The sequence below is a fragment of the Halomonas sp. R57-5 genome (assembly GCF_900070345.1).
GTDB classification, from domain to species: Bacteria; Pseudomonadota; Gammaproteobacteria; order Pseudomonadales; family Halomonadaceae; genus Vreelandella; species Vreelandella ventosae_B.
Map to the genome: position 1 here is coordinate 3,747,567 of NZ_LN813019.1, position 114,560 is coordinate 3,862,126.

118 protein-coding genes, 2 pseudogenes and 2 riboswitches (2 of these 122 cut by a window edge) are annotated in these 114,560 nt (G+C 54.7%); of the genes and pseudogenes, 40 read left to right on the forward strand and 80 right to left on the reverse strand.

The window, feature by feature from the left end:
- Positions 1-4, forward strand: partial view of a 2OG-Fe(II) oxygenase gene (locus tag HALO_RS17170; protein ID WP_035577488.1) — the 3' portion only. It extends 665 nt beyond the left edge of the window; only the last 4 of its 669 coding nucleotides appear in the window; its start codon lies off the left edge, out of view; its stop codon occupies positions 2-4.
- 35 nt (positions 5-39) lie between these two features.
- Here the strand turns inward: HALO_RS17170 and HALO_RS17175 are convergent, their stop codons facing one another.
- Positions 40-996, reverse strand: a complete 957-nt coding sequence (locus HALO_RS17175) for a L,D-transpeptidase family protein (RefSeq protein WP_035577486.1) — start codon at positions 994-996, stop codon at positions 40-42.
- A gap of 463 nt (positions 997-1,459) precedes the next feature.
- On the opposite strand from HALO_RS17175, the gene HALO_RS17180 reads away from it, so the two are divergent.
- Positions 1,460-1,891, forward strand: coding sequence for a PRC-barrel domain-containing protein (locus tag HALO_RS17180; protein ID WP_035577485.1), 432 nt, complete (start codon positions 1,460-1,462; stop codon positions 1,889-1,891).
- 172 nt (positions 1,892-2,063) lie between these two features.
- Here HALO_RS17180 and HALO_RS17185 read toward each other — a convergent pair whose 3' ends face one another.
- Positions 2,064-2,486 (reverse strand): OsmC family protein, encoded by a 423-nt coding sequence (locus HALO_RS17185; protein ID WP_035577483.1) that lies wholly within the window; start codon positions 2,484-2,486, stop codon positions 2,064-2,066.
- A gap of 197 nt (positions 2,487-2,683) precedes the next feature.
- Here HALO_RS17185 and HALO_RS17190 point away from each other — a divergent pair, with 197 nt between their 5' ends.
- Positions 2,684-3,589: a DMT family transporter gene (locus HALO_RS17190; RefSeq protein ID WP_035577481.1), complete on the forward strand. Its 906-nt coding sequence runs from the start codon at positions 2,684-2,686 to the stop codon at positions 3,587-3,589.
- Here the strand turns inward: HALO_RS17190 and HALO_RS17195 are convergent.
- From HALO_RS17195 to HALO_RS17220, 6 genes are all read right to left on the reverse strand, one after another.
- Positions 3,543-4,391 (reverse strand): MOSC domain-containing protein, encoded by an 849-nt coding sequence (locus tag HALO_RS17195; protein WP_035583156.1) that lies wholly within the window; start codon positions 4,389-4,391, stop codon positions 3,543-3,545. The genes HALO_RS17190 and HALO_RS17195 overlap by 47 nt on opposite strands.
- A 91-nt stretch (positions 4,392-4,482) precedes the next feature.
- Entirely contained in the window at positions 4,483-5,478 is a 996-nt protein-coding gene (gene gntR, locus HALO_RS17200; protein ID WP_035577479.1) for a gluconate operon transcriptional repressor GntR, read from the reverse strand.
- A 120-nt stretch (positions 5,479-5,598) separates the two neighbouring features.
- On the reverse strand, positions 5,599-6,126 hold the full coding sequence (locus HALO_RS17205) for a gluconokinase (protein ID WP_231896738.1): 528 nt from the start codon (positions 6,124-6,126) through the stop codon (positions 5,599-5,601).
- 17 nt (positions 6,127-6,143) lie between these two features.
- Positions 6,144-7,424: a TRAP transporter large permease gene (locus HALO_RS17210; protein ID WP_035577475.1), complete on the reverse strand. Its 1,281-nt coding sequence runs from the start codon at positions 7,422-7,424 to the stop codon at positions 6,144-6,146.
- Positions 7,425-7,426: 2 nt separating this feature from the next.
- Positions 7,427-8,020 (reverse strand): TRAP transporter small permease, encoded by a 594-nt coding sequence (locus HALO_RS17215; RefSeq protein ID WP_035577472.1) that lies wholly within the window; start codon positions 8,018-8,020, stop codon positions 7,427-7,429.
- Between the two features lie 70 nt (positions 8,021-8,090).
- Entirely contained in the window at positions 8,091-9,164 is a 1,074-nt protein-coding gene (locus HALO_RS17220) for a TRAP transporter substrate-binding protein (protein ID WP_035577470.1), read from the reverse strand.
- A gap of 180 nt (positions 9,165-9,344) precedes the next feature.
- On the opposite strand from HALO_RS17220, the gene HALO_RS17225 reads away from it, so the two are divergent.
- Both HALO_RS17225 and HALO_RS17230 read left to right on the forward strand, forming a co-directional pair.
- A complete protein-coding gene (locus HALO_RS17225) occupies positions 9,345-9,815 on the forward strand; it encodes a MarR family winged helix-turn-helix transcriptional regulator (protein ID WP_035577468.1) in 471 nt (156 codons plus the stop codon).
- A 120-nt stretch (positions 9,816-9,935) separates the two neighbouring features.
- Positions 9,936-10,370, forward strand: a complete 435-nt coding sequence (locus HALO_RS17230; RefSeq protein WP_035577466.1) for an organic hydroperoxide resistance protein — start codon at positions 9,936-9,938, stop codon at positions 10,368-10,370.
- Between the two features lie 15 nt (positions 10,371-10,385).
- On the opposite strand, the gene HALO_RS17235 is transcribed toward HALO_RS17230, so the two are convergent.
- Positions 10,386-11,081: an aspartate/glutamate racemase family protein gene (locus HALO_RS17235; protein WP_050713743.1), complete on the reverse strand. Its 696-nt coding sequence runs from the start codon at positions 11,079-11,081 to the stop codon at positions 10,386-10,388.
- A 105-nt stretch (positions 11,082-11,186) separates the two neighbouring features.
- On the opposite strand from HALO_RS17235, the gene yghU reads away from it, so the two are divergent.
- Positions 11,187-12,059, forward strand: coding sequence for a glutathione-dependent disulfide-bond oxidoreductase (gene yghU, locus HALO_RS17240; RefSeq protein ID WP_050713744.1), 873 nt, complete (start codon positions 11,187-11,189; stop codon positions 12,057-12,059).
- Positions 12,060-12,175: 116 nt separating this feature from the next.
- Here the strand turns inward: yghU and HALO_RS17245 are convergent, their stop codons facing one another.
- From HALO_RS17245 to HALO_RS17300, 12 genes are all read right to left on the reverse strand, one after another.
- The gene (locus HALO_RS17245; RefSeq protein WP_035577460.1) at positions 12,176-12,493 is read right to left on the reverse strand and encodes a DUF6693 family protein; all 318 of its coding nucleotides are present in this window, start codon (positions 12,491-12,493) and stop codon (positions 12,176-12,178) included.
- Positions 12,494-12,571: 78 nt separating this feature from the next.
- Positions 12,572-12,892: a hypothetical protein gene (locus HALO_RS17250; RefSeq protein ID WP_035577459.1), complete on the reverse strand. Its 321-nt coding sequence runs from the start codon at positions 12,890-12,892 to the stop codon at positions 12,572-12,574.
- A gap of 50 nt (positions 12,893-12,942) precedes the next feature.
- Positions 12,943-13,932 carry a lipid A deacylase LpxR family protein gene (locus tag HALO_RS17255; RefSeq protein WP_050713745.1) on the reverse strand — a complete coding sequence of 330 codons (990 nt, stop codon included), beginning with the start codon at positions 13,930-13,932 and terminating at the stop codon, positions 12,943-12,945.
- A gap of 250 nt (positions 13,933-14,182) precedes the next feature.
- Positions 14,183-14,722 (reverse strand): YaeQ family protein, encoded by a 540-nt coding sequence (locus HALO_RS17260; RefSeq protein WP_035559495.1) that lies wholly within the window; start codon positions 14,720-14,722, stop codon positions 14,183-14,185.
- 69 nt (positions 14,723-14,791) lie between these two features.
- A complete protein-coding gene (locus HALO_RS17265) occupies positions 14,792-15,481 on the reverse strand; it encodes a glutathione S-transferase family protein (protein WP_050713746.1) in 690 nt (229 codons plus the stop codon).
- 51 nt (positions 15,482-15,532) lie between these two features.
- Entirely contained in the window at positions 15,533-16,150 is a 618-nt protein-coding gene (locus HALO_RS17270; protein WP_050713747.1) for a LysE family translocator, read from the reverse strand.
- A gap of 118 nt (positions 16,151-16,268) precedes the next feature.
- Positions 16,269-17,042, reverse strand: coding sequence for an enoyl-CoA hydratase/isomerase family protein (locus tag HALO_RS17275; protein WP_035577456.1), 774 nt, complete (start codon positions 17,040-17,042; stop codon positions 16,269-16,271).
- A gap of 116 nt (positions 17,043-17,158) precedes the next feature.
- Complete coding sequence (locus tag HALO_RS17280; RefSeq protein WP_035577454.1) at positions 17,159-18,007, reverse strand: 3-hydroxybutyryl-CoA dehydrogenase; 849 nt, start codon at positions 18,005-18,007, stop codon at positions 17,159-17,161.
- 36 nt (positions 18,008-18,043) lie between these two features.
- Positions 18,044-19,675 carry an acyl-CoA synthetase gene (locus HALO_RS17285; RefSeq protein ID WP_050713748.1) on the reverse strand — a complete coding sequence of 544 codons (1,632 nt, stop codon included), beginning with the start codon at positions 19,673-19,675 and terminating at the stop codon, positions 18,044-18,046.
- 123 nt (positions 19,676-19,798) lie between these two features.
- Positions 19,799-21,586: an acyl-CoA dehydrogenase gene (locus HALO_RS17290; protein WP_050713749.1), complete on the reverse strand. Its 1,788-nt coding sequence runs from the start codon at positions 21,584-21,586 to the stop codon at positions 19,799-19,801.
- Positions 21,587-21,709: 123 nt separating this feature from the next.
- Positions 21,710-23,083 carry an MFS transporter gene (locus tag HALO_RS17295; RefSeq protein ID WP_035577448.1) on the reverse strand — a complete coding sequence of 458 codons (1,374 nt, stop codon included), beginning with the start codon at positions 23,081-23,083 and terminating at the stop codon, positions 21,710-21,712.
- Between the two features lie 180 nt (positions 23,084-23,263).
- Positions 23,264-23,908 (reverse strand): class I SAM-dependent methyltransferase, encoded by a 645-nt coding sequence (locus HALO_RS17300; protein ID WP_035577446.1) that lies wholly within the window; start codon positions 23,906-23,908, stop codon positions 23,264-23,266.
- Positions 23,909-23,948: 40 nt separating this feature from the next.
- Between HALO_RS17300 and HALO_RS17305 the strand changes: the two genes are divergently transcribed.
- From HALO_RS17305 to HALO_RS17320, 4 genes are all read left to right on the forward strand, one after another.
- The gene (locus HALO_RS17305) at positions 23,949-24,332 is read left to right on the forward strand and encodes a VOC family protein (protein ID WP_035577443.1); all 384 of its coding nucleotides are present in this window, start codon (positions 23,949-23,951) and stop codon (positions 24,330-24,332) included.
- A gap of 115 nt (positions 24,333-24,447) precedes the next feature.
- Positions 24,448-24,837, forward strand: coding sequence for a DUF4870 family protein (locus HALO_RS17310; protein WP_050713750.1), 390 nt, complete (start codon positions 24,448-24,450; stop codon positions 24,835-24,837).
- 2 nt (positions 24,838-24,839) lie between these two features.
- Positions 24,840-25,775: a lysophospholipid acyltransferase family protein gene (locus tag HALO_RS17315; RefSeq protein ID WP_050713751.1), complete on the forward strand. Its 936-nt coding sequence runs from the start codon at positions 24,840-24,842 to the stop codon at positions 25,773-25,775.
- Between the two features lie 13 nt (positions 25,776-25,788).
- Positions 25,789-26,139 (forward strand): DUF4870 family protein, encoded by a 351-nt coding sequence (locus tag HALO_RS17320; protein WP_035577435.1) that lies wholly within the window; start codon positions 25,789-25,791, stop codon positions 26,137-26,139.
- Between the two features lie 8 nt (positions 26,140-26,147).
- On the opposite strand, the gene HALO_RS17325 is transcribed toward HALO_RS17320, so the two are convergent.
- Positions 26,148-27,557, reverse strand: coding sequence for a mannose-1-phosphate guanylyltransferase/mannose-6-phosphate isomerase (locus tag HALO_RS17325; RefSeq protein ID WP_035577433.1), 1,410 nt, complete (start codon positions 27,555-27,557; stop codon positions 26,148-26,150).
- Positions 27,557-29,218: an alkaline phosphatase gene (locus HALO_RS17330; protein WP_050713752.1), complete on the reverse strand. Its 1,662-nt coding sequence runs from the start codon at positions 29,216-29,218 to the stop codon at positions 27,557-27,559. The genes HALO_RS17325 and HALO_RS17330 overlap by 1 nt, the downstream gene beginning before the upstream one ends.
- Positions 29,219-29,575: 357 nt before the next feature.
- Here HALO_RS17330 and HALO_RS17335 point away from each other — a divergent pair, with 357 nt between their 5' ends.
- The 3 genes from HALO_RS17335 (at position 29,576) to HALO_RS17345 (ending at position 32,683) form a co-directional block, all read left to right on the forward strand.
- Positions 29,576-31,021, forward strand: coding sequence for a glucan biosynthesis protein (locus tag HALO_RS17335; protein WP_442906018.1), 1,446 nt, complete (start codon positions 29,576-29,578; stop codon positions 31,019-31,021).
- Positions 31,022-31,093: 72 nt separating this feature from the next.
- A complete protein-coding gene (locus HALO_RS17340) occupies positions 31,094-31,876 on the forward strand; it encodes an FkbM family methyltransferase (RefSeq protein WP_035577430.1) in 783 nt (260 codons plus the stop codon).
- Positions 31,877-31,909: 33 nt separating this feature from the next.
- Positions 31,910-32,683: a creatininase family protein gene (locus HALO_RS17345; protein ID WP_035577428.1), complete on the forward strand. Its 774-nt coding sequence runs from the start codon at positions 31,910-31,912 to the stop codon at positions 32,681-32,683.
- Positions 32,684-32,731: 48 nt separating this feature from the next.
- On the opposite strand, the gene ribA is transcribed toward HALO_RS17345, so the two are convergent.
- Entirely contained in the window at positions 32,732-33,835 is a 1,104-nt protein-coding gene (gene ribA / locus HALO_RS17350) for a GTP cyclohydrolase II RibA (RefSeq protein WP_035577426.1), read from the reverse strand.
- Between the two features lie 367 nt (positions 33,836-34,202).
- On the opposite strand from ribA, the gene HALO_RS23220 reads away from it, so the two are divergent.
- On the forward strand, positions 34,203-34,826 hold the full coding sequence (locus tag HALO_RS23220) for a RibD family protein (protein ID WP_231896859.1): 624 nt from the start codon (positions 34,203-34,205) through the stop codon (positions 34,824-34,826).
- Positions 34,827-34,883: 57 nt separating this feature from the next.
- On the opposite strand, the pseudogene HALO_RS23565 reads toward HALO_RS23220, so the two are convergent.
- From HALO_RS23565 to HALO_RS17370, 4 genes and pseudogenes are all read right to left on the reverse strand, one after another.
- Positions 34,884-35,798, reverse strand: a pseudogene (locus HALO_RS23565) (lysylphosphatidylglycerol synthase transmembrane domain-containing protein); the annotation flags it as partial.
- A gap of 4 nt (positions 35,799-35,802) precedes the next feature.
- Positions 35,803-37,755 carry a glycosyltransferase gene (locus HALO_RS17360; protein ID WP_050713755.1) on the reverse strand — a complete coding sequence of 651 codons (1,953 nt, stop codon included), beginning with the start codon at positions 37,753-37,755 and terminating at the stop codon, positions 35,803-35,805.
- The gene (locus HALO_RS17365) at positions 37,752-38,150 is read right to left on the reverse strand and encodes a 6-pyruvoyl trahydropterin synthase family protein (protein WP_035577422.1); all 399 of its coding nucleotides are present in this window, start codon (positions 38,148-38,150) and stop codon (positions 37,752-37,754) included. Before HALO_RS17365 ends, HALO_RS17360 begins: the two co-directional genes overlap by 4 nt.
- A gap of 27 nt (positions 38,151-38,177) precedes the next feature.
- Complete coding sequence (locus tag HALO_RS17370; protein WP_035577420.1) at positions 38,178-39,197, reverse strand: zinc-dependent alcohol dehydrogenase; 1,020 nt, start codon at positions 39,195-39,197, stop codon at positions 38,178-38,180.
- Positions 39,198-39,560: 363 nt separating this feature from the next.
- Here HALO_RS17370 and HALO_RS17375 point away from each other — a divergent pair, with 363 nt between their 5' ends.
- Positions 39,561-40,286 carry a CDP-alcohol phosphatidyltransferase family protein gene (locus HALO_RS17375; protein ID WP_050713756.1) on the forward strand — a complete coding sequence of 242 codons (726 nt, stop codon included), beginning with the start codon at positions 39,561-39,563 and terminating at the stop codon, positions 40,284-40,286.
- Positions 40,287-40,480: 194 nt separating this feature from the next.
- On the opposite strand, the gene HALO_RS17380 is transcribed toward HALO_RS17375, so the two are convergent.
- The 4 genes from HALO_RS17380 to HALO_RS17395 form a co-directional block, all read right to left on the reverse strand.
- Positions 40,481-40,867 carry a hypothetical protein gene (locus tag HALO_RS17380; RefSeq protein ID WP_035577416.1) on the reverse strand — a complete coding sequence of 129 codons (387 nt, stop codon included), beginning with the start codon at positions 40,865-40,867 and terminating at the stop codon, positions 40,481-40,483.
- A 252-nt stretch (positions 40,868-41,119) separates the two neighbouring features.
- Positions 41,120-41,449, reverse strand: coding sequence for a four-helix bundle copper-binding protein (locus HALO_RS17385; RefSeq protein ID WP_035577415.1), 330 nt, complete (start codon positions 41,447-41,449; stop codon positions 41,120-41,122).
- Positions 41,450-41,593: 144 nt separating this feature from the next.
- Entirely contained in the window at positions 41,594-42,064 is a 471-nt protein-coding gene (locus HALO_RS17390; protein ID WP_035577413.1) for a GFA family protein, read from the reverse strand.
- A gap of 175 nt (positions 42,065-42,239) precedes the next feature.
- Positions 42,240-43,199 (reverse strand): LysR family transcriptional regulator, encoded by a 960-nt coding sequence (locus tag HALO_RS17395; RefSeq protein ID WP_050713757.1) that lies wholly within the window; start codon positions 43,197-43,199, stop codon positions 42,240-42,242.
- A gap of 109 nt (positions 43,200-43,308) precedes the next feature.
- Between HALO_RS17395 and HALO_RS17400 the strand changes: the two genes are divergently transcribed.
- Positions 43,309-44,250, forward strand: coding sequence for a sodium-dependent bicarbonate transport family permease (locus HALO_RS17400; RefSeq protein ID WP_035577409.1), 942 nt, complete (start codon positions 43,309-43,311; stop codon positions 44,248-44,250).
- A gap of 48 nt (positions 44,251-44,298) precedes the next feature.
- Here HALO_RS17400 and HALO_RS17405 read toward each other — a convergent pair whose 3' ends face one another.
- From HALO_RS17405 to HALO_RS17420, 4 genes are all read right to left on the reverse strand, one after another.
- The gene (locus HALO_RS17405) at positions 44,299-45,939 is read right to left on the reverse strand and encodes an aminotransferase class V-fold PLP-dependent enzyme (RefSeq protein WP_035577407.1); all 1,641 of its coding nucleotides are present in this window, start codon (positions 45,937-45,939) and stop codon (positions 44,299-44,301) included.
- A gap of 4 nt (positions 45,940-45,943) precedes the next feature.
- Complete coding sequence (locus tag HALO_RS17410) at positions 45,944-46,411, reverse strand: Lrp/AsnC family transcriptional regulator (RefSeq protein WP_197671946.1); 468 nt, start codon at positions 46,409-46,411, stop codon at positions 45,944-45,946.
- A gap of 323 nt (positions 46,412-46,734) precedes the next feature.
- On the reverse strand, positions 46,735-49,920 hold the full coding sequence (locus HALO_RS17415) for an efflux RND transporter permease subunit (RefSeq protein ID WP_050713758.1): 3,186 nt from the start codon (positions 49,918-49,920) through the stop codon (positions 46,735-46,737).
- Positions 49,921-49,926: 6 nt separating this feature from the next.
- On the reverse strand, positions 49,927-51,123 hold the full coding sequence (locus HALO_RS17420) for an efflux RND transporter periplasmic adaptor subunit (protein WP_035577402.1): 1,197 nt from the start codon (positions 51,121-51,123) through the stop codon (positions 49,927-49,929).
- Positions 51,124-51,520: 397 nt separating this feature from the next.
- On the opposite strand from HALO_RS17420, the gene HALO_RS17425 reads away from it, so the two are divergent.
- Positions 51,521-52,480 carry an AraC family transcriptional regulator gene (locus tag HALO_RS17425; protein ID WP_035577401.1) on the forward strand — a complete coding sequence of 320 codons (960 nt, stop codon included), beginning with the start codon at positions 51,521-51,523 and terminating at the stop codon, positions 52,478-52,480.
- Positions 52,481-52,923: 443 nt separating this feature from the next.
- Positions 52,924-53,490 carry a manganese efflux pump MntP gene (locus HALO_RS17430; RefSeq protein ID WP_050713759.1) on the forward strand — a complete coding sequence of 189 codons (567 nt, stop codon included), beginning with the start codon at positions 52,924-52,926 and terminating at the stop codon, positions 53,488-53,490.
- A 192-nt stretch (positions 53,491-53,682) separates the two neighbouring features.
- Here the strand turns inward: HALO_RS17430 and HALO_RS17435 are convergent, their stop codons facing one another.
- On the reverse strand, positions 53,683-54,618 hold the full coding sequence (locus HALO_RS17435) for an AraC family transcriptional regulator (protein ID WP_050713760.1): 936 nt from the start codon (positions 54,616-54,618) through the stop codon (positions 53,683-53,685).
- A 112-nt stretch (positions 54,619-54,730) separates the two neighbouring features.
- On the opposite strand from HALO_RS17435, the gene HALO_RS17440 reads away from it, so the two are divergent.
- Positions 54,731-55,951: an MFS transporter gene (locus HALO_RS17440; protein ID WP_035577395.1), complete on the forward strand. Its 1,221-nt coding sequence runs from the start codon at positions 54,731-54,733 to the stop codon at positions 55,949-55,951.
- Positions 55,952-56,063: 112 nt separating this feature from the next.
- Here the strand turns inward: HALO_RS17440 and HALO_RS17445 are convergent, their stop codons facing one another.
- A complete protein-coding gene (locus HALO_RS17445; RefSeq protein WP_035577392.1) occupies positions 56,064-56,417 on the reverse strand; it encodes a MerR family transcriptional regulator in 354 nt (117 codons plus the stop codon).
- A gap of 80 nt (positions 56,418-56,497) precedes the next feature.
- Between HALO_RS17445 and HALO_RS17450 the strand changes: the two genes are divergently transcribed.
- Entirely contained in the window at positions 56,498-57,313 is an 816-nt protein-coding gene (locus HALO_RS17450) for an aminotransferase class IV family protein (RefSeq protein ID WP_035577389.1), read from the forward strand.
- A gap of 160 nt (positions 57,314-57,473) precedes the next feature.
- Here the strand turns inward: HALO_RS17450 and HALO_RS17455 are convergent, their stop codons facing one another.
- Both HALO_RS17455 and HALO_RS17460 read right to left on the reverse strand, forming a co-directional pair.
- Positions 57,474-58,016, reverse strand: coding sequence for a YdeI/OmpD-associated family protein (locus tag HALO_RS17455; protein WP_050713761.1), 543 nt, complete (start codon positions 58,014-58,016; stop codon positions 57,474-57,476).
- A 147-nt stretch (positions 58,017-58,163) separates the two neighbouring features.
- Complete coding sequence (locus HALO_RS17460; RefSeq protein WP_035577384.1) at positions 58,164-58,928, reverse strand: SDR family oxidoreductase; 765 nt, start codon at positions 58,926-58,928, stop codon at positions 58,164-58,166.
- A 460-nt stretch (positions 58,929-59,388) separates the two neighbouring features.
- Between HALO_RS17460 and HALO_RS17465 the strand changes: the two genes are divergently transcribed.
- Both HALO_RS17465 and HALO_RS23570 read left to right on the forward strand, forming a co-directional pair.
- Entirely contained in the window at positions 59,389-61,041 is a 1,653-nt protein-coding gene (locus tag HALO_RS17465; protein ID WP_035577382.1) for a sodium:solute symporter family protein, read from the forward strand.
- A gap of 85 nt (positions 61,042-61,126) precedes the next feature.
- The gene (locus tag HALO_RS23570; protein ID WP_222425819.1) at positions 61,127-61,258 is read left to right on the forward strand and encodes a putative transporter small subunit; all 132 of its coding nucleotides are present in this window, start codon (positions 61,127-61,129) and stop codon (positions 61,256-61,258) included.
- A 139-nt stretch (positions 61,259-61,397) separates the two neighbouring features.
- On the opposite strand, the gene HALO_RS17470 is transcribed toward HALO_RS23570, so the two are convergent.
- The 6 genes from HALO_RS17470 to HALO_RS17495 form a co-directional block, all read right to left on the reverse strand.
- A complete protein-coding gene (locus HALO_RS17470; RefSeq protein ID WP_035577380.1) occupies positions 61,398-62,081 on the reverse strand; it encodes a DUF899 domain-containing protein in 684 nt (227 codons plus the stop codon).
- An 81-nt stretch (positions 62,082-62,162) separates the two neighbouring features.
- A complete protein-coding gene (locus HALO_RS17475) occupies positions 62,163-62,978 on the reverse strand; it encodes a glutathione S-transferase family protein (protein WP_081899032.1) in 816 nt (271 codons plus the stop codon).
- The gene (locus HALO_RS17480; protein WP_231896739.1) at positions 62,965-63,768 is read right to left on the reverse strand and encodes an aminoglycoside adenylyltransferase family protein; all 804 of its coding nucleotides are present in this window, start codon (positions 63,766-63,768) and stop codon (positions 62,965-62,967) included. Before HALO_RS17480 ends, HALO_RS17475 begins: the two co-directional genes overlap by 14 nt.
- 167 nt (positions 63,769-63,935) lie before the next feature.
- Complete coding sequence (locus HALO_RS17485) at positions 63,936-64,232, reverse strand: VOC family protein (RefSeq protein WP_231896740.1); 297 nt, start codon at positions 64,230-64,232, stop codon at positions 63,936-63,938.
- A 62-nt stretch (positions 64,233-64,294) separates the two neighbouring features.
- On the reverse strand, positions 64,295-64,777 hold the full coding sequence (locus tag HALO_RS17490; RefSeq protein WP_050713763.1) for a GNAT family N-acetyltransferase: 483 nt from the start codon (positions 64,775-64,777) through the stop codon (positions 64,295-64,297).
- 112 nt (positions 64,778-64,889) lie between these two features.
- Positions 64,890-65,786 (reverse strand): DMT family transporter, encoded by an 897-nt coding sequence (locus HALO_RS17495; RefSeq protein WP_035577374.1) that lies wholly within the window; start codon positions 65,784-65,786, stop codon positions 64,890-64,892.
- 168 nt (positions 65,787-65,954) lie between these two features.
- Here HALO_RS17495 and HALO_RS17500 point away from each other — a divergent pair, with 168 nt between their 5' ends.
- Positions 65,955-66,836, forward strand: coding sequence for a helix-turn-helix domain-containing protein (locus tag HALO_RS17500; protein ID WP_035577371.1), 882 nt, complete (start codon positions 65,955-65,957; stop codon positions 66,834-66,836).
- A 99-nt stretch (positions 66,837-66,935) separates the two neighbouring features.
- Here HALO_RS17500 and HALO_RS17505 read toward each other — a convergent pair whose 3' ends face one another.
- A complete protein-coding gene (locus HALO_RS17505) occupies positions 66,936-67,895 on the reverse strand; it encodes a LysR family transcriptional regulator (protein WP_440870492.1) in 960 nt (319 codons plus the stop codon).
- A 118-nt stretch (positions 67,896-68,013) separates the two neighbouring features.
- On the opposite strand from HALO_RS17505, the gene HALO_RS17510 reads away from it, so the two are divergent.
- Positions 68,014-68,250, forward strand: coding sequence for a hypothetical protein (locus HALO_RS17510; RefSeq protein ID WP_144810280.1), 237 nt, complete (start codon positions 68,014-68,016; stop codon positions 68,248-68,250).
- 210 nt (positions 68,251-68,460) lie between these two features.
- On the opposite strand, the gene HALO_RS17515 is transcribed toward HALO_RS17510, so the two are convergent.
- Both HALO_RS17515 and HALO_RS17520 read right to left on the reverse strand, forming a co-directional pair.
- A complete protein-coding gene (locus tag HALO_RS17515; protein WP_035577367.1) occupies positions 68,461-69,492 on the reverse strand; it encodes an aldo/keto reductase in 1,032 nt (343 codons plus the stop codon).
- Complete coding sequence (locus HALO_RS17520) at positions 69,492-70,712, reverse strand: MFS transporter (protein WP_231896741.1); 1,221 nt, start codon at positions 70,710-70,712, stop codon at positions 69,492-69,494. Before HALO_RS17520 ends, HALO_RS17515 begins: the two co-directional genes overlap by 1 nt.
- Before the next feature lie 109 nt (positions 70,713-70,821).
- On the opposite strand from HALO_RS17520, the gene HALO_RS17525 reads away from it, so the two are divergent.
- Positions 70,822-71,745, forward strand: coding sequence for a LysR family transcriptional regulator (locus HALO_RS17525; protein WP_050713764.1), 924 nt, complete (start codon positions 70,822-70,824; stop codon positions 71,743-71,745).
- On the opposite strand, the gene HALO_RS23785 is transcribed toward HALO_RS17525, so the two are convergent.
- From HALO_RS23785 to HALO_RS17535, 3 genes are all read right to left on the reverse strand, one after another.
- The gene (locus tag HALO_RS23785) at positions 71,628-71,879 is read right to left on the reverse strand and encodes a DUF6559 family protein (RefSeq protein ID WP_369333475.1); all 252 of its coding nucleotides are present in this window, start codon (positions 71,877-71,879) and stop codon (positions 71,628-71,630) included. The genes HALO_RS17525 and HALO_RS23785 overlap by 118 nt on opposite strands.
- A 273-nt stretch (positions 71,880-72,152) precedes the next feature.
- A complete protein-coding gene (locus HALO_RS17530) occupies positions 72,153-72,665 on the reverse strand; it encodes a hypothetical protein (RefSeq protein ID WP_152561122.1) in 513 nt (170 codons plus the stop codon).
- Between the two features lie 242 nt (positions 72,666-72,907).
- Positions 72,908-73,246 carry a low molecular weight protein tyrosine phosphatase family protein gene (locus HALO_RS17535; RefSeq protein WP_035583136.1) on the reverse strand — a complete coding sequence of 113 codons (339 nt, stop codon included), beginning with the start codon at positions 73,244-73,246 and terminating at the stop codon, positions 72,908-72,910.
- Between the two features lie 226 nt (positions 73,247-73,472).
- Between HALO_RS17535 and HALO_RS17540 the strand changes: the two genes are divergently transcribed.
- Positions 73,473-75,191 (forward strand): DUF4153 domain-containing protein, encoded by a 1,719-nt coding sequence (locus HALO_RS17540; RefSeq protein WP_081899031.1) that lies wholly within the window; start codon positions 73,473-73,475, stop codon positions 75,189-75,191.
- On the opposite strand, the gene HALO_RS17545 is transcribed toward HALO_RS17540, so the two are convergent.
- Genes HALO_RS17545 through HALO_RS17570 form a run of 6 tightly spaced genes read right to left on the reverse strand, consistent with a single transcriptional unit; the run spans position 75,188 to position 81,426 of the window.
- A complete protein-coding gene (locus tag HALO_RS17545; protein WP_050713765.1) occupies positions 75,188-76,201 on the reverse strand; it encodes an aromatic ring-hydroxylating oxygenase subunit alpha in 1,014 nt (337 codons plus the stop codon). The two genes, HALO_RS17540 and HALO_RS17545, sit on opposite strands and share 4 nt — an antisense overlap.
- Positions 76,201-77,361, reverse strand: a complete 1,161-nt coding sequence (locus HALO_RS17550) for an ATP-grasp domain-containing protein (protein ID WP_035577360.1) — start codon at positions 77,359-77,361, stop codon at positions 76,201-76,203. Before HALO_RS17550 ends, HALO_RS17545 begins: the two co-directional genes overlap by 1 nt.
- On the reverse strand, positions 77,354-78,589 hold the full coding sequence (locus HALO_RS17555; protein WP_050713766.1) for a hypothetical protein: 1,236 nt from the start codon (positions 78,587-78,589) through the stop codon (positions 77,354-77,356). The genes HALO_RS17550 and HALO_RS17555 overlap by 8 nt, the downstream gene beginning before the upstream one ends.
- Complete coding sequence (locus HALO_RS17560; RefSeq protein WP_035577358.1) at positions 78,579-79,427, reverse strand: MBL fold metallo-hydrolase; 849 nt, start codon at positions 79,425-79,427, stop codon at positions 78,579-78,581. The genes HALO_RS17555 and HALO_RS17560 overlap by 11 nt, the downstream gene beginning before the upstream one ends.
- Complete coding sequence (locus HALO_RS17565; RefSeq protein WP_050713767.1) at positions 79,424-80,434, reverse strand: NAD-dependent epimerase/dehydratase family protein; 1,011 nt, start codon at positions 80,432-80,434, stop codon at positions 79,424-79,426. Before HALO_RS17565 ends, HALO_RS17560 begins: the two co-directional genes overlap by 4 nt.
- Positions 80,431-81,426 (reverse strand): 3-oxoacyl-[acyl-carrier-protein] synthase III C-terminal domain-containing protein, encoded by a 996-nt coding sequence (locus HALO_RS17570; protein ID WP_035577354.1) that lies wholly within the window; start codon positions 81,424-81,426, stop codon positions 80,431-80,433. Before HALO_RS17570 ends, HALO_RS17565 begins: the two co-directional genes overlap by 4 nt.
- A 213-nt stretch (positions 81,427-81,639) precedes the next feature.
- On the opposite strand from HALO_RS17570, the gene HALO_RS17575 reads away from it, so the two are divergent.
- On the forward strand, positions 81,640-82,887 hold the full coding sequence (locus HALO_RS17575; protein WP_050713768.1) for an AGE family epimerase/isomerase: 1,248 nt from the start codon (positions 81,640-81,642) through the stop codon (positions 82,885-82,887).
- A 67-nt stretch (positions 82,888-82,954) separates the two neighbouring features.
- Here the strand turns inward: HALO_RS17575 and HALO_RS23630 are convergent, their stop codons facing one another.
- On the reverse strand, positions 82,955-83,092 hold the full coding sequence (locus HALO_RS23630; protein WP_268746293.1) for a DUF899 family protein: 138 nt from the start codon (positions 83,090-83,092) through the stop codon (positions 82,955-82,957).
- 14 nt (positions 83,093-83,106) lie between these two features.
- Entirely contained in the window at positions 83,107-83,898 is a 792-nt protein-coding gene (locus tag HALO_RS17580; protein WP_197671949.1) for an alpha/beta hydrolase, read from the reverse strand.
- 135 nt (positions 83,899-84,033) lie between these two features.
- Between HALO_RS17580 and HALO_RS17585 the strand changes: the two genes are divergently transcribed.
- From HALO_RS17585 to HALO_RS17595, 4 genes are all read left to right on the forward strand, one after another.
- Positions 84,034-84,855 carry an aldo/keto reductase gene (locus HALO_RS17585; RefSeq protein ID WP_035577350.1) on the forward strand — a complete coding sequence of 274 codons (822 nt, stop codon included), beginning with the start codon at positions 84,034-84,036 and terminating at the stop codon, positions 84,853-84,855.
- 37 nt (positions 84,856-84,892) lie between these two features.
- Positions 84,893-85,066, forward strand: a complete 174-nt coding sequence (locus HALO_RS23150) for a hypothetical protein (protein ID WP_157693183.1) — start codon at positions 84,893-84,895, stop codon at positions 85,064-85,066.
- A 110-nt stretch (positions 85,067-85,176) separates the two neighbouring features.
- Positions 85,177-86,010, forward strand: a complete 834-nt coding sequence (locus HALO_RS17590; protein WP_231896742.1) for an aldo/keto reductase — start codon at positions 85,177-85,179, stop codon at positions 86,008-86,010.
- A complete protein-coding gene (locus HALO_RS17595) occupies positions 86,007-86,678 on the forward strand; it encodes a hypothetical protein (RefSeq protein WP_035577346.1) in 672 nt (223 codons plus the stop codon). Before HALO_RS17590 ends, HALO_RS17595 begins: the two co-directional genes overlap by 4 nt.
- Before the next feature lie 219 nt (positions 86,679-86,897).
- Here the strand turns inward: HALO_RS17595 and HALO_RS17600 are convergent, their stop codons facing one another.
- The 4 genes from HALO_RS17600 to HALO_RS17615 form a co-directional block, all read right to left on the reverse strand.
- Positions 86,898-87,431: an AAA family ATPase gene (locus HALO_RS17600; RefSeq protein WP_035577344.1), complete on the reverse strand. Its 534-nt coding sequence runs from the start codon at positions 87,429-87,431 to the stop codon at positions 86,898-86,900.
- A 347-nt stretch (positions 87,432-87,778) separates the two neighbouring features.
- Positions 87,779-88,990 carry a DcaP family trimeric outer membrane transporter gene (locus HALO_RS17605; RefSeq protein ID WP_035577341.1) on the reverse strand — a complete coding sequence of 404 codons (1,212 nt, stop codon included), beginning with the start codon at positions 88,988-88,990 and terminating at the stop codon, positions 87,779-87,781.
- A gap of 38 nt (positions 88,991-89,028) precedes the next feature.
- On the reverse strand, positions 89,029-90,300 hold the full coding sequence (locus HALO_RS17610) for an Nramp family divalent metal transporter (protein WP_009287220.1): 1,272 nt from the start codon (positions 90,298-90,300) through the stop codon (positions 89,029-89,031).
- 101 nt (positions 90,301-90,401) lie between these two features.
- On the reverse strand, positions 90,402-91,319 hold the full coding sequence (locus HALO_RS17615; protein WP_050713769.1) for a dihydrodipicolinate synthase family protein: 918 nt from the start codon (positions 91,317-91,319) through the stop codon (positions 90,402-90,404).
- Between the two features lie 269 nt (positions 91,320-91,588).
- Here HALO_RS17615 and HALO_RS17620 point away from each other — a divergent pair, with 269 nt between their 5' ends.
- Positions 91,589-92,593, forward strand: a complete 1,005-nt coding sequence (locus tag HALO_RS17620; RefSeq protein ID WP_035577335.1) for a LacI family DNA-binding transcriptional regulator — start codon at positions 91,589-91,591, stop codon at positions 92,591-92,593.
- Between the two features lie 662 nt (positions 92,594-93,255).
- Here HALO_RS17620 and HALO_RS17625 read toward each other — a convergent pair.
- Together HALO_RS17625 and HALO_RS17635 are read right to left on the reverse strand one after the other, a co-directional pair.
- Positions 93,256-93,840, reverse strand: coding sequence for a hypothetical protein (locus HALO_RS17625; protein ID WP_050713770.1), 585 nt, complete (start codon positions 93,838-93,840; stop codon positions 93,256-93,258).
- Between the two features lie 288 nt (positions 93,841-94,128).
- Entirely contained in the window at positions 94,129-94,554 is a 426-nt protein-coding gene (locus tag HALO_RS17635) for a GNAT family N-acetyltransferase (protein WP_231896743.1), read from the reverse strand.
- A gap of 208 nt (positions 94,555-94,762) precedes the next feature.
- Between HALO_RS17635 and HALO_RS17640 the strand changes: the two genes are divergently transcribed.
- The gene (locus HALO_RS17640) at positions 94,763-95,014 is read left to right on the forward strand and encodes a type II toxin-antitoxin system Phd/YefM family antitoxin (protein WP_035577326.1); all 252 of its coding nucleotides are present in this window, start codon (positions 94,763-94,765) and stop codon (positions 95,012-95,014) included.
- Positions 95,015-95,078: 64 nt separating this feature from the next.
- Here HALO_RS17640 and HALO_RS17645 read toward each other — a convergent pair whose 3' ends face one another.
- The 3 genes from HALO_RS17645 to HALO_RS17655 form a co-directional block, all read right to left on the reverse strand.
- Positions 95,079-95,663, reverse strand: a complete 585-nt coding sequence (locus tag HALO_RS17645) for an HD domain-containing protein (protein WP_035577324.1) — start codon at positions 95,661-95,663, stop codon at positions 95,079-95,081.
- A gap of 118 nt (positions 95,664-95,781) precedes the next feature.
- The gene (locus HALO_RS17650; RefSeq protein ID WP_035577322.1) at positions 95,782-96,144 is read right to left on the reverse strand and encodes a DUF1304 domain-containing protein; all 363 of its coding nucleotides are present in this window, start codon (positions 96,142-96,144) and stop codon (positions 95,782-95,784) included.
- A gap of 289 nt (positions 96,145-96,433) precedes the next feature.
- Positions 96,434-96,622, reverse strand: coding sequence for a tautomerase family protein (locus HALO_RS17655; RefSeq protein ID WP_035577320.1), 189 nt, complete (start codon positions 96,620-96,622; stop codon positions 96,434-96,436).
- A gap of 205 nt (positions 96,623-96,827) precedes the next feature.
- Positions 96,828-96,986, forward strand: a riboswitch (TPP riboswitch).
- A gap of 91 nt (positions 96,987-97,077) precedes the next feature.
- Here HALO_RS17655 and HALO_RS23635 point away from each other — a divergent pair.
- The gene (locus HALO_RS23635; RefSeq protein ID WP_268746277.1) at positions 97,078-97,203 is read left to right on the forward strand and encodes a hypothetical protein; all 126 of its coding nucleotides are present in this window, start codon (positions 97,078-97,080) and stop codon (positions 97,201-97,203) included.
- A gap of 99 nt (positions 97,204-97,302) precedes the next feature.
- Here HALO_RS23635 and HALO_RS17660 read toward each other — a convergent pair whose 3' ends face one another.
- Positions 97,303-97,995, reverse strand: coding sequence for a substrate binding domain-containing protein (locus HALO_RS17660; RefSeq protein WP_231896860.1), 693 nt, complete (start codon positions 97,993-97,995; stop codon positions 97,303-97,305).
- A 15-nt stretch (positions 97,996-98,010) separates the two neighbouring features.
- Positions 98,011-98,205, reverse strand: a pseudogene (locus HALO_RS23575) (LysR family transcriptional regulator); the annotation flags it as partial.
- Positions 98,206-98,294: 89 nt separating this feature from the next.
- Between HALO_RS23575 and HALO_RS17665 the strand changes: the two are divergent.
- From HALO_RS17665 to HALO_RS17685, 5 genes are all read left to right on the forward strand, one after another.
- Complete coding sequence (locus tag HALO_RS17665; RefSeq protein ID WP_050713771.1) at positions 98,295-99,314, forward strand: NADP-dependent oxidoreductase; 1,020 nt, start codon at positions 98,295-98,297, stop codon at positions 99,312-99,314.
- Between the two features lie 60 nt (positions 99,315-99,374).
- Positions 99,375-99,677: a putative quinol monooxygenase gene (locus HALO_RS17670; RefSeq protein WP_035577313.1), complete on the forward strand. Its 303-nt coding sequence runs from the start codon at positions 99,375-99,377 to the stop codon at positions 99,675-99,677.
- Between the two features lie 289 nt (positions 99,678-99,966).
- Positions 99,967-100,128, forward strand: a riboswitch (TPP riboswitch).
- A 78-nt stretch (positions 100,129-100,206) separates the two neighbouring features.
- A complete protein-coding gene (gene tenA / locus HALO_RS17675) occupies positions 100,207-100,890 on the forward strand; it encodes a thiaminase II (protein ID WP_035577311.1) in 684 nt (227 codons plus the stop codon).
- Positions 100,891-100,922: 32 nt separating this feature from the next.
- On the forward strand, positions 100,923-102,812 hold the full coding sequence (thiC, locus tag HALO_RS17680; protein ID WP_035577308.1) for a phosphomethylpyrimidine synthase ThiC: 1,890 nt from the start codon (positions 100,923-100,925) through the stop codon (positions 102,810-102,812).
- Positions 102,813-103,049: 237 nt separating this feature from the next.
- On the forward strand, positions 103,050-104,762 hold the full coding sequence (locus tag HALO_RS17685; protein WP_050713772.1) for a hypothetical protein: 1,713 nt from the start codon (positions 103,050-103,052) through the stop codon (positions 104,760-104,762).
- A gap of 88 nt (positions 104,763-104,850) precedes the next feature.
- Here HALO_RS17685 and HALO_RS17690 read toward each other — a convergent pair whose 3' ends face one another.
- Positions 104,851-105,930: an NAD(P)-dependent alcohol dehydrogenase gene (locus HALO_RS17690; protein ID WP_050713773.1), complete on the reverse strand. Its 1,080-nt coding sequence runs from the start codon at positions 105,928-105,930 to the stop codon at positions 104,851-104,853.
- A 206-nt stretch (positions 105,931-106,136) separates the two neighbouring features.
- On the opposite strand from HALO_RS17690, the gene HALO_RS17695 reads away from it, so the two are divergent.
- Entirely contained in the window at positions 106,137-107,603 is a 1,467-nt protein-coding gene (locus HALO_RS17695) for a DASS family sodium-coupled anion symporter (protein ID WP_050713774.1), read from the forward strand.
- Positions 107,604-107,709: 106 nt separating this feature from the next.
- On the opposite strand, the gene HALO_RS17700 is transcribed toward HALO_RS17695, so the two are convergent.
- The 8 genes from HALO_RS17700 to HALO_RS17735 all read right to left on the reverse strand — a co-directional run.
- A complete protein-coding gene (locus HALO_RS17700) occupies positions 107,710-107,895 on the reverse strand; it encodes a CsbD family protein (RefSeq protein WP_035577297.1) in 186 nt (61 codons plus the stop codon).
- A gap of 112 nt (positions 107,896-108,007) precedes the next feature.
- The gene (locus HALO_RS17705) at positions 108,008-109,120 is read right to left on the reverse strand and encodes a DUF2955 domain-containing protein (protein ID WP_035577295.1); all 1,113 of its coding nucleotides are present in this window, start codon (positions 109,118-109,120) and stop codon (positions 108,008-108,010) included.
- Positions 109,110-110,171, reverse strand: coding sequence for an HlyD family secretion protein (locus HALO_RS17710; RefSeq protein WP_050713775.1), 1,062 nt, complete (start codon positions 110,169-110,171; stop codon positions 109,110-109,112). The genes HALO_RS17705 and HALO_RS17710 overlap by 11 nt, the downstream gene beginning before the upstream one ends.
- Positions 110,172-110,365: 194 nt before the next feature.
- Positions 110,366-111,691, reverse strand: coding sequence for a TRAP transporter large permease (locus tag HALO_RS17715; RefSeq protein WP_035577290.1), 1,326 nt, complete (start codon positions 111,689-111,691; stop codon positions 110,366-110,368).
- Positions 111,688-112,203, reverse strand: a complete 516-nt coding sequence (locus HALO_RS17720) for a TRAP transporter small permease subunit (protein WP_035577287.1) — start codon at positions 112,201-112,203, stop codon at positions 111,688-111,690. Before HALO_RS17720 ends, HALO_RS17715 begins: the two co-directional genes overlap by 4 nt.
- A 90-nt stretch (positions 112,204-112,293) precedes the next feature.
- The gene (locus HALO_RS17725; protein WP_231896744.1) at positions 112,294-113,304 is read right to left on the reverse strand and encodes a C4-dicarboxylate ABC transporter substrate-binding protein; all 1,011 of its coding nucleotides are present in this window, start codon (positions 113,302-113,304) and stop codon (positions 112,294-112,296) included.
- A 401-nt stretch (positions 113,305-113,705) separates the two neighbouring features.
- The gene (locus tag HALO_RS17730) at positions 113,706-114,215 is read right to left on the reverse strand and encodes a porin family protein (protein WP_035577281.1); all 510 of its coding nucleotides are present in this window, start codon (positions 114,213-114,215) and stop codon (positions 113,706-113,708) included.
- A 77-nt stretch (positions 114,216-114,292) separates the two neighbouring features.
- Positions 114,293-114,560: the 3' portion of an EamA family transporter gene (locus HALO_RS17735; protein ID WP_050714206.1), read on the reverse strand. It continues 653 nt past the right edge of the window; 268 of the gene's 921 nt are visible here — the last part of the coding sequence; the start codon falls outside the window, past its right edge — the gene reads right to left on this strand; the stop codon is at positions 114,293-114,295.

Sequence of the window (114,560 nt, forward strand, 5' to 3'; positions counted from 1 at the left end):
CTAGCGTTTTCAGCCCCCCAACAGGCTAACCCCAATAGACTAACTAAGCGGAACGATTTGACCGTTGGCCTGCTCCAGCACTTCGCGCACCTGTTCGTAGTCAACGCTAGATGAATTGCCACCTTCGTGTTGCTCAATCAAGCCCACAACGTTTAACAGCATATCCATGCCAAATGCCTGTTCATCCGTTGCGGTAAAGGCTTGGATGTAATTTGTCCCGCTTTCACTCCAGCCTACTTTGATCGGTGAATCGATAATATTGACCTGAGTGCCCACCGGCACACGCCAGAAAACTGATTCAATATCCTCTGGATGCATACGGATACAGCCGCGGCTGGCACGCATACCAATGCCGTCCGGCTGGTTAGTGCCGTGAATCAGATAACCGGGGATATCCAGCAAAATAGCGTATTTACCTAAGGGGTTATCGGCACCGGGGGGCACAACCGCAGGGGCGGGATCACCACGCTCAGCGGCTTCACGCCGAATCGACTCAGGTGGGTACCAGGCCGGGTTTTCAAGCCGCATGGTGGTTTCGGTAATCCCCAGCGGCGTATTATAGGCATCGCGCCCAATACCAATGGGGTACGTCTCAACACGCGGCGTCTCGCCCGCCTCTACCTCTGGGTAATAATAAAGGCGCAGCTCCGCCACGTTGATGACAATCCCGGTTCGCGCCTCATCGGGCAAAATAAACTGCCCGGGAATCGTCACCTCGGTTCCCTCTCCCGGCACCCACAGGCTGGTATCCGGATTAGCCATACGAATTTCTTCGTAACCCACATTGTGTGCTTTAGCAATATCCAGCAGCGTGTCCTCTTCGGTCGCCGTGATGGTATACACTTGGCCCACAATATTGCCCTCTTCAGGCAGCAGAAAATGACCTTTGGGCAGCTCGCTGCTATCAGCTGTAGCGCTCAAGGCTAACAGCCACGCGCCTAGCGCAACGCTGCTGACGCAGAGCTGTTTTAACGTCTGCAAAGGGTGGGAAGTCATGGTCAGGGAGTCTCCTTTTTATGCGACCTCACTTTTCTCAAGGCGGGGATGAAAAGCGAGCCATTTGGAGACGAATATGAACACTGGACGGAAGCAGGTCAACTCGACAGACTGTCGCACGGCGGCCCAGTGGCGCCGTTAGGAGTGGGCTCAAAGCGATTCTGATACCTAAAAATTCACATTATTTGTTGTATTTCTGAGCACAGCGACTAGTCTAATATTTGTCTTAGCGCAGTGACGCGCAAGATAGCGTTAATTAAGCCAATGCATTAAATGCTATGTATTAAATACTCTGTATCAAATACCAAGCATAAAGTGCATAGGCGCAATTAACACAATCAGGAATGATAGCACCGGCGTTGATATCGCTTCTATTAAACGAAGTCAGTACCGTCGCTATCGATTTATTTGGGTTGTGACGCGGAGTCGTTAAGCCCCAATAAAATCGCAAGGAGCAAGCAAAATGAAAATGATCAAACCCGCTATTCTAGGTACTCTCATGGTGCCGGCCGTTATGTTCGCCGTAGGCACTGTTAACGCCGAAGAAAATACCACCACCATGGAAGCGACTTACCTGACGGAAACGCCAGCAGGTACTTTCCATTCCGATGCTTTAACCGGCAACCAAGTCAAAAGCAGCGTCGAAGATGATGAAGATATCGGCACCATCACTGACTTGGTGATCGATGAAGATGGCCAAATTAATGCTGTTGTCGTTGGTGTCGGTGGTTTCCTTGGGATGGGTGAGAAAAACGTCGCTATCGAATGGGACTCACTTGAGTTGACCAAAGAAGAAGATGGCGAAGATTATGTCATTACCGTTAATGCGTCAGAAGATGCACTTGAAGCTGCTGAAGAGTATCACCGTAGCGAAGATAAAAGCGAAGATGAGTAAATGCTAATTAGTTCTAAAAAAGCCTTGGCATTTGCCAAGGCTTTTTTATTATCAACACTCTTTCCTACTCGTTAAGACAATAAAAAATAATTAAAAATGCCGCCACATCAATCAATGTGGCGGCACCATAACTTATGCTATTAAAAAACGTAAGCTATCAAAAAGCTTATCGTCAGCCTTTTAATTTAGCCGTCATACTTACATCTGCATTAAGAACCTTGGAAACAGGACAGTTAGCTTTAGCCGTTTCCGCTGCTTCCTGAAAAGCGGCATCGTCGGCGCCGCTTATCTCAGCCACAACGTCCAAGTGAATTTTCGAGATATCAAACCCGGCATCGCTTTGGGAAAGAGTCACTTTGGCGCTGGTTTCGATAGAATCAGCGGTGTAGCCTTTCTCGCCCAAAATCATTGACAGGGCCATTGAGAAACAGCTGGCGTGCGCCGCGCCAATCAGCTCTTCGGGGTTGGTACCTTTTTCATCTTCAAAGCGCTTGCTGAAGGAGTACTTGGCATCTAAAACGCCACTTTCGGTTGAAACGGTGCCTTTACCATCCTTGAGACCACCTTCCCAACGTGCGCTAGCTTTACGATCCATGAACAACTCCTTGTGTGTGCCAATATGCATAGACATGTTGTCAGACAGGGCCTAACGACGGTTGCCGCTCGACCMCCTAACCAGCGTAGCTGATTTTTTACGGTTTTGCTGTCCCCGCATGCTCAATAGCTTCCATCCCCCTCTATTCAGCCGTAAGCTAGTTAGCTACCTAATTGATTAGACGTTAAGGACTCACCATGTCGTCGGCTGATACGCTGCGCTTGATACTGCTCTCTTCGCTATGGGGGTTGTCATTTATCTTTATGCGCGTGGCCGCCCCCGAGTTTGGCGCAGTGCCGCTAGTGTTTGTGCGCATGGGGATTGGTGCCCTGCTCTTGGTGCCGCTGCTGATCAGCCTGCACTATCTGCGACTCATCTGGCAGCATAAGGGGCCGCTGTTATTGTTAGGGGTGGTCAATCATGTATTGCCTTTTTCACTACTGGCGCTCGCCACCACACAACTTGAGGCGGGCTTCACTTCACTGATTAACGCCACCACGCCGATTTTCACTGCGCTGCTTGGCGCGCTGTTCTTCGCTACCGCGATACAGCGCCAGCAGTACGTGGGGCTCGCCTTGGCGCTACTGGGTGTTTACATACTGTCTGCCAATCGGCTCGACTTTGCCCTGGGCGGGGACGGCTGGTTTATTTTAGCCGCCCTGGGGGCGACGTTTTGCTACGGCATTGCGAGTAACTACTCCAAAACGCGCCTGAGCCACCTACCGGCGCGTGTGCTAGCCGCAGGCAGTAGTGCCATGTCGGCACTTGTGCTGCTGATTCCCGGCATATTGCTGTGGCCAAACGACCCGATCAGCCCTTTGGCGTGGGGTAACGCCCTGGCTCTGGCTGGGCTCAGTACCACGCTGGCCTTCCTGCTCTACTTTGGCTTGCTCGCCAGCGCGGGCGCCACGGCTACCTCAACGGTGACCTTTCTGGTACCGGTTAGTGCGCTGATATGGGGCTATTTATTGCTTGGCGAAACCCTGAACCTACAGATTATCGCCGGGATGGTGATTACCCTGATCGGCACGGCCATCGCCACCAAATTACTGCGTATCAGGCGTCGCGAATCGTCACCACCAGTCTATCCCCCACACGAATAACGCTGTCTGCACCTTCAAGCAGCGTGGCGTTTTGGCCAAAGTACGCACCTTTTTGGGTGGGTTGAGTATTGAGCTCAATCAACGTTTTCAGCGGCTCTGCAGGGGCAGGCACTGCCGCCGTATGCTGATCAATGGTGGTGACTTTGCAGCGTTTACAGGGCTTACGCAGCGCCAACTGAAAGGCTCCGCTTTGCTCGGCCAGCGTTGCCCAACGATCCTCCGCCCACGCCTCATCGCTCTTTATCACGATATTGGGCCGAAAGCGGTTCATGGGTACCGGCGCCTGTCCCTTCGCTACCAAAGCTTGATTAAGAGCATCTAATGAGCCCGTGGTGGCAATCAAAAAGGGGTAGCCGTCGGAGAAGTAGGTATGCGCCGCGCCGCCATCCAGAAAATCCTCTTCAACGGCACGGGTAAACTCGGTGGCAAAACGCACCATGCTAAGCCCTTGGGCCTGTTCGCCCAAGGCGGCAACCAGCCAGCGCGAGACTTCTTCGCTCTCCGGCAGCGCTTTGCAGTGGTCATTCCACACGCTAACCAAGCGCAGATTTCCCTCAGGCTGGGTCAGTGGCACGTTCAACGGCTCGACATTGGGATGTGACAACACTAAGTGTTCGTCGGTCAGCGCGACCTCGACGGTGGCCAGCGCCGGGAGTTGGCGCTGAGTAACGAAACGCTGCTGCGCATCCACCAGCATCCAGCGCCGATCCCAGGCTAGTCCGTGCTCATGCACAGCACTGTGGGCAAGGCTGATGCCCTTGAGCGATTTAACGGGGTAGATGTTGAGTTGAGTAATCTGCACGGTGGCCTCGCGACATATGTAAAACACTACTTTAGCCACTCCCAACATTCGCGGCTACTCGAAAACGCGCCGCTTTGCTAACACCGCTGTACTAGAGCGTCATGCCTGCTTCGATGCGATAGCCCAAGTCTACTACTTGTTGGGTCAACGGCTCACCGCGAAGCCGAGCAAGCAGCTCCCCCGCTGCAGCTTCACCAATAGCCTGACGCGGGGTGACCACGCTGGCGAGCCGAGGGGTCATCACGTGCCCTACATCGTGGCCGTGGAAGCCGGCCAGTGCCATTCTCCCAGGCACATCAATGCCGCGCCGCAGGCACTCGAAGTAGGCGCCTACCGCGACGTCATCGTTAGTACAGAATAGTCCATCCGCAGTAGGGTAATCGGCAATCACCTGTTGCAGCAGCGCCGCCCCTACGCTGTACGAGGAGCGCTGAGTGCTTTGCAGAGTAACGGGCGTTAATGAATGCTCTTGCATGGCTTGGCGATAGCCCAGTTCGCGCTGGCGGGTACGCTCATCCAAGCGCACCGCTAGATAAATCACCTGGCGGCGACCGCGTCTGATCATCTCACTCACCATGTCGTACGCGGCTTGGACATTGTCGTAGCCTACGGCCTGCTGCAGTGGCGGGCGGTGGGTGTCCATGATTTCCACAATCGGGATACCGGCGGTTTCCAGCATCCTCAGGCTGCGCGGGGTATGGTCGCGATCCGAAAGAATGATTCCGTCGACGTTATAGGAGAGCAACGAGGCGAGGCTGCGCTCTTCAAGCTCGGGGCTATAGCCATAGTGAGAAAGCATCAGGTGATAGCCTGCCGGTTCCGTTAGCGTTTCGATACCGAGGATCACATCGGCGAATACCTGGTTGGTGAGCGACGGCACCAGAACTCCGATGGAGTGGCTGGTCGACCTGGAGAGTAAATCCGGCGCGCGGTTGGGAATATAGCCAATCTGTTCGGCAATCGAGAAGATGTGTTCACGCAGGCCTTCCGAGACGGTTTCAGGATCACGCAGGCAGCGGCTTACCGTCATTTTGGTAGCCCCTACGTGGTCGGCTATATCCTGTAGGGTGGGGCGTTTTTTCTTCAAAAAGTGACTGCCTTATGCAAGGTGTAAGCATTGTGGCCTACCTGAAAGAGGCGACCCCAATGCCCATTATCTCCTTTAATTTACTGTCCTTTAACTTACCTCCCTTGCGCTTATTTTCCTCTAAACGGACGAGCGGCTGGGCGGCGGCAGCGTAGCAGCAAATTGCGTCACGATCTCTTGGGGTGATAAGGCGATTGAGGCATTGAAGGCCTCCTCTTCACTAGGCGGCTCCAGGTCGGCCAGTTGACTGGCCAACATGGTATCGCCTTTAAAGAAGTGGCCTGCTCGGGTTTCAAGCCTTTCAAGCAGTAGCTCCCGGCTGCCCGCTAAATAGAGTATCTGCAGGGCGGGGTCGCCTTGTCTCAGCCGATCGCGGTAGCGTTTTTTCAACCCCGAGCAGGCAATCACCAGCGACTCTCCCCTTGCCCGATACTCGGCGAACAGCGCTGCCAAGGTATCCAGCCACTCGCTCCGGTCATCGTCGTTAAGCGGCGTACCACTGGCCATTTTGGCCACGTTGGCCGGTGAGTGATAATCGTCACCGTCAATAAAGGTCGAGCCCAGGGKGTCTGCCAGCTGCTGCCCAACATGTGACTTCCCACAACCAGACACGCCCATCACTAAAATACGCTGCGAGAGGTTCTTCACAGAGGCTCTCCTATTATTTAATTGCCGCGTACGGCAGTAAGATCAGGCAGCCAAGTGACGATACCGGGGAAAGCAATCAGGATCACTAGCACGACCAAAAGCGCCGCGTAGTAGGGCAGCATGGCTTTGACCAGCGACTCCATGGAGACTTTACCTACACCGCAACCCACATAGAGGCAAGTACCCACCGGTGGCGTTAATAGCCCGATGCCCAATACAAAGGCCATCAGAACACCGAAGTAAGCGGCATCGACGCCCACTGAGGTCACAATGGGTGCAAGCATAGGCGCCATGATCACCATCGCCGGGGTTAAGTCCATTACGAATCCCACCAAAAGTAGCAAAGTTGCCACAATCAGTAGCAGCATAAATGGGTCCTGGGTGATCGCCTGCACTTGGCTGACCAGGGTCTGCGGCACCATATTGATGGTAAGAAACCAAGCAATAACCGTCGCGAACGCCAGCAGCATCATCACCATACCGGTCAAACGAGCAGTGCGAATCAGCATACCGACCAGCTCTTTAAGCTTGAATTCGCGATAGACCACCAGCGAAATAGCCAGCGCATAGAGCAGGGCCGCAACGGCCGCCTCGGTCGCGGTAAACACGCCAAAAATGATACCGCCAATCACAATAACCGGAAGCACTAGTGCCAGCCAGGCAGCTTTAAAGGCTTTCCAGAGACGATCCCAGCGAAACTGCTGCACGCCACCACCATCCTTTTTAGCAAGAATATAGGTGGTCACCATGAGTGCAAAGCCAATCAACAGGCCGGGGATGATACCGGCGATAAACAGGCGGCTAATGGAGGTTTCGGTGACAATGCCGTAGAGAATCAGTGGAATTGAGGGTGGAATAATGATCCCGATCACCGACGAGACGGTATTAATCGCGGTGGCATTGGCCGCCGTGTAGCCCTGCTCTTTCATAGAGGGAATCATCATCGCACCAGTGGCAGCCGTATCGGCCACTGCAGAGCCACTGATACCGCCAAAGAACATCGAGCCGGTAATCGCTACCTGTCCCAACCCGCCGCGCATAAAGCCGACCAAGGCAGCCGCCAGTTCCATCAAGCGACGCGCGATACCGCCATTACTCATCACCTCGCCAACTAAAATAAAGAACGGGATCGCCAGCAGCGGAAAGCTGTTCACCCCGCGAATAGACTGTTCGATCATGATCGACAGTGGAATATCAGAGAGTACTGCCATCACCAACGCTGCAACGCCTAAACCAAAGGCAATCGGCAGCCCAATAACGATGGAGGCCAATAAAATGGCCAGAAAAATCCATAACATGATTAGCGCTCCCGCTCAGGGTGGCGAATAACGTTCAGGCTGACCCACATCCGCCACATCGAAACCACCGCAATAAAGATAACGCACAGCACCAGCGAAAGGCTGATCAAACTCAGCGGCACGTTCATAATCGCTGAACGCCCACTAGAGCGTGCCAGCACTTGGTAGCCGCCCCAAATCATTACCACCATCAGGCCGGTAATAATCAGGTGCTGCAGCAGATAGAGCATATGCGCCAAACGCAGCGGCAGGCGCCGCACCAGTGCGTCAACGGCAATATGCTCGTAGCGGGAAAAAGCGGCAGCGGCGCCGATAAACACCAGCCATATAAACAGCATGCGCGCTAGCTCATCCGCCCAGGGCAGCGAGTAATTAAACAGCGCACGCCCCACCACATTGCAGGAAACGGACACAATCAACGCCACTAAAATAGCGCCGATCAGATACTCCATCCCTAAGGTCAGCCAGCGGAACAGGGCTGGCCCTTGCCGGGTGTCGGTATCGATTTCCAGTGATTTGCGGTTGGGATCATCCAGATACACCGAGGGGTCTTCAATCGGCGTAGACGTATTGGGGGGTGTAGAGGAGAGTGACATAGGAACTCCAGGGCACTGACGCGTCGGGCAGGCGCAACGGCCTGCCCGAGTCGTGCGCTAAACGTAAGGTTTAGTTGCTGCTCTCTTCAACAATCTTTTGAATGTCGGCGATCAGGTCTTCACCAATGCGCGGCGCCCACTCTTCGTATACCGGCTGAACGGCGTCTTGGAACGCGGCTAACTGCTCGTCGTCCAGGCGGGTAATTTCCATACCACGCTCTGCTAGCTGGTCGCGAGACCAATCATCGTATTCAGCAGAGAGCTGAATTTCGTACTCTGCGGACTGGCGCGCGGCTTCCTGCACAAGTGCTTGATACTCAGGCGCCATACGATCCCAGGTACGCTCGGAAAGCATCATGATAAAGGGAGTATAGACATGACGCGTCTCGGTGCCGTAATCCTGCACTTCGTTAAAATTAGAGGTCAGGATGGTGCTCCAAGGATTTTCCTGGCCATCAACAACGCCCTGCTCCATCGCGGAGAACAGTTCACCAAACGCCATTGGCGTGGGGTTAGCGCCTAACGCTTCCCAAATCGCCAAGTGCACCGGGTTTTCCATAGTGCGAACGCTTAAACCGCGCACATCAAGACCGGCAACGTCGTCAGGGCTAGACACCGGGCGAGCGCTGTTAGAGAGCTGACGATAGCCATTTTCAGAGAAGGCCAGCGCCTTCAGACCGGTACCTTCAAAGGCGTCTAGCATGCCCTGAGCCACATCGCTCTGCATAACCGCCACGGCGGCTTCACGGCTAGGCAGCAGGAAAGGCAGGTCGAAGGCCGCCAGCGCTTCGACATAGCCCGTAGTCGCTGAGCTAGATGGATAGGTCATGTCCAGCGTGCCGGTTTGCAGCATTTCCAGCATTTGCACGTCGTCACCTAACTGGCTGTTAGGGAAAACGTTAACCGTGATACGGCCGTCGGTGCGCTGCTCCAGAATCTCACCAAAGTATTGACTGGAGAGGAACTGAGGTGAGCTTTCCGCAAGACCAATGCCCATGCGCAAAGTATGCGAACCGTGATCGCCGACTACATCGCCTTCTATCTCAGGCGGATCAGAGAGCTCAGGGCTTTGAGCATGAGCCATACCCAATGTCAGCGTGGTCGCGCCGACGAAGGTCAGTGTGTTGCGCCAAATAGCGGTCATAGCGTTATCTCCAAATACTCATTGTTGTTTATAGCAAAACTTAAAGACCGGTAAATTGTTACCGGTAACATTCAGTAAGCGAAGGCTAGCCACCTGCCCTGTGCGTGTCAAAACAAAACTGCCAACTTACGACCAACGTCTAGGGATAGCCACTAACTGCTTCCCGCGCTACATTAGGCGATGTATTTCGGATCGGAAACCATACTTGTGCAACCATCTTGTAGCGAATTAGAGCTCGATCACCAGCTTTGCTTTGCGCTCTATTCAACCTCGTTGATGATGACCAAAGTTTATAAGCCCCTACTCAAAGAGCTGGGGCTTACTTACCCGCAATACCTGGCCATGCTGGTATTGTGGCAAAACGATGGCATCACAGTAGGCACTATGAGTAAGCGCCTACTAACCGATCCTGGCTCACTGACGCCGCTGCTAAAGCGTCTTGAAGCCGATCAGTTGTTGAATCGCAAACGCAGCCATGAAGACGAACGCGTGGTTGAGCTTTATCTCACCGACAAAGGCAAAGCATTGCGCGAACAGGCATACCATATTCCTAGCTGTGTAGTGCATGCCAGTGAGCAGTCGATTGAGGCACTGACCACGCTGAAAGAGGATTTGGTGCTACTACGCGATAGCCTCCAAAAAAACCAGTAACCCTTCGTTTCTTGGCGAAGGGCTTCGATTTTTATTTGTCATTTATATTGCGCGCAAAATAAAGCTGCGCTAAATTAAAAGCGCAAGTTCATAATTATTAAAGCTAACAGGAGATTCAGAATGACGACGACCACTATCGAGAACGTTGTTTACCGTGCCCATGCTACCGCTACGGGTGGCCGTGAAGGTCACGCCAAATCATCCGACGGCGCGCTGGATGTCAAACTCAGTACGCCTAAAGAACTGGGCGGTGCAGGCGGTGATGGCACTAACCCCGAGCAACTCTTTGCCGCTGGCTACTCGGCCTGTTTTTTAGGCGCCCTAAAACACGTGGCGAGCCAGGAAAAAGTAACGCTTCCCCAGGACACGAAGATTGATGGCCATGTGGGTATCGGTGCCATTCCGACCGGCTTTGGTATCGAAGTTGAGCTAAAAATCAGCCTGCCCGGTCTTGAGCAAGACGTTGCCCAGCAGTTGGTCGATAAAGCCCATGTTGTCTGCCCTTACTCCAACGCCACCCGTGGCAATATTAACGTCACCCTGACACTGGTCTAAGCGTTATTAGTTGGATTAATCACTGAGTGCCCACACCACCGCTTTCTGAGCATGCAGAGCGGTGGTGTCGTAAAGCGGCACTGAGGTATCGCGCTGGCTCACCAGCATGGCGATTTCGGTACAGCCTAAAATTACCGCCTGGGCTCCTTGGGCATGCAGTGAATCGATGATGGCCAAATAGCGCTGTCGTGAGTCATCTTCAATGCGGCCCTGGCAGAGCTCTTGGTAAATGATCTGATGAACGACATCGCGCTCGGTCTGATCCGGCACGACGACCTCAATGCCGAACTGTTCTTCTAAGCGGCCGGTATAAAAGTTCTGCTCCATGGTAAAGCGCGTACCTAATAAACCGACGCGCGTAATGCCGTCCGCGGTGAGTTGTTCAGCAGTGGCATCGGCAATATGCAGCAACGGAATCGTAATCGCCTGTTCAATAGCGGGTGATACCTTGTGCATGGTGTTGGTGGCAATCAGCAGACAGTCGGCGCCCGCTCGCTCGATGCTTTGGGCAGCGCTGGCCAGCAGATTTCCAGCAGCGTACCAATCACCCTGCTGCTGCAGTGCTTCAATTTCGGCAAAATCGACGCTAACCATCACGATCTTAGCCGAATGAAAGCCACCTAGCGCTGCTTTTACGCCCTCATTTAAGGCTCGGTAGTAGCCTTGGGKAGATTCCCAGCTCATGCCGCCTAGCACACCAATAACACGCATCCGCCACCTCATTTGGGAAAATGAACTACTTTATTATCAGGCTAAGCACTAGCTAACCCTTGTAGCCGCTTTGTCACCGATAGAATATTTATAGCGAGGAAACTAATGAGCGACAACACCTATACTCCCCCGAGCGTTTGGAAATGGGAACCTGGCAACGGCGGTAAATTTGCCAACATCAATCGCCCCATTGCCGGCCCGACCCATGAAAAAGCACTGCCGGTGGGTAAACATCCTCTGCAGCTTTACTCCCTTGCCACGCCTAACGGCGTCAAGGTCACCGTGATGCTGGAAGAACTGCTGGAAAGAGGTGTAACAGGCGCCGAGTACGACGCTTACCTGATCCAAATTGGCGAAGGCGATCAGTTCAGCAGCGGCTTTGTCGAGGTGAACCCCAACTCCAAAATCCCCGCACTCATGGATCMCTCTACTCATCCACCTCAACGGGTATTTGAGTCCGGCGCTATCCTGCTTTACTTGGCTGAAAAGTTTGGCGAATTTTTACCCAGCGACCCGGCGAAACGTACCGAGTGCCTCTCCTGGCTGTTCTGGCAAATGGGCAGCGCCCCGATGCTAGGCGGTGGCTTTGGCCATTTTTACGCCTACGCGCCGGAGAAATATCAGTACCCGATTGACCGCTACACCATGGAAGTAAAGCGCCAGCTTGATGTACTTGATCGCCATTTGGCGGAAAACCGCTTTATGGCGGGCGATGAGTACACCATTGCCGACATGGCGATTCACCCTTGGTACGGCGCGCTGGTGAAAAATCGCGTCTATGAAGCGGCTGAATTCTTGGAAGCCCACACTTACAAGAACGTTCTACGCTGGACTGAAGAGATTGATGAGCGCCCAGCCGTTAAACGCGGTCGGATGGTCAACCGCTCCTTTGGCGAGCCACACGAGCAGTTGCACGAACGCCATGATGCCAGCGACTTCGAGCTCAAAACGCAGGACAAACTGACTGATAGCGAGTAAGTAGCCACCAAAAAAAAGGGCCTACGCTTGATCTCTCAACGTAGGCCCTCATGGATGCTAAACACGGGGTTGCTCTCTTTAACGCTATTCAACCCGCGAGTTATTCAAAGCGCGAGTTATTCAAAGCGCGAATTATTCAAAGCATAGTTCCAAACCCGATAGAAGTAGAAAATATACCCTAAGCCAAAGGTGACCAGTGAAATCAGCATCCATAGGATGATGTGGCCGACATTGCTGAATAGATTGATATCGCAGACCATTTTTCGCTCGACGCCAGTGCTGGCATCCACTACCGACGTGCGATTAATGACGAACCGCGCAAACGAATAAGGGAAGAAAAATAGCGCTATGCCAAGCGTGATAATACTCAACACCACCCAGACAAGTAGATGGCCAATGATATCTAGAATGGAGAGGTCTGCTTTGATCTTCACAGGTTGCCCTTAGTATGCGTGGAAAGCGGCAGAGAGTAACACCGCAAGCCCCAACCGTGAATTATAAATTAATATAAATTAGGGGAGCTGCCCCCACCACTCGGCATAGGAACTGTTATGGGGCGCCAAACCGCCTTCATCGGGGGCGTCATCATCCCACCATACCGGGCCACGCTCTCCAAGGGCTTCTTTAGCGATTTGCACCGCGTTGCGGGCTTGGCGCAGCGCGTCTTCATCATCTTGCTGCTGGGCTGATCTAACCGCTCGACGGGCTTTCATCAATGCTTTGATATGGATGCGCTTTTCATCTTCACCTAAGCCCGGGTCGGTGCAGCGCCAAAGCCGGTTTTTGGCGACAAAATAGCGCCCATCAGGGGTGTGGGGGTACTTGTTAGCCATAAGAAATACTCCTTTCCCGTTGGGCGCTTCTACTCACCTCACCTAACCGTTTAGAAGCGCTTAGATAGGGTGATAGAACCGAATTTATCCTGCTCTTCCTGGCCATCGAATTCCCGAGAGCGTTGAACAGCCGCGTAAGTCACCTGCCAATCTTCCCAGGCCAACGCCAGCCCTGCTGATACGTCGCCTACCCACTCTTTGCGATCAACCGAGTGGCTATTTCTGAACGTATTGCCATCAAGCGTCAGGTTTTGCGCCATATAGTAACCATCGACGCTGGCAAACAGGTACCACTGCCAGCCCTCTTTAGCGGTCAAATGGTAGCGACTGCCGGGGTTTGGCGTCAGCGTAGGTATGCCGGGCGCCTCATCGCCCCAGCGAACGCTATACCCAGCACTTGCGTAGGTGTAGAGGTTGCCCAAAGCGGCGCTGACACTAGGGCCATGGGCAAACTGCTTGCCGATTAATGGGGAGCTGTGCCACCACTGGCGCCGCATGGCTACGTTGACGATCGCTTCATCGCCAAGCTGATTCTTCCAGCCATTGGGGCGATCACTATCGGTCACCCTGTGTACCTCACGCTGAATACTATCGGCAAGTGACGAGGGCCCAACCAAACCAATATCCAGATGCAGGTCAGTCGCTTGTCGCCAGCTCCCCATGGGCACATCTTCATAGAGCGATATACCTCCGTAAACAATCCCTGCGTAGGGGCGATCATCTTCGATCAACCCACGCTGCTCAATATTGTTGGGCGTATAAATTTGATGCACGAGCCGGAAAGCGGCCATATCAGCGTTGCCAATGAGGCTATCGGGCAAAGCAGTCGCCAGGCGCTGTGTCCAGCTTTGCGCTTCGGGTTCAAACGCCCAATTGAGCTCAAAACCGCTGGTAAAGTGGCCATCATCACTACTGGCCATGCCATCATTTTCGTGCTTAATCGAGAGGACGCTATCGTTGGCCTGCGCCAGCGTCGACAGCAAGCTTACGACAGCCACTAGCGGGAATAGCTGCCATCGTAAAGGGGTCATTGCTTTCATTACTCGTTCCTTGAGATTTTTCTAGGGAGCGTTTTTGGAGGCTGCTTTTTGATGAATATCAACAAACATTGTTGATTGTATGTAATTGTGCAAAAAGATAGCAAGCATACTTTTGCAAATTTCTACGCAAAAAGGCTAAAACACTAAAAATTAAGGATGGCTCATAGGCCACCCTTATGCTGTTGATTGCTTAGATTTATAGCGTAGTCGACTAGACGAAAGTTGGTAGGCTAATGATCAAGAATAATCACTATCTGTCACGCAGCAGCCACTGCGGGGTAATTTCATGCTGACCGTTTTCATCGGTAATAAACAGCGAGCCTTCGCTGATCATTACCGCCCAATTGATAGCCCTTGGCAAATCTTTAGCGATGGTTGCGAGCGCCTCTTGGGGCAGCCCCGCCACGTGCACATTTTTCAGCGATGCCACATTGGCGAGTACTTTGCTCTCCCATAGGTCTACCCGACCGTAGGCTAGCAGCGTCACGCGCTCGGCCCGGCGCGAGCACCAGGTGATACGCTCAGCATCCGGCAAGCCTACTTCAATCCAGTGCAGCAAACGCCCATCTAAGCTTTTCTCCCATAGCGCTGGCTCGTCCACATCGGAAAGCCCGCGCCCGAAGGCCAGCGTTTCGCTGTACCACAACACATAAGCCAGTAAGCGGGCGGTCATGCGCTCTTCGGTCTCTGAGGGATGACGAGCCACGGTAAAGCGCAGCGTTTCATATACCCCGCGATCCAGGTCGGTCAGATTAATATCAACTTTGTAGGGCGTTGCGCTAAGAGCCATGGACGTTTCCAAACGAAATTTGCGTCAGTGTACCCGATGCTGGGTACCCCTGGTGAATTGCCAAGTGGGTTAAAGTTTACGGTGATCAGCTGTTGCTTGGCCATTTTTCAGCGTATCAGTCTCATGCATGGGCTCGCGCCAGGGCTCCTCAAGCGCGGCTTGATACCAGGCTTGCATGGCAGGCAGTGCTAATAAGKGCTCAACATACGCCTGGGAAGCGTCACTGAGCGGTAAGTTGAACGTCTGCACGCGAAACGCCACGGGCGCATAAAACGCATCGACCGCAGTGAAGCCTTTGCCTGCTAAAAACGGCCCACCAAAGCGTTCAAGCCCCTGCTGCCATAGCGTATCCAGGCGAGCCACGTCGGCTTTGAGCTTGGCCGACAAGCTATTTAACGCCACTCGCATGCCACAGTTCATTGAGCATTCGTCACGCAGAGCACTAAACCCGCTGTGCATTTCGGCAGTAGCTGAGCGCGCCCAAGCGCGGGCGCCCTTATCGCTCGGCCAGACGTTAGGGTATTGCTCAGCCAGATACTCGACAATCGCCAAGGAGTCCCATACCGCCAGCTCGTCATCCACTAAACAAGGCACTAAGCCCGAGGGTGAAAAGCGGATAAAGGTGTCGTGGCTCGCACCGGTGCCCCCTTCAAAGGGCATTAGATGCTCGTTAAACGGAATTTCCAGKGCCTTCATCAGCACCCAAGGGCGCAGCGACCAGGACGAGTAATTCTTGTTGGCAATATACAAATCAAACATGCAGCGCTCCTTATATGAGGGTAAACAATTCGCCGGTTTGGGCAGGCATCCTTAACGCGCCACTTGCGCCAGCGTGTTACCGCCCAGCCCCATTAATACGCCACCGCCAATGCGCTGAATCAGCCGGGAAGAGCCGTGGGATTTTTGTAGCCATTTACGTAAGGGGCTCGCCAGTAGCACCACCACGACATCCGCAGATGAAAACAGCACATTGGTGGCAATCCCTAGCCAGAGCAGTTGCCAGGCCACCGGCATCGCGCTTTCGGGCTGCACAAACTGGGGCAGAAAAGCGACAAAGAAGAGCGCTGTTTTAGGGTTGAGCACTTCCACTAGAAAGCTATCGCGCAGCACGCGTTTAGTGGTGGCCAACGGAACTTCATCGCCTTGGGCACGGATACCCTGCTGCCATAGGCGCAGCCCCATCCACAGCAAGTAAAGCCCACCGATAATTTTCATGGCGATATAGGCAGGCGGAATCGCCGCAAACAGCAGCGCCAGGCCAAGAGCGGCGGCAATAACGTGGACATAGMAGCCTATATGCACYCCCAGAACCGCTAACCACCCTGCTCGTCGGCCACGCCCTAGGGTTTGCGCTGCGGTGTATAGCATCGCAGGCCCTGGAAGATAGGCAAAACCAAGCGCGGCGAAGATAAATGCGGCCCATTGCATCGTGGCAACTCCGAAGAGATTAGTAGTAAGAAGCCTTTGAGAATAAAACGGGGGKGGCGCAAGCGCCACCCCCTAAATAAGCAAAACTGGAACGAATAAAGCTGTAATTAATAAAAGCCTAGAAGTTAGCTTTACGCTTCTCGATAAAGGCCGACATGCCCTCTTTCTGCTCGTTACCGGCAAAGCAGAAGGCGAACAGGCTGGTTTCCAGCGCTAGCGCGCTGTCCAGGTCTTGATCTAACCCGTCGTGAACAGCTTGCTTGGCGCCACGCACCGATTGCGGGCCGTTACCCTTGAGCTGCTTGGTTAACTCTTCAACGTAGTTTTCTAGCTCCGCTTGCGGCATTACCCGGTTCACCAAACCGATACGTAGCGCCTCTTGGGCGTCGATTTTGCGCCCGGTGGTGACCAGATCAATCGCCATGGCAGGCCCGACGCGGCGTGGCAGGCGTTGTGTACCCCCAAAGCCAGGAATGACGCCCAGCAGCACTTCCGGCTGGCCGAAGACGGCGTTCTCGCTGGCTACCGCCCAGTCGCAGGCCAGCGCCAGTTCGCAGCCGCCGCCAAGGCAAAACCCGTTCACCAGCGCGACCACCGGCACGGGCAGTGTCTCTAGGCGTTTAATGGTACGCAGCGCCTGGCTGGCAAAGGCCCGCGCCTCTTCTGGCGTTTTATCACGCATTTCGGTGATATCAGCACCGGCTACGAAGGACTTCTCGCCCGCGCCGGTAATCACTACACCGCGTAGGCTGGGGTGAGACTCAAGTTCTACTAAGTGCGCTTCCAGCGCGGCAAGCACTTCACTGTTAAGGGCATTTAGCGCTTTAGGACGATTGATGGTCAGCTGTACCATCCCATCGTTATCAACCTTCTCGATGACTGCTTCGCTCATAGCGGACTCCTTATTTGATTTGTTATTGAACATTAAGTGAACACCACCCAACCCTAGCGAACGCTTGGTTGAGTGGCAATAACTTCTTTACGCCACGCTCTTTACGTCAGCGCAAGCTAATCGTAGTGATAAAAACCACGCCCGCTTTTACGCCCTAGGTAGCCCGCTGCAACCATGCGTTTGAGCAAGGGGCAAGGGCGATATTTGGGGTCGCCAAAGCCCTCTTGAAGCACCTCCATAATCGCCAGGCAGACATCCAGGCCGATCAAGTCCGCCAGCGCTAACGGCCCCATGGGGTGAGCCGCGCCGAGCTTCATGGCGTTATCAACCGCTTCAGGGGTCGCGGTGCCTTCCTGCACGATAAACGCGGCTTCGTTGATCATGGGCACCAACAGGCGATTGACCGCAAAACCCGGGGCATCGCCAACCGGCACGGCGGTTTTGCCCAGCGCCGTAGCGAGCGTTTCAATTTCAGCCACGGTCGCGTCCGAGGTCTGCTCCGCACGAATGACTTCCACAAGCTTGAGCACCGGCACCGGATTAAAGAAGTGCATACCCACTACGCGCTCGCGGTGCTCGCACACTGCCGCTAGACGGGTGAGTGATAGCGAAGAAGTGTTGGAGGCCAGAATGGCGGTACTGCTCAACTGGCTGAGGTCACGAAACAGCTTCTCTTTGAGTTCGGGTTGTTCTGGAGCTGCTTCGATAATCACCGCGCAGTCGCTTAGCGCGTCCAGCTCGGTGGTGGTGGAGAGTCGTGCCAGCGCGGCGTCTTTATCCGCCTCGCTAAGCTTGTCTTTAGTGACGAGCTTGCCCAAGCCTTTATCGATATTCGCTTTAGCACGGCCAAGCTGCTCCTCGGCCACATCGTAAAGGCGCACGTGAAAGCCACTAACAATCGCCACTTGGGCAATCCCCTGCCCCATGGTGCCTGCGCCTACAACGCCAATAAGTTGGTCGCTCATACACTCTCTCCTCTATCGATTATCAACATTAGGCGATTATCCATGCTGCTTGGCTTCTTCGCGCAAAACGAATTTTTGGATCTTGCCCGTTGAGGTTTTCGGCAGCTCGCTGAAGATGACCGTTTTGGGGACTTTGTAGCCCGCCAGGKGTTCGCGACAGTGGGCGATAATATCCGCCTCGGTGACTTCGCCATAACCGACTTTAAGCTTCACAAAGGCACAGGGCGTCTCCCCCCACTTCTCATCAGGTTTGGCCACTACCGCCGCCTCTTCAACCGCAGGATGGCCGTAAATCGCGTCTTCTACTTCAATGGTGGAGATATTTTCACCGCCGGAAATAATAATGTCCTTAGAGCGGTCTTTAATCTCGATATAACCATCCGTGTGCCACACCGCCAAATCGCCGGTGTGATACCAGCCACCGGCCAGTGCCTGTTCGGTGGCCTCAGAATTCTTTAAGTATCCTTTCATGACATTGTTGCCGCGCATCAGTATCTCGCCCATGGTTTTGCCATCTTTGGGGACGGGCTCCATGGTCAGCGGATCGGCAACGCAGAGCGCTTCGAGCATATGGTAGCGCACGCCCTGGCGGGCCTTAATTTTGGCCCGCGCTTCAATGGGTAGTTCATCCCACGCCTCACGCCAGGCGCACACCGTTACCGGGCCGTATACTTCGGTCAGGCCGTATACGTGGGTGACCTCAATGCCTAGCTTTTCGACCCCTGAAATCACTGAGGCTGGCGGCGCAGCACCGGCGGTGGTCACTTTCACCGGGTGATTAAACTCGCATTTKTCTTCAGCCGGTAGATTCACCAGGCCATTAAGAATAATCGGCGCCCCGCTGAAGTGGGTGACCTTTTCATCGGCGATCAACTGCATGATCTTTTTGGGATCAACGCGGCGAAGGCAGACATTCACCCCGGCGTTGGCGGCAATCGTCCAGGGAAAGCACCAGCCGTTGCAGTGGAACATCGGCAGCGTCCACAGGTAGATCGGGTGGTGGGGCATTGCCCACTCCATGATATTGCTCACCGCATTGAGATAAGCGCCGCGGTGGTGATAAACCACGCCCTTGGGCTTGCCGGTGGTGCCAGAAGTGTAGTTGAGCGAGATCGCATCCCACTCATCGGCAGGCAGTTGATAGGCAAAGTCAGCATCGCCCTCGTTAAGCAACGCCTCGTACTCAATTTCCCCGATGCCCTTAGCCTCGCCAAGAAACTCACTGTCAGCCACATCAATGATCAGCGGCTTTTGCTCTAGCTTGGCAACCGCTTGTTGGATGACCTCGGCAAATTCGGGGTCGACCAGAATAGCTTTCGCCTCGCCGTGCTCGAGCATATAGCTGATCGCCTCGGCATCCAGGCGAATATTCAGCGTGTTTAATACACAGCCAGCCAGCGGCACACCGAAGTGCGCTTCAAACATGGCGGGAATATTGGGCAGCATCGCCGCGACGGTTTGGCCCGGCTGAATGCCCCGCTTTTCGAGTGCAGAGGCAAGCTGGCGGCAGCGCGACCAGGTTTCGCCCCAGGTGCGTCGCGTGCTGCCATGTACCACCGCCGGGTAATCGGGATAGATCGACGCCGAGCGCTCGATAAAGGTCAGCGGGGAAAGGGGTACATGGTTGGCTACGGTTTTGGGTAAGCCTTGCTCGAAAATAGCGGTCATGGTCGGCTCCTGGCATTGTGGAAATCGTTGTTATTAAAAGCGATCGTTTTAAATAGTCGTTTTGATCGTTTGGAAACAACACCGCCGCCTCAAGGGGCGGCGGCGCGAAGCTAAACATTAGCGTTAATGAACCTMAAAATCGCTTAAACACTGTATACCCGCCTCAATCACGGCGCGCTGAGCACGGCCTACCGGCAGCCATTGAGTGATCGCAAATTCTGCGCTGCGCATCTTGGCCGTATAGAAGGGATCATCGCTGCCGTTGTTAAGGGCTGCTTGGGCACTAAGCGCCGCCTGACCCATTTGCCATGCACACAGCACGTGACCTGCCAAAGTGAGAAACGGTGTGGCGTAGGCCTGCACCGCATCCGCACCGTTGTCAGGATCGCTGCCTTGTTCCAGCACCATCGCTTGGGCGGCTTTTAAATCTTTCAAACCTGCGTCCAAGCCGCGGCCCAACGCTTTAAGTGCCGGGTCGGCGTTTAACTGCTCCACGGTGGCGGCAACCTCATGCAATAGTGCAGTGAGCGCTTCGCCGTTGTCGCGCTGGAGTTTACGGCCTGCCAAATCGAGCGCCTGGATACCATTCGTGCCTTCATAGATGGGGGCAATGCGCGCATCGCGCAGCAGTTGGGCGGCGCCGGTCTCTTCCACGTAGCCCATCCCACCGTGTACCTGAATCCCCATGGAGGCGATGTCTACCGCTTGATCGGTAGAAAAGCTTTTGATCACCGGAATAAGAATATCGGCGCAGGCTTGGGCAGCCTGGCGAGCATCGTTACTTTCAGCGTGGCGGGCGGTATCCAGCTCGGCGGCGCAGTACAACGCCAGGGCACGCAGCGCATCGGTGCGTGAGCGCATGGAGAGCAGCATACGGCGCACGTCTAAATGATCGCTGATGGTGCATTCAGCGCCGCCCCGCGTTTTTGGAGAGCGCCCCTGACGACGCTCCAGCGCGTAGGCAAAGGCGTGCTGGCAGGCGCGTTCGGCCACGCCAATGCCCTGAATACCGACTTTGTGACGCGCTTCGTTCATCATGGTGAACATATGGTTCAGGCCACGCCCCTCTTCACCGACTAAATAGCCAATGGCGCCACCATTTTCGCCAAAGCTTAGGGTGCAGGTAGGCGAGCCATGAATGCCCAACTTGTGCTCAATTGAGGCGCAGGTGACGTCGTTTCGCTCACCCAGAGAGCCGTCGTCGTTAACTAGAAACTTGGGCACCAGAAACAGCGAGATGCCTTTGTTGCCTTCCGGTGCGTCAGGCTTGCGGGCCAGTACCAGATGGATAATGTTTTCGGCGGCGTCGTGCTCGCCCCAGGTGATATAGATCTTCTGACCACTGATGCGGTAGTGGTCGTTTTCAGGTACGGCGCGGGTGCGCACTTGGGAGAGGTCCGAGCCCGCTTGGGATTCGGTAAGGTTCATGGTGCCCGTCCAGGTACCTTCCACCAGCTTGGGCAAGTAAGTCGCTTTTAATTCATCGCTGCCGTGGTGGGCCAGCGCCTCAATGGCTCCGGCGGTCAGCATAGGGCAGAGCCCTAGCGCCATATTGGCGCCGTGAAGCATCTCTTGAACGGCGCTGGCGACGACTTCAGGCAGGTTCTGACCGCCCAACGCCTCGGAGACGCCAATCCCGTTCCAGCCGCCGTCGACATACGCCTGATAAGCCGCCGCGAAGCCTTCCGGGGTCGTTACACTGCCATCGCTAAGGCGCTTAGCTCCCTGGTGATCACCACTCTTATTGAGCGGGCCCCAGACGTCGCCGGCTAGCTTTGCGGCCTCTTCAAGCACCGCCTCGACCAAATCCGGCGTGGCTTCTTCAAAGCCCGGCAGGCTGAGCGAACGGTGCGCTAATAGCTCTTCGAGTACAAAGCGCAAATCGCGTACCGGTGCGACGTAAACATTCATGGCGAACCTCGGGCTGAAAGTTAAACAATTGTTTGAAAGTATGCCCTAGATAGTAGTAATACTCTCTCACGTGCACCATTAGCCCAAGGTATCACCCGCTACCAATAACGTCTCCACTCGGTTTTATTTTCGCTCATTTGCTTGCTCCACATCATCATAGTAGGTGATATGGCTTTCATCTTCTGCGGGCGGCCCCACCACCGGTTCGGCGGCGTCGACGTCCCATACGGCATCGGACAGGTCCTCCAAGTGCTCATGCTCCAACGCGCCCTGCATCAACTCTTCGGTCACCACCAGCTCAGCACCTGCAGCGGTCATCGGCGTCGTAGGCGTAAACGGCGCCACGGGCACCGGCGCTGGGCGCACGCTGCGGCGCCAGGAGAAGAACATTAAGAAGAATAGGCTGAGTGAACCGAAAGCCCAGAACAGGCCCGCATCGCCCATCACGGTCATCACCGGGGAGATCATCAGCGGGCTGATCGTGGCGCCAATGGAGTTGATCAGCAGTAGCCCCTGACTCATGCGCACGAGTGCCCCTGCGGGGGCACGGTCGGCGGCGTGACTCACTGCCACCGGGTAGAGCGCGAATACTCCACCGCCGAGCAAGAACAGCAGCAGCGCCAGCAGTGGCGTCGAGAGCGGCAGCCAAAGCATCGCCGCGGAGATAAGCACACAGAAACCGCTAATACCGATCAGCACCATTTGCCGATCATGGCGATCCGACCAGCGGCCAATCGGGTACTGCAGCAGCATGGCCCCCATAATCACCACGGCCATCATCTGCCCAACCTGGCTGACACTCATGCCATTTCGCTGTAGGTAGAGTGGCAGTAGCGTATACGCCGCGGCAACCACCATCCCAGAGCCTAAGCTGCCCATTACACCGGTGGGCGTCAGGGTAATCAGGCGATGCGGAGGAAGCGGTTCGGCATGTTCCATAATTGGCGATACGCGAGGAATCATCGCCATGGGCAGCACAGAGAGCGAGGCCAGCAGGCCGATCACCATAAAGGGCGCGGTGACGCCCATAGCGTTGGTTACCCCCAGCAGCAGCTGACCCAACACACCAGCGGCATAGAGCGAAATCATATACAGCGCCAGCAGGCGGCCACGGACTTTTTGATCACCGGAGGTGAGTAGCCAGCTCTCAATAACGAGATAAACCCCTACCGTGGCCCAACCGCCAATTAGGCGCAGTACAAACCAGGCCCAGGGGTCGAAGAACAATCCCTGCAGCAGCACCGTGACGGCCACTAGTGAGGCAAAACTGCCGTAAGCGCGAATATGGCCAATGCGCAGCAACAAGCGGTCATTCACCATTGCGCCTAAGGCCAAGCCGATAAAGTAAGCCGACGAGACAATGCCGATGACCGTGGCCGACTCACCAGCGGCATCCAGACGCACGGTAATTAAGGTGGCGAGAAAACCGTTGCCAATCCCGAGAATAAAGAGCCCTAAAAGGGGCGCCAGCGCCATGGCTAGCAGTTGCCGCGACATGAAAACCTCGTCTTGCCTAAAAGTGGTGAAACAAAGGGCTGAAAACAGGCGTAAAAACGCTACTAAGCGTGTCCACAGAAACCGTCATCTCACCTGGCACATCGAGTCAGGCCGGGATAGCGGCGCGCAATTATTGCCCCCAAGCGGGCAAAGTCAATGCTTTTCTAACGTTACAATTATTCACGATAGCGTTTTGTGTAGAATAACCGTGTCAGGCCCAGGAAATTCCACTACTAAACTATTCTTTTGTGCCCACCAACGAAAGGTCTCCTCACTAAAAAAGCTGATATGGGTGGGGTCGCTAATATAGTGCCAGCGGGCAAACGCCTCCGGCGAAGTGACGCGCTTGGTCATTAAGCCCAGATAGCCACCTGGCGAGAGCTGAGCCGCCAACTGCGTAAGCACCTTGCCGGGCTGCGCCAAGTGCTCAACAACTTCTGTGGCGGTGATAAAATCAAACGTCTGGGTGAGAACCGAGGCATCAGGGGCATAAAAAGGGTCGTAGATGGCCATCGGGAGGCCCCGCTCGGCGAACATCACCGACAGCGCTGGCCCCGGTCCAGAGCCAAAATCGAGGCCGCGGGCGTTAGGTGCAAGCTTCGCTAACAGCGGGGTAAATAAACGCCCTAAGAAGCGTCGGTATCCCGTATCATGCGGCGAGTTTTGATGTTTATCGTATTCGGCCTTTTCTGCAGCGGCGCTCAAATGATGCTCGGGGGGGACAAATACCAGCTCGCACGTGGCACACTGGTAGTAGTCACGACGCCTATCCTGGTGGTAGAGCGCAGTAGTGGATTCCGCGCATAGCGGGCAGCGACGCATCATCGTATTCTCTGGTTTATCGTTAGGTATTAAGGAAGGTGGCATGCTATCAGGTCTGGATCATCTTGTTGTTACCGTGACCGACATGGGTCGCGCAGTCGATTTTTATTCACGTGTTCTTGGCTTAGACGTCCGCTATCGCGATGCTCAACGGGTCGATTTAATGCTCGGAGATACGGCGTTACGCCTGCATCAAACCGATACCGACATTGCCCCCATTTCAGCAACGCCTACGCCTGGCAGTCTGGATCTATGCCTGCGTTGCCAATTGCCGCTGGATGAGTTCAAGCAGCATTTGGATGCCCTGGCGATTGAGGTTGAGTTGGGCCCAGTCGCCCGCCAAGGCGCCAATGGGCCGATCGAGTCGATCTACCTACGCGACCCGGATGGCAATTTGCTAGAGATTTGCCGCCCCGCCTCACGCTAATGCTAAGTCTAATGAATCAAGGTATTATATGTCGCGCTTAAACAGCGCGAACTGATGTGCCATAGGCATCTTCACCCACTTAAGTATTTATACAGATTGAACGAAAGGAAACATTATGCTTGATAACGAAACTGATTCCCCACTCGAAGGCAACGTCGTCAGCGAAGAGCAAAAATCTCAGCCCGACACCACCATGGCGATGGTTATCTATGCGCTCTACCTGGCCAGTTTTCTCCTTGGCGTTACGTCGATTATTGGTGTGGTTATTGCTTACGTCTATAAAGGCAAAGGCCCTACGTGGTTGGACGAACACTACCGCTATCAGATTCGTACGTTTTGGATAGGTTTTGTATACGGCACTATTTGCACGGTGTTGCTCTTTGCAGTGATTGGTTTCCCACTTTTTGTGGCACTAGCTATATGGTTTATTATCCGCTGCGTTAAAGGCTTTAAAGGGCTACAAGAGCAACGCGCGCCCTCCAGCGTAGACACTTGGTTGATTTAACGATGGCACCACAGGGGGCTAATAACGCTCGGCGTTTTTCCAAAGCCAGCGCGATCAGCTGGCTATGGCGTCAGTTGTCACGCTGGCCACTTGCGCGCCTATGGCGTATTGCTTCGGCGCTCGGCCCCCTGGTTTACCGCTTTAATAAGCGTGAGCGCTGGGTAACCGATCGCAACTTAGCGGTTGTTTACCCAGACCTCTCCATTGCTGAACGTAAAACCCTTGGTCAGCACAGTTTACGCCACTCAACGGCTACGATGCTGGAGCTGGGGCACGCCTGGATGGCGGAACCAAACAAGGTAGAGACCAGCATTTTAGCGGTACACGGTCGCGACAAGCTCGATAACGCCCGCACCGAAGGCCGCGGCGTGATTGTGCTTGCCCCCCACTTCGGCAACTGGGAGGTGCTTAACTTTTGGCTCTCGAGCCATTTCCCTTTCACCGCCATGTACGAGCCACCCAAAATCACTGCCCTCGATCCTGTGATTCGCCATGGTCGCGAGCGCATGGGGGCTAGCCTGGTGCCCACCAACCCCCGCGGTGTGGCGGCGCTGCTTAAAGCGCTGAAACGCAGCGAAGCGATTGGCATACTCCCCGACCAGGAACCCGACTGGGGCAGCGGCGTTTTTGCACCGTTCTTTGGCCGCGAGGCCTACACCGCCACCCTGCTACCGAAACTGGTCGCCCGGACTCAGGCACGCGTGGTCACAGGCGTCGCGCTACGTATCCCTGGTCAAGGATTTGAAATCCATTTTTTGGATGCCGACGAGCGGGTCTATAGCGACGATGATGTGCAGTCTGCCACCGGTGTGAATGCCAGCGTGGAGGCCGCGATCAACTTGGCGCCTGCGCAGTATCAGTGGGAATACAAACGTTACCGCAAAGTGGCGCAAGAGCAGCAAAACCTCGCCAACTTTCGCGACTATCGTCTTTACTAACAAGGGCTTACTGATGATGCAAAACGACCAATCGGGCGATGAAACACGCCCACCGCAGATTATTTACGCGCTTTACCTAGCGGGCATCGTCACTGCTAATATCACCCTGCTGATCGGCGTGGTGATTGCTTATGTTTACCGCAAGGAAGCGGCGCCCTGGCTGCAGCAACACTACCGTTACCTGATACGCACCTTCTGGATCGGTACGCTGTATGCCTGCATCGCCTTTCTACTCAGTATTGTGATTGTTGGCACCCTACTCTGGCCGCTGCTAGCGGTATGGTTAGGCGTGCGTTGCCTGCTGGGCTGGATCAATGTACGCAAGGGCCAGCCCCCTGCACGTCCCGCCAGTTGGCTGTGGTAATTCGCTCGTCACTCATCGTTATCGCGAGCATAAACATCATCTAAACGCTCGATATCGTCTTCACCCAGATAGCTACCCGACTGGACTTCGATCAGTTCCAGAGGGATTTTTCCGGTGTTTTCCAGCCGATGTAATGCCCCAATGGGGATATAGGTCGACTGATTTTCACTTACCAAGAAGCTTCGCTCCTCAAGCGTTACCCGCGCAGTACCTCTTACCACAACCCAGTGCTCAGCGCGGTGATGATGGCGCTGCAGCGATAGCCGCCCGCCAGGCTTCACCGTAATGTGTTTGACCTGATAGCGCTCACCGCTGTCCATCGCCTGAAAGCTGCCCCAAGGACGCTGCACCTGGGGTGCCGAGCACGGTTCGTTGCGCCCCGCCTGGGAAAGCGATGCCACCAGTTGCTTTACCTGCTGTGCCTGATGACGGTGGGCCACCAGCACGCTGTCAGAAGTCTCCACCACAATAAGATGTTGCACGCCCAACGTAGCCACCAAACGGTGCTCGGCAAACACCAATGAATCCTGGGTATCGGTCAGCCACGTATCGCCTTTAGTGGCGTTACCCGCCGCGTCGAGCGACGCTATGGCCCTCAGCGCATCAAAACTGCCGATATCGCTCCACTGGGCGACCAAAGGCACTACCGCAGCGTGGTCGCAGTGCTCCATGACCGCGTAGTCGATAGAGTCCGCCGAGCAGCGACGAAATGCTTCTTCACCCAAGCGTAGAAAATCCAAGTCGCGATGCGCGCTGCTTACCGCTTCCTCGCAGGCTTTAAGCATTGCTGGCTGCAGGCGCGTTAGCTGATCCAGATAGCTTGAGGCACGCAGCAAAAACATACCGCTGTTCCACAGGTAATCGCCGCTTTCAACCAGCACTGCCGCACACTTGGCATCAGGTTTTTCAATGAAGGCCGCCAGGTGGTGGCCCCCTTCCAGCGGCTCGCCGCAGGCAATATAGCCATAACCCGTTTCAGGCTGTGTCGGAACGACCCCAAAGGTGACGAGATAGCCTGCTTCGGCCAACGGCACGGCGGCTGAAACACTGTGTTCAAACGCTTGAACATCGCCAATCGCATGGTCTGCCGGGAGTACTAGCAGTAGCGGGTCATCGCCAGTTTGACGTGCCAGAAGCGCGGCACAGGCAATCGCCGGGGCGGTATTGCGGCCCTCGGGTTCAAGTACCAGAGTGGCGGTTTGATCCATTTCTCGCAGCTGTTCAGCCATTAAAAAGCGATGGCTATGGTGACCCATCAGCATTGGCGCAGCGGCGTGGAGCCCCTCTAGACGGCTCAGCGTTTGCTGAAGCAGGCTTTGTGATGAAGTTAAACGCAAAAACTGTTTCGGCATCTGCTCGCGGGAGAGCGGCCAGAGCCGCGTGCCGCTGCCACCGCTTAAAATCACTGGCTGAATCATTACTGCGTCCTTGTCGTTGTCCTTGAATCAGAAAACTCTCTTTCCTCAGAGGCTATCCCTGTTGCTGAACCAGTGCCTAGGCCAACCGTTAACTCACCAAAATCAGCCTGCAACCAGTGGCGAAGTTGGCTCATCCTGGGCGCAGTACTCGCCTGTTCGAGCGCAGGCAGGGTGCCGGGAACGAAGCCGCGCTTTATAAAGGGCGCCAATAATGCCGGGTCACCGCTGATAATATGCACCGGGACGGCCGCGCTGGCCTCGTCGCCGGTAATCAAAGGCGCGGCCTGATGGTCGCCCAGCACAATCATCAGGGTATTATCATCCACTACGCGCTCGGCCCAGCGGCCAGTGACTTTCACAGCGTAGTCAACAGACCAGGCATAGTGATCGCGAATACGTTCCACCTCCTGCCACAATACTTCGGGCGGATCGCCTGCGTCTTCCCAGGGGGCAAAAATACGCCCATCACCAATGGATGACCAATCATCCAGCACCGGCAGGATCGGCGTCCAGGGGGCATGACTGGAGATCAGTGCCAATTGGGCAAACACCGGTGTCTCGCCTAGCAAGTAACGCTGGGKGTAATCGAGGGTGAATTGATCCGGCATGGTGACCCAGTTCAGTGCGGGGCCGGCGTAGGCGATATCTCTCGCTGCGGCAATTTCATCGAAACCATAGGCCTCCCCTTCCGGCCACGCCATCGTAATGGCGGGCATCACACCAAGGGTGCGTTGGCCGGTAGCGCGAAAATCATCGATTAAAGTCGAGTGACCACTGTCTAACATCAACTGATACCACAGCTGATTATCGATCCAGCGGCCACTGAGGGCCGTCGCATGGGCCAGCCAGGACTGCCCACCGCTAATCGGCGACGCCATCAGACCAGAAACCACGTGGAGGTCACGCTCGCCTAGCCGCTGCTGCATCTCAGCTAAAGTAGGCAGCAGAACCTCTGCATAGCGTGGTTTTTCCAGCGCCGAGATACCGTAGGACTCAATAAAGGTGAGCAGTACGTTGCGGCCCTCAAGTCCCGGTAGCGGCTGGGCTTCCAACGGTGCGGCTTCCAGCTGGGCGGTAAAGGCGAGGCGTGCAGCGTGGGTATCGGTCACTTGCTGCCACTGAAAGCGCGTAGTGTTCACCATCGGCAACCGCGCGCTATCGATCAGCCGCACCCCATTGAGTTCAAGCGCCGCGCAGGTGGTGGCAATAACCAGCAGCGTTAATGCGGCCGCTCCAGGCAGCCGTTTGATCGAGTAAGCGACTGGTGGAAGCAGCAGGCGCGCCAAACCCAGGGTAATGGCGATTAGCACGGCCGCTCCTACCAGCATTGCGCAAACTGCCAACAGTTGGCCTACATTACCTACTAATAGGTGATAAATTGAGCGCAGCAAAGGTACGTCAAGATAGAGATTAAGTGGCCGGGCAAAGGCCATTTGGGTGGCGGCAGTGCCAAGATTCGCGGCGGTTGCCAGCATCACCCAACTGACCAGCCCAATCGCCACGATGCGGCGCGCTTTTCCAGCGGGAAGCAGTAACATGATTGGCGTGATGATCAGCGCCTCCCAAGCGAGCAAGTGTGTACTGATATCGCCAAAGCGCCACCAAAGTGGCACGATGAGTAGGAGATTCAGCATTAGCAGCGTTAGTAATAATCGACTCATTGCACCCTCTGTGTGCCTGCTTTAGCGAACAGTTTCAAAGATATAACCTTTAGTCTCAAAGCAAAGCTGTACCCAGTCGCAAGACAAGAGAGCAAGGAATAAGGCTGCTGAAAAACACAACAATCATGTACTGTAATATTTTATCGTATAGTTATTGTGTAAAAATTTCACGCTTTGCTTGATCATGCGTTTTGCAGGCCTTCACCGGAAAGGATTTCGCGTATGCGTTGTAACTATTTTGCTAGAAAGCTGGTTGCTAGAAGGCTGGTTGGTAGGTGGCGGGCCGATAAATGGATAGTTTTACTCAGTTGTACGCTAGCCTTACCGGCGTTTGCCGAAGACGATCAACATTTCAGCATGGTCATTGAACGCGCCCAACAGCTGGCCGAAGAAGCTTATCAAGCCCCGGAAGAAACACTGCCCCAGGTATTACGTGAGCTTAACTACGATACCTACCGGCAAATCCGTTTTAACCCAGAACACGCCTACTGGAAAGATGAGAGCCCCTTTAGCTTGCAGCTATTTCACAGCGGCTTTCTGTTTCAAACCCCGATTACCTTGAACGTTATCGACAACGATACGGTAGCGCCGCTGCCCTTTTCAGCACAGGATTACACCTACGATGGCAATGCCGCGACGCTGAAAGAGCAAGACTTAACCGGCAGCGGCCACGCAGGGTTTCGTCTTCACTACCCCCTTAACAGCAACGAGTATGACGATGAGTTTGGCGTTTTTCTCGGCGCCAGTTATTTTCGCATCGTTGGGCAGGGACAGGCTTACGGGCTTTCGACCCGGGGGCTGGCGATCGATACCGCCTCCCCTGAAGGCGAAGAGTTCCCAGCATTCCGCGAGTTTTGGCTGTATAAACCCGACGCTGATGCCAAACAGATTGAGCTGTTGGCGTTAATGGACAGCCCTTCGGTTAGCGGAGCCTACCGGTTTATCATCCAACCCGGCGAAAACACCCAGGTTGAAGTAGAAGCCGAACTATTTGCCCGGGAAGATATTGCCAAGCTTGGCGTCGCCCCGCTCACCAGTATGTTCACTTACGGTGAAGCAAGCCGCGAACGGCCGGACGATTTTCGCCCCCAAGTGCACGACTCCGACGGTCTGCTGATGCATACCGGCAGCGGCGAATGGATCTGGCGCCCGCTGAGCAACCCGGCTCACTTACATACATCGGCCTTTATCGACGACTCTCCCCAAGGCTTTGGTTTGATGCAGCGGGAGCGTGACTTTAACCGCTATTTGGACACCGAAGCCCAGTACAACCGCCGCCCCAGCCAGTGGGTTGTCCCGCTGGATGAGTGGGGACCGGGTCACGTGGAGCTAGTCGAGATTCCTACCCCCGATGAGACCCACGACAATATCGTCGCCTATTGGGTCGCGGRCGACACGCTAGATGCAGGCGAGTCCCGCCGCCTGCACTACCTCACCCACACGCTGAATACCCAGCCTGACGCGCATAACCTTGGCCGTGCCATTCGCACTCGTCATGGCAGCGCAGGCGTGCCGGGGCAAGCGGACTCCCCTTCACAAGATCAACGCCAGTTTATCGTCGATTTTCAGGGCGGAGCGTTAGCGGATATTAGCGCCGACCAGCCCGTGGAGTTAGCTATCAGTTCCCAACCCGGTGAGGTTCTGTTGCCTCAGGTCACCGCGTTACCTGACGACAATGGCTGGCGGGCTAGTTTCCGGCTGCCCGCTAGCGACCAGCCCAGTGATGTTCGCCTAAGGCTCACCTTAAACGGAGAACCGATTAGCGAAACCTGGAATTACGTGTGGTATCCCGATGACCAATAGCACTGATAAAGCACTCCCTATATCGCCAGCGTCTGTGCGGATAAAGGCACGCCCATTCAGAGAGCCCAGCTAATGCGGCGCATGGCGCTGCAACGGCTGCGTAGCGCGGGTGGGCTAGCCCGCTCGCTGTTTATTTATTGGCGGCCGGGGCGCCAGCGGGGGCTAAAACGACTTTACCAACCGTTTATTCAGCCCGGCAATATCGCTTTTGATATTGGCGCCCACCTAGGCGACCGCAGCGCGGCTTTTCATGCACTGGGCGCCAGGGTGGTGGCGTTAGAGCCCCAGCCCGACCTCGCCAAGTGGTTTAAACGCCTTGTGAAGCCGCCGACTATCACCCTGCTGCCAGTGGCGGCTGGCCCAACGGCGGGCTTCGCCGAGATCGCGATTAGCCCCAGTAACCCAACCCTCGCCACGCTTGCCACCGAATGGCGTGAGCAGATTGGCCAACGCAACCCAGGTTTTAGCCAAGTACGCTGGGAACAACAATTACGCGTGCCGGTGACCACGCTGGATGCGTTAATTGACGAGTACGGCGAACCTAGCTTTATCAAAATCGACGTTGAGGGTTTTGAAGCGGAGGTTCTAGCCGGGCTAAGCTGCCCGGTGGCGGCGCTTTCGGTGGAGTTTGTAGGCGGTACATTAGAGGTAAGTCACGCCTGCGTGAGCCATTTAAGCCGCCTTGGCGAGTACCGTTATAATGTGGTGGCCGGTGAGCAGCGGCAATTCCGCTGGGCCGAGTGGCAAACGCCGCAAGCAATTAGCGAGTGGCTAAGTGCAGGGGCCGACGACCTGCCCTCTGGGGATCTTTACGCCTGTCGCTCAGACCATCCGCTGCTGTTGAATTTACTTTGATTATTTTGAATACTCCTATAGGCACGTCACGCAATGATTCACCACTGGCAAACCCTGACCGCTCCACAGTTAGCCGAATTCGCTCAGCACGACCCGGTAGCGATACTGGTACTCGGCGCCATTGAACAGCACGGCACTCACCTCCCGCTAGCCACCGACCTGACCATTGGCGAGGGACTGCAGGCCGCTATGCTGAAGGAGCTAGATCCGAACCTGAACGTTATCTGCCTACCACCGATGGCGGTCGGAGCCAGCGACGAGCATGCCAGTTTTCCCGGCACACTCAGCCTGCCCGCTCCGCTGGCGATTGCCACCCTAGAAGCCTACGGCGACAGTTTAGCCAGGGCAGGCATTCGCCGCCTGGTGCTGCTTAACAGCCACGGCGGCAATAAAGCGGTGATGGATCTAGCGGGGTTAACCCTGCGGCGGCGGCATGCCATGCGCGTGGTCAAGGCCACCTATACCCGCCTACCGCCTTTGGAAGCGGCTATTGATGCCGACGAATTGCGCTACGGTTTGCACGGTGGACTGCTCGAAACCGCGATGATGCGCTATTTAGCCCCCACTCTGGTACAGCTAGACGGCTACCAAGCGGCACCGCCCGCGGCGCCCCAAGGTGATGCATTAGTCAGTGCCGAAGGGGCCGCAGCATTTGCTTGGTTGGCGGAAGACCTGAGTGCCCAGGGCGTGGCCGGGGATGCCAGCCACGCCAGCGCTGAATTAGGCGAGCGGTTGGTGCAGCACTATGCTCGTCAGTTAGCGGCAGTGGTGACAGAAACCGCCCACCTACCGCCACTGACCAACTAAAACCGCTTTATCAATGGAAGACAGCTTTAGCTCGTGGCCGTTTTGCGTTCAGCGCTGATCGCTTAACACGTCTTCCAACAGGTGCCCGCCACGGGTTGCTTTGGCATTCAGGTAGCGCTGATTATGGTCGGTAACACTGCCATACAGCGCCTGACGTGAGACCACCTCAATGCCCCCCTGGCGCAGCGCTTCCATCTTCAACGGGTTGTTGGTCAGCAGTTGAACCTGATCAATATCGAGCGCATTGAGCATATCCACCGCCACCGCGTACTGGCGCTCATCGTCGCCAAAACCGAGTACCTGATCCGCATCCACGGTATCCAAGCCCCCATCTTGCAAGGTGTAGGCGCGCAACTTATTGGCTAAACCAATGCCCCGGCCCTCTTGCGCCAAATAGAGCAGTACACCACCGCCCATGGCTTGAATATCCGCCACGGCATTGCGCAACTGCTCGCCACAATCGCAGCGCAGGCTGCCAAACAGGTCGCCGGTTAAACACGCCGAATGCAGGCGCAGCGGCACCGCACCTTCCCAGCGCTCCGGCTTACCGATCACCACGGCAACGTGCTCGCGCAGGCCATCCGGCTCCCGGAAGAGTACAAAGCGGCTGTCGGCAGCATCCTCAAGGGGAATATTCGCTTCACTTACCCGTTTGAGCATACCCGGCGCCCCGGCTAGGCACTGCTCAGCGTCTTCAGCGGTGACCTGCAGCAGTCGCCCTGCTGCCAATTGCTGTTCTATACCCGCCGTGGCCTCTTCGCTAACAAAGGCACACAGCGCTGCAGGAACCAGCAGAGCACGGCGCATCAGCGTCACCGCGCCTCGCTCGGCTAACCCTGCGGGTTTCAAGCCACTGAGTAGCCCACCAGCGGGTTGCGAGAACGTTTCCGAAGTGGCCAGACGATGCAGTTCATCGGTGCTAACGTGGGCGGCCAGCGGCAGGCTGGCAGCCTCAGCGGTTAAGTTCATACCCATCGCCGCCAAACGGTGACGGGTAAGCACCAGAGAAGGTCGCTCGCCCGCTAACAGGGCAAGCGCTTCAACTGACTCACTGCCTTCCAACGCCTGCACGAGCAAACGTTGCTCGCCAGCATTTACCACCACGGGCAAGCCACGTCGAATATCGAAAATAGCGCGTTCAATCTGGTACATGTAGGCCTCCAGGCTTCCTTACGAGGGGGATGGCGCACGCTTGCGCTGAGCTATTTGTTTTAAACTGAACTAATGGTTGCCCTGAACTGCTTGCTCTTGACCAAGTAGCACCCGCATGATGAGACGGATTTTTTAGCACGGAGGCGTCATGCCCGAACCCCATGTCAACACTATTGTGCTGGCCGATGCCTGGGAATGGCTGTTGGCGTTGCGTCATCGGCACTCTTGCGATGCAGCGATCACCTTGACGCCAACCGGCGAGTGGCATACGGCCAAGCCGGTCGCCGCTGAGGCGCGAGAATTGCTCGATTGCCTGACCCCGCTGGCCAGTAGACCGGCCTGGGTAGTAGCACAACTGGGGCAGAGTATGGATGGCCGCATTGCCACAGAAAGCGGCCACTCCCACTACATCAACGGTCATGAAAGTTTGGTTCACCTGCACCGCCTGCGCGCTTTGGTCGACGCGGTGGTGGTCGGTGCGGGCACCGCCAGCGCCGATAACCCGCAGTTGACCGTGCGTCACGTTAGCGGCACTCACCCGACGCGGGTGGTGCTGGATCCGCGAGGCCGTATTCCCAATGACCTGGCACTGCTGAATACCGATAGCGCCCCAACGCTGCATATTGTGGGGCCTGTTCTGGGGCCTGAGTGGCAGGCGACAACGAGCCTGGCCCACGTTGAACGTTTCGTATTGCCGCTGAATGCCAGCGGTCAGTTCAACCCACACGACGTCATCACTCTGCTCGCTGGCAAAGGATTGCCCCGGGTGCTGATTGAAGGTGGCGGCATTACGGTGTCTCAATTTATCGAAGCAGGCGCCGTTGACCGACTGCACCTGCTGGTGGCCCCGCTGCTGATTGGCTCCGGCAGGCCAGGGCTTAAAATGACGCCCATTGAGACCCTTGAGAGTGCGCTGCGCCCGCCCTCGCGAACTTTCCGCTGCGGCGACGACACGCTGTTCGACCTGCGACTGCGGGATACCACCGCCTGACGGGTGGGCTTTTTCACGCCGGCTCAGCGCCACCCAAATGCCCGGTAGGCTCGCCAACAGCACCAGCACACCGTAAGCCAACGAGACTGCCACCCCTTGGGCAGACGGCAGGCCTACCAGCGTCCAGACACCGGCAGCGGCGCCTTCGCGCAGCCCCCATCCAGCCACCGAAAACGGAATCAGCATGGCCAGCAGCAATACCGGGGTAAGCGCGAGCACTTGCAGCGCCGGTAGCTCAACGCCAATCGCCCTGGCGGCGCACACCATGACCAGGCCATAACTCAGCACAATCGCTAACGATGACAGCAACTGTAGGGGCCATACGCCGTGCTGGAACAGGCCACGCCGTACATCACGAGCCAGGGCTTGGCACCAGCTCGGMAGTCTGGTCAGCCAGTGGCTAAAACGTTGACGCAGCAGCAGGCCGCTGACGATGGCCAGCGCAAGGCCTACCATCACGCTTAAGCCCACCGCCGTAATCACTGACCCACCCAGCGCGGTATGCCAGAGCGGTGAAAACAGCAGCGCCGTTAGCGTTAGCACCACCACGGCGACCTGCCCCGAGGCGCGCTCGATAATCACCGCTCGCCAAGCGCGGCCCCTAGACTGCGCTTGAGTGGCATGGCGGTGCGCCCGCCCGGCGTCGCCTAATACCCCGCCGGGCAACAGCTGATTGACCAGCAGCGCCAAGTAGTATTCACGCAGGGCGTAAGCAAACCGCAGCGGCACATCAATAAGCCCGGCAGTAAACTGCCAGCGCCAGGCGCAGAGCATAATCTGTAGCGTGCTGATGCCTAACGCCAGCACGACCCACTCAGCGGAGAAGCCCTGCACCTCTGCTACGATAGCCTGGGGCTCAACCCACAGCGCCACCGCACCCAGCAATGCCATGCTGACCACCACGCGGCGTAGCCATGGGCTTTGCAAGCCTATGCTTCTAGAAACACTGAACATCCGCTGAACAGGCCTCATAGGCTTAAGCCTCTTCCCTGGGCTTAGCAAAAAGAGGCGTCGCAAACAGATCGCGGTGCCCTACCCCAATACCCAGTTCGCCATTGGCCACTGCTTGCTGACGCAGCTGCAGCCAAGTGGCAATACGTGCTGAGGCTTGCGGGGCTTGTTCGGTGGCGGCTTCGGCCCAGCCCTCAAGCAGCGCCATCATTAGCGGCTGCTGAGCGTGGCTATCCGCGGCGAGTAGCCACGGCGTTTCCGCTTGTTCAACGCGATAATGGGCTGCCTCTAGCGCGCAGACTAACGCCTGGTGAGCCTGACCGCCCAACGCATCACCCAAGCCCTTATCGCGCTGCTGATGGGCAATAAACATGGCCCGCAGCCAGTGATCTTCATCATCCAGTACCGGCGCGCCTTGCAGGTCGATAAAATGCCACTCGCCGGTCACGCTAAGTGCTATCAGCAGCGCCTGCTGCTGCTCGGCAATGCTGGCCACCAAGGCATCAATCCACTGCTGGGAAACCAAATCCAGCAGCGCCGAGGCGGTCACCAGATGCGCATCATCGAGCGGCACATCGGCAAGCGGTTCAAGCGATACGCAGTGGGTCTCCACCGCCACGGGCTGCCCTTGACGATCACTTAGCCCGGCGGCTCGCTGGCGCGCCTGGGCTAACAAGATGGCGTCGTGATCAATCAGTTTCCAGCGCTGTTGGCCGCTCAGGCGCGGGGCCAGAAAGCGCATATTACTGCCCCGGCCACAGCCAAGATCCGCGATCAGTGGCGTTGGGTTGCGCGTGCTCAGCCACTCCGCAGCAAGCTCCGCAAGACGCTGGCTGCGGGAAGCGACATCTGCCGCCTCTCGCAGCGTTAGCCAATCGGACGCAAACTGGCTGCCTGCGCGCAAAGTCGGGGCATCGATTGGCGCGGTTAACGCCGTGGCGAACTCAACACCCGACTGCTGCCAGTCGCTAAGACCGTCGCGGGCCTGGGCAGCTCCCTGGCGCAGTTTTTGGCGCAACTTGGCATCATGGCAAAAGCGACTCAACGCGTCTTGAAGAGCGTCAGCATCGCCCGGCTCAACGTTTAACCCTGCACCTTCCGGCAAGGTATCGCGAAGCGCCCCGCCAGTGGTGGTAATCACCGGCAGGCCGTGAGCGAGGGCTTCGGTGACCACCATGCCGTAGCCTTCATACCAGGAGGGCAGCACCAGCGCGTGGGCCCCACGATAAGCCGCTTCCAGCGTCTCGCTATCGCACTCGCCATGCAGGTGCACGCTGGCCTGCAAGCCGTTCTGCTCAATCAGTTGCTCTACGCGCCGAGTGAACTCAGGGTCACGTGCACCGCCGTAGCAGTCACACTGCCAGTGATCACCGGCAACGCCCGCCAGCGCTTGCACCAGCACATCCTGCCCCTTGCGCGGCGTTAGCGTTGCCACACACAGCAAACGTAGGGTTTCATCGGGTTCTGCTGCAGGGCTGATCGGCGCCTGGGCTACGCCCGGCTCAACCACTGTTACATTAGCGTTTAGGGGTAGAGCGTAGTGGGCAGCCAGCTCGGGCAAGCGTCGGGCGGTAAAGTGACTGGTGACAATAATCCGCGCCACGGGGGCAAGCGCGGTTAACTCACTGCGATGAAAACGCTGCTGATCGGCTTCGTTCAGGCCCAATTCATCGCCTAAGGGGTGATGCAGCAAGGCAGTGATATCCAGCCGCTGGGCATGCTGAGCCACTATTTCGGGCAATGCGCCCATGGCCAAGCCGTCAATGACTACCGCCCCATGATCGGGTAGCGCATTAAGTGCCTGGGCAAGGGCTGCGGCTGCCTCGGCATCCGCGTCAGGAAAGGTACCCGCCAAGCCGACAACATTAATCGCCCAGCCCTGGTCACGKAAGGCCGAGACGATATGCGCATCGTAGATATAGCCGCCGGTGCGTTGAGCAGGGTCACCGGCAACGATTAACGTAAAACGCCGACTCATAGCGCGCCTTCGTAGCTGGCCCAGGCCACATGGGATTCATGCAGCTTGACCTCCATATGGGTAATCCCTTGAGCAGTGGTGCCCATTTTGCCCTCACCGATCGCCTTAGCGAGCCGGTCGAAGATCACCTTGGCCATAAACTCGGTAGTGGTGTTTTTACCCGCGAACTCAGGCACTTCATCCAGGTTGCTGAAGTTATAACCGGCGAGGACTGCCTTCACCGTTTCGCTAGCCAGGCCGATATCGATCACCAGGCCATCCTCATCCAGCTCAGGACGCTGAAAGACCACATCCACCACGTAGGTAGCGCCATGGGTGCGCTGGGCGGGGCCAAAGATCTCGCCATTAAAACTGTGGGCGATCATAAAGTGGTCACGAACACATAAACGAAACATAGCGTCTCCAAAAAATGAGCAAATGAGTTATACGGGATAGCGCAGGCGGTGACAGAGTTCAACGCTGCCGCGGCCAAACAGCCTAGGGGCCAGCGTTGGTAGCTGCGCGAATTCACTTTCGCCGCTGATCAAGGCATCCAACCGCTCGTCCACCAGCAGGCTCAGCGCTAACCGAAGGCGGCGTTGGTAGTCCCAGCGGGGGCGTAGTTTGGACGGTAGCTGGCCGACTTGGCTGGCCTTGAGCGTTAGTCGCTGAGAGTGGAAAGCACCGCCCAACGGAATGGCAACATCCCCCTCGCCAAACCAGCTCATTTCAATAATGCGCCCTTCACTACCGACTAATTCAAGCGCTTGGCGTAAACCCGCTGATTGGCCGCTGGCGTGGATCACACAATCTTGGTCAAGGGAGGCTTGTTCAGGCGTAGCGAAAGCCACACCCAGTTTCTCGGCCAATGGGCGACGCTCTGAATTAATATCGACCAACTGGACGGTCACACCGGGCACCTGGGCGCACAGATAAGCCACCAGTGCACCGACAACACCGGCGCCAATCACACAGATTCGTTCACCCAGCATGGGCTCTGCGTCCCACACGCCGTTAATGGCGGTTTCCATATTAGCAGCCAATACGGCGCGTTTCGCAGGTACATTGGCGGGCACTTCGAGCACCGCCGAAGCAGGCACAATGTAGCGATCCTGATGGGGAAACAGGCAGAAAACGGTTTTATTCAGTAGAGCGCTTGGCCCTTGCTCAACGCGACCAACGCTACAGTAGCCATACTTAACCGGGGCAGGGAACTCCCCCGACTGAAAGGGAGCCCGCATGCGCGAAAATTCGCTTTCAGGCACGCGGCCATTGAACACCAGCGACTCGGTGCCGCGGCTGATACCGCTGTACAAGGTGCGCACATACACCTCGTCTGAAGCGGGCGTAGTAAGCTGTTCACGCCGCAACTCGCCCTGTGCTGGGTGAGTCACCCAGAAGGCATTGGCCCAGTTTTTTGGGCAATCATAGGAAGTTTCGCCAACCTCGTCAGGCGCCGACATGAGCGTTCCTTTTCGTTACGAGCCCACATAGTCTGGGCTCTGTTTCATTCCGTTGAATGTGGCGTGGCACCATTAGGCTGCAAGTTAAGACTAAGGGAGACCCTGTGTGTCTTAGCCTCTTGCCCGGCCACTTACCATAATGATTGACCGCATATTGCATGGCCCTAGGCAGAACAGTTTTCAATGGTTCACCATCTTCAGCTTAGCGGGTGAAAAGAAAATATTCGATTAACCAGTTGCAACTAATCCGTCAAACTCTTGATCATATGGACAACCCTACCTTCTTCTACAAGAATGGTACATATAAAAATAGTTGCATCATTTATTTTAACTGCGGATAGCAACGCCGCTTCGTGAGAGACCATGCCGCTTTTCACTAATGCCTCCCTTTCACCCCAGCCCAAGCGGCTTTACAGCGCTGCAGAGCTACTGCTGGCCGGCTTGCTGCTAATCGCCGTGGGCAAAGGCCTGCCACTATTAATGGCGACGCCGGCTAACTGGGGGGTGGCCATTGCCTTCTACACCGTTATATCCACCCTGATCATATTTTTCTGGCCCTACGGCTCACTGGGGTGGGCAAACCGGGTCACGCTGGCCCGTGCGGTATTGGTTGCCCTGGTAGCGGGCGCGCTCGCCGATAATACGTTTACAGGGGCTATAGGCCAGTGGCTGGTTATCGCGGTGTTCGCCCTACTGCTGGATGGCGTTGACGGCTGGATTGCCAGGCGCACCAAAAGCCMCACACCGTTCGGTGCCCGCTTTGATATGGAGTTGGATGCCCTACTGATTTTACTGCTTTGTGCGGGATTGCTGCGGTTGGAGTCACTAGGCGTTTGGGTACTGTTAATCGGTGGGATGCGCTACCTGTTTATCGCTGCCAGCTGGCAGTTCCCGTGGCTCTCACAGCCGCTGTTTGCAAGCTATCGCCGCAAGGCGGTGTGTGTTTGGCAAGTAGTCGCACTGCTGCTGGCATTAACGCCGCTTACTTCGCACCTTGTCGCCAGCCTGCTGGCCATTAGCGCATTGATATCTTTAACCTATTCGTTTGGTTTTGATATCTGGTGGCTTTATCGGCACCGCCACCGTTAAGCCACTCAATATTACAATACAGGGGCGGTAAAACTAAAAGCTCATGTGCTTGAAGCCTTGAAAGCAAGCCTGATGTTGATGAAGGCTTTTTTCTGAAGATAGTGTCTGCAATGTCGGTACGACTCTATTTTATCCTGTGCTTGTGAGGAGCTGCGTCAATAGAGACAGCGCAGCCCCAAAGCCTTAGGCAAGGATTAACTAGCCGTTTTGCGTTTGATATGGTCAATGACTAGGCCATGCTCATGTTGAGGGCTAAACATCACGATATCCGTATCTTCTTCCGCCCGAACGCTATGCCCAGGAGGCCAGTAAAACATGTCGCCTTCTCGAGAAGTTTCCTCTGTGTGATCGGAATACAACGCGGTAATCGAGCCTTTTACTACATAACCCCAGTGCGGGCTTTGACAACTATCCCCTTCCAGGCCGTGCAACAAATCGGTGATATCAGTACCGTTGCCAAATGAGAAATACTCAGCACCCATCTTCCCAAACCCCGTTACATCACCAAAATCCTTTTGTTGTCGGGCGACTGCTCCGGGTAAGTCTATCTGGACTGGAATGTCTTCTTTTGCAATATGCATAGCACGCCCTCCTTTTCGAGGTATAGGGCCAATTGGCCCATAAAAAGTGTAGCCGAGTGGAGGTTAAAAGCCATACGGGCGCAGTTATTCCAGAATTTCTGGTGCCTCCTCCTGCACTAAAGTTTTATCCAGGGCAGCGACAGAATACGCCGTCAGAGCAAACAGCTACCGCCAATAAAAAAGCCAGCCTCCTGTGTGCATAGGAAGCTGGCTAGCTCAGTTAAGGTAGTTAACTTTCTGTTTTTAAATATATTAGGCAGCCATAGCAGTGCATTCATCAGCGCAATGCAGACACGCTTTGGCACACTCTTGACAATGCTTGGCGTCGTGCTTGAAGCACTCATCACCGCAAGCCTTGCAAATATCAGCACATATCCGGCAGATATCTTTGGCGTATTCACTACCCTGTGCCATGAATGACGCCGCTAAACGGCATATTTGAGCACATTGGCGATCTAGACGAACGCACTCGGCCATCATTTTTGCATCATCTTCCTTTAAGCAGGCAGTGGCGCAAGATTCACAATAAACCGCACAGATATTGCACGCTTCGATACACGACTTATATTTTTCAAATTCCATCTTCCTAACCTCCTTTTATACAACGAATGCACAACCTGTCACCTGAACATCAGTTACAAGTTGCACTCTGAGCTCCCTGCGGAGCTCGTATAGAAGGTTAGTACAGATACCTTATGAAACAAGCGGGCCCCCCTCCCTCTAGCCCTAGCGTTCCAACCCCAGGCGCTGGTGCCACTCAGCAAGGCTTTCATCCGGGTACTCATCAAAGCATTTGTCTTGGAACTGCGCATTTACCTCCACCCAATCCGCCCTGCTTCCCAACATCATGTGTGTTCGCTTGGGTGGTGTCGGCAGTGGTGTATCGATTGCTGATGCGAAAGGGTGCACAAGCTCGGGCCAGTCGGGATCGTAAACCCATAGCGACGTGGCGCAATGCTTGCAAAAATGCCGCTCGCCCGTGCTTTGCACGCCATCGATGATCGCTCGATAGACCGAGATGTGCTCATCGCCACTCACATTTAGGGTTTTACTATCACCGCTGAGGTTGATGGCATAGCCGCCACCGCCCGCCGTTTTACGGCAAATAGAGCAGTAACAACGGTTGAATGGATAGGGATGCTGAGACCTTACATTGAACGTCACGGCCTGGCAGTGACATGATCCTTTGAGCAGCATAGTTACCTCCGTTTGCAGCGGTTACTCAACATGAGTATCGAAGCGCGACTGCATGAACCACGTGCGGTCTTCAGCTCTCTTTTAAGTTCTTTTTAAGCTCTCTCTTAACATTTTAGCGCATAGGTTATCCGGCGCCTTCAACGGGAAAGATTGACGCTGTTGGCAAGTCAGCGTGTCAGCGCTCATCCTTTAAGGCTTGCAACAGTTCAGCCACGGCCAATTCGCCTTCGGGTTCGTCAAACGCTTGAGCCAGCGAGCCTTGCACAAAGCTCAAAAAGCGATAGGCGGCGGGCGGTAAGCGACGCTCCCGACGCACCACAAAGTGCCAGCGGCTTTTCAGCGGAAAATCCTGCAAGGGCAGCTCTTGAACACCTTTAGGGGAGKCCGCAACCACATGTCGCGACAGCACTGCCAACCCCATTCCCGATGCCACTGCAAGCCGGATCGCCTCGTTGCTGGCGATCTGCTGAGTGGAGCGCAGCTCAATACCCGCACTGTATAACCAGGCATCAAAGGTATGCCGGGTCGCGGATCCCGGTTCGCGCAGTAGGAATCGCTCATTTTTGAGAGACGCCATGGTGAGGCCCTCCATGCCTGCCCAACGGCAATCCGTCGGCCCCACGACGACCAGCGGGTTGCTCAGAAAAGGCGCAGCGAGCACCGCGTCATCGCTGGGCGGGTGGCTAAAGACATAGATATCGTCTTCGTGACGCTCAAAGCGATTAAGCATCTGCTGACGGTTACCGATCTCCACCGTGACGTCTACCTGCGGGTTAGCCTGGCTAAAGGGCCCTAAAAGACGGGGCAGCACGTACTGGGCTGTGTTGACCAGGCCAATACTAAAATGGCCGCGGCCACCCCGGTTGTATTCGCCCAGATACTGGCTAAACACATCGGCACGGCTGAGTAAGTCCTGGCTTAGCTGATAGAGCGCTTGTCCGACTTCAGTGGGCACCACGCGACCATCCTCCTGGCGCACAATGGGTTCACCGACAATTTCCCGCAGCCGTTTCAACTGCTGAGACACCGTAGGTTGAGTCAGGTGGAGCCGATTCGCGGTGGCGGTAATCGAGCCTGTGCGTACCACGTCGGCATAAACCTGCAGCAGGCGGAAGGTCAGTTGTCGTACTTTCATCCTTTACACCATAGATAATTATCTATGACTGTATAAAGTTTATTTGTTTTCATCAATCTCTTTAGGTCGCTAAAGTAGCCGCTTTAAAACCCTGTAAAGGAGATCTTCCGTGCCGGATATTGTGGTCATGTTCTTTGTGCTAGGTGTGGTGGCCGGTGTGGTGCGCTCCGATCTCAGCATTCCCAAAGCCGCTTACGACATACTAAGCCTACTGCTGATGCTCACCATCGGCCTTAAAGGCGGCATGGCGTTGCACGGCAGCTTGAGCCTTTCACTGCTTATCGAGTTGGCCGGTGTCACATTATTGGGGATCATTATTCCGCTGGTTATCTTTCCGGTCGGCCGCTACCTAGTACGGTTGTCTATTGCCGACAGCGCCAGTCTCGCGGCCCACTATGGCTCGGTGAGTGCCGGTACTTTTGCTGTTGCACTAGCGTATACCGAAGCGCATAACCTGGTGACCGGCGGGCAAGTCACCCTTTACCTGGTGTTGCTGGAGCTTCCAGCCATTATGCTGGGGCTGATGATTTACCGGCGTTTTAGCCGTAATGGCACAACCAGCTCGGCCGCGGGCCTATGGCACGAAACCCTGACCAATCGCGGCGTTATTCTACTGGTAGGCGGTGTTCTGATTGGCTGGCTTTACGGCCCGAATGCAGGCGAATCGGTGACTGGCCTATATACCCACGCCTTCAAGGGTATATTGGCGCTGTTTCTGCTGGAGATGGGTCTGGTCGCGGCAGAGACACTGCGCAGCCTGCGCTGGGGACACAGCCGCCTAATCATCTTTGCTATGGCAGCGCCCATTGCGCTCTCCTGCTTAGGTTTGATGATGGCGTACTGGCTTGGGCTACCCGCAGGCTCCGCGGTTATTCTGGCGAGTCTTACTGCCAGCGCGTCATACATTGCCGCGCCTGTGGCCATTCGTGCCGCGATTCCAGACGCCAACATTGGCCTTGCCATGCTGGCGTCACTGGGGCTCACCTTCCCCTTCAATGTGCTAATTGGCATTCCGCTCTATCATCAACTTTGGGGATGGCTGGCGGGGTGAGCCACCGCGAGAATAATCTGTTGATTCTCATCAGAGAAACAATTCTCGTTAATGGCAATATAGTGCATCAGCCTGGTCTGCTTCATGGGGCCACCAGAACCAGCGAACGGGTACGTCGTCATCGTGACGGCTGGCGGGTAAAGGAAGGACTTTCGCCTGTTCGACCAACGCAAGCGCTCGGGCAAAACAATCCACGGATTCCTGCGTCTCGGCTGGTTCTGTTAAAGCGTCCTGATGCAAAAGCGTATCCAACAGTTGTGGTGTCACTGGCGCCTCAGGCTGAGTAGGCCGTTTCTGATACTGAGCGACCCAGACACCGGTGGCTTCATCGACTGAATATAATTTCAGCAATACCGGCGCATAACGGGCAATAAACTCGACTGCAGATATTATATAGTTAGCCGTCTCATTACTAAAAAAGAAGTTAAATCCGAGCCTTACCCAGCCTGGGCGATATATGCTTCTACCCTTTTGGACTAAAGCTTCATGCTCTGCTGCGGTCTCACTATCAATGGCGAGCAGTTCATGACCATAAGGCCCTGCACAGGAACACCCCCCTCTCGCCTGAATACCAAACAGGTCATTCAACATGGCAACCACCAGATTATGATGAATAGCCTTGCCACCGGCAGTAATGTTGAAAGAAAAAATCGCCAGCCTGGGCACATCAAGGGCCCCCAGCAGACGCACGTTAGCGACTTTTTGCCAGCGTGCCACGGCCATCGCTACCAGCGCTTGCTCGCGTGACTCAATCGCCTCGACCCCAACGCTTTCCTTAATACGAAACGCCAGCCCGGCTCGAATATCACCCAGGATATTCGGTGTTCCCGCCTCCTCCCGGCGCTCAACATCGCGCACATAACGGTGATGGGTCGCCGTCACATAGGAGACTGTGCCGCCCCCGGCTATGGATGGCTTGGCATTGCGGCACAGGGCTTTTCGAATCACCAATACGCCGGAACTGCCCGGCCCGCCAACAAACTTATGGGGCGATAGGAAGATGGCATCCAGGTGATCATCGTGGCCGCTGCCTGCCATATTGATCTTCACATAGGGCCCGCTCGCCGCATAGTCGAAGATAGCCAAGCCGCCGTATTGATGCGCTAGCCTTGCCACTTGGTGCACCGGTGTCAAAATGCCCGTTACGTTGGAAGCGGCCGAAAACGCTACCACTTTGACATCCCGTTGAGCATAGGCCTGCAACTCCTGTTCAAGCACCATGAGATCAGGGAGGCCATGGCCGCCAAGCGGAATGCGTACCACGTCCACATCGCACTCTCGCCACATCAGGTCATTGGAGTGATGCTCGTAGGGGCCAACAAACACCACGGGCTTGGCCGCTTGCGAAGTCCTCTGCTCAGGCGTCAACTCAAGGATCCGACAGCAGCGATCTATCGCCGCTGTCGCCCCGGCGCCAGCAAAAATAACCGCATATTCGTGATTGGCACCGACCGATTCCGCGACAGCCTGGCGGGCGGCTTCGCGCAGCCGCGTGGTCATCTTGCCGGTGTAAGAGGTTTCGGTATGGGTGTTGGCGTAGAGAGGCAGCACTTCTTTCTGAATTGCGCGCTCCACTATCTCCAGCGCCCTTCCCGATGCCGTGTAATCGGCATAGAGCAAGGGGCATGCGCCAAACGGGCCAGGGATCAAACGCCCTTCACCAATCACCCCGCTCTGCAGGCACTGCATCCACTCATGAGAGATCGCCGAGGGGGAGCTCGTTGGTTTTCTTGACTTGTTCCATTGAGAAGCACGATGTGACATTACTAAGCTCTATTCTCGCAATAAGCCTTTTATAAAAGGCGTCATAAGACTGGTTATCACGCGTAATGACCTTGAGTAAGTAGTCGTACTCACCTGCCAGGCGATTCACCTCTACAATTTCAGGAAATGCCTGTACGGTTTCCTGAAATGCATTAAGCCAAGCCTGATTATGTTTATCCGTTTTAACCATCACAAACACGGTGAGTCCAAGATTCAACTTTTCAGGGTTCAATACGGCAATTCTTTTTTCAATGACGCCGTCTTTTTCCAGTCTTTGTATTCGCCGCCAGCATGGCGTAACAGAGAGTCCAATCCCCTCTGCGAGCTGTGCTATAGAAAGAGTATCATCGCGCTGCAGCTGTTCAAGAATTTTCAAATCGAAACGATCAATAAGCAATTTATTTCCCCATGGCGAGCTTATTGAGCATTTTTTTCTAAAACAAGCGTTTTATCAAGGGATAAATGAAATATTTTTTCATGCCCCATAGCGTTTTTCTCAACACCACGTTAAATTTTTAAAGCGCACCATTAAGCGGGCACTCCAAAAGTAATTTTCAAAAAAATAAGCACATTAAAATATGCATAAAACTAAACACTAGAATTTGAGATTTACTTATCCAACCCGCCATCAGGCAGCCGTTTAACCGGAAAGGGGAAACCCACTGCCCAATTGATTAGTGAAAGAGGAGCAGTGGATTTTTATAGCAGAACTAAACGTTTTTAACCATGGCTACCTTCAGGCAAATTACCCTGATCGGCGTCTAAAGAAGTGCTGTGATGGCTGACCAGTGGGCCTGACAACTTGCGCAGCGCCACGTAGAACACCGGCGTGAGGAATAGGCCGAACAGGGTGACGCCGATCATGCCGGCAAACACCGCAGTTCCCAGCGCTGCCCGCACCTCGGCGCCTGCGCCAGTGGCCACTACCGAAGGTAACACCGCCGCCGTGAAGGCAATCGAGGTCATGATGATCGGCCGCAGCCGCAGTCGGCAGGCTTCCAGGGCCGCTTCCACTACGCCCTTGCCCTGCAGTTCCAGCTCACGGGCGAATTCCACGATCAGGATGGCGTTCTTGCACGCCAAGCCAATCAGCACCACCAGCCCCACCTGCACGAAGATGTTGTTGTCACCCCCACCAAACCAGACACCAATCAACGCCGCCAGCATCGACATGGGCACAATCAGAATCACCGCCAGCGGTAGCGTCCAGCTCTCGTAGAGGGCCGCTAACACCAGAAATACCAGCAGAATCGACAGCGGGAAGACCACCAGCGCCGCATTCCCCTGAGTGGATTGCTGGTAGCTCAGGTCAGTCCACTCCAGCGCCATGCCCGGCGGCAGCACCTCTTCCGCCAGAGCGTTGATGGCGTCCATCGCCTGGGCGGAAGAAAGCACGCGGGGGTCAAATTCGCCGGCTAGGTCTGCTGCTGGGTAGCCGTTGTAGCGCAGCACCGGGTCTGGTCCAAAGGTTTGCGTGATGTTCACCATCGTGCCGATAGGCACCATTTCTCCCTGGTCGTTGCGGGTGCGCAGGCGGGCGATATCTTCCMCGCTGCTCCGGTAGGGAGCGTCCGCCTGGGCGATCACCTGCCAAGTGCGCCCAAAGCGATTGAAGTCATTCACATAGGTCGAGCCAAGATAGGTCTGCAGAGTGTCGAACAGCTCGGTCAACGGCACGCCCTGAGCCTTGGCCCTCAGCCTATCCACCTCGGCATCCAGCTGCGGCACGTTGGATTGATAGCTGCTGATCGGAAAGCCCATTCCCGGTGTTTGCGAAATAGCCCCCTGGAGCTGGTTCACCGCCTGCTGCAGCGCCCCATAGCCAAGATTGCCGCGATCCTCGATGAACAGCTGGAAGCCCGACCCATTGCCTAGCCCCAGAATCGGCGGTGGCATGAAGGAGAATGCGAAGCCTTCTTTCAGGCCGCCAATGCCCTGATTAATGCGGGCGTTTATCTCCGCTGCGCTAAGGCTGCGCTCACCAAAGGCGCTGAGGGTAAGAAAGGCCACCCCGGTGTTGGAGGTATTGGTGAACTGCAGCGCGTTCAGGCCGGGAAAGGCAATGGCGTGCTCCACGCCCTCGGTCTCCATGGCGATGTCCACGACGTCCTGAAGCATCTGGTCGGTTCTCTCCAGCGACGCGCCTTCCGGCAGAATGACGCCCGCGATCAGATAAAGCTTGTCCTGCACTGGAATAAAGCCGGGTGGCACCGCCTTGAACATCACGCCGGTGCCCAGCAACAACAGCGCGTAGACCACAAACACCGCGCCACGATGCTTCAGGGAGCGAGCCACGCCGCCCTGGTATTTGTTGGAGCTGGCGTTAAAGAAACGGTTGAAAGGACGGAAAATCCAGCCGAACAGCTTATCGATCACTCGGGTGAGGCGATCTTTGGGCGCGTCATGGGGCTTGAGTAGCATCGCTGCCAACGCAGGCGATAGGGTCAGCGAGTTGATGGTGGAGATCACCGTGGAGATGGCAATCGTCACCGCAAACTGGCTATAGAATTGACCGGTCACCCCCGAGAGAAAGGCCATGGGGATAAACACCGCACACAGAACCAGCCCCACCGCGATGATAGGCCCGGAGACTTCTCTCATGGCCTGATGGGCGGCGGCCTGAGGTTTTAGGCCCTCCTCAATGTTCCGCTCCACGTTTTCCACCACCACGATGGCGTCGTCCACCACGATACCGATGGCCAACACCAGGCCAAACAGGGTCAGCGTGTTAATGGAATAACCCAGTAGGTAGAGCGCGCCAAAGGTGCCTATCACCGAGACCGGTACCGCAAGCAATGGGATGATGGAAGCACGCCAGGTCTGCAGGAACAGCGTGACCACCAACACCACCAGCAGCACGGCTTCAAGTAAGGTGGCTATCACTGACTTTATAGAGTCATTAACAAAGATCGTAGTGTCGTAGACGGCTTCGTACTCAACACCTTCCGGGAACTGCTCAGACAGTTCCTCCATGGTGGCTATCACCTGCTCTCGGATATCCAGCGCATTGGCACCCGGTGCCTGGAATATTCCCACCCCCACCGCGTTGTTGCCGTCCAACTGCGAGCGCAGCGTATAGTCCCCGGCGCCCATTTCCAGCCGAGCCACATCCGCAAGCCTGAGTATCTCGCCGCTGTCGCCGCGGCTCAGCACGATGTCACCAAACTCTTCCACCGTTTCAAGCCGCCCACGGGCGTTAATCAGGGTGAGAAAATCACTATCCGCGATGGGTTCGGCTCCCAACTGCCCAGCGGACACCTGGACGTTCTGCTCTCGCATAGCCCCCACCACATCGCTGGCCGTTAGGCCGCGGGCAGCGATCCGATCGGGATCCAGCCATGCTCGCATGGCGTAGTCACCTCCGCCGAAGATTTGCGCATCCCCAATCCCTTCGAGCCGGGCCAGGCGGTCACGAACATTCAGCCGCACATAGTTACGTAGGTAGAGAGTGTCGTATTCACCACTGGGAGAAGTCAGGTGAACGACCATCAGAAACGTCGGTGACTGTTTCTGGGTGGTGACGCCTTGGCGGCGTACAGCTTCCGGCAACCGAGCCTCTGCCTGGCTAACGCGGTTCTGTACGCGAACAGCAGCCTGCTCAGCATCGGTACCGGGACGGAAGGTGATGGTCATTTGCAGTACGCCATCAGAACCCGCAACAGACTTGAGGTACATCATGTCCTCGACGCCATTGATGGCTTCTTCCAGCGGCGTCGCTACCGTCTCGGCGATCTCCTTCGGGTTGGCACCAGGGTAGACCGTGCGCACCACAACCGAGGGAGGAACCACGTCGGGGTACTCGCTGATCGGCAGGTTGGGAATAGAGATCAGCCCCACCGCAAGAATAATGATCGACAGCACCGCCGCAAAAATCGGTCGGTCAACGAAGAAACGGGAGAAATTCATGACGGTTTACTCCTCCCTGGCCGCAATGGTGGGCTGGTCGTCGGAAATAGGGCCATCAGCCGCCGGGGCGGCCGCTACGCTTTGCGGGCTCACTTCCATTCCGGGGAAGAACACTTTTTGCACACCATTGACGATCACTCGATCACCCGCTTGAAGCCCGTCGGTGATAACGGTTCGTTCTGCCACCTGCCGCCCTGTGGTCACCTGGCGCTGCTCTGCCAGGTTATTCTCATTGACGACATAGACGTAGCGGCGATCCTGATTAGTCAGCACTGCCTTACGGTCGACCAGTAATGCTTGCTCTAAACGAGCGACCGGCATTTCGACCCGTGCAAACTCTCCAGGCCGAATGCGACCCTCCGGGTTGGCCAGCACCGCCCGGAATTGCAGAGTGCCCGTGTTGGGGTTTAAACGGTTGTCGATAAAGTCCAGGGTGCCCGTGTACTGCCGCTGCGGGTCGCCGCCCAGCTCGATGGTCAGGCTATCCGTCGCGTCAACGGTCAATAGTGTCTGACTGGCAAACGCGGCCTGCTCATCTGCCTCAAAGTAAACGTGTACCGGATCAATGCTTACCAGCGTGGTCAGCAGGCTCTGATCGGCATTGGCCAGATTACCCCGGGTCACCATGGCCCGGCCGACGCGGCCACCGACCGGTGCGGTAATGCGGGTGTACTCAAGGTCGAGCTCGGCGGTATCTAACGCCGCTTGGGCGGCATCTACCATAGCGCGTGCGTTGTTTAGCGCCGATTGACGCTGATCATGTACTTCTTGAGAAATGGCCTGACGCCCCAGCAACACCCGGGCACGCTCGGCTTCACTGCCAGCCTGAGCCAGCTGGCTCCTGGCTTGGGCAAGATCCGCTTGAGCGGCACCTATACGCGCCTGATAAGGGCGCTGGTCGATCAGGAACAGCAGGTCTCCTTGCTCTACCAGTTCGCCCTCTTCAAAGGCCACTTCTTGGATATAGCCGCTAACCCGGGCTCTTAACTCCACCGTTTCTGCGGCTTCTACCCGCCCGGTGAATGACTCGCTCAGCACCACCGGCTGCGCTTCGATTTCCGCTACGTCAACCTCTGGTGGCGGCGAAGGCGCTGCCGCTTCCTCGCTTTTGGCTTCACAGCCGGCTAGTAAGACCGTTATTAGCAAAAACGGGATCACCGCTCGGCTGCTTGCAAAGCGGGCTCTTTGAGACAAACTTCCCATGATGACTTGCTCCCCTGGCTACCGGCATCCGGTAGCGGCGTTCGTTATATAGATGGGTAACGCGTTGGTAGTTATGTAGTCGGTTGAGCAGCGCCAGATTCGACCAGAGACCAAGCACCGACCGGATATCAGCTAACATAGGTGAAGGGGGCGTGGGAGAGGTATCGGGTTCCTGCGGGAAGATTGCCTAATTCTGTCGTGGCGGGTAAAAGCTTAAATAAGAGGGTGAGGCGAGATAACGACCTATTTCGGTGCATAGGCACGATGACAACGTGATGACACTTGGTGCGAATTGTCGGTTTCTACGGGGTGCTTGCCTGATTCTGCAAAACCAGCCGAAAAACCTTCGATTCCTCAAGCGAGGGCATATACTGCAAACTGTTAAGGAGGAGAGCCCGTGACCGTTATCGCACCTGAACAGATCACCCAATTCAGCGACAGCCTGCCGCAGCAATTGAGCCAAGTCGTCCGCCGCTGGTCGCCCCTTGAAGCACTTCAGGACACGGCGATTGCCGAAGTTCAATTGGTGCGCACTGACGCCCCTTCCAGTTTTCACTGCGCCGTCTATGAACCGTGCCTGTGCTTTGTCATTCAAGGCAGCAAGACTGTGTTACTAGGTGACAAAGAGATCGTATACACCGGCCCCAGCTACATGGCGAGCGCCGTTCACTTGCCAGTGGTAGGCAGGATTGACCATGCCTCCCCAGAAAAACCCTTTCTGGCGGTAAAAGTCTCTGTGGATCCTCAGGAAGTAGCGGGGCTGATACTGGAACTGGGTGATAAGGCACCGCTCTCGGGGAGTGATGCTATCTGTTCCGAGATGGACTGCGGATTAAAGTCGGCTCCCATGGATGCCCGTATGCAGGGCGCACTCTTTCGCTTATTAAGCCTGCTCGACTCCCCGGAAGATATTAAGGTGCTTTCGCCCTTGGCCCGGCGGGAACTGATCTACCGGGCATTAATGGGCGCATTGGGGCCACATATGCGCCGGTTTGCCGCCTCGGACTCCCAGGCTAATCGGATTGCGCAGGTTATCTACACCCTTAAAGAGCACTTTGCCCAGCCGCTTAAGATCCGTGAGCTGGCAGATGCAGCCAACATGAGCGAATCGACGCTTTATCACAGTTTCCGTCAAGTCACTCGCATGTCGCCCCTGCAGTACCAGAAGAAACTTCGCTTGCATGAGGCCCGGCGACTAATGCTGGCCGAAGGACTGGAAGCGGCCACCGCCAGCTATCGTGTGGGTTACGAAAGCCCTTCACACTTCAGCCGCGAATATAGCCGCATGTTCGGCGCGCCACCTCGCGCTGACGTCATTCAACTGCGGGCAGCGGGAACAGCTCCGCAGACTGCATGACTTCCAGTGTGATCGGCCTCTGGTTTTCCCGATGATTCTGATAAATGGCTATTTAGTCTTTTATAACTTCAAGCTACTTAATCTTGAATCACTGCAACTAAATCACCAACAACAATAACGCTATAGATAACTATAAATCTTTAACCTTAAAAGCACATCACAACGTCATCAAACATGACGAACACAATAGGTTCACATCTTTATCAAAAGTCACACAAGTATATTAAAAGCAAACAAAATCAGCTAACACACACATTGTTAGCCAAGGCTATGATAGTTCACTATTACAAACTTTATTTTTAAAGCTCTGTCTTGTTTGTTTAATAAATCGTGGTAGGATTCATCGCTATTGAATACCCGACTCTTACACTCAAGCATAGTATTACTACTCTGCCACTGGGTAAATGTGCGCGGTACTTTTCCAGCGAGCGAGTTCACACTCCATGACACCGATTACCCTGCTGTTTCTGGCCGTATCCATGTCGGCGGATGCCTTCGCCGCCTCCATCAGCAAAGGCGCCGAGCTGCAAAAGCCACGGKATCGTCACGCCATCAGTATTGGCCTGGTCTTTGGTGTGATCGAAGCCATTACCCCAGTACTCGGCTGGGTAGCGGGCAAGGCATCCCAGCAGTATGTGCAAGCCTGGGATCACTGGGTGGCCTTTACCCTGCTGACGCTTATCGGCCTTCACATGATGCATGCCGGGCTCAAAAAGGAAGACAAGATAGAGCATCGCAAACAGACGCTCTGGTTATTGGTGTTGACCGCCACGGCAACCAGCATTGATGCCATGGCCGTGGGCGCCAGCCTCGCCTTTGTCGATGCCAATATAATCGCCACCAGCCTAGCTATCGGCCTCGCTACTACGGTAATGGCCTCTATAGGCACTTTTCTGGGCAATAAGCTTGGCAAGTTTGTCGGTCACTGGGCAGAACTTATCGGCGGTATTGTGCTAATCGGAATTGGCTTAGCAGTACTGGCCGAGCACACGGCTTTTTTTAATGCTTAACCAGCAATTTATAACCGTTCCCCCTTTTAAACCTGGAAGTCCGACTTAATCAACATAAGCGCCAAAAGGGTGACACCACTTACTGCGGCGGCCATATTTATACCTTGCGTAAACGCAGACTGTGCTTGCTCAAGTATCTCATCGGAAAGCCGTTCAGCAACTTCACCGGGTGTTGAAGCAAAACTTTAACCGTCACAAGATCTCTGCTTCACGTGCTTCACTCGGCGGGTGTCCAATAATGCGTTTGAACGCGCGACTGAATGAAGCTTCGGAGTCATAGCCAAGCCGGTTCGCGGCCACGGCGATGCGCATATTGTCCCGGGCTATCCACTGTCGAGCCTGAAACATCTTTACCCGCGCCACATACTTGGCGGGAGTCACACCTAACATCCGGCTGAACTTATCGTTAAAGCTTGAGCGCGAAGCCCCCATGACATCCGCTAACTCGGCGACTGACCAATCGCGCTCCGGTTGTGTATGGATGGCTGCCAGCMCCTTGCCTAGCTGTGGGCAGCGCACGGCGGCAATCCAACCGCTGGAGTCGTCACTGCAGGCACACTCAATCCAAGCGCGAATAATACTGGCGGCCAGCACATCGGCCAAACGGGCAAGTATGCCGCAGGCACCGATCCGATCCAGGCTAATTTCTCGCTCCATTGCCTCCAGTAAAGCAGGTACCGATGGGTCACGTTTAGCCAAATCGCTAGCGCGCATCATGTCAGGCATCATCGCGATCAGTGGATGTAGTGGGTCGAGGTTGAAGTGCATGGCGCCACAGAAAAGCACATCCGGCTCAATATCGCCCTCTTTGGTTCCACTGTTCACCAGATAAATATTTTCAGAGACCGGCCTGCGAGCCAACGTAGCCTTACCCACTGCAGGCACGTCCTGCGAGCTGGCCATGACGTGGGAAGCTCCGCGCGGAAAGAGCACCGCATCGCCAGCGTTCAGGTATGTCCACTCGGTTGTCTCGGTACGCAACCAGCACCCGCCTTGCGCCACAAAATGAAAATGTGCTGCTGGCTGGGCAGGGGTTGCGACGGCCCAAGGGGGGCGCAGCAGGCATCGTCCATACTCCACACCCTCAAGGCGCAGGCCGAGCAGAATTTCAGTTAAGGTGTCGCGCATATTAATGAACTCGGTTTGGACAAATAGTCATGCTTTACGTTTTTTATATCATAGAAAAGCCAAAACCTTAACTTTACACTGCAGCTTCAACTAACACTTTAGTAGGCCTGCAATGAACAACACTACTTGCTCCGCCAGCCCGTCATTACTAACAGCAACACCCACCGCTGAACCTACCTCAGCCAATTGGATGGGCATTGTCAGCCTCGCGCTGGGGGTTTTTGGTTTAGTGACTGCCGAATTTTTACCGGCCAGCCTGCTGACGGCCATGGCAGCGGATCTCAACATCTCCGTTGGCGCCGCGGGCCAAGCCGTCACGGCTACTGCTGCAGTGGCTGCGCTTGCCGCGCTAACAATCCCACTCCTGACCCGCAATTTTGATCGTAGGTTTGTGCTGCTTGGTTTATCGCTGCTGCTCGTCATTTCCAACGCGTTGGCAGCGACGGCGAATAGCTTTTTTGTTTTAATTTTTGCTCGAGTACTGCTGGGAATTGCCTTGGGAGGGTTCTGGTCGATGGCCGCTGCTCTGGCAATGCGCATGGTGCCCGACAATCTGTTTGCACGCGCCATGTCTATTGTTCTGACCGGCGTATCTGTCGCTACCGTTTGTGCAGCGCCTCTGGGCGCCTATATCGGTGGTCTCTGGGGGTGGCGAAGTGCGTTTATTGCCGCTGGTTTCCTTAGTCTGATAACGCTCGTGACTCAGCTTTTCACCATTCCCGCTATGCCGCCAAAAGACAATCCAAGCCTGCGCATTCTCTTCCAACTGCTTAAACGCACGCAGGTTCGCGTTGTGCTGCTAGCCGTAGTGCTGATGATTTCAGGCCATTTTGCCGGATTTACCTATATACGACCGCTCCTTGAAGAGGTGGCGCAGCTATCCGTCAGTGCAATCTCTGCGGTACTGCTCGGCTTTGGTATTGGTGGTTTTTTTGGCAATTTCGCCGGTGCATTTATCGCAGAACGTAGCGAGCGCAACGCCATTATCTTTGGTGGGGCACTCATTATTGCGATCACCATTACGCTACTGTTCGCGGGTAGTCTGGCCAGCGTTACTGCTGTATCTATCGCATTGTGGGGGTTTGCTTTCGGCGCATTTCCCATCGGATTTCAAGCCTGGATTGTTCGCGCCGCACCTGATCAGGTTGAAGCTGCGGGGGGCTTGATAGTTGCCGCCTTTCAGGTTGCTATCGCCAGTGGCGCCATAGGCGGTGGTATATTAGTGGATTACCTCGGCGCTTTAGGTGGCCCTCTATTAGCCCTGATCACTACCAGCCTGGGAACATTGCTTGTGTTGTCATTTGGGCCACGCACACAACGCCCAGCCTGGTAGAAGGAGAGCCGGGGTGAGTGAAACTCCCGGCTCTTCTGTTGACTAGCCCTCCAAGCGAGTACGCAATGGCTTAAGCGTTACATGCCCCTTGGAATTTCCGCTGTCCACCGTTTCATTGCCGCTCTATATCGAACAGAAAACTTTCTAAAATGGCACGGCTTTGGGCCAGTTTGGCTGCTTTCTGGTCGGCAAACTCAATTTGTTCGTGCAAGACATTGCGTAGTTCGTCACAGGGCTCGAAGACTGGGCCCTCCCCTCTCACACACGGTAGGAATTGCTTGATGGTTGCCAGAGTCATGCCTGCTGAACCGAGCAGTTTGATCCGCTCGACAGTACGGATCTCACCCTGCCCATAATGACGATAGCCATTGGCGGCGCGCGTTGGCTTAAGTAGGCCTTCCGCTTCATAGTAGCGCAGCATGCGAATGCTGACTTCGGTGCGTTTAGCCAGTTCTCCTATTTTCATTTCACTCTATTGACTCTTACAGCGCTGTTAGGGTTTAGGGTAGTGGCTCCTCACTGCAAATTCAATCAGGAGTCAATGCCATGTCCACTAACGCCAGCAATTTTCAGGCCCATATTAATGGGCAACCAGCCACTCTTTCAGAGCTGATCCCCCTAGCCTTTGCAGGGTTTGCCCATTTCACGGCCATGCAGGTACGAGATCGAGAGGTCAAAGGGCTAGATCTTCATCTTGCCCGTCTGCAGAAAGCGTCAAAAGAGTTTTTTGGAAAGATGCTTCCCGAAGAGCAGCTAATCTCCTACATCAAAACAGCTATTGATGAAGGCCCGAAAGACCAGTCATTAACGGTTACTCTCTTCTCCCGTCACGGTGAATTCACCGCGGCCAGCATGGATGCAGAGCCAGACGTACTCGTCCGTAGCAGCGCAGCGGCTAATGGCCCTAAAGGGCCGTTGAGGCTGAGTAAGGTAGATCACGAGCGACCTCTGGCTTCTATTAAGCACGTTGGTGAGGCGGGCAAAACTTACTATCTACATCAAGCTCTGCGCCAGGGCTTCGACGATGCAGCCTTTGTCGACCGCCATGGGCGATTGAGCGAGGCAACCATCTGGAACCTTGTTTTTTGGGACGGGGAGACGGTTATCTGGCCCCAGGCGACAATGTTGCAGGGCACCATGATGAGCATCGTCCAACGCCAACTGAACCGCCTTGGTATTGCCCAACGCCATGAGGAGATCACCATTGTTCGTCTTTCGGAACTGTCCGGTGCCGCGGTGATGAATTCATGGACMCCCGGGATCGCAGTCACTGCCATTGCTACCACTGTTTTTGAAGAAGCAACACCACTCATCAGTTTGCTCCATAAAGCCTATCAGGCTGAGCCCAACAGTGTGTTGTAGGAGCCTACTTTGACTGCTTTTTAAATTATCGGAATGAAAGTTTGGAGCCGCGGCAATGCTCTAAGGAAGGGCATTGATTAGGCCGATTTTGGCGGCGGCTCATCACTTACAAGTCTTCCATATAGCGCGGAATCTGAACGGCAATGCAGAGGCTACAGCGCTAGTCGGCCGCTTTAGCTTTAGGTGGGCTAAACGCTTTACTGTAATAGCCAGATGGATCGAAGCAGCAAACGCGGCGCTTTCCAGAAGCAAGCATGTCGCAAGCATCGAGAATCCGCTTCGCTCGAGTCTTGGACTGCTTGGCGGACGTAATCCAATGAATCCAGTCCAGGCGAGCAATCGTCGTGGTATCGCTCCAAACGGCTTGAGCTTCTGGAGACTCTGCAAGGGCATCCTGCAAATCAGCGGGCMCCTCGGGTTCAGGCTCCTGCTCTACAGGCGTAATCTCAAAGGTGACATCGTCGCCACTGTTAACGCCTGCCGATTCAAGCAGCTCTTTACTTACCCGCAACCAATGGCTCAATTGGCCGTCCGGTTCAAGAGTAGCCTGGAAGGCATAAGTATTGAGAGTGCCCTCTACCGTTGTCCTGCCTCGCCGTGGGAGCTTCTCACTCACGCTTTTGGGCAGCACGACAAAAGCCCATGAATTATCGCTATCCTGCTTGGCGGGACGAAGAAGCGTTGCTTTAAACTGAGATGTCATAGCTCTTTGTATCCTATGTTTAGTGTGGCAATTAACAGTACTCCAATCAAAAGGGGCAGCCCCTCCTTCAGAACGGGCTGCCTGTGGCATGCTGCTGCATAGCTCAAGGCCCCTAATCCTGATTATAGTCAGAGTGAGGCCCTATATTCAGACGCGATTTATTGATACTCCACCATCTGCCAATAGTGCCGTTCCGGTCGTAAAGCTGGATGCATCTGAAGCCAGGTAGAGGGCGGATTGAGCAATCTCTTCAGGCTTTGCCGTCCGCTTCATTGCATGCAGGCTGGCTACGAACGCTAACGCTTCGGGAGTGTTGGCAAACTCCCTGGCTGCAGCGGTATCCGTTCCCCCCGGCAGTAACGCATTCACCCGAATGTTATCAGGGCCATACTCGCAGGCGAGCACCTGCGTCAACCCTATTAGTCCCGCTTTACTGGCCGCATAAGCCGCCATGCCAGGCATTCCGGCGCTATAGCCAACAAATGTTGAAGTGAAAATTAACGAGCCACCGCCAGCCGACCGCATGGCAGGCAGTTGATACTTAGCTGCCAGAAAAGCGCTTGTTAAATTAGTCGTGATTACCTGATTCCAATCAGCCAATGACATCTCGGGCACCGGCCCCATCGCGCCTAAAATGCCTGCGTTGTTAAACGCAACGTCCAGTTGACCAAACCGCGCGAGTGTCTCGTCAACAAGCTTTTTGGCGAAAGACTCATCACCTACGTCGCCAGCAACCGCTAACGCTTGGCCACCCTCCTCTTTTATAGCGCTGACCAGCACCTCCAGCTCTGACTCTCTTCTGGCCGCTACCACGACAGTAGCTCCCTCCCTAGCGAAAAGCCGGGCAGTCGCTCTGCCAATACCTGCGCTGGCACCAGTAACAATGGCGACTTTATTTTCGAGTGCATTCATCTTTGTAATCTCCATCATTGTTCACAGATAGGGAAACCTCCCCATCAACAGCGAGGATCATAAGAAGCCGCTTACCTGGCGCCGACCCGAAACTTGCTACATTTCGCTGGTACATTAGTGCTGAACATGCCTGAAGCCTTTTAAGCGCACGGCGCACCCGATTCCCGGTGCAGCGGGTATTCACCTGTACTGTTCACGCTTAAGGGCGTAGGGTAGCCCTCCGGATCGACTCCCCCAGCGCTTTGTTGCGATTCACTGTGGAAATCCATCTGCCTCCCTATTTAAGGCGTTTCCAACGCCTGACACTTGCACGACCTGATCGCCAACCGCGATCTCATCTCGCTACAGACATACCTAGAAAGATGTTCTGTTTTTTGCTTACGTCCTGTCGCGGCCACTCCTTCAAGGGAACTGTGGTTGCTATTTAGGATGCTAGGGCTGCAAAGCCTATGGGTATTCAATGAACGAAGAAAATTTCTATCAATTCTCGACCGTGACTGTGCTCGCCTTGTTGGCGTTTTTTTACGGCGGCACTTACCTGCTGACCCTGCTGATTAAGAAGAAAAAGGAAAATACCGACGCCTTTATGGTGTCTAATCACCAGATCGGCTTTGGCCTTGGCGCTGCCAGCATGACCGCCACCTGGATCTGGGCAGCCTCGTTCTACGGCGCTGCTACCTCGGGCTATACCTACGGCATTTCCGGCCCTTTGCATTACGGGCTGTGGGGTGCGCTGATGATTCTGTTCATCTACCCCTTTGGCCGCCGCTTTCGCAAACTGGCGCCCAATGCTCACACCCTGGGCGAGCTTATCCATGCCCGGCACGGCTCTTCCAGCCAGTTGATTCTCGCCTCCTCCAACATTCTGGGTAGCATCATCAGTCTGATGGTGAACTTCACGGCTTCCGGCGCGCTGGTCTCGGTGCTTTCACCACTCTCGTTCCAGGCCGGTGTGGTGATTGCCGGGGTCGGGGTGCTCTCCTATACGCTGTGGTCAGGTTTCCGCGCCTCGGTGCTGACGGATTTCGCCCAGCTAATGGCGATGATGGCCGTGGCCATCCTGATTATTCCAGCGGTGATGTTCGCCCTCGGCGGCCCAGAAACGCTGTCAGATGGCATGAGTCTTCTTACGCCAGAACAAGCCAACCTGTTCTCGATGGACGCGATCCTCAATCAGGGTGCGCCCTTCTTTGTAGCGGTGCTGGCCTACGCCATTGGCAACCAGACTATTTCCCAGCGCCTATTCGCCGTGCGTGAAGACCATATAAAACCAACCTTCATCACCGCGACCATTGGTTACGGTGCCATTGTCATTGGCCTTGGCATGATCGGCTTGATGGCATTGATGACCGGCATGGAGCCCATCGATGGCGACATGAACAACCTGATCCCGCAGATGGTTTCGATGTACCTCTCGCCGGTGTTTATCGCGCTGTTCTTTATCCTGGTAATCGGTTCGCTCTCTTCTACCGCCGACTCGGATCTTTCCGCCATGTCAGCGATTGTGATGGCCGATGTATATGGCAAGAACATTGCTAAAAACAAACCTAATCCCACCAAGATGCTGTTTATCGGCAGGCTGACCATGGTCGTCGCAACGCTGATCGGGGTGATTCTCGCCAGCTTCTCGATGGATATTCTGATCATGCTGGTCTTCGTTGGCGCACTTTGGGGGGCGATTGTGTTTCCGGTCATCGCCAGCTGTTTCTGGGATCGAGTCACCAATACGGCCTTCACCTCTGCGGTCATCGCGGGGCTGGTGATGTTCTGCGTCGCACGCTTTGAGCTGCTGCCCTTGGTCGGCGTGGTCGGAGGGCTATTCGAATTACTCGCTGCCGTAGGTGGTGGTGTGGTGCTCGGTCTGATGGCCTTCGGCTTCTGTGGGCGCCGGGTCGGTGTGATCTTCGGCGCACTCAGCGCCATCGTGCTGGCCTACTTCAGCATTGGCTTCCTGCGCGACTACACAGTGCTGCTGGCGTCACTGATGGCCTACGGCGTTAGCACGGCTGTCTGCATCGCGGTCAGCCTGATGAGCTCGAGCAAGTTCGACTTCTCACAGATCGATCAGAAAGTGATCAACTACGATCCGGCCAAGCCTGCTGCTCAGGCCTAAGCCCTGTGCGAGCTCTTTGAAATAAGCCGAAATCACTTCATCAACTGGTGCGCCATTACGCACCAGCGAGACAATAGGAGAGCATATGCAAACCTTTATATTGGCATTATATGTACTGATCTGGCCGCTGATCTCACTTGTCATCTTGGCGGTAATTGGCATTGCTACCGTCAAAGATATTCGCGTGGCTAAGCGCGAGAAGCGTGAGCTGGTTTGAAACAACGGTTAATAGATGGACAGTAACAGTGTCAATTGGAAGGAAGCGGGACGCGGCAAAGGATTGCCGTGGTTGTAGCCACCTTTAACGAGAATGGCCTGACCAACCGCGCCTGCCCTTTTGGCGAGCGCCAGTATTCTTAAACATCATACTCGTCATGGCGGCGGTTCCATTCATATGGCTTGGTCTGAGGCCAGCCGTCTGGAGAGTCTTCCCACGTTTCCTGGCGACCATAAGGTGTTAAATCCAGGTACGTCCAGAAGCTACCTAAATATTCGACCCCACGCGCCCCGGTAAAATAGGTGCGATATATGTCGTTTCCGTCGCGGAGAAACACACTGGCTCCATGCCTTTCTCCATCCGCTGTCGTCACCCCAAAATCATAGTTAAAGTCACTCTCAAACGACGAGTACCAGGGAATCGTCCAACCCATACGCGTTTTGTACTGGTTGATTTTCTCTAGAGGAGCCCGTGAAACCATTACCAGCGAAGTATCACGAGCATGTAAATGAGCCGGGTGAGTCATGGCATCGGCAACCCACGAGCACCCGTCACACCCCGCTTTCCAATCAGGCGCGTACATAAAATGATAAACAATGAGCTGCCGACGCCCACCGAACAATTCAAGGAAGGATATGGGGCCTTCGTCGCCATGGAATTCGTAGTTTTTTGCTACTTTCACCATGGGTAGCTTTCTACGCTCCGCACTCAAAGCATCGCGTGCTCGGGTCAGCGCTTTCTCTTTTATAAGAAGCTGATCCAGCGCTAATTTCCACTCTTCTGAAGATACGATACTTGGCAGCGGCTGTTTAGTGGTTGCCATTACCTCACTCTCCTATGTGTTTCATGAGCGACTTCGAGTCGCACCAGCACTAACTATCTTCACCAAGACGGTAAGGGCTACTTACACGGCCAAACGGCGATTGTATGCATCAAGGCATTTATGCCACGCAGGCCGATCATGGCAGCGCGTTAAGTAGGCCGTCACATTAGGGAACATATCTAGAAGGTTTGTATGCTGTACCTGACTTAATGCAGCAACCATCAAAATGTCTGGATAGGTGAACTGGTCGCCAAGCAAATAATGCTTGCCGATGAGCACATCATTGATGACCTCAAGATAGTTCTTAGCCATCTCTACGAGCGCTGGACGTCGCAATTTTGCCCACTCTGCATCTGCTTCAAATAAGTCAATCACCGCAATTTGGGTCATGGGTGGTTCAACTGTATCCAGCGCAGCAAATGTCCATTGCAGGGCTTTGATGCGCTCTGGTTCGCTCGTTGGCAGAAGTCTTCCTGATTGCTCCGCCAAGTAGATAACAATGGCGCCTGATTCAAAAATAATCACGCCGTTATGATCGATAGCTGGCACTTTACCAAATGGGTTGATTGCCAAATAATCAGCGCCATGTAGTTCCCCAGCAACGTCATCGAGCCCATGAACCTGATGAGGCAATTCGCACTCTTCCAGCGCCCACAGCACACGTAAATCCCTTGTAATCCCAATTACCTGTGACGTTACTTTTCCAAATCCATACATAGTAATCATCATCAATTCCCTCACGAAAGCTGCTGCCCCAAAACTGGGCTGCACTCGAATGGTCAAACTATTACCTAGTCGTTCGAGAGTGAGCGAAATCGACAAGCTCCGATGTATTTTCTTGTTGGCAATATCTGCCATAACCGGCACGATGAGTGAGCTGTTTTCAGCAATATTCATTCTGATCGTCAGAACCTTCTCGCTGCCAGGTACCAAGACACGCCTCAATAGATTTTCGCAGACAGCAGGTGAGCGCTTTGAACTCCCACTGCTTCTCGTCCCAGCGATCCTCAATATTTCCGAGGTAACCTTGCTTAGCGTAGTCCAATAAAGCTGCGTGTTCCTTTGCTAGTTGGCCTTTTGCCCATTCAGCCGCGACATCTTTTGAAGCAATTTCACCCGTTGCTGCCGTTAGCCACATGCGAGACAAGGTTAAGACCACATTGCGTTCATCACCTGCTGTCTCTGACAGCAACGTAGGCAAGGAATCACGAATCGCTCTTTGGATATCAGCCATTGGCACTGGCTCAAGCACCTCAGCGGCATTGATCCCATATAGCGGCAGGCTATTATCGACCACTTTTTTCAGAACAATCGCTAGGTCAGGATCATAGGCTGGTTTCGGGATGTGCCCTGCCTCGAATTCATCCCGCAACCACTCACCGTATATAAGTTCCGCACGAGGCGGAAACCGCCAGGGCACAACATCAGAGACTGTGATAACCGTCAGCTCTATTGGCCTGGTAGCTTGTGCATTTCCAATCGTCCCAGAGACCTTCATTAGCTGGGCAATGAGGGCTTCCCTCTGCTTATGGGTTGGCGAATCATTAACAACCACCAGAATATCGACATCGCTATTACGCTTTAAGCCACCGGTAACAGCAGAACCAAATAGATAAATACCCACAATCGACTCACCATGCACGTCTTCAACGATGGACTGCGCTTGTCTTGCTTCGTCTGGAACCACGGGATACACCACTTTTGCTGGTATTTAGCTTCCTACAACAATGAAACGCGGCGATGGAAAAAAGCTGACCGGGCAGAGAGTATTTATGTGTTTTTTGGTGGCTCGATATCTTCACCAAAAATGATTTTATACCCCTCGGGAGTTGTGACACCAAACTCACGCATGCCTCACGATTTACCAGCAATTGCCTGAAAAATATCAGCTCCACGGCCCTGATAGTCATTATAAATTTCGTCAATACCTACACAGTTCACATAGGCAAAGTACGAATGTTCTTGCGTTTCACGAGCGGAAATTTCATCAGGGCAGTGGCCTAACATGATATGAAAACTGCCAAGGCTGAAAAACGACCAACCCTCCACGCGAAATTGGACAGAAAAGCCAAGCTTGTCGAGAAAGTAGCTTTCGATACGCTCAATATCCTTGACCGCAAGAACATGCTGGGTTGAGGTGACTGCAAACATTGATGGCTCCTTTCAGCGGTATGAATMCTCACCATACCTGCAGAATTCATGGTTATTTACAGTTATCTACTAGCAAACTCTTCGAGCGCTTTGCCTGCCAATCGGTAGCCAACCCATTCATTTTGCGGCTTTGCGCCTATTGACTCATAGAACTGGATAGCCGGTTCATTCCAATCAAGTACGCTCCACTCAAAACGACCGCACTCTTTCGATACAGCAATACTAGCTAGATGTTTCAGAAGCGCTTTACCAGCACCAACGCCCCTATGTTCAGGAGAAACATACAAATCCTCAAGATATAACCMATGCTTACCAAGCCATGTTGAGAAATTGAAAAAATAAACAGCAAAACCAATAGGTTCGTTATTAAAGGTACAAATAACGGCTTTCGTAGTCGTGTTGGCACCAAACAAAGCGTTTTCTATATCCGCGACTGTCGCTAATACTTCATGCTCTGCTTTCTCATAAATCGCAAGTTCTACGACAAACTTATGGATTAAAGCCGAGTCTTCAATGGTCGCTTGACGGATGTCTACTCCTGACATTTTACACTCCAGTATTCAACAATATATAGCAGTAACTATAAGCCCAGACACGTAAACTTTAACCACCCGTGGCAGTGCCTCTTTAAGTGAATAGCGGCGCCCCCCTTATCAACTAAGCGGGTTGTAGCCACCGCCAGACTAAACCATGGGCATTAAACATCAGCAGGTTGCCACTCACAATCATTGCTAACCCTATAAGTGCATCCGCATGCCACTGGTAACCCTCGAACACCGTTGACAGCGCCAGCGCAACCAAAGGAAACAATACCGTCGCGTAGGCCGCTTTACCGGCACCAATCCGGCCAACCAGCATAAAGTAGGCACCAAAGCCTCCTACCGAGCCTATTACCGCCAAATAAACCAAGGCTCCCAAGTATCTCGGTTCCGCTGGCAGGCTAAAACTGGCCCCCTGCGACCATGCAATCGACCCCATTAGCACTCCCCCATACAGCATGGCAAAGGCGTTGGTAGTGTTGATTTTCAGACCCCGCCGCTGGTGCCTGACCGACACCATGTTACCCAGCGAAAACCCGTAGGTGCCCAGCAACGCCAAGCCAATGGCGCCCAGCAGTTCCCACGTAGCCTCAACGGTGACCAGATCCTGCCAGAAAATCAGCGCCATACCCGGCAGACCAAGGGCCAACGCCAGGTAGAATACCCGCGGAACCGGTGTGCGAAAGAACAGGTAGCCATTGACCGCATTAAACAGTATCGACATCGAAAACAGGATAGCAATCAGGCCGCTGGGTAGATAACCCGCAGCGGTATAGAAGCAGTAGAAATTCAGCCCAAACACACAGCCACCCTGCAACAGGCAAAAAAGATGATCCCTGGCTTGCAGAGCCTGACGCCTGCGAAACAACGCAAGCCCGCCCAGCAACACCAGCGCAGCGATGAGGAAGCGGTAAAACACCGAGACTGGCACCGCCACGTCGCCCACTTGCCAGGCAATAGCCAACCAGGTCGATCCCCAGATCAGAACCGTTGAGATATATAAAAAGCTATTCATGGCTTGCCCTTCCCTGAGTGGTTAGCGTCAGCCATAGTGTCGCTTCCAAGGTACAGACTGGCTTGCCAGCGATTGCCCTTGTTTGTCTATTCTTGCGGTTGAATGATCCGTTGGATTGAGTTTCGAACTGAGCCTGAGTACTGTTAACGAAGTGCCCAGGAGCCGCCAATGTTCACCGATACCTTGAACCACTATCCCAGGATGAGACAGACGCAGGCGCGTCTGGTGAGTAGCACCCAGCTAAAAAACGGCATGGCGCTGGCACGTTGGAGTAACTTAAAAGACCGTATTGAGAACATTCACTCAAACCACCACACTCTGAGCGTTTATCTTAACGGTGCAGAGAACTCCCTGCGCTGGCAGGGTTCACAAACCATTGCCAGCGCGACCAGCAACAGCGTGTGTTTAATGCCCGCCAACCTGGACACCAATTGGGAAGTACGCGGGCCTATCTCACATCTGCATTTCTATTTCAGCGACACTCACCTGAGCCAGTTGATCGAACAGGTATGGGATAAAGATGGCCAACGTGTACAACTGGACGAAATCGACTTTGCCGAGGACGCCCTGCTCACTCAGCTGTTTTGCACTACCCTTGGCCAGAGCAACTGGCAAGACCCTCTAGATCAAATAGCGCTGGATTCCGCCACCCAAACGGCATTGATACATACTCTACGCCACTACAGCCAGCGCCGCCTGCCGACTTTGCGCCCCACTGGTGGCCTGCCTACATGGCAATTAAAACGCGTGGTGGAGTTTATTGAGCATCACCTGAACCAACCGCTTACGCTAACAGACATGGCGGGCGTCACCGGCCTGAGTGACTTTCACTTCGCCCGTATGTTCAAACAAACCACTGGCTACCCACCACATCGCTATGTGCTGAACCGTCGTCTTACCCAGGCGCGCCACTTGCTGGTGGAGTCATTTCTGAATATGACCGAGATTGCATTACAATGCGGTTTTGGCTCTAGCAGTCATTTCAGTAACCGCTTTCGCGCAGAGACAGGCGTCAGTCCTACGGAGTATCGGGCGAAACAACGTAGCTAGAGACTAGCCCGCGTCTTATTCTGCTTTTCATTACTCATAGTTTTCCGCTGCCTACGTACAAATGCACAGGCAGCTTATATATTGCATTAGCGAACCAAGCTAGCCTAATAATGGCCCTGCCAGGCGTTGTTTCTGTGCACGAACAGTTTCTGTTAGAAAATCCATAAACGCATGAATCCTCACTACGCCACGTAGATCCGGGTGCATTAGAAACCACAAGCCGTATTCCAGCTCGGGGATGGGATCAGTGAGCTGGATAATGTCTGGGTCTTCGTCGGCAAGATAGCAGGGCAGAACGGCCAACCCCATACCGGAGCGAACAGCGCTGAGTATATTGACCAGGGTATCCACACGGTAGACACAGGCCGTTTTTAGCGCGTGCTTATCCATCCACTGATCCAATGCTGAATCCTGCAATCGTGATCCGGCACCAATCCAGGGTTGGCTAGCAAGGCTCTTGATGGAAGCCCCTGGTGTCAAATTGAGGCTTCGGTGTCCGTAGACAGCTTGTCCAATAGCGGTCAGCGGTCGCCCAATCAGATTTTCAGGGGGAGCGTTGGATGGACGGATGGCGACGTCAGCTTCTCTGCGTGTCAGGTTGAACAACTGGTTGGATACGGCGACATCCAGCACGATGCCTGGATATGTATGCTGAAACTGTGTGAACAGCGGAGAGAGCAGTCCCATCAACAAAGAGTCCGTTGTGGTAGTCCAAATTTCCCCTTTCGGCTCCAAGTCGCGCCCGGCGACTTTACGTTCGGCGTCCAAAGCTGCTTCATCCATTATTCTGGCGGTGCCGGCAAGCTCTTCTCCAGCAAGCGTTGGCCGGTAGCCAGTTCGGCTTCTTTCAAAAAGAGAAACACCCAGACGCTGTTCGATATCACCCAGCCGTCGGAAAACCGTGGCGTGACTGACGCCCAGAGCGCGTGAAGCACCAGACAAAGAGCCTGCATTCGCTATTGCCAGGACAACCTCAAAGTCATTCCAGGCCAGATGGCTCCTTGTATTCTGTGGAATGGCAGGGGGTTGCCGGAGATTCTTGCCTGTTCGTTTTTGCAAAGTTAATGCTCGCTTTTATGGAATACCTTGCAGTTTAGAACAAGATTAGCATGAACCTGAACCTATGAAACCACGCTTTCATCCCGTCACCTGGGACGACGCAATAGAGGTCAGGAACATGTTGAACTCAAGAAAAGAGCAGAACTTGCAACGCCACGTCTCGTTACCCTGCGGCGATAAAGATGGCATGCCAAAAGGAAGTGCCGACGATTCGCTCAAGGAAAGCATCCCTTCCAGATACTGCGATGGCCGAGGAGGCATTAATCTTGAGCGTGTGCGGCTGGATCAGCACGAGGCTCGGCGACAGGTCATTCAGTCGATGATACGCCATCTCCAACAGGTGTGGTCTCGCTGATGAGACACCGCATGAGCAACGTCTAATGCGGCCAATACGCGTAGCTTCGCTGTGGGTCTGGGCCACAATGGAAAGCCATCACTGTGACTACGCTTACTAGGCTCTTAAAGATCCCCAAACATTATTTTTTGTAATGCCAAAACATTAATGGCACATCAATACTCGGGCGGGGCGCCGGAGCACCCCTTTCTCAGTTTCAGTGAATGTCAGTCATACCAGTGGTGGATTACGCTCAGCGAACTGGCCGTTCCAATAGGGATAATAGGGGTAAGGCGGAGTCACCGCACTCGCCTCATCCAGACGTGCGACCTGGGTTTCATCAAGGCGCCAGCCAACCGCACCGAGATTCTGCCGTAACTGGGTTTCGTCCCGGGCCCCCATCAAAACCGATGACACCGTTGGACGGCGCAGCAACCAGTTAATCGCTACCTGGGGCACGCTCTTGCCGACTTCTTCAGCGATCTCAAATAGCACGTCCAGTACTCGGTACAGTCTTTCATTCGGCACCGGCGGCGCGAATTCTTCGGTCTCGTGAAGACGGCTCCCGGCGGGCAGTGGTTGGCCACGCCGAATCTTACCGGTCAGGCGGCCCCAGCCCAGCGGGCTCCACACCAGAGCACCCAGGCCTTGATCCTGCCCCAACGGCATCAGCTCCCACTCGTAATCCCTGCCCACCAGGGAGTAATACGTCTGGTTCGCTACGAAGCGCGCATAGCCATAACGCTCGGCAACGCTCTGGGACTTCATCAACTGCCAACCAGAGAAGTTGGATGCCCCTAAGTAGCGAACCTTACCAGCCCGCACCAGATCATCCAGTGCGGACATCACCTCCTCCACCGGGGTCATGGCATCGAAGTGATGCAGTTGCAGCACATCGATATAATCGGTTCCCAGCCTTTTTAGTGCGCGCTCGGTGGCGCGGATCAAGTGGTGTCGAGAGCTGCCCACGTCATTGGCGTCCTCCCCGCTGCGTAGTGACAGCTTCGTGGACACGATCACCCGGTCACGACGGCCTTTGATCGCCGCACCAAGGATCGCTTCCGATGCACCATCGGAATAAACATCTGCGGAGTCGAACAGATTGACCCCAGCGTCCAGGCATATATCGATCAGCCGCTTCGCTTGCTCAACATCGGTATTGCCCCAGGCACTGAACAGCGGCCCCTTGCCACCAAAGGTGCCAGCTCCAAACCCCAATGCAGGCACTTTGAAACCAGACCGCCCTAGATAACGATATTCCATCACACTCGCTCCTGTTCGCAGGAAATTGCCGAGGCAGGCCCAATGGACTCGCCATGCTCACGCTTGATTGCCCAGACGGCCACTGCCAGCCCGGTAAGAGCAACCAGTGCGGCGGCGCCAGGCACGGCGGTAAAGCTGCCGCTTCGCTCGATCACCACACCACCCAAGCCCGCACCAATGGCATTGCCCAGATTGAACGCACCGATATTGAAGCTGGACGCCAGGCTGGCCGCGCCTTCCGCCCGGTTAAGTACCCACAGTTGCAAGGGCGCCACCGTCGCGAAACCGGCCATGCCCAGCAGGCCGACGAAGACCACCGTTGTCCACTGATAGCCGAGCGCAAAAGGAAACAGGCCCAGCACCGCCGCCAGCACTGCCAATGTGGTTATCAGGGCCGGTGTCAGCCCACGATCCGCGAGACGTCCGCCGAGCAGGTTACCGATGATCATGCCGACGCCGAATACCAGCAGAATCAGCGACACCACATCCTGGGAGAAACCGGCGATGCCCGTTAGCATCGGCTGGATGTAGGTAAACACGGTGAACACCCCGGCGATGCCAAGCGCTGTCATCAACAGCCCCAATAACACCGTGGGTCGACCGATCGACGCCAGACTCTTTTGCCAACCCAATGTCTCACCGTCACCGCTGTCACGAGGCACCATGAGGGCGATCACCAGGGTCGCCAGTACGCCCACACCGGTAATTGCCCAGAAGGTGGTGCGCCAGCCGTATTCGTGCCCCAGCCAAGCGCCAGCGGGCACGCCCAGCAGCGTCGCCACGGTCAAGCCGGTGAACATCGTGGCGATGGCACTGGCCCGTTTGTCCGGCGCTACCAGGCCAGTGGCGACCACCGAACCGACGCCGAAAAAAGTGCCGTGTGCTAGAGAAGTCGCCACCCGGGCAACCATCAGCATCGAGTAGTTCGGAGCCAGCGCGCAGGCTAGGTTGCCGAGGGTGAAAATAATCATCAACGCCACCAGCACCCTCTTGCGAGGCCAGCGGGCGCTAGCAATGGTGAGCAACGGCGCACCCACGAACACACCCAAGGCATAGCCGGATATCAGCAGGCCCGCTTGGCGGATGCTCACATCCAGGTCAGCGGCCACTTGCTCCAGCACGCCCATGATTACGAACTCGGTGGTGCCGATGCCGAAGGCACCAATGGTCAAAGCGTAGAGCGCCCAGGGAACCGGGCGCGAAGAGATTGAAGTCATCATCGAAACATCCATCAGGGAGTGATGAAACGAATGCTAGACCCGCATCGCCCTCCTTGATACCTTTAGTATCTTCAATGACTTTCAAGATTTAATTGATAATGAGACGGCCATGGATCGCCTGAGCGACATCGCCCTTTTTCTTCGCGTGGTGGATCTGGGCACGATCAGCGCTGCCGCCCGCAGCCTTGACCTGTCAGTGGCCGTGGCCAGCCAGCGGCTACAGCGGTTGGAAAAGGGTCTCAATGTCCGGCTGTTGCMCCGCACAACCCGTCGCCTCCACCCCACCCCAGAGGGGCTCGCGCTGGCGGAACAAGGCCGCGAGTTGGTGGAGGGGCTGGAAGCACTCACCCAGGATCTACGCGGCAGCGCCGACAACGTCACCGGCACCCTGCGCGTCACCCTGCCCCACTCCTTCGGGCGTCAGTACATTTCACCGCTGTTGCCCGAGTTCCTTAACCGTTATCCCCGGCTGGATCTGTGTGTCGGCCTGACTGACCAGGTAGTGGATCTGGTGGGTGAGGGCTACGATCTGGGCATTCGCATCGGCATTCTGGAAGATTCCAGCCTGGTGGCCCGACGCCTGGCCGACGACGAGCGGGTACTGTGCGCCTCTCCCGACTACCTGAAACGCCACGGCMCCCCACAACACCCCGGCGACCTGGCCGATCACCAATGCCTGGTACTTTCCAGCAGTCGGCGTCGGCAGGATATCTGGCACCTCACCGACAACCAGGGGCAAAGCGAGGCGATACAAGTAGGCGGCCGCATACGCAGCAATCAGGGTGAAATGCTCACCGAGGCGGTACTCGGCGGCCAGGGGATCGCGCAGCACTCGGTGTGGCACATCCACGAATACCTGCGCAACGGCCAATTGAGCGTGGTGCTACCGGATTACCGGTTAACGGAAACCGGCATCTACGCGGTGATGCCCCAGCGGCAGCTGGTGCCGCCTCGGGTGCGGGCGTTTGTGGCGTTTCTAGAAGAGCGGCTCGCTGAACACCCTGTCTGGGCGTTGCGGCGGGAAAAACAGTAAGGGTCAATAATCCGCTTTACCTGCAGCTGTGTGTAATATTTCTGGCGGCCATAATCGTTGACCAAAACGTTATGCAATTTCTCTATGTAGCTTTTAATAGCACGCTTCTTCTTAAAGTTATCGAGTAGCCCCACCCTTAACCTCTATTCTTTAATAAATACCAGGAAACCTCTGGTTAACTATTACGCTTGGCCATACTCTATTAAGAATCGGCTCGTGCACGAGTCCAATCAAAGCACTCATTTACAACCCGTAACTTCGCACGCGAATCCGATTCTTTTTAATAGGCTGTGTCCTTACCTGGCCTGCGCACGCCGACTTTTCAGAAAAATCCTAGGCATTAGTCAGACTCTATAGGCAACTGTTTTTAAACTTCCCCTGTGAGCTCGTTAAGACGCTCTGTTTACTCATGGCCCAAACAAACCCTGTGACACCGCAAAGAGTGCGAAGAGAGGAATTGCCACGACCGTTGCGGCCGCATCAAATGTAATGGCAACAGGCGTTGCGATAACACGCCCGGCTGTATCGATGGGGCCCCTGGGCATGCTCATACTGACTTGATACTCCTTTTCGAGCTTTTCAAGCGGCAAACTTCCTTCAATGGTATATCGCTCGCCTCTAATCTCCCGTATCAACTGGAAGCTATCGGTGACGGGGTTTTTCGTAAAGCCCAATGCGGTTAATTGACTGACAAGTTCGGCTGAAGGGTTCTGTTCATGCAGTGTAAGCTTAATGCTGCCGGTCACCACATTGGAGCTAGAGAGCGAGAAGCCGCTAAATTCGGGAAGAAACTCAACTTCTCGGCTAAGCATCAGCGCCTGGCCAAGTTGCTGCTGAGAGGGAAATAAAAAAGCTTCACGCTGCGTGGTGACCACTAAATCGTTCGTTTCTTTATTAACGTAGAAGCCGTTGACGGCCATCACTCTCTCTGGCTTGGGCTCCCACAGTTTTGTGGTGCAGCCCGCTAAAAAAATACATAGAACGATCACTACTCGATACATGCTTCCCTCCTAGTTATGGCTCATGGCAGTCAAAGKAAACTTTACCTGACCAGAGCTTTAAAAAACCAGGTTTTTTATAAGTATAATTTCATATAAACCTGAAATGGGAGGAGAACGACTCTTCATCGCTATGATCAATACTACGGCGCACCAGCTCCTCGCTATGTTTCGACTGCCGACAGCCGCACATACTCAGGAACCCTTTCCTTGAGCAAGGTGATGAGTTCAGGCTGCATTAACTCGTAGTGGTCGGGAATATCCAGGCAGACTAATCTCTTCCCCTTGAGTAACTCCCCGTACGTCTTGGCGACTTCATTCCGATGGCTCTTTTCCATCACTAGGACGATGTCAGCCCACTCAATTAAGCACCAAGAAACCGGCGTTTTAGCACTCGAACTTGTTCCAGCTCCGATTGCTTGAATACCGGGGTAAGCTGAAAAGATACGTTCAGCCGTCGGACTGCGGAGTCTATTTGCGCTGCATATAAACAGAAGATTCAAAGCTCCTCCCTGGCCCGGCTTTACGACGTGCCTAAAGCACAGCATAATTAATTAGCAGTATTTCGTGCCGTCTATCTTTGCACTTTGCAACCTTTGTAACTTTCTCACGTTATTATAGTTGCTTAGAGCTAGTTAATTACTTAGAGCCAGCTAGTTACTTAGGGCTCGTTAGCTGCTTAGAAGAATTACGGCCCCCACGCCGCCACTCAACCGTAGAAGAGCTGTCATGGACGATAATCGCCTAAATACCCTGGACCGGGCCACCAGTCTGGGCTTGATTTTTCTCGCCTTTGTACAGGGTTGTGCGCTCTATGCGCTACATTTGGCTATCGACCATGAGTACTGGCTGGTCGCCGACCAGCGCTGGCTTAAGGCGCTCTACACCGTCGCAGTCGCCTTGCCAGCGTTTTATCTGATCAGCATCGTGCGACTGCGTGATCGCATCAACTTCCTACCGCTGCTGCTGGCTCCCCTACTGTTTTGGCTGGGCTGGCACCTTGGCTGGGTTGAGCAGGTGCCCGAGCCGCAGCAGTGGGGAGGCCACCCGTTTACCTTTGCCTTTTGCATGGCCGTAGGAGTTGCCTTGTTTATTCTTGCGCTGCTCTTTCGTAGCAGCGCCGCCAGTGGCACTTGGCCAAAAACCTATCAGCCCATGCTGGATTACTCATGGGAGCACGCCCTGACAATCGCCCAACTAGGCCTATTCATTGGCGTTTTTTGGAGCTTGCTATCTTTGTGGGCAGCGCTCTTTTCAGCCATTGGCTTAGACTTTTTCAAAACATTGTTCCAAACACCCGCTTTTTTCTATCCAGTCACCTGGCTGGTGATTGGCATGGGGCTGGTGATGATCCGCAATCGCTTTCGTTTTATCGCGAGCGTAAGACTGATGTGCGAAGCGCTTATCAAGGCGCTACTGCCGCTGGTCGCCCTAATCATATTGATGTTCTTTGCCGTGCTGCCCTGGACCGGGCTACAGCCGATATGGGATACCGGCAGAGCTGCGCAAATACTTATGGCGCTGATGCTGACCCTGCTGCTGTTCTTCAACGCCGTTTTCTATCAAACCGATAACAAGCTGCCCTATCCTATATGGTTACGCAGCGCCGTTATGCTCGCCGTCGTATTGCTGCCGATAGGTAGCCTGCTGGCCGCCTGGGCGCTCTGGCTACGAATCGACCAATATGGACTCAGCTTGGATAGGCTCTGGGCGGCACTGCTGCAAGTGCTAACCGCGGCCTTTACCTTCAGCTATAGTTTGATTCTGCTTTGGCAACGGCAAGCAGCAGTACCCAATCTACAGCGCGCCAATGTTGGCTTGGCCCTGCTGGTGGCCGGGGCGCTGATCGTGGTTAATACGCCGCTGGCGGATATGCGCCACTGGGTGGCCCAGCATCAGGTCAAGCGGTTGATAGACGGACGCACCACTGTGGATGCTTTCGACTACCGCTATCTACGCTTTCACCTCGGCCAGCCGGGCAGTTTGGCATTACAAGCACTCGCTGACAGCGAGTTTGCCCAATCGCGACCTGAGCTGATACGGCGTATTGATCTCTCGCTAAAGCAAACCAATCGCTGGAACCAGGATCCACTCGTGGATACCCACAACCTGGATGATGTCGCCCAGCAGTTTAGCGTGAACCCTGAAGACGCCACGCTACCCGAGCCACTGCTCGCCTTGTTAATTGAGCAGGGCTCAGCCTGCCTAAGCCAAGTTGAACCCTGCCAAGCGTTTCAGGTAAGCAATGAGCATGAATTACAATGGCTTATCTACGCGTCCTACAGCTCGCATGGACAGGTCTATACCGAGCACAATGCAGGCTGGCAGCATTGCGGCCCACCCTCGAAAGCGTCAGGCAACAAATACAAGCCCGCGCAGAGTCAAACGATGCTCGGATTAATTAAGGTGCCGGCTCCCCGCCTTGTCGAGGGTTTACGCGGGGGCTAAAGCCTTACCTCCACGGCTGGATCAGTGCCGGGCTCTAACTGCTCACCGACCCAGAGTCGATGCAACCTGGTTTTGAGAATATCGCCAGGCCCAGAGATGAATTTAGGTTGTCCGAAGTGAGTCATCACTTCGTGCTGGCGCTCTAGTGCACGACGATCCTGCGAGACCACTGGGGCCAGGAACAATCGTATGGCTGCTTGTTTGAGCCAGCTTGGCGCCAACCCCTTGGGTGTCGAAAAGCGCGCGAAAGGAGTGAAACTACTTCCTGTCGCTGGTGTGAAAATGGCGGTGACACACAGGGTTAGCTTGGTCTCACCTTCCCAGCGCGCTTGAACCGTAGTGGGCGGATAATAGCGCGATACACTGCGCGAGCGGTCGCGCTCCAAAAAGCGCGACATCAGACCATAGTCAGGCTGGGTTTGCTCGATGGCCATATCGATCCCGTCGCCGTGGCTGGTAACAATCAGCTCCACTGGCAAGCGTCGATCCCGGCGACGAATAAAACCATGATGCAGATGATTGGTGTGGAACGGATCCATCACATTTTCAACCGCATCGTAGGCGCGACCCACCCAGGTGCCTTGTTGCCACCAGAAATGATCAAGTTCAGGGTTGCCAAAATCAGGCGGTAACACGGGCTCGGGCGGTGCCGCGTCAGAAAGCGCCACAAAGATCCCGCCGTGCCGTTCGACTACGCGCAGTGCGTCGGCCTTCAGCTTTTGATCATGGGCCGTATCGACCAAACAACCGGGCACTTCGATACAGGTTCCATCGCTTGCGAAGCGCCAGCCGTGGTAAGGGCACTCGAGYGCCCCCTTGTGCACACGCCCTTCAGAAAGTGGGTAATTGCGGTGCGGGCAGCGATCAACCAAGGCGCCAATCCCCTCTTCGCTGCGAAAGAGTGCAATCGGTGTATCGCAACACATGACCTTTTGCGCTTTGCCGCGTTTCAGGTCTTTCGATAAGGCAACCATGTGCCAGGCATCACGGACTGACTGGGGGAATGTCATTAAGGCAGCTCCTCACCATTCCACTCGAGATCGTAAGTGGCGGCGGCATTCGTCGAGATATTGTGTTTGAAACCCGTCAGGGAGAAGGAGGCGGCGTCGCAAAGCGCACCAAGCAAAGGCCAGCGATCGCCAGGCCGAGACACCACGTCGCGCCCGGTAGCAACGCAGCGCCACCAATCGCGCATACGCGCACCACGCACCGCCTGCGACAGGCCAAATACGACCATCGCCGGGCCAAGATAAAGAGTGCGTGGCGCGGCTTCAGGTGCGGCGATCCCGTCACCGATTGCATGGGCAAGATGACCGGCACCAGTGAGCAGATGCACACCGCTGGTCGCGCGCGGATTGCACTCAAGCAAGTAAGCAACGCCAGCTTCATCGAACATTGCATCGCAGGCGAACTGCCCATGAATGGCGGCACACTGCGCCAGGCGAACAGCTATTTTTCGTAGCGCTTCGCGATGCTGATCAGCGACAGGTTCGAAAGCATAGCCAGCCCCTCCGCCCAGGCGCCAGCTGGAACGGTAGGCAGCAAAGGCAACCAACTCTCCCCGATGCGCCACGCCGTGAAAGCAGACTTCTTCGCCGTAAATACGCGTTTGTGCCATCCAGGGGTTGTCGTGGCTGGGTGTAATAGCGGACAACGCACGCCGGCCTGGGGCGACCAGTGCGCTATCACCGAATCGGCTAAAACGCGGTTTGAACACCCACTCGCGACTTCTGCTAGCGAAGCGAGTCAAGTCTTCTACGGAGTCTATCGGATGGCTGTCCGGCACGGGCAGGCCCCATTCGCCACAGTGGCGCGCAAAGGCGAGCTTGTCGTGTAGTTGGCGCAACGTGGCAAGGTTAGGCACAAACAGGCGCTCACCCAATCGGCACTGAAGGGCGGGCGCCGCAAGATGGAAAACCTCCTCGCAGGTCGGCACCACCCGCTCGAAACCGAAGGTATCGACTAGCTCGACAATACGCGCGCGAAAGGCTTCGCCCTGCTGCCGTGGCGCGGGATAGCGGTGAACCCGCGCAGGTGCTTGCGACCAGCGCGCCATGCGCACCGGTACGCTGTCAGCCAGATGCGGCTCCCATCCGGCGGCGGCGAAATCCCGGGCAATATCCAGCGCGGCAACCGCCCGGGCGCCGGTAATAAGCACGCGTCTAGCCATCACGCCACACCACTTTACGGCGCTTGGGGCCGCTCCACGCGCTTAGATCATGAAAGACCTCAACCGGCACCGGCAAATCCCATGCCTGGCTCAGCGCCTGTGCAGCCGTGGTTGAAATCGTGGCTGGGCAAGGCGGCGACAAATGCAGCACGACGCGCTCAGGCCCCGCTTCAGCCTGCCAGATCTTGTCGCCCCCCAGCACCGTCTCAAGCGCGGCTACCACTTGGGGTGGCGTAACGCTCTGATCTGCAAAGCGCCAGATATCGTTCACCCGGCCTTGAGGCGCATGGATGACGCGACCCGCAAAACCGCACGGGCAGGAACAAGCGTCGAGCTCAAGATAATCGTCGCCGCGAACACGGACAATCGGTTGGCTGGTGCGGCGAAGGTCGGTAATGATCGGTCGATAGCCGGGCGTGCCGGGAACCGGCTCAAGCTCGATAGCCATCGCATGATCGTTGAGATGCAGCCGGCCGTTGGCACACTCAGCGGCCAGAAACCCTTCGGTCGCTTGGTATATTTGGCGTGGCCTTACCCCTAACCGCTCAGTAAAGAAGTGGCGCTCAGCTTCACCGGCGGGTTCGCTGCCGCAAAACAGATGCTGCAGCGAGGGGAAATGCGCCCCTGCTTCAGCGAAAGCGGCCAGCCGATGGGGCGGTGCGATCAGGATCGTCGGCTCGAATTGCGCCAATTCCGCAACGCTCTGTTCAATCGACGCTTCGAGGGGGAAATGGGCAAACGTAAACCGCCCTCGCCCCACATCGCTGTAGAGCGCATTACTGGCGCGCAAATGCAGGGCGAGCCGCTGGCGCTTGAGCAAGGCACGCGCCGGTAGCAGTCGGGCCAGGCTCTGGCCGATGTAGTCGGCACGTTCTGCGGGGCTGGAGAGAAATAGCCCTCGCGCACCGCCTCCCGTTCCGGTCGACCAGCCTGCCGACAATTCGCCAACGGCTGTGCCTTGCTCTGAGGCGGCGGCCAACCCGCGCAGTTCCTCATCGCTCATGCCTAGGCTATTCCAAGCGCCGTAATCAGCACGAAGATCCGCGATGTCAGTGACCGGAAACTCCGCCAGATCACGACCGGCATATCTTGCCAGTGCGGGCGTAAGGGCGATGACAGGCTGCAGCTTGCGCCACATGCTGGCTCGCCGCGCAGCCAGTTGCCCCGGCGACAGGCTCAGCGCACGCCGCGTTCGTATCCATGCGGCTAAGACCCGGTCAGTTCGCATAATGGTCACCAAAACGCTTGGCACTGGCAGCGCAATGCGAAGGTAGGATGACCAAGTCGCCATTGCAGCACGACCCCTCGCTCAACAGGTTTAGCGTTGCTCGATAACGACGGGTATCACCGAGAAGCGTGGTGGTAAGCCACGGCGGCGGCCGGCGCTGCGTGATTGATTTGCCAAGCCACACCGCATCAGCAGCCAGCAAGACCTGGCGATCGTCGGTGGTGCGCAGTGCCAGCCCCCAGTGGCCGACGCAATGACCGGGCAGTTCGACGGCGATCAGACTACCGTCACCCAGGATGTCACGACCTTCGCTGAAGGGCGCGAACCCACTGGGTAACGCCACTGCTGGCGCATCTTCGAAAAAGCGAGCATTTGCATCGGCTGCCTGGGGAACCAGCGCAGGCAGCAGGCCCTGGCGCACGCGGCCAAAGCGACCCGGTCGGCGCAATTCGGAAAGGCCCGCACGGGCGCAATAGACCGGCCGCTGGGCAAGGTGGGTCATTCCCGCGACGTGGTCGCCATGAAAATGCGAGATGATGGTGCCAGCAATCGCGCTGTCTTCAATCCCATGGGTCGCGAGCCAGGCGCTCCACGCCTGCTGTGCATCAATTTTGACCGGCGTTGTCCAGCGATAGAACCGCTCGGGAAACGTCTCGGTTGCATCGATAAAAGCAGGATCATAGCCGGTATCAAACAACAAAATATCCCGCGTCGGGTGCTCAATCACCCCCACCATGGCGGGAAAATCAACCGCACATAGGCTCCCACCTGAGAGAGTGGCGATCTCTGGATGGCGGCATAAACCGCGTTCAAGCCAACGGAATCCGACGCGGATCATGGCTGCTTTTCCTGCGTGGCAAGCTGCCGCGCTTCGGCCAGCAGAGTCGCCAGTGCATCATGCTGGGGTCGGTAGCCGAGTAATCGCTGAGCAGGCTCGAGATCAAAGGTCTGAGAGTAGGCCAGCGTCGCCAGCTTGTAACGGGTCAGCATCGGCTCGCGAGCAGAGCGCATCAGCAGCGCAGCGTTTTCACTGAGCACAGCAATAGCACGCGCCAAGCCAACCGGCAGCGAGACAAGCTGCGGTGTTTTTCCCAACGCATCGGCGAGCTTACCAGCCACCTCTCGTACCGCAATGGGGCTACCTCCCGATATGTTGATTGCCTTTCCGGCAAGCCCGACTGCCTGCTCCTCAGCGGCGCAGATAGCCCATGCGGCGTCGCGCAGATCGGTCAACTCAATCAGCGCCCTGCCGCCACGCGGAAGCGGCATCCGCTCGCGCCCCGCAAGCTCGGCCAGCTTGGGCAGGATCACCTGATCGCCCGGCCCCMCTAGCGCCCGCGGGCGAATGGCGCAGCAGGCCATGGCGTCTTCCCGCGGCGCAAGCACGCTGCGTTCCGCCGCGTGCTTGGTACGTGCGTAATGATTAAGTGGCTGAAGCGCGGGGCCGTCATATTCGCCGATGGCTATCCGGTCACGATACGCAGCAAAAACTGACGGCGAAGAAACAAACACGAAACGCTCAACGCCCGAGCGGCTGGCCGCTTCAAGCAGGCGTTCGGTCAGTTGAATGTTGTGAATCTCAAATGCTCGCCGGGGGCCCCAGCTGGCCGATAAGGCGGCGGCATGAATCACGCTATCGACATCCTTTAAGAGCCCGCGAAAATCAATTTCTGGCTGGGTAAGATCCGCCCTAACAAACTGCGCGCCGAGTGACGTAAGCGCCTCGCCCGCCGCCTGCGAACGCCCTGTGGCTCGCACAGCATGCCCGCGTTTTAGCGCCTCGCGCACCAGCGCCATGCCCAGCCCGCCGGTCGCCCCGGTGATAAGGATACGCCGTTGACTCATAGATTGAGCACCATTGCACTGGCACTGATCCCCGCGGCAGTGCCCAACAGCAGGATATAGTCACCCGGCTTGGCGACCCCCGTCGTGAGTGCGTGGGCGAGCACGCTCGGGATTGAGGCGGCGATCTGGTTACCGGTCGTTGGGAAGATATTGACCACGCGGTCACTGTTGGGCGCGAAAAGCCGCTTGATATGCTCGACCCCTGGCGCACTCGCCTGGTGGCAAATCACGCAGGCGAGATCATCCTTGCTTATTTCCGCCTGCTCGAGCGCACGCTCGATGACGCCAGGCAACGCTTTGGCAGCGGCCTTGAAGATGCCAAAGGCGTCCATCTCGAAATAGGAACCGGCGACCAGCGCCTGGTAACCTTCAGCGATGCGCAACTTTGTGCCGCCCGCGCGAAGCTGCGCTAGCGCATGGTGAGCACCATGGGTAACCGAAACGCTTGAACGCATTCCACAGATTGGGTCTGACGTCGCCTCAATCGCCAGTGCCGCTGCGCCATCGCCAAAGATGGAGCGCGTTTTCGGTTCCTCAGGATTAAGCCCTGCCGACGCAATATCGCTCGCAAATACAAGCGCTCGCCGCCAGCGCCCGCAGGCAATTCCCATAGCGGCGATATCCAGTGCCACCATAAAGGATAAACAGGTCTGGTTAACGTCGAAGCTAGGCACGCCGGACTGGCCAAAGCCGAGACGGTTCTGGACTAAAGCGGCTGTAGACGGAATCGGTTGCTCCATAACGCCACAACCGCCAATGATGACGTCGGGCGGTGTATTGCCCCAGCCAGCGCGGTTCAACGCCTCGCGGGCGGCCTCGGTCGCCATCATCGAGGTAGTCTCCTCCTCGCTCGCGACATGGCGCGCGGCAATGCCAAACTGACGTTCAGTCCAGCCGGGCGATTGACCTTGACGCTCGTCCAGGGCGCGCGAAGTTAACAGGGTGCGAGGGCGATAGCTGCCCCACCCGGCAATCGTAAAGTTGCTAATCATATGTCCAATTCTAATCGATTCGCTCTCATACTCTAATAAAGCTTAATATCAATCAATTAGAAATTAGACGATGTTCATTTTATGGTTAACTTGGCGGATTGCGTAAAGGAGAGCCAATCACACGCTAAATATAGTCTTCCAGCTGTCAGACCGGCGGCACCMTCGTCAATGGCTGAGGCGAGATCCCACTCGATCACATAAGGCATGGCTGCGATGAACCACGACACCGATCAAAAACCCCAGCGCTGGCTTAATAGTGCCACCCATCACCACTGGCTGACCCGCGAAGGGCTCGCATTGTTCGAATTTCATCGCCAGGCGCGTCTGGCCTCTGGCGGTTTCGCAGTACTCAATGGTGACGGGCGCATTCCCGACGGCGCCAGCGCCGACACCATGCTCACCGCACGCATGGCGCACAGCTGTGCCCTGGCGGCGCTACAAGGCTTACCAGGCGCTGCAGCACTGGCCGAGCATGCCATTCGCGCGTTGTCTGGCAAGCTGCGCGACGAGCATCACGGAGGCTGGTTCGGGGCCGACCCCGCCACCAGCGAAGACCTCACTAAGCAGTGCTATACCCATCACTTCGTCGCCCTCGGTGCCGCCACTGCAACCCACGCCGACATTCCCGGCGCGGCGGCTCTGCTCGAAGAGGCCATTGGAGTGATCGACACCCGCTTCTGGTCGATGGATGAGCAAGCTTTTGTCGAGAGTTTTAGCCAGGACTGGAGCGAACTGAGCGACTACCGCGGCGGTAACAGCAACATGCACGGCGTAGAGCTGTGCTTAGCACTAGCCGATGTGCGCGACGAACCGCTATGGCTTKACCGGGCGCTAGCCATCGTTGAACGGCTGATTCACCACCACGCGGCTCCCCGGGATTACCGCATCCTCGAGCATTTTCATGGCGACTGGTCAGAATGGCCGGAGCACAACGCCGACCGCCCCGACGACGGGTTCTATCCCTATGGCGCCACGCCGGGACACGGTTTCGGGTGGTCGCGACTGATGCTACACCTGGAGGCAGCGCTTGAATCTCGCGGCCGCGCAGCTCCTTCTTGGTTATTCGCTGACGCCGCGGCGCTATTTGACGCCAGCCTGCGTGACGGCTGGGCCACCGACGGCGCCCCGGGGCTAGTGTATACCGTGGATTGGGAGGGTCGCCCAAACTCCCTGCGGCGTCGCCACTGGACTCACGCCGAAGCACTGGCCGCCTCTGCCGCGTTTCTACGGCGCACAGATCAGCCCCACTACGAGCGCTGGTATCGGCGGCTTTGGGATTTCATCGATACCACTTTTATAGATCGCGCGCGGGGCGGCTGGTATCAGGAACTCGACGGTAAGCTACAGATCGACACTACCGAAGGCGACATCAAGCCCGATCTCTACCACGCTTACCAGGCAACGCTGCTACCGCGGCTCCCCTTGGCACTCAATTTAGCGTTGACTGTCGAGCGGCTGTAGTAGTTCAATCTTATTAACTTATAGAGAAGTCTAGTCCCGCTGAAACGTCGGCAGGTTATCTGTCACCTCATCGACAACCAGGGCAAATAACGATGGCAATGTCTTCGCCCACCAATGTCGTTGCGCCAACGTCCTCGTTGAAAGCGCTTCCGAAAGACGAGTACCAGAGAATCATCCAGCCCATACGTGCTTTGTAGTGCGGCAGTTTAAGACACTACGTTATGATTTGTTGTACGCGACACACGTTTGAACAGCACTCGAAAATCGAGCCGGACTCTCCGCCATCATTAGATGCCCTGTGTCCGCAATGTTAATTCGCATCGTGCATGTCCGAGTTAACCAATCGGGTACGTCCCAACCATCAGGCGATCGAGAGCCAGCAATTAAACTGACGGCAAGGCCAGAATCGATAAGGCGAGAGAGGGTTTGGAGATACGTACTCGGCTTCGTCGCTTCGACTACCGCTTTGGCTTGCGCTTTTATGGTCGTCGCTGGCTGATTGGAAAGCCAGGAGGTAGCTAAACGCGACGTCCATTCCGTAATAGGCACGCCGGCGCTCGCGAACCAATCAGATGGCGCGTGCCTATAACCGGCCACTATTTCTTCAACTTTCTCTATCGGCATAGAGGCCAATTCGGCAGACCAGAAAGCGTCTTTAATAGTGAGGTTTCCTTCCACGCTGATTAAAGACGCCACTAGCTCTGGAAAACGATCGGCCAGCAAAACTGCAATTGCGCCTCCTACCGAGTGTCCTACGATGTGAGCCTGTTCAATTCCGGCGTCTAAAATGTACTTAGCAACGTGTTCCGCTTGAGCGAGTAAATCGATGCCTGCTGTTTCTTGCTGGGAAAGCGCGCCGTAGCCAATCAAGTCAGGCGCATGCACCTCTACTTGATCGAACTCTGCCAATATTTTCGGATCGTTCAAAGAGCCAAACAAACCGTGAATAAGAACGACCGCTTGCTTTCTATGCGTCATTTCAATTTCCTCGCTCAATAAGATTCTCAACATTATGTCGCTCGTTGAGCATACTCAAGGAGCGTCCGATGGATTGCCGTGTTGGTTGATTGGTAGCTTATACTCCTTCGGGTGGTTACTGCATTTAATGAACATGAGTCGGAACAGCATCACAACCGGGAAGAGACTATGCAGACGATCGAACTAGGCGGAGAAAGTGTACCCCGCATAGGCCAGGGAACCTGGCATATGGGCGAGAATGCCGGGCAGCGGCAGGCTGAGGTCAGGGCGCTGCGCGAAGGGCTGGATCTGGGCATGACGCTGATCGATACCGCCGAGATGTATGCCGAGGGTGGCGCTGAGGAGATCGTTGGCCAAGCTATCCACGGTCGGCGCGATGAGGTGTACCTGGTCAGCAAGGTCTACCCCCACAACGCCAGCACTAAGGGTGTACAAGCCGCCTGCGAGCGCAGCCTGCGCCGATTGGGCACTGACACTATCGATCTGTACCTGCTGCACTGGCGCGGCCAGTATCCATTGAGCGAAACAGTGGAAGCGTTTGAGCGGCTGCGCGAGCAGGGAAAGATACTGCGCTGGGGCGTGTCGAACTTTGATATTGACGACTTAGTAGAGCTCGACGCGCCAGCTTGCGCCACCAATCAGGTGCTCTATAACCCTGAAGCACGGGGCATTGAATACGACCTGCTGCCCTGGCAAGCGCAACACAACATGCCGCTCATGGCCTATTGCCCCATTGGGCAAGGCGGCGCGCTATTGCATAACGCCGCCCTGCAACGCATAGCCGACAAACACAGCGCCACCACCGCGCAAGTCGCCCTCGCCTGGGCACTGCGCCACTCTGGCGTGATTGCTATTCCTAAAGCCGTAAATCTGGAGCACCTCAAACAGAACTTTGATGCAGATAACGTCAGACTCGATGAAGATGATCTGGCCCAGATCGACGCCGCCTATCCTCCGCCAACGCGCAAGCAGCCTTTTCAGATGGTGTGAGCCCGAGCAATTAACGGCACAGCACTGGAGCGATGTCATGTCACTGCCCGCCCCAAAACCAACCCCCTGGATCAGTTTTCTCGCCGACCCTGAGTGGTCGATCTGGCGCACCAACTGGTTTGTGAATAAGGTATTTGTGCTGACATGCTTTGTGCTGGTGTTGGCTGCCACGGTGCCGATTCAAAAAAACCTGAAGGAGCGACCGCTATGAAGCCTCACATCAAGCATCGCATCACGCGCAGACAAAGCCTTACGCTCATCGGCGCCACGCTCGCCGCCATGACGCTCCCAACGGCATCACTTCTTGCCAACGCGGTCGGGATGCAACAGAAGGCTTTTGCGGGCACTGACAAAAAGCTGCCCGTTATCGGCATGGGCACCTGGCGCACCTTCAACGTTGGCAGCGACCCTGAGCTGCTCGATGCGCGTACCGAGGTGGTTAAGGCATTTTTCGAGCATGGCGGTGGCCTGATCGACTCTTCGCCCATGTATGGCTCGGCGCCGGATGTGATGGGCTATGCCTTGCAACAGCTCGGCACGCCCGAGAGTCTGTTTGCTGCAGAGAAGGTCTGGAGCCCCGCCGGTGGCTCCGCCCGCGAGCAGGTGGCGGAGCTTAAAGAGCGCTGGAAGGTGGAGCAGTTCGATTTGGTGCAGGTACACAACCTAACCGACTGGCGTGAGCACTTGGCAGCACTACAGGAGATGAAAGCCGAAGGCACCATCCGCCATGTCGGCATCACCACCTCCCACGGATGCCGCCACAGCGAGATCGAGCAGATCATGACGTCAGAGGATATCGACTTCGTTCAGCTCACCTACAACATCACCCACCGCGAGGCCGAAAACCGGCTACTCCCCCTGGCAGAAGAACGGGGCATCGGCATAATCGCTAATCGGCCATACGATGGCGGCAGCCTGATCAAGAACCTCAAGCGACGTAACGCGCCGTTGCCCGAGTGGGCCAATGAGGAATGCGGCTGCACAACCTGGGCGGACTTTCTGCTGAAGTTTATCGTCAGCCACCCGGCTTTAACCTGCGCGATACCCGCCACCACCCAGGTCGAGCACATGCGCGAGAACATGCGCGCCGGCCACTCCCCCATGCCTTTGGCCAATGCCCGGCAACGGATGATCGCCTATATCGAGTCGCTATGAACGAGTGGACAAGCTACCAGCTGCAGGACTTTATTCCCTTCACGGCGGAGGTTTACTTTCGCTTACTGGAGCGCATGGGCGAAACCTTCTGGCCGCTGCATCTACTGACACTCGGGCTCGGCGCCGCAACCCTTGCGCTGGCGCTGAAAAACCGCCCGCGAACAGCCTGCCTGCTACCCGCCCCGCTCTGGGCCTTCGTCGCCGTCGCTTTTTTCCTTCAGCGCTATGCAGAACTTAACTGGGCCGGAGGCTATGTTGGCTACGCCTTCATCGCCCAGGCCGTGCTGCTGGTAGTGATGGCGTTAACGGGGTGGGGAATGGATAACGCGCCACGCGCAACAAACCCACCGGTTGCGACAGGCATCACCATCACCCTCTTCGGCCTGATCATCATGCCGCTGATGGCGCCCCTAAGTGGCGGTTCCTGGCATCAGGCGGAAGTGTTCGGCATACATGCCGATCCCACGGCGGTGACCACACTGGGCCTGGTGCTTATCATACTCCGGGGTTTCGCCCTCTGGATCGCCGCCATCATTCCCGCGCTCTGGCTGGTCGTTTCAGGCCTGACTCTGCAGGCACTGGATTCAACAGGTTCCGTCGTGCTGTTCGCCGTGTTGGCGATCACTCTGGTTGGGCTGGTCTGGAAAAGCATCAAACCCAAGCGATAATGTCGTAGCATCGATTTCGTTGACGCGTAGGAAAAGGGGCTACGTGCCACGCTTGGTTAACGGTTTTGTTCGATATTTAAGCGGCGCTTGGTGTTATACCCAAGCTGCGCCATTAGCAGAACCAGCGCTTGAGTATCTTGGTGGGTTTATCTTCGATAAACTGTCTTCATGTTCCTACTATAGCGTTAAGCGCGAAACAGAGCCGCCAACAGTGACGATCTAAAGGTTTTCTAAACGCTGCAAAATGAACGTCGCGCGTTCTTCCACAGTATCACGCGGCACTTCCAGCGTTTTGTAACCCCATTGCGAATACCAGCTTTTCATCCCCTCGAATACCTCAAGGGACTCCTCAAACGTTTGATCACGCTCTGAATCTATAGCATAAATGTCTTCCCATGGCGGCAGAAGAAAGACAACGGGATTATAGAGGATCATTTGAACATAGTTGGCGATGTCCGCCCGTGACAACGCACTCTCCGCATTCAGCATGTACAGCGCATCCAGCACCCCACGATCAAAGAACGTGGCCTGCTCGCCAACAGCGACACTTCGGTACTTTTCAATATCGGATTTCAGAATATCCTGAGCGAAAGCGACCGGGTCTGGCCGAGGTGATAGCTCCGCCGCCAACCGCTCTTTGATGATGCTACGGGCAGACTCAGGTACAACGCGATAGCCCCGCTCCGCTAGGGCATCAAGGAGAGCAGTTTTGCCGCCACCGGGGCCACCGGTGAGTACGAATAGATGGTTCATATTATTAACGCCCTACAGCAGACAAGGAAAACGCTATTGAGTGAGATGCTGTCTCCCCCAACACAATAAAAGCCCAGGCTCCCCCATGATCTCATCTAGCTGCTCGCCCACTCGCACAAAACACCATGTTTCATAGGTGTACTCTGTTGGCGTAGATGTTAGATATTTATATCAACGCAGTGCTCCTTTTTAAAGACTTTTCTAGCCCACTTAACTAAAAAAAGCGTTAGCAAAAATACTAACGCTTAAAGCAACCTTACGATGCAGCAAGGTTCAGATCACTATACGCACAACTAGCCATAGACATATAATCAATTACAACTTTTTATTCAGGCCGAAGCCGCAGGTTAAAACCGATAGATAACACTCCCTTGTAGACGATCGACACTTCCACTACGGCCATCCACAGTATGCCGTGCAGCATGAGCCAACTCAATTCCGTAGGTTACGTTATGACCAGGACTCCATTGGTAATTAATATGCACAAGTTCACGTTCTTCATCATAAGCGCTTATAAACTCACTTGAACTACCAGTATTAACAAGAGAAACGCCATCGCGCTCGGCATTATCCCAATCTGCATTAACAAGTGAGTATGAAACGTTGAAAGCACCAGGGCCTATATCGTGACTAATGCCAATCGTTCCCCCCCATGCAAAGATGGTCTCTAGCTCGTTGCCTGCTCGATAAGCTGAGGGTGCCGGGTTTACTTTCATGTAAGCCCCAATCCCCTCACCGCCGGTTATTTGGCCACGCAACGTCGTATTTGGCGTAAGAGCGTAATTAGCCGCGACAAAAGCTCCCCACCCGATCTTTGAGTCCTTTGCTGCACCATCGTCAAAGGCCACTTCTCGAATCATGGCAGCTGATGCCCAACGTAATGCGCCAGCCAATGATTCGTACCGAAGCGTAATGTCTGGCAAGCCATCTTTACGATCAACATCAGTACCAGCAATGGATCTACCACCAGTCACTGCATCGTAGCCTCCGTCAAAAGAGTTGCCAGACATGGCACCACTCGGATCCTCAATAGCAACATGAAAATTATCTACTGAATACCGCAATTGTGCTTGTCGAAGGAATGCATCGCGACCTGCGGGGCCAGTAAAATCAAGAGTAGGAGTAGTGCTGAGAAAGGTGTGAAAATTGCTCCACGTTTGCCCTGCCGTAATACCGTTCCATGAGCCATAGGCCTGACGAAGCCGGAGATTACCGAAGAAAAAATCACCCTCGATATTGGTAATCAAGTCACCTTTCTCTGTCGACGTTGTAGTGCGGATACCTAGGCGTGACTCATTCGCATGCAGATTCGAATGCCCACTTGTATTTGGTTGGCCATCCACAGCAATTTTAGAGAAGTTCACACTATCGCCCATGCCACTACTATTCCCGGTCTTAACGTCGCCAATGTCATACATCACATCAAGCTTAGCGTAACCGTATAAAGAAACGTTGGTTCCATTCACATCATAATCAATTGCAAATACAGAAGGAGTAACGAATAGAAAAGAATAGCCTAAGAAAGGAAACACTCTGCGCCACAACAAAAACTTATTCATATCTTTATCTCTATATTTGTAATACTTTTATTTTCAACTTAACCCAGGAGCCTAAAGACAAGCTGAGAAGACATTGCGAAAATGGTCACCAACCCCACTAGAGCAAGCGTGGTTTGTAGAGGGCCATTTTTTAGATCCCCCATCACATCTTCACGTCTTGTCAAAAGAAAGAGAATAATTCCCAAAAAAGGTGCTACTAGGACGGTTAGGGCTTGAGCGATGATAATTAGCTCAATGGGAGAACCTTTCGCCACCACAGCAACCGTAGCTCCCCAAGCCAACACCCCATATACAAGCAGCTTGACTCTCCATCCGGATAAACTGCTGTTCCAGCCCAACGCATCCGCTAATAGCGTTCCTCCCGCAGAAGCATTTGCCGCCATTGATGAAAAGGCTGCTGCGAAGAACCCAAGGCTGAACAGTACCGCACCCACCTTTCCAGCCAGTGGCTCCAATACGCTTGCCAGCTGTGGAAAAGTCGTAGCTACAGTACCAGTGGAGTGAAGTACCGCTGAGGCTACAATGATGATGAGCATCGCCATAAATGCGGTTGCTACATTCCCCGGGAGAGTATCCATTAACGTAATAGCTCGGTACTGCTGCCTATTCAGCTTTCTTTCATGGATGGCATAGCCAGTATAAAAAGCTGAGTTAATGGAGAAATTTGTACCGATCAAAGCAATTAAAAGAACGCTGGCCTCAGCAGGAAATTTAGGAATAAGACCTTGCGCAGCAGCCGCCCAATCTGGGTCACTCAGTATGGTTGATGCTAAAAAACCTACAGACATAAGCCCAATCAAAGCGACCAACAAGCGCTCCATCGCCTTATAAGTATTCCGCATGGCTATTAATAAGCCTACCGCCACAGTGCTAGCGAGCGTCCAGCCTACTACCGAACCTCCTAAAAGCAGGCTTAGCGCTAAACCAGAGCCAACGGCATTGCCTACAGCAAACATCAAAGTGATAGAGAAAACACCGAAGCCAGCCATGACACCGATTGGGCGACCAAGTTTTTGCTTGGTGACTTGAACCACCGAGTCACCAGATGCAAGGCCCAATCGCACGGCCATATCATTAAACACAAACATTAGCACTGCAGACACAAGAATTACCCAAAGCAGCATGTAGCCATATTGGCTGCCTGCCTGGACAGCGGATGTCAGCGCACCGGGTCCGAAACGCCAAGCGCCAGCGACAAAAGCAGGCCCCATTAGCGCAAGCATTTGCGGCAACGTCAGAGAAAACCGATTTCGAGCGTTGTTTGTCGCAGGGGAAAGTGGCCCTGAATCATGTTTGGTATTCATACTCATCCTACGCTCCTATTAAATTTGTTATTTAGGATGCATAAGGTGATGCCTCATTGGCATCACCGTTCGGGGACGCCCAGCGCCTAAGGAGTAGTCAATCTCGGTTAGGCTAACCCGGCTTGTTTCATAGCAGCAGCAATTTCACGATCTGCGCCTTCGGCAAGCGGACGAAGCGGAGAGCGCACAGTAGCGTGATCAAGAATCCCCCGGGCTACTAGGGCCCACTTCAGAGCCACAGTTCCTTCCATATGCGAACCACGGTGATAGACATTCTTGGTAACGGGCAGGAGGCGATCATGCAATTCGCGCGCCTTAGCATAATCCTTGGCTTTTCCAGCTTTGATCAGTTCGATCAAAGGCTCCGGTGCAATACAGCCATAGCCAACTAGCGCACCATCGACATCAAACATGGTGTGAAGCAGGTACTCATCATGACAAGTCAGAATTTGTAGATCCGGATGCTCAGCGCGAATGACAGGAATTTCAGTATCCCAGCGCTTCATATTGCGAACACCATTTTTCATCGCAAACACACCAGGTTGGGCCGCAATATCAAGCTGCGTCTGGAGATTGTAAGTGGCTTTCGTGTTGTCCGGATACTGGAAAAGAATCAGCGGTAACCCACTTTCCTCATGAATGCGGCGATAGCGCTCTTGAGGCGCTCCCTCCTGATAACCAAACCTGAGCCAGCCATGAGATGGGTAGACTAGACCAGCAGATGCGCCCGCCTCGACAGCACGTTTTGCTTCTTCGGCTGCAATATGGTCACCTTCGCGAGTGATGCCCGCGATAATAGGTATCTCACCTTTTACCGATTCAACAAATGCCTCAATAACGCGCCTCTGCTCGTCAGAGGTCATGAATGTACCCTCACCAGCGTGGCCAAGAACAACGAGACCTTTCACGCCGTCGATGCCGCCCAACCAAGAGCCAAGCTTCTTGATTGCAGCAAAATCAACCTCGCCATCGCGAGTGAAAGGAGTAACCGGTGCGGGGGKCAAACCTCGGAGATCGAGAGACATGATGATTCCTCTTATATGGTTGTGTTATCGTTCCTGGGAACGATTGCAATCCTTTCACCAAATACACCACATCGAAAATTAGACGTTAGTCTACGACTCACAAATGATGTGTGGCTACGGAAAGCAAACTAATAGTAAATCAGTGGGGTTAGCGTCATATCGCTTATAAGATCGCTGTAAAACCGATAGAATGGTTCGCCTAAATGCCTGTTTATGCGAGCCAACACAGAGGTTCAGTAATCCACCTCACGTCATGGAATAATATATTCATGAACGGTAAGCCTATAACTATGCAAGACGTTGCCAAAGCCGCGGGCGTCAGCACGTCTACAGTCTCTCGCGTTCTTGATGAGCGCCTTCCGCCTTCCAATAGCCCAGCCGCTCAACGGGTTAAAAAAACGGCGGAAGAACTCGGCTATAAGCGTGACATTCTTGCCTCCAGCTTGAGGCGAGGTGGTACAGGCACTATTGGTGTACTGGTGCCTCGACTGAGCGATACAGTCATGGCTCTTATCTACGAAGCGATCTCTAAAGTTGCTCAAGAACGTCACTATTTCGCTATCGTAGCAACTAGTGGTGACGATCCTGAAAGCGAGCGTCAAGCGGTTGAATTGCTTCTTAATCGACGTGTGGATGGCCTAATTTTGGCTACCAGCCGACTTGATGACCAGTTGCCATCTCAACTGCGTGAAAGGGGAGTTCCGCACTCGTTGGTGCTTCGTACCGATGGTAAAAGCCCTTCTGCCTTGGGTGACGATATTCAAGGTGGATACCTTGCTACCCGGCACCTCATCGACCTAGGGCACCGCGACATTGGCCTTGTTGCAGGGCCTAGCTTTACCTCGAGCGCTCGTGACCGACAAAAAGGCTTCCGCAAAGCAATGAGCGAATCTGGGATTGCTGTGCGTGAGTCATGGATTATCGAGTCAGGCTATGGAATCGAAGCTGGCGAGGAAGCAGGGCTGGCTCTGCTCTCACAGGATGAGAAGCCAACAGCCATTTTTGCAGTCAACGATAACCTCGCTATTGGCGTGATGGCTGCTGCACATAGACTTGGCATTGAGGTAGGCAAAACGCTTTCATTAGTCGGATATAACGATATCCCTCTTGCCAGTCGCCTTCCTGTGCCGCTTACGTCTGTATACATACCTTTTGACTATATTGCACAACAGGCTGTCGACTTACTACTTAACGATAAACACTCTGGCTCGTCGATCAGTAGAGTGGCTATGCCTAGTTTGATCCCGAGATCATCATCAGTCCGACATATATAAAGTATTTATCAAATAAAAGAGATCAAACGAACCAACTCAGTCGCATTATCTGGATGGGCGCTTGCTCCGGCGGTCAAATAATCGCACTAATCGGGCGCGAGCCATACCTCGCACTGGTTCTGCCCGCGATCAACCCGTCAACCGGCATGTCGTCACGAAACAGGCCTTCGGCAACCACGTAACCCTTCATCCTCCTACTCCAGCAGCGCGCCGCAGGCCAGCGTTTTAAAGGTGCTGGACATAGCTAAGCGCTCATCCGCACTCACTTCCAAGCGCTGGCCAGTTTTTACTTGACCACTACAGTTGATGATGGTCGTGAGAGTGTCTTTTCACTTCATCATCATAGGTACGTATGTGCAGGCCAATATCTGGATGTTTCATGACCTTACTCAGCAATCGTGGGTATATTCACTTCCTTGACCTGATTCACCGGCCCTGTGAAGTGGGCCTTTGGGTAACGACGAAAAAGGCAACCCTCGCGGGAGCCTCCAGGCTCGGCGCACCATGAGTCAGGCACCGATGTCATTTCAACGGGTATGCCAATACTTTTTGTGTCATGACACGCCACAGTTGAAAGCTCCGCATCTAACGCTGCAAGCATGCACGTCTTTTTACTGGGGACGAAGCCGCAACGAAAACGGTTCACTTTGACGCCCAGCGCCTTAAGGCCCACAACGCCACTCGCCCTGCCAGTCACGCTGAGCGCCGTCGGCCCGGTCATATGTCAACGTCGCCGGCCTTGGCGGCGACTCCCCGCCTTCGGAGGGATCACCGGTGACCTCAATGTGGACGGTCTTGCCCTTGCCATTGAAGGTTGGAGACTCCGTAATGCCATTAAAACCACCAGGTGCCGACACGCGCTCCACATAACCGGCGACCTTGACCACCCCCTGCGCCGCATCGGACGACCCCACATTGCCCATGGCAAGCAGTAAAACCTCCCTATCATCCGTGGTGAATTGGCACCCCAGCTCACCGGGAAGGCTGGCCTCGTTCATGTCCTCCTCCGTAAGAGCATTCAGTGTAATCTCGGAACCATCACCACCCTGGGCCTGCCCTGCGGGAGCGGCACTTTCCTGTTTGTCGGAATCATTGGGTGCCTCGGCTGACGGCGGAGTCGACGACGGTTGCGCCGCCTCTTCCTCTGCGTCCGAGGACGGGTTCGAGCAGCCGGTGATCAAAGTGATGACCAGCAAACTTGCTAACAGGGTGGCGATGAGATTTGCACCGCGTTTGGGAAAGGGCATGGTTCCTCCTGGGAAAACAAAAATCTACTGTAGAGTAACTCGCACCACCATGAATAACCGCTCCTTGAAAGCCTGTAAAGGCCACTGGGAATCTATCTCAGCGACGTCCGGGCCCGAAGGGCCGTATTGCTTGCGATTGTTAAGGAGCAATGGCCACATAGCGCTGGACAACCTTTCCGTCATAGAGAATCTCAGACTCCAGGCTTCCACCATTCGCTTTAATCATTCTCGCCGAAGGCTCATTGTGTTTGTGGCAAAGCAACAATTACGCGCTTGTCGCGTGCATTGCTAAACGGTTCGTTGGCATGTCGTATCGTCAGAAAGCTCGAGAGTCAATCTCAGCATATCTTTATGCTGAACTCCATTTTCAAAGATTGGCTCCGGATAGTTCTTCAAAAAGAAACCCTTATCAATACAGTCCACTCTAAAACCCTGCCTTTGGTAGAAGGTCAGTTGGTAACCGAAAGTGCCGGTTCCGACCTCTAGGCTCTTTACACCAGCCTCCTTCATTTTATCGATAACTGTTTCTAGAAGCTGCGTTCCGATGCCACGCTGTTGATTCGATGGATAAACAGCAATATTCATCAATTCCAATATCCCCCCTCCGAGTGGCTTTAGAACGCAAGATCCGATCACCTCATCGTTGGTAAATGCAACAAAACACCTTGCCTGTTTCAGGTACTCTTTGATGGCATTTTCAGACGGATCTGCCAAAAGAAGTAGGTCTATCGGAACCTCTGAAGGTGGAACTTCGTCTATTCGCAACGGTATTTACCCCCGAAACTCGGTATTAGATTTAATGTCCCGCTCACACGCCGGTTAGAGCCACGAAGCAGCGGAAAATCGGTCGCTGTGCAGTCGATTGTTAACCCCACCAAGGTACGTCCTGCACATGACTAGAATCCTGTACAGGTGCGACTTAATGGATGCCATCAGCTACACAGCCGCTAGAACCAACCTAGCAAAAACGATGGAACAGGTCTGTGAAGACCATTCTCCGGTGATCATCACACGGAGCAAGTCGCAGTCCGTGGTAATGATCTCTCTCGAAGATTATGAAGCGCTGCAAGAGACAGCCTACCTTCTGCGCGCACCTAAGAACGCCCGCCCTTTGCTGGAATCCGTTACCGAGCTGGAGCATGGTGGTGGTCAGGAAAAGGAACTTCTTGAATGAAACTGATCTTCTCCGAGAATGGAGCCAAAGCACAATGTAAAGGTCGTCGCGGTGCCTGCTCTTGTCAGGAGTCCTTTAGCCAGCCTTGGTTCACGGCGTACTCAACCTTTGAAATAAACCAGTCGTATATTTCTGGGTTTTCCTGCTCTATGAACCCATGCATTTTCAACACTTGGCTCTTCCGTATACCATGGTCTCTCCAGGCACGGCCCTCGCTCGTTACATTGTGCAGAAAGGGTAATAGACGGTCGATGACTTTCAGAAGCCTTGCTTCCTTAGTTTCCCCAGTCTCTTGCTCTTCCCAGAGCTCCGGAAGATCTCCGATTGGGTTACCGGGATGAGAAGCCAGTTTCTCGATATACTTACGCTCTTCAATGTGGGCATCATTGCGGTTTGCGCTATAGAGAAATGTATCTCCTGCACCAATCTCACCAAGATCATGCACCAGGGCCAGTTTGAGTAATTTTAAGAGGTCAAAGTCTTCCTGTGACTGCTCCGCAAAAGCCCAGCAAGCCATCGCCAAGTGCCACGAATGTTCTGCTGAGTTCTCAACTCGCTCTCCGCAGTTGATGTAGGTTTTGCGGTTTACCGATTTTAACGCATCAAACTGAAGTAAAAACTCCGATATCTGAGTGACTTTTTTGGTCACGTATTTCTCCTAACTCCGAGCACAGCGGCGATCTTGAAATGGTGACGAAGGAGCCATGAAAGGGCGCCCGGCGGCCGCAGGCCGCGTACTGATGCGAGTTGTTATGGCGAACCTGCACTTAATGATTAGCGAAGAGAACTAAAAGCAAACCAATTGCTCCTGGCAATGCCTGGACAAATAGAATTTTCCGGTTTGCTGTTGCTGCACCGTAGATTCCGGCCACAACAACGCACGCCAAGAAATATAACTTGAAATCGTATCCTGCCGCACCTTGAAAGATACCAACCAAAAGACCGGCTGCAATAAAACCGTTATAAAGACCTTGATTCGATGCCAAAACTTTTGTCGTTGCGGCTTGCTCTTTGGAATGACCAAAGACTTTAAAGCCCATCGGCTTATCCCAAAGAAACATCTCCAATATCAAGAAATATCCGTGGAGCAAAGCTACCAATAACACTACCAAATCAGTAATCATTGCCATGTGCACTTACCTACTTTTGAGACATAATTGAGCTCATGTAGCCATCAAAATTAACTCTACCCCATTGATTCTTCAGGTGGCAAAGAAAATTTCGGCAGCACATCCAAGATTCGGGTGCTTGCGCGTTTTGCTCAACTCGATAACGCTGTATATAAGCACACATTTTGTAGGGAGCGTCCCCTATGAAACTGTTGGAGCGGGTGAAGGCTACCCTCAGAATCAAACGCTATACGGATTCAATATCTCGACCTTCCCCACTGATCACCATTGACCATTCAGGGAAAGCTACTCAGGAACGATCAGAATGTAGCTTCCCACCTTTAGCCCAATGCTCATCATCAAAATCTTGCAAGAATATTGTGACTGCCTCAGGGCTGGTTCCATATGCTTCTGAAAATGCTTCGGTTATCCGCTGCACTAAGAGCTCACGTTGCTCTTTAGTCCTGCCTGGAGACTGCTGAACGGTTACGATTGGCATATAGCTCTCCTAAAAAACCAAAGGTATATATAGGATTAAATGAGGCACGCTGGGCAAGCTTATTACACCTGACGGCTCTTCCATTGAAGTTCTATTAACTCGATCTTGACTCTACTCCACACTCTCACAACCAAGCAAAGCCTAATTCGGCAGTATCAACCTCCCCTTTGCATCTCCCCCACCTGCCTCCTACACTCCGCGAACGAACAGCTTGACGGGGTGCCGATGAATCCGGCTGAGATGGCGCAGGGCGTAGCAATGTTGCTGCCAAGCGCTCTGGTTCCGCTGAACCTGATCCGGCTAATGCGCTGCTCATATAAAGAGCGGCGCGGGTACCGGCGTAGGGATCAAGCGATGGCCATGGCTAGCTCTCTCTCGCAATCGCACGCCACCTTTCCGCGCCATTTCCTCGATCTGTCTCGCCTACCGTCCGGATCATTACCACCGGCGGCAACATGAGCTACCGCTTTACTGACCTCACCGCCGCCTGCCAGCAAGATTGGCGCGCCCTTATTGAGCGCGATGCTGGACTGTTGCGAAGCACTGAAACGCTGCCGGAAGCACTGACAAATCCTACTTAACACAAGCACTACTGAGCTGTATGTATGTCAATTATGCTGAACGATGTAAAACTGCTGTTCGCTGATTCCAGAGGTTTGTGTGTATCAAGTGTTAGGTATTCAAAGTCTTTCGATCAACATATCGATAAAGGCGCGTACAGCGGGGTTGGTGCTACGACTCTGTGGCCATAGCGCAACGATATTATGCCGCTCTACGCCGAAGTCGGACAGGATTGGTACCAGTTCCTTTCGCCTAACCCGCGGGGCAGCCATGAAACTTGCAGCCATCCCGATGCCTGCACCCGCGGTCATAGCGGCTATGACGGCTTCGCTTGAATCAACGACAACAGGGGAAGACGGCACTATCTCGATCTCTTTCTCGCCGATCCGGAACGGCCAGCGAAACATTTGCCCCGTACTTTGGTAGCGCAAATTGATCGTTTCGTGCCCCACCAGTTCATCTGGATGCTCGGGAGCACCATACCTAGCCAGGTAGTCTGGCGAAGCGTAGCAAGAGAGCCTGTAAGGTGAGAGCCGCCTGGATAAAAGTGACGAATCCGCAAGTTCACCGATCCGCACTGCAAGATCAATGCTCTCTTCAACCATACCGACGATATGGTCGCTCAGCCGCAGGTCGATCGTTACCTTCGGGTAGCGCGTTCGAAAATCCGTAATAGCAGGAGCAATCAGATGCAGACCCAATGGGAGTGATGCCGCAATTCGTAACGTGCCTGCGGGCTCGGAACGAGCAGACTTCACTACCTGCTCTATCTCTTCTGCCTGGCGCAACAGCTCTAGCACACGTCCATGCAAGTCGCGGCCCTCGGCCGTAAAAGACAGCGATCGTGTCGTACGAGTGAAAAGAGAGACGCCGAAGTGACGCTCCAACCGCTGGATGCTTTTGCTTATCGCAGAGGGCGAAACAGACAGCGAGCGCGCCGCAGCGGTGTAGCTGCCTAAGGAGCCGGCGCGTGCAAATGCGATAAGCCCCGTGAGGCGTTCCAATCCGATTTGTTCCTTCATGGAATTATTAAAACGAATCTACGCACCATTATCAATGACAAGGAACTTCCTTACTATTTGCCATGTGACTATTCTTGAGTGAGGTTGTGATGAACGACATGATGAAAGCAGTGCAGCTGCATAGTTTCGGTGKCCCAGAGGTCTTGCTTTACGAAGATACGCCCCGACCCGAAGTACAAGCCGGTGAAGTGCTTATCCAAGTTAATGCGGCAAGTCTTAACCCACCAGACCTTTACCTGCGCGACGGCTATCGGGCGCTACCTCCAGAATGGCAGCCTAGCCCACATTTCCCGTTGATATTGGGCACTGATGTGTCAGGGGTCGTTGCTGCCATTGGCGACGAGGTTTCCAAAGTCAGCGTAGGTGACCACGTCTTTGCAATGGGGCGTTTTCCCGAAGACCTGATGACGGGCAGCAGCACCTATGCCGAATATGTCAGCGTTCCTGAAAGCCACCTAGCGTTGAAGCCAAAGGGCATTTCTCATGTCGAGGCAGCAGGTGCCCCAATGTCACTGCTTACTGTCTGGCAGTTTCTGGTTGATCCTGGTAATGACCTACCCAATCCATTCCAGGCATTTCGGCATGTGCCTGTCCCACTCGAAGGCAAGACCGTCTTGATCAATGGAGCTAGCGGTGGCGTGGGGCATCTAGCGGTTCAAGTCGCTAAATGGAAAGGGGCGCGTGTGATCGCGGTTGCTTCAGGTAAGCATGAAGAGCTTCTTCGCGAGCTGGGTGCTGACGACTTCATTGATTACACCAAGGCAGCCGCCGAAACGGTCGCACATGACGTGGATCTGGTGCTTGACGCTGTGGGTGGCCCGAACATAGAACGCTTCCTCAGCATTATTAAACCAGGCGGCTCGCTCTTTCTGGTCAACCCCTTGGGCTTTTCTGCCAGGGATGAAGCCGACAGGCTAGGGATTACGGTTTCCTCACTACAGGTGCACTCAAACGGAATGCTGCTGGCGCAGGTCGGTCGCTTGCTCGACGACCGTACCATTCGGATCGTTATCGACAGTACCTATTCGTTGGCAGAAGCATCGGCTGCGCATCAGAGAGCTATGCAAGGCGGCGTTCAAGGTAAGGTCGTGCTTGTCGTTAAACAGTAAATTGTTGCCGCCAATCACAGCAATTCCTTGCTCCAGCGGCGGTATTATGAGGAATAAAACATGCTCATCGTTACCGGATATTTATACGTCGCCCCGGCTGAATTAGCGCGATTTATGACCCACCTAAAAGTACTTGCCGCCACCACGCGGCGGCGTGGTGGAAACATTTCTTATGACGCTGCGGTGGATGACGCGGACGCCGGACGATTGATAGTTTCGGAGCGCTGGGTTGATCAAGCCGCACTGACTGCCCACCTAAACGCCGACAAGACCGTACAGTTTGTCCATCAATGGAGCGGGAGGATGCGCGCTGATATCCGCAAGTACGATGCATTGAATGAACGTGGCCTCAGGGAGGATTAGAAACTCTGTAAACAAAGCCTTCGCGCATAGCTGGACTATATCCGTTACACCTGTGAAGCAGCCCGACTAAGAAGTGTTTGTGGTGCATTGCAGCTCGTTAAGCAAATTTAACGAACCTCTTCTCCGATGTCGCAAGCGCGCTCCAGTCCGCCTTCTGCAGCCATAGGGCTAGGCGCTATAGCCTCAGCATAGCGACGGCCTACCACTATCACATCAACTTCCACCTTTACCCAAGAGCAATAGCCAGCCCCTTGCATCTCCCCCGCCCGCCTCCTACACTCCACCAACGAACAGCTTGACGGGGTGCCGGTGAAATCCGGCTGAGATGGCGCAGGGCGTAGCAATTAATGCTGCCGAGCGCTGGTCCCGCTGAACCTGATCCGGCTAATGCGCTGCTACTTACACAAGTCGCAGCGCGGGTACCGGCGTAGGGATCAAGCGATGGCCACGGCTTCATTTCACGCCACCTTCCGCGCCATTTCCTCGATCTTATTCGCCCACCCCCCGGATCATTACCACCGGAGGCATCATGGGCTACCGCTTTACTGATCTCACCACCGCCTGCCAGCAAGATTGGCGCGCCTATATTGAGCACGATTTCGTGCGTCAGTTGGGCAATGCCACGCTGCCTGAGGCGTCGTTTCGACACTATTTAAAGCAGGACTACCTGTTTTTGATTCACTTCGCCCGCGCCTATGCGCTGGCTGTCTATAAAAGCCCCACCCTTGCCGATCTTCGCCAGGCCCATGAAGGCTTGAAAGCCATTGTGGATGTGGAGTTGGGCCTGCACGTGGGCTTTTGTCAGGAGTGGGCGATTTCCGAGCAAGAGCTGGCCGAACTCCCCGAAGCCAGGGCCACCTTGGCTTACACCCGCTATGTTTTGGATACCGGAAACCGCGGCGACCTGCTGGATTTGCACGTGGCGCTGGCCCCCTGCCTGGTCGGCTACGGCGAAATTGCCAACTGGCTGAACGACCAGCCTTCTACCCTGCGCGGAGCGCAAAACCCTTTTGATGCCTGGATTGCCATGTACGAAGGCGAGGAGTTTCAGGCAGCCATGCAGGCTGAGCTTGAGTGGCTCAATGCCCGCCTTGCCGATGTGTCGCCCGCCCGCTTTGCCGAACTGAGCAAAATCTTCCGCGACGCCACCCGCCTGGAAATCGATTTCTGGCAGATGGGCTTAGCGCTGATAGACGCAGACCCCACTCACTAACCCTGCAAAACAACAATCGTAAGGAGACCGTAATGAGCAAAACCAGCCATTTTTTAGCCGAAACCGCCCAGGTCGATGCCGCCGCCATTGCGCCGCTGCCCGGTTCACGTAAGGTATATATCGAAGGTTCGCGCCCGGATATCCGTGTGCCGTTCCGGGAAATTTCACTGTCACCGACCAAAACCACCGGCATTGATGAAGAGAACCCACCGCTGCTGGTCTACGATACTTCCGGCCCCTACACCGACCCTGACGCCAAGATTGACCTACGCCGTGGCCTACCGGCACTGCGCCGGGTCTGGATTGAAGAGCGTGACGATACCGAATTTCTATCAGGCCCCACGTCTGATTACGGCAACCGCCGCGCCAACGACCCGACGCTTGCCCAGCTGCGCTTTGATCTAACCCGCACACCACGCCGAGCAAAACCGGGCAAGAACGTGACCCAGCTGCACTACGCCCGCCAGGGCATTATCACCCCGGAAATGGAGTTTATCGCCTTGCGCGAAAACCAGCGCCGTCAAGCGCTGGGTACCGCTGAAGTAGAGCGCATTCTGGGCCATCAGCACAAAGGCCAGAGCTTTGGCGCCAGCCTGCCCGAAGAGATCACCCCCGAGTTTGTGCGCGATGAAGTGGCCCGCGGGCGGGCGATTATTCCCAATAACATCAACCACCCAGAAAGCGAGCCGATGATTATTGGCCGTAATTTCCTGGTCAAAATTAACGGTAATCTGGGTAACTCGGCGGTGACTTCTTCTATCGAAGAAGAGGTGGATAAGATGACCTGGGGCATCCGCTGGGGCGCGGACACCATCATGGATCTCTCCACTGGGCAGAACATCCACGAAACCCGCGAGTGGATACTGCGCAACTCGCCGGTGCCGATTGGCACGGTGCCTATCTATCAGGCGCTGGAGAAGGTCAAAGGCGTGGCCGAAGACCTCACCTGGGAAGTGTTTCGCGATACGCTGATCGAGCAGGCCGAACAGGGGGTGGACTACTTCACCATTCACGCGGGCGTACTGCTACGCTATGTGCCGCTCACCGCTAAGCGGGTCACCGGTATTGTTAGCCGCGGCGGCTCAATCATGGCCAAGTGGTGTTTGTACCATCACCAGGAGAGCTTCCTGTACACCCACTTCGAAGAGATCTGCGAGATCTGCAAGCAGTACGATGTGGCGTTCTCCCTCGGCGATGGCCTGCGCCCCGGCTCAGTGGCTGATGCCAACGATGAAGCGCAAATGGCGGAGCTAAAAACCTTGGGCGAGCTGACCCATATCGCCTGGAAGCACGATGTGCAGGTGATGATCGAAGGCCCCGGCCACGTGCCCATGCACCTGGTGAAAGAGAACATGGATAAGCAGTTGGAATACTGCGACGAAGCGCCCTTCTATACATTAGGGCCGCTGGTAACGGATATTGCCCCCGGCTATGACCACATTACTTCTGGCATTGGGGCGGCGATGATCGGCTGGTTTGGCTGCGCCATGCTCTGCTACGTCACCCCCAAAGAGCATCTGGGCCTGCCCAATAAAGACGACGTCAAAACCGGCATCATTACCTACAAGATTGCTGCCCACGCGGCGGATTTGGCCAAAGGCCACCCGGCGGCGCAGCGGCGCGATAATGCGCTATCCAAGGCGCGCTTCGAGTTCCGCTGGGAAGACCAGTTCAACTTGGGGTTGGATCCGGATACGGCCCGCGAATACCACGACGAAACCCTGCCCAAGGATTCCGCAAAAGTGGCCCACTTCTGCTCCATGTGCGGGCCGAAGTTCTGCTCCATGAAGATCAGCCAGGAGGTGCGTGACTATGCTAATGAGCACGGGCTAAACGGCGATCAGGAAGCGGTTATGAAGGGCATGGAAGAGCAGGCGGAGAAGTTTCGCCAGAAAGGTAGCGAGCTGTATCAGGAGGTGTAGGCCTACTTAACAGCTTCGCTGTGGAATGTGGCTCTTGAGTCTTAGCGAAACTCAAGGGCCACCTTTATGCCGCATGATTTTCCGACCTCTCCATTGATCAATACGCTTTGGAGTAATGATAAATTTTCACTCAAGTAGAGATTAATTATACATTGCTCGTGTATGATTCCCATTTACAGAGCGCTCAGCCCAACTCGGCTCATTTAAAACCAACACCATTCAAAGAACTGATTCCAGATGAAAACCAAACTTTCCATAGCGGTTACCCTTGCCCTCTTCAGCGCAGGCCTGCTCAGCGGCTGCAGCGATGATAACGAGCCAACCGAAGCGGCAACACAAGAGGAAGCGCCGAAAAATAACGTAGCGCCAATGCTGAAATACGTTCCGGCTAACTCCCCTTATTTCATGGCCACGCGCGAAGCGATGCCTGAACAGGATGTCTTTGATCTTTATCAGCGTATGCAGCCCATGGCGACCCTTGATTCTGATCTGGATGAACTGCGCGATACGCTGCCCCAGATAGAAGACGATGAAGTGCTGCATTCGATGATGACGCTGTTAATCGCCATGGGTGAAGAGTTAGTCGGGGTTGAGTCACTGGAAGATGTGCATGCGCTGGGGCTCAAGATGAGCCCTCAGGCTGCTTTCTATGGGCTGGGTATTTTGCCTGTTTTGCGCATGCAACTGCAGGATGAAGATGCCTTTCGCGAAACGCTGCAGCGCATCCTCGCCAAAGCAGACATCACTCCACGCACGGCCACCACTAACGGCACCGACTACTGGGTACTGACGCCTGAGGGCCCACTCCAGGCCATCCTAGCCATTGACGACCAGCAGCTACTGGTATCGGTGGTGCCGCAGGATGCCAGCGACGAGCTGCTGGCACAGGTGCTGGGTAAAGCGCTGCCCGACAGCAGCATCGGTGATACCGATGCACTGGCAGAGCTTGAGCAGCGCCATGACTTCACGCCTTACGGTGCCGGGCAGATCGACTCCTCACGGCTGTTTGATGAGCTAAGTAGCCCTACGCATTCGGGTACTCAAGCGTTGATGAATGCCGTCGATGCAGAACCTCTGGATCTATCCACCTGCCAGGCAGATATTGACCGCATTACCAGCCGCTTCCCTGGTCTGGTAATGGGCATGCGTGATTACAGCCTCGACCGCATGGAGATGAATCTCATCCTTGAGACCGATGAAGATATTGTCAGCGATCTGCGTGCCCTGACCACACAGGTTCCGGGCCTTGGCAGCACCGGTGGAATGGCCAGCTTTGGATTGGGTCTGGACCTGCCTGTACTGCTTCAAACCGTTCAAAAATATGCGCAGGAAGTGCGTCAAAACCCGTTCAGCTGTGATGAACTACAGGAGCTAAACGGTACTTGGAATGAAATTAACATGGCGCTCAATAACCCGATCACCATGATGATTGGCCCGTCGTTGTCTGGTTTCAATGCTCGCATTGACAGTCTAACGATGAAAAACGGGGCGCCCAGCGGTCTCGGTATCCTCACCCTCGCCTCACAAAATCCGCTGGCGCTGCTGTCTACAGTGAGCGCTTTCATGCCGGAGCTAGGGGCTCTTGGACTTGAACCAGGCGGAAAAGCCAAGCAAGTCAAGAGCATGATGCTGCCACCAGACGCACCAGCGCTTTACGCCGCTATGTCTGACACGGCGGTTGCGTTAGGCGKGGGTATTAGCGATTCAGCGACGCTGCAGTCAGAGCTACAAGCCCCTACTTCAGAGCATGACCTACTGTTTCACAGCCACATGACAGGCGAGTTTTATCATTCGCTGGCCGATGTTATGGAGCAGATACCCTCGGATGAGATAGCAGCGTCTGATATTGATATGCTCAAGCAATATGGTGATGCTTATAAGAACACTGAGTACTGGCTCAGAGTGGATGATGCAGGCGTTGAAATGAGTTTCTCACTGGAATTGAACTGATACCCGATAGTTCTTTCAATCCGAAAAACCCGCTGATATTAGCGGGTTTTTCTTTGATAGCCTCACTGCTGAGTATGTCACTTGAGTTTTATGAAACCTCAAGCGCCACTTTCAGTACCCCGTCGCGCTGGTGGGAGAAGAGATCGTAGGCTTCGACGATATTCTCCAGCGCGTAGCGATGGGTGACCATGGGGCCAAGATCCAACCGTCCCGCGGCGATGATGCTCATCAACCTGCGCATGCGCTCTTTGCCACCGGGGCATAGCGAGGTAATGATCTTATGGTCGCCAAGGCCAGCACAGAAAGCGCCTAGCGGAATCGTCAGGTCTTGGGAGTAAACGCCAAGGCTGGATAGCGTTCCGCCGGGTTTTAGTACTCGCAAAGCTGATTCAAACGTTTGTTGCAGGCCGAGTGCTTCAATGGCGGAATCGACCCCGCGCCCACCGGTGAGTTTGAGTATCTCCTCAACGACATCGACCTTGCGAAAATCCAGCGTCACGTCGGCGCCCATCTGCTTGGCCATGGCTAAGCGCTCATCAACGCCGTCGACAGCAATAATCAAACCCGCTCCACGCAGCCGCGCACCTGCAGTTGCGCATAGCCCAATCGGACCTTGGGCAAACACCACCACCGTGTCGCCAATTTTTATACCGGCAGCTTCAGCGCCAGCAAAACCGGTGGACATAATATCCGGACACATCAGTACTTGTTCGTCGGTTAGGCCATCGGGCACGGGCGAAAGATTGGCCTGTGCATCGGGTACCAAAAGGTATTCCGCCTGGGCGCCGTCGATGGTATTACCAAAGCGCCAGCCGCCCATCGGCTTGTAGCCGTGGCTGTGGTGGCCGCCATCCTGTGAGCAGCAGTCATCCTGGCAAGCGTAGGAGGTAAAACTCGGACAGATTGCCCCGGCAATCMCCCGCTGCCCCTCCTGGTAGCCCTTAACGTTAGCACCCAATTTTTCAATAACGCCCACCGGCTCGTGGCCAATGGTTAAGCCGCGCTCAACCGGGTATTCGCCTTTTAAGATATGGATATCGGTGCCGCAGATCGTCGTCGTGGTCACGCGCATTAACGCATCATTGGGGCCAATCTCGGGAATGGGTTTGTCATCTATCTCGATGCGGCCGGGTTCAACTAAAATGGCCGCTTTCATCATGGTAGGCATGGGTCGCTTCCTCAGTGAGGGGAGTCATGGCACTTCACCATTAAGTCATAGCTAACAGCGTGAATGATTGCGCTAGATCAAGCTTCTAATTGACGTGGGGCAAGTCGCCAATCGTCCATCCGCTCTAGACTTAAGTCGCAACTCAAGCACTGCTTTATTGCCTGTGAGCGTACTGCACAGCCACCTACTTACTATAGGGCTCCACGATGCCGACGCTGCCTTTCAAACCCTGGCCAACCGCTATTGCGGTGGCGATCACTCTACTGATATGGCTGGCTATTCCCTTGCCAGAAGGTCTCACCTCTGATGCCTGGCTAATGCTGGCTATTTTTGTGGGGACGATTGCCGCGATTATTGGTAAGGCAATGCCCATAGGGGCCATCTCAATCATTGCCATTGCGATTGTGGCGGCGAGCGGGGTGACCAGCGACAACCCAGGCACCGCCATTAACGATGCTTTAAGCAGCTMCTCCAACTCACTGATCTGGTTAATCGCTATCTCGATTATGATCTCGCGAGGGCTGATTAAAACGGGGCTAGGCGCCCGTATCGGCTACTATTTCATCTCTATCTTTGGTAAGAAGACGCTGGGAATCGGCTACAGCCTGGCCTTTTCAGAGCTCTCCATTGCCCCGGTAACCCCCAGCAATACCGCCCGTGGTGGCGGCATCATGCACCCCATAATGCGCTCTATCGCTAAAGGCTTTGACTCACGCCCGGAAGATGGCACGTCGAGCAAAATCGGCAAATATTTGGCACTTGTTAACTACCACAGCAACCCGATTACCTCAGCGATGTTTGTCACTGCCACTGCTCCCAACCCATTGACCGTAGAGCTGATATCTATCGCCACCGGGGCGGAAATCCAGCTGAGCTGGATGACCTGGGCGCTCGCTATGCTACTGCCTGGTTTGGTCGCTATCCTGGCTATGCCCTATATTCTTTACCTGCTTTATCCGCCGGATATTAAACAGACACCCCACGCCACGCAGATGGCGCGGGATAAACTTGCCGAAATGGGGAAGATCAGCCGAGACGAAGGCATTATGCTGTTTGTCTTCTTGGTGCTATTGCTGCTGTGGGCAGATATCCCGGCGCTATTTCTGGGCGATGCAGTCACCCTCAACACCACCACGTCAGCGTTTATTGGGCTATCGATACTACTGCTGACAGGCGTATTAACCTGGGACGATGTGCTGGCGGAAAAGAACGCCTGGGATACTCTACTCTGGTTCGGCGCCTTAATAATGATGGCCTCCCAGCTCAACCAGACCGGGTTGATCGACTGGTTCTCTACCAATATGCAGAACTGGATCACCATGATGGGCATTGGCTGGATGGGAGCATCCGCCCTGCTGGTGCTGACCTTCCTCTATACTCATTACTTCTTTGCCAGCACCACCGCACATATCACCGCAATGATGGCAGCTTTTCTTACCGTTGGATTAACGCTCGGCGCACCGCCCATGCCGTTTGTACTGATCATGGCCGCCACTTCCTCGATCATGATGACCTTAACTCATTACGCGACCGGGACATCGCCGGTCATTTTTGGCTCGGGCTATCTAACGCTGGGCGAGTGGTGGAAAGCGGGCTTTATTATGAGTGTGGTTAATCTTGCGATCTGGGTGGTGGTCGGCGGCTTGTGGTGGAAAATACTGGGTCACTACTAAGCAAACTTCTCCATGCTTCAGCGCTGAAGATGAGAAACGGGAGTTTCCAGACCGCATAAACGCCAACAGGGGGCCGAAGCCCCCTGTTGGTATCTGTGTTACATGACTAGCGCTGTTTTTTCTGGCTCTCCTTGGCGTCGCCTTTGCCTTTTTGCAGTTCGCCTTTCGCCTGCTGGGCCTTACCTTTAGCTTCAGTTTTGGTGCTACCTGTTGCCTTGCCCGCGGCTTCTTTCACTTTGCCTGCAGCTTTGTTGGCCGTTCCTTTTGCTTTATCTTCTTTACCTGTTGCCATGACGAACACCTCTAATCCGTTAGTAGGGAAACACATCAAATCACACGTCGACACACTCATCAGAGTAGCCTGTATTAAAAAAGTTGCGCTGATTTATTTGTGGCAGCTGTATTTATGACAGGCTGCTTTCTGGTAAGCGCGTTGACGTCCAGCAGTTCAGCGCAAAGTGCAGGCAGGCCATCGTCAGCAGTGTAAGCGCTAGCGCGACACTCATTGAGGAGAACCGGTAGAGTGCGCTGTAAACCAGATCCTGCTGCGGGCCCAGCGACTGGCCAAACAGAATCCCCAGGGTGGTCATCCCGCCAAAGCCAATCCCCGAGCCGCCGCCTTCATGAATATGCTCCCGGGCGAAGAGCATGAGCCCCAGCCAATAGAGCAACACCACCAGCAGGAAATGGTGGCTCTGGGTATACAGGAGTAGCTGCATGAGTAGCGCTAAATTACACCCCAACAGCGTTCCTACGGCTCGCTTGGCAGCTGATACCCGCGCACCGGAGTAGCCCAGCGTAAATAGCACCAAGATGGTCGCCATCTGCGCGGAAAGCGACCCCTGCAAGTCAAAAACTTGAAATACCACAAACGAGAGCGTCGCGGTTAGGCCGCCGATTAAGGTTTCATGGCGAATCTGGGAGGAAGTCTTGGTCACTCTGGGTGGCGGTTTACGCGCTTCCACGTCAGGGAACAGTGTATGCATCAGCATGGCAATAAACACCGCCAATAGACTGGCGACGAGGTTGCAGGCCAGTAAATCGCTCAAGTCTACATTGGGGTAGCTGGCAAAGTGGAGCAGGATGCTGAGCGTCAGCACGCCGTTGGCGCCGAATAGAAACAGCGGCCCTTTCGCCATCAAGTTAAAGCGAAATAGAAATATGCCCATGACCACCAGGGTCATCACTACCGGCATATGCTTGAGCAGTCCGACCACTAGACTCACCTCAAGCACATTGATAGATACGTTGGCCAAAAACTGACGCACGATATGGCCGTTCAAGATGGGTACCATACCCAGCAAGAACATTGGAAAAACGGTAAAAAACACCCCATAGTTCCAGCCCATCAATTGGCTGACCACAAACCCCAGCGCGCCTCCCCCGGCCACTCTCAGGCACTGACGCAGGCCATTCTTTGAGAGTTCGGGCTTACGCTTAGGCGCCGCTCTGCTAGACGCCCGCGCTCTGGCAAGCCTCTTTTTAATAAACCTGGCAGACCTCTTTTTAATACACATAATGCAGCCAACTGATCATATGCGCCTGTAGCCACACAAAGGGTTTGGCCAAGGCAGCATCACCGGGTTGAAGCTGCACGGTGGCGCGGGCACCGCTGGGCAATAAGTTGGCGATTGGTTGGCTTAGCTCCAAGTGAACGCGCATGCGCTGAGCATCGCGCACCCAGCGGTCAGTGGTAGGAATATCGGCCAATTGACCATCGGCGGCCAACTGCCCATCGCGAACCCCGGCATCCATGGCGAATACTTGCGCATCAAATACCTGCCCCGGCCAGGCATCAAACACCACTTTCGCTACATCGCCGGGCACCACATGGCGCAGGCTCTTTTCACGGAAATCGGCAATAATATCGATTGCATCCGCCACTACCGCTACCGCTGGTTGACCCGCCTGAACGTAGTCACCTACGTCTAGCTGAAGATTGGCAACGCTACCGGCTTGCGCGGCGCGTACCTGGGTATGGGCAAGATCCAACTGCGCCTGGGAAAGCGCGTTTTCCGCTTGGCGCAAACGCAGGTTCGTCTCACCAGCATCGCCCAACTGCMCTTCCAGGCTCACAATTTTCGCCCTGGCCGCCGCCACGCTGGCCTGTGCAGTGCGTTCAGCAGCCACCTGCTGTTCGTACTGCTGGCGGGATACGCTCTGCTGCGCCACCAGAGTTTCCGCACGCTGCAGTTCACCCCGCCGCTCTGCAGCTGTGGCTTCAGCAGATGCCAATTCCGCTTGTGCGGAGGCTAGCTCTGCTTCCAACTGAGCATTCTCTCGTTCGGCCTGCTCGCGATTTAGCTGTGCCTGCTCAACCGCTAATCGAAACGGCGCGGGGTCTACCTGAAACAGCACATCGCCTTTGGTAACGTGTTGGTGATCACTCACCAACACCTCGCTCACTGGACCACTGAGTTCGGGCGCAATACGGGTTACCGGCCGCAGCACCCTCGCCTCAGGGGTCATGGGCATAAAGCTATCAGCCACCAGAAAATAAATAAAAAGCAGTACAAAGGCAGCCAGGGCTACCTTCACCCAGCGGGCAAATGTTTGATCGGGGGTCATGCAGGGCTCACTTGTTTGCCACCAGGCAACCACCTGGCCAGCGCCTCTATACGGGCGCGTATCGTTTAGGGGATAGCATTAGAGACGTTAGTCTAACAATTAATTAGCGCGCTAACAATATTCGAATACCACTTCCCAAAACGCACGATGCCGCCCTTAGGCGGCATCAATCACAACAATACGCACTTAACTCATTACCAAGATGGTCCGCTCATCAAATCAGGCAGCCATAACGCAAGACTAGGGAAAGCCAACACCAGCGCCAGCACCACTAACTGCGCGATGATAAAAGGCACTACACCCCAATACATATGCTTGAGGGTAATTTCTGGTGGAGTAATGGCTCTTAAGTAGAAAATTGCCGGGGCAAGCGGAGGTGTTAAGTAGCTCGTTTGTAGCACTACCAGAAAGGCTACGCAGAACCATATTTCATCAAAACCTAGCATACGCACAATCGGCATTGCCACGGGGATAATGATCAGCACGACAGAGATCAAATCCAACACGAAGCCCGCAATAAAGGCGATGAGKAGAATCAACCCGAGAATCATCCAGGGGCTTAATCCGGTATCCATCAGCATCGACTGCACCGTTGCCATACCGCCAGAGGCAAAGAAGACACCCGCAAACATACTGCCGCCCATTACAATCAGCAGAATCATTGCCGAGATGTTCATGGTTTTGATAGCTGCGTGCCACAGTACATCCCGCGTTAAATTGCGATAAGCCAGTGCCAATAATACTGAGCCAAGCGCTCCACAGGCTGCCGCCTCTGTTGGTGTAGCTAAGCCCATTAAGATGGTGCCAAGCACGGTAAAAATCAGCAGCATAGTAGGCAGTAACGCAACCGCCGTGACGCGTATTTTTTCCTGCCAACTTTCCTCTGGCTCGCTCTCGTCTACCCGAGGGGCCATCTGCGGCTTCAAGTAGGCCACGCCGACAATGTAGATCAAAAACATCGCCGCCATTAAAAAGCCAGGAATTAGCAAGCCACTGAAAAGCGACCCGACTGAAACGCCAGCAACAGGCCCTAACACCACCACCGTAATAGAGGGCGGGATAGCGGTGCCAAGCGAACCACTTGCACAAATCGTTCCTGAAATCAGGCTCTTGTTGTAGTGGTGTTTAAGCATTACCGGGATCGCAAGCATGCCGATAACCGCTTCGGTAGCGCCCACTACACCACTAGAGGCAGCGAAGAGCGTACCCATAATAATTGCGCCCACACCCAAACCACCGGGTAAGCGACGTGTCCACATATGGATTGCTTCGAATAGCCTTTCGGCGATTCCTGAACGCTCGAGCATTGCCCCCATAAAGATAAAGAGTGGCACGGCGGCGAGAATAGAATTAGACGCGGTATCTTCGATTTTGGTCAGCAGCTGATAAGCCGCCACATCACCAAACTGGATAATCCCAAAGCCTGTTGCCACCAAAATCATCGAAAATGCAATGGGAAAACCGGAAAAGATAAACAGCATCAACACCGGAAACATCATCAACGATAAATAACTGCTCATGATGCATCCTCCTCAGGTAGCGGCTGGCCACGCAGTACCGCTACCGCCTTTAATAGCTCTGCTACCACCTGCAGTGCTAGCAAGGTAAAACCGATACACCACACCGTCAAAATCGGCCACACAATAGGATTCCATGCGGAACGGCCCGAGCGCTCATTAGAGTTAAACGCTTGCAGTGCATAATGAAAAAGCTCCCACACAAGCCACGCTAAAATGGGCAAAAACAGTACATAGCCAATAATGCGCAGCAGCGCGTTAGTTTTGGCATTCAGCTGCATCGACACCAAATCCACACTGACGTGGTGGCCAATTCGCAGTGCATTGGCCATACCCAGCATGAACATGGCACCCATGACCATATAGCTAATTTCAAACGCCCATAGCGTTGGACGTCCGGCCACATAGCGGCTGAATACTTCCACTACTAGCGCGCCAACTAACGGAAAAATCAATATCGCACCTACCCAACCTGCCCAACGGGTTAGCGACTCAATCGCTTGAATTAGTTTCATGATGGCTACTCATCAACACGTCATAAAAGAGAGACTTGAACGTATGAAAGAGAGGCCAGAGACCTCTCTTTCATTTCGTTGATGGCTCGATTATCGACCCATACTGCCAATCGGTAAGCGATACTCAGGCCATACGCTCATGGTGTCTTTAAAGCTGCGCTGGGACTCAACGACGCGAGCAAACCACTCATTATCAGCCGCATACTCGTCTTCCCATTTCACAGTCTCTTCGTAGATAGTATCGATAAACGCCTGATCAAGATGAACAATTTCGTTGGGGCCATCGAGTAAGGCTTGATAGGCATCCAAGTCAGCAAAAGAGCTTGCCAGCCAGGTTTCAAAAACACTTAACTTGCCCGCTAAACGCAGCATGTCCTGTTCATCTTCACTTAATTCGCTCCAGGTATCTTCATTAACCTGGCACTCTAAAAAACCACCTGACTGATGCACGCCTGGAATAATCACGTACTGGGCCACTTCCTGAAAACCCGTGGGCTGATTCATTTCAGGGCTACCCCACTCGGCTGCATCAATTACGCCACGCTCAAGCGCGCTATAGATATCGCCGCCGGCCATTACCACCGTGGAGGCACCAAGCCGGGAAGCTAATTCAGACCATGCACCGGAAGTACGCAAGCGTAAGCCCTGGAAGTCTTCAAGAGTTTCAACACGTTTATTGGAGTGCAGGAAAATTTCGGTACCCAAAATCGCACAAGGGAAAGCGACAACGTCAAAGACATCGCGGCGGTACTCTTCATACAGTTCAACGCCTCCCCCTTCGTACATCCACATCATGAACTCTTCAGGAGTCAAACCACTTGAATGGCCTGCTAGAAGCGCGGTAGTGGGATCGGTGCCATAGTCATAATTAATGTAGTTGTGGCTTACTTCCGCAACTCCAGACTTGACCGTATTCGTTACCTTCAGTGCACTGCCTAAGGTGCCGCCAGGATAAACCTCAATGGCAATTTCACCATCAGAAAGCTCATTGACACGATCAGCAAACATTTGTGCATCACGTTCAAGCCACGGCCCACCACTCCAAGGTGTTGCCATACGCCAATTTTTTTCAGCGGCTTCAACCATAGCGGATGCTGCCATTAAACTTGAACATAAACCTACAGCTACAGCTACAGTCATTTTGCTTATTTTATACATGATAGTTTCCTCTTGAACGGAGCTTAATCAAGTTGAGCGCTGGACTTTATATTTTCGTTTCTTGCCAACGAGTCACTTCGACATTATCACCTTCGCAGTTGCAGCATTTGGCCCAAACTACGAAAAATTATGCCGAGTCTCTGACAGTCACCAAGCTGGAAATTAAGAAATGCTTGATGACCTAAGTGAGCACACACCTACACCGAGATATAATGACAGTAACTTCAAGCAAAAAACGTTCCTTTGCTCGCGAGGAAAGTATGGGGGGAAGCAAAAACCCCATGGCAAGAAGCCATGGGGTTTTTAGATATAACTAGCGATTAACGTTAAATTTTACACCGCTATTAGAACCGGTAACGTAAACCAACGCTGGCCGCATCAAAGGTGTAGTCAGATTTATCCAGGTAGCGCATGTAATCTGCGTTCACCGATAAATTAGGTGCTATGTCCATTTCAGCGCCGCCACCGTAGGAGAAATCGCTCTCCCGGTTGTCACTCACTTCAACTTCCGTGAAGCCCGCTAAACCGTATAACCGCACTTCAGGCGCTACCGGGAAAATCCCTTTGGCATAAGCACCGGCCAGATGGTCTAGATCAGCACCACCATCCGAGCCGCCCGTACCTAAATGGCCCTCAAGGGCAAAGTAGTCATTGAACTGGGCACCACCGCGCAGACGTAAGCCTACGTCGTCACGTGAAGAGCCTCTCTCTGGGTCAAGACTCCAAAACATGGCGTCACCACCCAAGTAAGCTTGTGGATAGTCGAAAGACTGTTGAGCTTGAGCAGACGTTGCGAAAGCGCCTACGCCAACCAGGAGTACCGCCGATGTAAGTGATAATACGGACATCTTCATAGCTTGTACCTCAGTTAAAAAACAGTGTTTCCTTACACGTTTGTATTGTGATCCATAACTATGAAGAACGCAAATATTTACCGCCCCTTGGATAGGCTCAGCACGATAATACCGCCGACTACCACGGCTCCCCCGACTAGCTGCCCTGGGCTAAGCATTTGTCCCAGCACGAAATAGCCCAACACCAGGGAGGCCACCGGTTCGATATTCATCACTGGCGCGTTACGCGCCATATCGAGTCGTGGCACAAAAATAAACAGCGTTGAGAACGCCGAACCATACAGCAGCCCGAGCAGCCCAAGCCCCAGCCAGCCGGTACTGTTATCCGGCAGACTCATCCCCCCA

Coding starts and splice junctions, on each gene's coding strand:
- HALO_RS17175 (WP_035577486.1), bottom strand. CDS start 996: ATGACTTCCCACCCTTTGCAGACGTTAAAACAGCTCTGCGTCAGCAGC.
- HALO_RS17180 (WP_035577485.1), top strand. CDS start 1,460: ATGAAAATGATCAAACCCGCTATTCTAGGTACTCTCATGGTGCCGGCC.
- HALO_RS17185 (WP_035577483.1), bottom strand. CDS start 2,486: ATGGATCGTAAAGCTAGCGCACGTTGGGAAGGTGGTCTCAAGGATGGT.
- HALO_RS17190 (WP_035577481.1), top strand. CDS start 2,684: ATGTCGTCGGCTGATACGCTGCGCTTGATACTGCTCTCTTCGCTATGG.
- HALO_RS17210 (WP_035577475.1), bottom strand. CDS start 7,424: ATGTTATGGATTTTTCTGGCCATTTTATTGGCCTCCATCGTTATTGGG.
- HALO_RS17215 (WP_035577472.1), bottom strand. CDS start 8,020: ATGTCACTCTCCTCTACACCCCCCAATACGTCTACGCCGATTGAAGAC.
- HALO_RS17220 (WP_035577470.1), bottom strand. CDS start 9,164: ATGACCGCTATTTGGCGCAACACACTGACCTTCGTCGGCGCGACCACG.
- HALO_RS17225 (WP_035577468.1), top strand. CDS start 9,345: ATGTATTTCGGATCGGAAACCATACTTGTGCAACCATCTTGTAGCGAA.
- HALO_RS17230 (WP_035577466.1), top strand. CDS start 9,936: ATGACGACGACCACTATCGAGAACGTTGTTTACCGTGCCCATGCTACC.
- HALO_RS17250 (WP_035577459.1), bottom strand. CDS start 12,892: ATGGCTAACAAGTACCCCCACACCCCTGATGGGCGCTATTTTGTCGCC.
- HALO_RS17255 (WP_050713745.1), bottom strand. CDS start 13,932: ATGAAAGCAATGACCCCTTTACGATGGCAGCTATTCCCGCTAGTGGCT.
- HALO_RS17260 (WP_035559495.1), bottom strand. CDS start 14,722: ATGGCTCTTAGCGCAACGCCCTACAAAGTTGATATTAATCTGACCGAC.
- HALO_RS17275 (WP_035577456.1), bottom strand. CDS start 17,042: ATGAGCGAAGCAGTCATCGAGAAGGTTGATAACGATGGGATGGTACAG.
- HALO_RS17280 (WP_035577454.1), bottom strand. CDS start 18,007: ATGAGCGACCAACTTATTGGCGTTGTAGGCGCAGGCACCATGGGGCAG.
- HALO_RS17295 (WP_035577448.1), bottom strand. CDS start 23,083: ATGTCGCGGCAACTGCTAGCCATGGCGCTGGCGCCCCTTTTAGGGCTC.
- HALO_RS17300 (WP_035577446.1), bottom strand. CDS start 23,908: ATGATGCGTCGCTGCCCGCTATGCGCGGAATCCACTACTGCGCTCTAC.
- HALO_RS17305 (WP_035577443.1), top strand. CDS start 23,949: ATGCTATCAGGTCTGGATCATCTTGTTGTTACCGTGACCGACATGGGT.
- HALO_RS17310 (WP_050713750.1), top strand. CDS start 24,448: ATGCTTGATAACGAAACTGATTCCCCACTCGAAGGCAACGTCGTCAGC.
- HALO_RS17315 (WP_050713751.1), top strand. CDS start 24,840: ATGGCACCACAGGGGGCTAATAACGCTCGGCGTTTTTCCAAAGCCAGC.
- HALO_RS17320 (WP_035577435.1), top strand. CDS start 25,789: ATGATGCAAAACGACCAATCGGGCGATGAAACACGCCCACCGCAGATT.
- HALO_RS17325 (WP_035577433.1), bottom strand. CDS start 27,557: ATGATTCAGCCAGTGATTTTAAGCGGTGGCAGCGGCACGCGGCTCTGG.
- HALO_RS17340 (WP_035577430.1), top strand. CDS start 31,094: ATGCGGCGCATGGCGCTGCAACGGCTGCGTAGCGCGGGTGGGCTAGCC.
- HALO_RS17345 (WP_035577428.1), top strand. CDS start 31,910: ATGATTCACCACTGGCAAACCCTGACCGCTCCACAGTTAGCCGAATTC.
- ribA (WP_035577426.1), bottom strand. CDS start 33,835: ATGTACCAGATTGAACGCGCTATTTTCGATATTCGACGTGGCTTGCCC.
- HALO_RS23220 (WP_231896859.1), top strand. CDS start 34,203: ATGGATGGCCGCATTGCCACAGAAAGCGGCCACTCCCACTACATCAAC.
- HALO_RS17365 (WP_035577422.1), bottom strand. CDS start 38,150: ATGTTTCGTTTATGTGTTCGTGACCACTTTATGATCGCCCACAGTTTT.
- HALO_RS17370 (WP_035577420.1), bottom strand. CDS start 39,197: ATGTCGGCGCCTGACGAGGTTGGCGAAACTTCCTATGATTGCCCAAAA.
- HALO_RS17380 (WP_035577416.1), bottom strand. CDS start 40,867: ATGCATATTGCAAAAGAAGACATTCCAGTCCAGATAGACTTACCCGGA.
- HALO_RS17385 (WP_035577415.1), bottom strand. CDS start 41,449: ATGGAATTTGAAAAATATAAGTCGTGTATCGAAGCGTGCAATATCTGT.
- HALO_RS17390 (WP_035577413.1), bottom strand. CDS start 42,064: ATGCTGCTCAAAGGATCATGTCACTGCCAGGCCGTGACGTTCAATGTA.
- HALO_RS17405 (WP_035577407.1), bottom strand. CDS start 45,939: ATGCAGTGCCTGCAGAGCGGGGTGATTGGTGAAGGGCGTTTGATCCCT.
- HALO_RS17420 (WP_035577402.1), bottom strand. CDS start 51,123: ATGGGAAGTTTGTCTCAAAGAGCCCGCTTTGCAAGCAGCCGAGCGGTG.
- HALO_RS17440 (WP_035577395.1), top strand. CDS start 54,731: ATGAACAACACTACTTGCTCCGCCAGCCCGTCATTACTAACAGCAACA.
- HALO_RS17445 (WP_035577392.1), bottom strand. CDS start 56,417: ATGAAAATAGGAGAACTGGCTAAACGCACCGAAGTCAGCATTCGCATG.
- HALO_RS17460 (WP_035577384.1), bottom strand. CDS start 58,928: ATGAATGCACTCGAAAATAAAGTCGCCATTGTTACTGGTGCCAGCGCA.
- HALO_RS17465 (WP_035577382.1), top strand. CDS start 59,389: ATGAACGAAGAAAATTTCTATCAATTCTCGACCGTGACTGTGCTCGCC.
- HALO_RS23570 (WP_222425819.1), top strand. CDS start 61,127: ATGCAAACCTTTATATTGGCATTATATGTACTGATCTGGCCGCTGATC.
- HALO_RS17470 (WP_035577380.1), bottom strand. CDS start 62,081: ATGGCAACCACTAAACAGCCGCTGCCAAGTATCGTATCTTCAGAAGAG.
- HALO_RS17475 (WP_081899032.1), bottom strand. CDS start 62,978: ATGAATATTGCTGAAAACAGCTCACTCATCGTGCCGGTTATGGCAGAT.
- HALO_RS17485 (WP_231896740.1), bottom strand. CDS start 64,232: ATGTTTGCAGTCACCTCAACCCAGCATGTTCTTGCGGTCAAGGATATT.
- HALO_RS17495 (WP_035577374.1), bottom strand. CDS start 65,786: ATGAATAGCTTTTTATATATCTCAACGGTTCTGATCTGGGGATCGACC.
- HALO_RS17500 (WP_035577371.1), top strand. CDS start 65,955: ATGTTCACCGATACCTTGAACCACTATCCCAGGATGAGACAGACGCAG.
- HALO_RS17510 (WP_144810280.1), top strand. CDS start 68,014: ATGTTGAACTCAAGAAAAGAGCAGAACTTGCAACGCCACGTCTCGTTA.
- HALO_RS17515 (WP_035577367.1), bottom strand. CDS start 69,492: ATGGAATATCGTTATCTAGGGCGGTCTGGTTTCAAAGTGCCTGCATTG.
- HALO_RS17520 (WP_231896741.1), bottom strand. CDS start 70,712: ATGATGACTTCAATCTCTTCGCGCCCGGTTCCCTGGGCGCTCTACGCT.
- HALO_RS17530 (WP_152561122.1), bottom strand. CDS start 72,665: ATGGCCGTCAACGGCTTCTACGTTAATAAAGAAACGAACGATTTAGTG.
- HALO_RS17540 (WP_081899031.1), top strand. CDS start 73,473: ATGGACGATAATCGCCTAAATACCCTGGACCGGGCCACCAGTCTGGGC.
- HALO_RS17550 (WP_035577360.1), bottom strand. CDS start 77,361: ATGGCTAGACGCGTGCTTATTACCGGCGCCCGGGCGGTTGCCGCGCTG.
- HALO_RS17555 (WP_050713766.1), bottom strand. CDS start 78,589: ATGCGAACTGACCGGGTCTTAGCCGCATGGATACGAACGCGGCGTGCG.
- HALO_RS17560 (WP_035577358.1), bottom strand. CDS start 79,427: ATGATCCGCGTCGGATTCCGTTGGCTTGAACGCGGTTTATGCCGCCAT.
- HALO_RS17570 (WP_035577354.1), bottom strand. CDS start 81,426: ATGATTAGCAACTTTACGATTGCCGGGTGGGGCAGCTATCGCCCTCGC.
- HALO_RS17580 (WP_197671949.1), bottom strand. CDS start 83,898: ATGTTGAGAATCTTATTGAGCGAGGAAATTGAAATGACGCATAGAAAG.
- HALO_RS17585 (WP_035577350.1), top strand. CDS start 84,034: ATGCAGACGATCGAACTAGGCGGAGAAAGTGTACCCCGCATAGGCCAG.
- HALO_RS23150 (WP_157693183.1), top strand. CDS start 84,893: ATGTCACTGCCCGCCCCAAAACCAACCCCCTGGATCAGTTTTCTCGCC.
- HALO_RS17590 (WP_231896742.1), top strand. CDS start 85,177: ATGCAACAGAAGGCTTTTGCGGGCACTGACAAAAAGCTGCCCGTTATC.
- HALO_RS17595 (WP_035577346.1), top strand. CDS start 86,007: ATGAACGAGTGGACAAGCTACCAGCTGCAGGACTTTATTCCCTTCACG.
- HALO_RS17600 (WP_035577344.1), bottom strand. CDS start 87,431: ATGAACCATCTATTCGTACTCACCGGTGGCCCCGGTGGCGGCAAAACT.
- HALO_RS17605 (WP_035577341.1), bottom strand. CDS start 88,990: ATGAATAAGTTTTTGTTGTGGCGCAGAGTGTTTCCTTTCTTAGGCTAT.
- HALO_RS17610 (WP_009287220.1), bottom strand. CDS start 90,300: ATGAGTATGAATACCAAACATGATTCAGGGCCACTTTCCCCTGCGACA.
- HALO_RS17620 (WP_035577335.1), top strand. CDS start 91,589: ATGAACGGTAAGCCTATAACTATGCAAGACGTTGCCAAAGCCGCGGGC.
- HALO_RS17625 (WP_050713770.1), bottom strand. CDS start 93,840: ATGCCCTTTCCCAAACGCGGTGCAAATCTCATCGCCACCCTGTTAGCA.
- HALO_RS17640 (WP_035577326.1), top strand. CDS start 94,763: ATGGATGCCATCAGCTACACAGCCGCTAGAACCAACCTAGCAAAAACG.
- HALO_RS17650 (WP_035577322.1), bottom strand. CDS start 96,144: ATGGCAATGATTACTGATTTGGTAGTGTTATTGGTAGCTTTGCTCCAC.
- HALO_RS17655 (WP_035577320.1), bottom strand. CDS start 96,622: ATGCCAATCGTAACCGTTCAGCAGTCTCCAGGCAGGACTAAAGAGCAA.
- HALO_RS23635 (WP_268746277.1), top strand. CDS start 97,078: ATGAGCTACCGCTTTACTGACCTCACCGCCGCCTGCCAGCAAGATTGG.
- HALO_RS17670 (WP_035577313.1), top strand. CDS start 99,375: ATGCTCATCGTTACCGGATATTTATACGTCGCCCCGGCTGAATTAGCG.
- tenA (WP_035577311.1), top strand. CDS start 100,207: ATGGGCTACCGCTTTACTGATCTCACCACCGCCTGCCAGCAAGATTGG.
- thiC (WP_035577308.1), top strand. CDS start 100,923: ATGAGCAAAACCAGCCATTTTTTAGCCGAAACCGCCCAGGTCGATGCC.
- HALO_RS17700 (WP_035577297.1), bottom strand. CDS start 107,895: ATGGCAACAGGTAAAGAAGATAAAGCAAAAGGAACGGCCAACAAAGCT.
- HALO_RS17705 (WP_035577295.1), bottom strand. CDS start 109,120: ATGTGTATTAAAAAGAGGTCTGCCAGGTTTATTAAAAAGAGGCTTGCC.
- HALO_RS17720 (WP_035577287.1), bottom strand. CDS start 112,203: ATGAAACTAATTCAAGCGATTGAGTCGCTAACCCGTTGGGCAGGTTGG.
- HALO_RS17725 (WP_231896744.1), bottom strand. CDS start 113,304: ATGGCAGCATCCGCTATGGTTGAAGCCGCTGAAAAAAATTGGCGTATG.
- HALO_RS17730 (WP_035577281.1), bottom strand. CDS start 114,215: ATGAAGATGTCCGTATTATCACTTACATCGGCGGTACTCCTGGTTGGC.